Source organism: Shewanella insulae, from assembly GCF_009831655.1.
Taxonomy (GTDB): domain Bacteria; phylum Pseudomonadota; class Gammaproteobacteria; order Enterobacterales; family Shewanellaceae; genus Shewanella; species Shewanella insulae.
In genome coordinates, this window is record NZ_WRPA01000003.1 from 173015 (window position 1) to 288357 (window position 115343).

Sequence of the window (115343 nt, forward strand, 5' to 3'; positions counted from 1 at the left end):
CTTCGGAATACAGCATCAGTTTCTGTGTGGCGACTCAAGATGCCGAGCGGGTACGGCTGGCGCTGGAACAGGAGTTTGAGCTGGAGCTGAAGAGCGAGATCCTCGAGCAGATAACCATGCGCCACAGCCTGGCTATCGTCTCCTTGATCGGTGACGGTATGCGCACCCACAAGGGGGTCGCCGGTAAGTTCTTCCAGGCCTTGGCCCAGGCCAATGTCAATATAGTGGCCATCGCTCAGGGCTCCTCCGAGCGCTCCATCTCGGCCGTCATCGAGTTGCCTAAGACCAAGCATGCCATCGCCGCCTGTCATCAGAGCTTCTTTGATGTGCAGCATTATCTGGATGTTTTCCTGGTGGGCTGCGGTAATGTGGGTGCCGGCCTGCTTGAGCAGATCAAGCAGCAGACTGAGATGTTGAAGGCTCAGCATATTACGGTGCGCGTCTGCGGCGTGGCCAACTCTCGCCAGATGCTGCTCGATGCCAAGGGAATAGATCTTAATCATTGGCAGGGACTGCTTGCCGACAGCCAACAGGCCTGCGACTTGGACAAGATGCTGGTCTGGGCCAAAGATCAGCAGCTACTTAACCCTGTGCTGGTGGATTGTACCTCTAACGAAGCGGTATCTGATCAATATGTTGCGGTAATGAACGCCGGCCTGCATGTGGTTACTCCAAACAAGAAGGCCAATACTCGCGACTATGACTACTACCGTGCCCTGAGACAGACGGCGCTGCATCAGCGTCGCCAGTTCCTCTATGAAACCACGGTTGGCGCCGGACTGCCGGTTATCGACAATCTGAAGAAGTTGTTGTTTGCCGGTGATAAGCTGCAGAAATTCAATGGCATTCTCTCGGGATCACTCTCCTACATCTTCGGTATGCTCGATGAGGGGATGAGTCTGTCGGAAGCGACATGTATCGCCCGTGAAAAATGTTTTACCGAGCCCGATCCCAGAGACGATCTGAGCGGCATGGACGTGGCAAGAAAGGTGCTGATCCTTGCTCGCGAGGTCGGCATGCAGATAGAGCTTAGCGATATCCAAGTGGAGTCTGTGCTGCCGAGTCATTTCGACGCCTCTGGCGATGTCGAGACCTTTATGGCGAACCTGAGTGCATTAGATGGCGAACTCGCTCAGCGCGTAAATAGTGCCAAGGCGGCGGGTAAGGTGCTGCGTTATGTGGGACAGATAGACGAGCTGGGCTGCCGGGTGAAGATTGCCGAGGTGGATGCCAAGGATCCTCTATACAGTGTCAAGGGGGGCGAGAACGCACTGGCCTTCTATAGTCGCTACTACCAGCCGATCCCATTCGTGCTGCGCGGTTATGGCGCGGGCACCGAGGTGACGGCGGCGGGCGTCTTCGCCGACCTGCTGAGAACCCTCAACTGGACACGGGAGATGGGCGTATGAGTTTAACGGTTTATGCGCCGGCCTCCATGGGCAATGTCGGGGTAGGCTTCGATCTGCTGGGCGCCGCCTTGGCGCCTGTGGATGGCAGTCTGCTCGGCGATCGCGTCGCCATTGAATCTGCGCCCCATGGCGTCTCGCTCAGTTTGGCCGGTCATTGGGCCGACAAACTACCGGCGGCCAGCGAAGAGAATATCGTCTACCAATGCGCGACCTTCTTTCTCGAGCAGCTTGGTAGCCGCGCCGGTGTTGCCATGATCTTAGAGAAGAATCTACCAGTGGGGAGTGGCCTTGGCTCCAGTGCCAGCTCTGTGGTCGCTGCCCTGTACGCCCTGAACGAGCATTTCGACAGGCCCTATGATAGTGGCGCCTTGCTAAGGCTGATGGGGGAGTTTGAGGGCAAGATCAGCGGCTCGGTCCACTATGACAATGTGGCGCCCTGTTACCTGGGCGGCATGCAGCTGATGCTGGATACCCCTAGCGCCGTGTGTCAGGACCTGCCCGTATTTAAAGACTGGTATTGGGTTGTGGCCTATCCGGGGATCTCCCTGTCGACAGCCAAGATGCGGGCACTGCTGCCGGCTCAGTATGATAAGTCTGTGGCGATTGATTTTGGCCGTTACCTGAGCGCATTCGTACATGCCAGTTACCGCCAGGATGCCAAGCTGGCCATCGAGGTATTAAAAGATGTGCTGGCCGAACCTTACCGTGCCTCAGAAATTCCCGGTTATGAGCAGGCGCGCGCGGCCTTAGACGAGCTCGGTATGGCCACGACGGGGATATCTGGCAGTGGCCCCACGCTATTCTCCGTGACCGACAACCTGGAGACGGCTAACAAGGCCAAGGCCTGGCTGGATGCGAACTATGTAACTTCCGGTGCAGGGTTTTCCCATATATGTCAAATCGATATGCTCGGCACGCGCCGTGTAGACGCAGAAATTTTAGATTAATAGGCGGATCAAGATGGAACTCTATAACTTAAAACACCCCTCACAGAAGGTTAGTTTTACTCAGGCGGTTAAGTTGGGCCTGGGGAAAGACCGTGGCCTGTTTTTCCCTGTCTCTATCCCAAGGCTAGATAATATCGATGCGCTGCTGGCGATGGACTTCGTCGAGCGCTCTAAGGCGATATTGGGTGCCTGGTTGGCCGATGAGTTGGGGCAGGAGCAGGTGGATTCTCTGGTAGAGCGGGCCTTTAATTTTGAGCTGCCGCTGACCAAGGCCGATGACAGACGTTTTTGTCTGGAGCTATTCCATGGCCCGACCCTGGCATTTAAAGATTTTGGCGCCCGCTTCATGGCCCAGTGCCTCAACAGTCTGGCCCAGGAAGATAAGCTCACCATTCTGACCGCCACCTCGGGTGACACGGGCGCCGCCGTGGCCGATGCCTTCTATGGGCTGGATAAGGTGCAGGTGGTGGTACTCTATCCAAAAGGCAAGATCAGCCTGTTACAGGAGAAGATGTTTACCACCCTGGGCGATAATATTCATACCGTGGCGGTGGAGAGTGATTTCGATGCCTGCCAGGATATGGTCAAGGCCGCCTTCGAAGACAGTGATGTGCGTGACGGCCTGCATCTTAACTCGGCCAACTCTATCAACATCAGCCGCTTGCTGGCGCAGGTCTGCTACTACTTCGAGGCGGTGGCCCAGTTTAAGCGCGCTAACCAAGGCGATCCTGTTATCGCCGTGCCAAGCGGTAACTTCGGTAACCTGACGGCAGGCCTATTTGCCAAGGCGATGGGGCTGCCGGTGAAGCGTTTCGTGGCGGCCACCAACAGTAACGACACCGTGCCGCGCTATCTGGCCGATGGTCAGTGGTCGCCTAAGGCGACGGTCGCGACCCTCTCTAATGCCATGGATGTGGCCGAGCCGAGCAATTGGCCCAGAGTCGAGACCATCATGGAGGCGATGAACTGGCCGCTGAGCGAGCTGGTGGGCGTCGGCCTATCCGAACAGGATACGGTGGAGGCGCTGGATGAACTCTATCGTGGCGGTTATCTGTCTGAGCCTCACGCGGCGATTGCGGCTAAGGCGCTGTCGTTAACCATGTCCGCCGATGAGCAGGGGATTTTCCTCGGTACGGCCCATCCGGCCAAGTTTAAAGAGGTGGTGGAGCAGGCGCTGGCTATCGAACTCGAGCTGCCGTCTGAGCTGCAAGCGGTGAAAGACAAGCCAATTTTGTCGGCTGAACTACCCGCGGATTTTGCCCGCCTCAAGGCCCACCTGTTTGAGACCTTAGCTTAGTCTCTGTCTGGTTATTCATGCTTATCAGCCAAGGCGATGATGCCTTGGCTTTTTTATGCCCGCAGAGATCTGCTTTATCTTTTAGCGCTGCTTTTTATTTCAACACAGTTGTTTCAATTTAGTTGTTTAAAAGCAGGGGCTACTAACTTTAGCGCCGTTTCTTATTAGCATTACCAGCAAGGCGCTTGCATAGAATCGCGTCAATTACCTAGGTTGCCAAATGTATCAATAGGCTTGAATCCGGCGTGATGGTTATCACAACCAAGCTCTGCTAAATAACTTATCTTAAGCCCCTTTTTCTTTAGCCGTTATTTGATAGGGCCGTGACGTGTTGCAACTCAGAGTGATTTTTATTGGCCTCAGTCTTCTTACCGCCTGTGCCGCCGACGAGCCACAGCTCTATTCACGAATCAATGAGGCCTATGATTTTGAGGTGACCCATTGTGATAGCTTCGCCATGGTGACGGGTATAGGCAGAGGGGAGGCGCCGCTGAGGGCGGCGCAGCAAGATGCCAAGCAGCAAGGCGAGGCCCTGCAGGGCACTCATATCGTCTGGTTGCAGGAAGATCACTTCGATGCGGATAACCGTGTCAGGGTGATTGCCGTGGTCTACAAGTGCCTGCTTTAGCGTGTCTGGCTACGCAGCCAGTTGATCTCTTGGGGCCAGATCTCAGGCTCTATCGTCTCTAATATGAGTGGGATCTGCCTGGTTGCCGGATGTTTCATGATATAGCTGAAGGCATCCATCCCTATATAACCGGCGCCGAGGGAATGATGGCGGTCGACCCGGCTGTTGAGCTGTGTCTTGCTGTCGTTGAGGTGCATAGCCTTAAGGTAATGGTTACCCACTATGGCATCAAATTGAGCAAAACTCGCTTCACAAGCTTCAAGGGTGGTTAAATCGTAGCCGGCGGCAAACATGTGGCAGGTGTCGATACAGACACCGACCCGGCTCTTATCTTCTACCTTGTCGATGATCTGCGCCAGCTGCTCAAAGCAATGGCCCAGGTTTGATCCCTGACCCGCGGTGTTTTCTATGATGGCACTGACCCCTTGAGTCTTGTCCAGTGCCAGGTTGATCGACTCGCTGATGCGGGCTAGGCACTCGTCTATGCTTATCTTGTTGAGATGACTGCCGGGATGAAAGTTGAGCAGAGTTAACCCCATCTGCTCACAGCGCTGCATCTCGTCGAGAAAGGCCTCTCGAGAGCGTTCTAGCTGCGCCTGATCGGGGTGGCCGAGATTAATCAGGTAGCTGTCGTGGGGCAGAATCGCATCGGGGGGAATATTGGCCTGCTCACAGTTGGCCTTGAAGGCTTCAATCTGCGAAGGGCAGAGCGGCGCCCCCTGCCAGCGTCTCTGATTTTTGGTGAACAGGGCAAAGGCATTGGCACCAATTTTCTGCGCGTTCAGCGGCGCATTGGCGATACCGCCGGCGGCGCTGACATGGGCACCGACCCAATGAGTCTCTAACATTCTTCCTCACTAATTTCCAACAAGTTTATAAATTATCTCGGTATTTTGAGCGATTTTCCTAGGCTGGACTATGCTCAATGAAAGGCTAAAAGCCTTATATCATCAATTCTCAATAGTGGAATGGACTCTAGCGTGTTTAAGGATCTCTCTCAATCTGAATTTATGGAGTTTGGCCCGGCGTTGATCGCCCAGCTGGGCAAGTTGCAGGGACAGTTTATTCGTGGCGACGACGTGCTCTTGCCTTTGTGTCGTGTCCTGGCCGACAGCAGCGGCGCAGAATCTGTGATGATCTTGTCTCATCGTCTGCTGGCCTGTGATGAGATGCCGGCCGATGTTACCTGCTGGTGCCGTGACTCGATGCGTTATATCACCCTGTGGCGGCAGGTGAAGGATTGGCCTATGCTAGATGGCCAGCGGGGCGCACACCTGTGGCAACGTTTCGTCGTTTGGCCCATAGAGGGGCAGGATGTCAACATCTTCTTCTATCGTCCAAGCAAGGGCTGGCTGTCGTTTCTCACTTCCTATCAGCCTTTTATCGCCGACAGTGTCAGCGGTATGTTGCAGCAGCAGTGTCAGGATTGGCAGCAGAGCCGTAACGCCCAGATCATCAAGTCTATCGACACCCAGATGTACCAGTCTATCGTCAGTAACAGTGAGGATATGATAGTGGTCGCCTCGCGGGAGAAGGGGATGGCGCCGGTGATCATGTACGCCAATGCGGCTGCAACCGCCATCAGCCAATACCCGCGCAGCCAGCTCATCGGTAAGTCGATCGAGCTCTTTTTCGGCGATCAGGATGAGCAGGCGCAGGAGCTGCTGGAGGCGATCGAGCTGCGTCTGGAATTTACCGGTGAGCTGGTCTGCTCTACCGCCACCGGGGAGAAGGTGATCCTGCATACCCATCTAATTGCCCTAAACGAGCAGTATGAAGATGGCAGCTTGTTTACCCTGGTGGGGAGGGACATTACTGAGCAGAAGCTGATGCAAAATACCATGGCCCGCACCCAGAAGATGCAGGCTATGGGGCAGTTGGTGGGTGGTGTGGCCCACGATTTCAACAATATCTTAGGTGTGCTAAAGGGCAACCTGGAGTTGATGGAGCTTAAGGGCAAGGATGATTCCATCGCCCGCTATCTGGCGACGGCGCTCAAGGCCTGTCAGCGGGGAACCGACCTGACTAGGCGCCTGTTGCAGTTTTCCCGTCAGGAGCAATTTAGCGCCCAGTCGTTGCAGGTCAATGAGGTGCTGCAGAGCCTGGAGGAGCTGCTGGAGAAGTCGTTGACCACCCAGGTGAGCCTCAACATTCAGCCGCAGCCATCGATGCGGGATATCTGCGTCGATCGTGGTGACCTCGAGGATGCCCTGATCAACCTGGTGCTGAACGCCAAGGATGCCATGCATGGGGAAGGGCAGATCACCATAGCGACCGGTGAGCAGTATCTCTCGGGTTATCTTCCCGGGGTGGGCAATACCGTCAGCACGGATAACCGGGATTATGTGTGGGTGTCGGTGAGCGATCAGGGCGGAGGGATCCCAGACAAGTTGCTGGATAAGATCTTCGAGCCCTTCTTTACCACCAAAGATAAGAGCAAGGGCACAGGGCTGGGCCTCTCTATGGTGTATGGCTTCGTCAAGCGTTCCAACGGCTACATGAGCATCATGCACACGGGCGCCGAAGGCACTGAGATCCGCCTGTGGTTTCCGGCCATCAAGCCAGTCGAGCGGCAGATTGAGCGCCAGCGAAGCCCTATGGCCTATCCAAGGGTCGCGCGCCCCATCAAGGTGCTTATCGTCGACGATGAGCCGGATCTGCTGGAGGTGCTTTGCGATTACTGCCAGATGATGGGGATGGAGGTACTGGCCTATACGGATCCTTTGCTGGTCAGGGAGCAGTTCAGGGGGGGCATAGATAGCATAGACCTCATCATCTCAGATCTCTTGATGCCGGGCGGCATTAACGGTTACGAGTTGGTGACCGATCTGAGCGTACATCGAACGATTCCTGTGCTGTTGATCTCTGGCTATGTTGGTGATGTGGGCATCAGTAGTCGGGAAGATCTCCCTTTTCAGGTATTGCAGAAACCCTTCGATATCCATGCCTTCGTGCACGGACTCGAGGAGGTTGGCGTTGAGTTTTTACAAGGAGGGTTGCGATGAACAACATGGAAATATGGGTGGTCGATGACGATAGGGATTACTGCGAGCTGATTGTCGAGATGTTGCAAGACGAGTTTAAGGTAAGCCCCTTCTATGGTGCGACTGAGTTTCGATCGGCCCTGCGGGAGATGACTCCTGACCTGCTGCTGATGGACATCAATCTGCCCGATACCGATGGCATCACCCTCTGTCGAGAGTTGCAGGAAACAAACCAGGAGATAGCCGTACTCTTTGTCTCTGGGATGAATACTCTGGAGGAGCGGCTCAAGGCCTATGAGGTGAATGCAGTCGATTTCATCGCCAAGCCCTTCGAACTCAAAGAATTGCTGGCTAAGGTCCATAGCGTCGCCCATTATGTGATGAAGCAGCGGGAGCTGATCCAGGCGGAGTCAGTCTCCCGCAACATGGCCTTTCAGTCGATGACCGAGTCGTCTCAATATGGCTGTGTGCTGCAGTTTTTCCGTCAATGTTTTCTCTGCAACGATCATCAGACCCTGGCCGATGCCTTCTTCGAGCTGATGCAGCAGCTCAATCTTAATACTTGCCTGGAGATACGTGGGGAAAGCGTGGAGTATTTTGCCCCTAGTCACGCCGCGATCAGTCCAATCGAAGCGAATATTCTCGAGCTGCTGGACAAACATGGTCGCCTGTATGACTTTGGTTGCCGCACCATATGTAACGACAAGCATGTCTCCTTCTTGATCAAGAACATGCCGATAAACGACGAGATTCTCTACGGTAGGTTGAGAGACATTATCGCCGTAGTGGTCGAAGGACTGGAGGCTAGGGTGTTGGATATTAGTCGTCAACAGACGCTGACACAGGTGTTTGTCGACATAGAGACTCTGATAGGAGACATCAACCTAGCGACCCGAGAACATGATGAAAAATTCAGTGCGGCCCTCATTAATATGACCACTGAGATACGGGGCAGCTTCCATGTTTTGGATATGACCATAGAGCAGGAAGATTATTTCACGGCGCTCATCGAGCGTAACTTAAAGGAGGTGAAATCTGCCTCGCAGGCCTTTATTCGTCTACAGTCGGCCCTGGCTAAGGTGATGGATGTCTTGGGGGGAAGCGTATCTTAAGTGACTATTTTATGTTCATTTTTCTTGATCTGAGTCACGTCATCATGACGGGTTACATATTAGTGTGAGTAAAAGTTCAACAATTTACTATAGTAACTAGAGGCGTCTAGAAGGTTGGAGGTGACGATGTTAGCGAGACTTCATAATGACCATAAACATATCGCGATACTGTTAAATATTCTCAAAAATAAGCAGCAGAAGTTGCAAAATGGCGAGGCCGTCAACTTTAATCTGATCCGAGATATCGTCGAATATATGCAGAGCTATGCCGAGCATAGCCATCACCCGGTCGAGGATCTGATCAACGAATTTTATATTCAGACCCATCCACAGGAGGCCCTAGAAAAGCAGTTGGGCGAAGAGCATCACAGCCTGATCGAGAGTTCTACCAACCTGATGTCTACCCTAAACCTTATCCTAAGTGATGTTCCTGTACAGAATGAAACCTTGAGCCAAGCCCTAAAAGAGTATGTAGAGGCGCAGCGCAATCACATGATGTATGAAGAGGCTAAGCTGTTCCCTATCTGGCAGGCCGGTATGACAGAGGCTCAGTGGCAGGAGGTGGCTGACAGGTGCAAAGAGAGGCTGATCAGCGATCCCTTGTTCAGCGATGACGACAACCTACTCTTCGAGGAGTTAAAAGAATATCTGGTTAAGGCCGAAGAGTGACAACTAGCGACTCATAAACAATAAAAATAGCGCCTTAGGCGCTATTTTTATTGTTGTTTTTACATCAGAAGGTTATCTAAGTCGTATTCGAAACTGCTGTCGATATCCTGAAGCTCTTTAATCAAACGCTGTTTCTCTTTGATAGCCTCTATCTCGCGCCATTTTCGCTTCTTGCTGGAGCTTCGCGAACGACTGTTGGGTCTTTCAATGACGGTATCATCTAGCGCACTACCATAATCTAAGCGATTCATGGCAACCTCCTGTTGTTGTATTTTTTCTCAACAATTAAATATCACACTTCCAATTTATGGTGCAAGAAAAATGTTTCAATAATGTTAAGTCTGGGTGAATCATTTATGGCGCAGGAGGTGATTTTTTGCCCCTAGTATGGGCTAAAGATGGGGCTTGCTGGTGGATGTTGCTGCAAATAATAAAAAAGCCAGTGAAAACTGGCTTTTTTATGGATTAACGCTTGGTGGGCTTAGATATGGCCGCGTCTAAAGTGATTGATGAGGGCATTGCTGGAGGCATCCAGCGCCTTAGCCTCTTCATCGCTCTGCAGACGTGCGAGCACATCATTACCTAGGGTCTTACCCAACTCGACGCCCCACTGGTCGAAGGAGTTGATGTCCCAAAGTGCGCCTTGAACGAAGGTTCTATGCTCGTACAGGGCGATCAGGGCACCGAGTGTTTCCGGTGTCAGCTTGTCCATCAACAGTGTGTTGCTTGGCTTGTTGCCATCCATCACCTTGTGCTTAGCGATCAGCGTCTTCGCTTCCTGGCTTAGCGAGCTGCCGTCGAGTTCGGCGAGAGCCTCTTCGAAGGTTCTGCCTTGCATCAGGGCCTGGGTCTGGCCAAAACAGTTAGAGGCCAGCTGTACATGATGTTCGCCGAGCGGGTTATGGCTCTGCAGTGGCAGAATAAAGTCGGCCGGTATCAGTGCCGTGCCTTGGTGCAGCAACTGATGATAGGCGTGTTGGCCATTGGTGCCTTCGCCGCCCCAGATCACCGGGCCGGTTGTATGCTCGACCCTGTCGCCATCGAGGGTGACAGACTTACCATTACTCTCCATATCCAGCTGTTGGAAGTAGGCTGGTAGTCCTCTGAGGTAGTGATCATAGGTCAATACCACGTGAGACTGCGCCTGATAGAAGTTGCCATAGAGCAGGGAAAACAGCCCCATGATCACCGGCATATTCTGCTCGAGAGGCGCCTCGACAAAATGTTTGTCCATCGACTTGGCACCGGCCAATAGCTGGTAGAAGTTGTCCATGCCGATTAACAGGGCGATAGGCAGACCGATCGCCGACCAGAGTGAATAGCGGCCGCCCACCCAATCCCACATAGGGAAGATATTGTCCGCATCCATGCCAAACTCAGTCGCCTTGGCCACGTTTGAGGTCACGGCCACAAAGTGCTTGGCGATATCCGCTTGGGTGCCGCCATTTTCCAGGAACCAGGCCTTGGCACTCAGGGTGTTAGTCAGTGTCTCTTGAGTGCCGAAAGACTTAGACGACATCACGAATAGTGTGGTCTCGGGATCGACCAGGCGTAGCTTCTCACACAGCGAGGTGGCATCGACGTTGGCGACGAAGTGACACTTGAGCGCCGGGTTCCAGTATGGGCGCAGGGCCTGGGTGACTATCTTAGGTCCGAGGAAGGAGCCACCGATACCTATGCTGACGATATCCGTGATCGCCTTACCCGTGTAGCCCTTCCACTCGCCGGAGGTGACATCCTCGACAAACTTGGCCATCTTGGCCTGGGTCTGTTTTACCTCTGGGACTATGTTGTGGCCATCGACCAGGATGACTTCGTCTGCCTCGGCCCTGAGGGCGGTATGCAGTACGGCGCGTTTTTCGGTGTTGTTGATGATCTCACCGTTAAACATGGCGCTGATCTTATCGCTTAGACTGGCAGATTTAGCCAGTTTAAATAGCTGCTCAAGCGTCTGCTCATCCGCCCGGTTTTTGGAGTAATCCAGAAGTAAACCACAGGCAGACAGCGACATCTTGTCGAAGCGCTGGGGGTCGGCATCAAATAGGGCGCGCATGTGCGGTAGCTGAGCCGTTTGAGCCTCAAGCTGTTTCCACGCGTCTTGCTGAGTAAGCTTAGTCATGACGTTGGTTACCTTTAGGCTTCGAGTTCTGCTTTTAGCATGTCTTCAAGTTTGCCCTGATCGATGGCAAAGTTACGGATACCTTCGGCAAGCTTCTCAACCGCCATAGGATCTTGGTTGAACTCCCAACGGAACTCGGCTTCGCTCAGCGCTGCGCCTGGCGCGACCACTTCGCTGGCTGCTTGCAGCTTTTGCACCACAGGGGTGTCACTGTTGGCCATCTCTTCTAGTAGCGCAGGGCCGATAGTCAGGCGGTCACAGCCCGCCAGCTCGATGATCTCGCCCGTGTTGCGGAAGCTGGCGCCCATCACAACCGTCTTGTAGCCGTGACGCTTGTAGTAGTTGTAGATGTTAGTGACAGAGATGACACCTGGATCCTCTTCGGCGCTGTACTCCAGGCCTGTGTCTTTCTTATACCAGTCGAGAATACGACCAACGAAAGGTGAGATCAGGAAAACGCCTGCTTCGGCACAGGCTCGGGCCTGAGCGAAACAGAACAGTAGCGTCAGGTTACAGTTGATGCCTTCTTTTTCCAGCTCTTTGGCGGCGCAGATCCCTTCCCAGGTTGAGGCCAACTTGATCAGGATACGAGACTTGTCGATGCCGGCCTCTTCATAAAGCTTGATCAGCTTATGGGCCTTCTCGATAGAGCCTGCCTTATCGAATGAGAGGCGAGCGTCTACCTCTGTCGAGATACGGCCCGGAACGATCTTAAGGATCTCTAAACCGATATTGACCGCCAGCTTGTCACCGGCATCTTCAATTTGCTGCGCCAGATCGTCACTCTGTGACTTGGCCCATTCGATGGCATTGGCAATCAGGTGCTTGTATTCAGGAATTTGAGCTGCTTTGAGGATAAGAGAGGGGTTAGTGGTAGCGTCTTGTGGTTGATAACGCTTGATGGCTTCGATGTCGCCGGTATCGGCAACTATGGTGGTGATAGATTTGAATTGCTCGAGTGTATTAGCCATGAAAATTACATCCTTCTTAAGAAGCAGCTTAAGTGTGTGGTTTACTAACGGCTATTAGACGCGATTTTGCCGATATTTCCAACCATGAATGAAAAAAAATTACAGAAAAGTTGCTAAATATCAGTAAAAGGCATTTTAACCGTCGCCGATTAGTGAGACTGACGTTTGTGCTAAACGGACTTAGAGTATAACCATTAAATTATGACAGGAAAAAAAATCGCTGCCTGGGCAGCGATTTTTTCGTGAGGTCGATCATTAAGTTAATCGTAATGACTTACTTTAAAATCGCTTCTTTACGCACGCCGGTCACGTGGGCTTCGATGCGACGGTTAGCCTTGTTGGCTTCGGCGCTTTTACCCTCGATCAGCGGCTGAGTGATACCGTAACCTTTAGCGCTGACGCGATCTTGGCTGATACCGTACTTGCTGACCAGTAGCTCGGCAACGGCGTTGGCACGACGCTCAGACAGCTTCATGTTGTAGTCTGGGTTACCTACATTAGAGGCGTGACCACCGATCAACACGGTTGCGCGTGGGTTTTTATTCATGTAGTTGGCCAGCTTCTCGATTTGACCATAAGACGCAGAGTTCACCACGGCTGAGTCGTTGGCAAAGCGAATTGAACCCAGTTCATGCTTCTCGGTGACTTCGCGGTAAAGCGTACAACCGCTGGCATCAACCTTGTGGTTGCTAGGCGTGTTGGCGCACTGGTCTTTGTCGTCAGTTACGCCGTCGTTGTCTGAATCTTTTGGCGCGGCAACGACAGGGGCTGCGACGGGAGCCGGAGTAGAGGCTGCGCGGCCGAAGCGGTAGCTTAGCTCAAGACCCCAGTAGTTGCTTTCCATGTTAAGTGTGTTCCACTTGTCTTCGTCGAGATTCTCATAACGACGATACTTGGCTTGCAGTTTAAGATTATCGGTAAAGTTGTAGCCGATACCCGCCCCGAAGTAGGGGGCAACGCCGCTGTCGCTGTAGTACTCGCTACCCCACTGTTTATTGTTTGATAGCAGGTAGTTCATTGCACCGGCTTCGGCAGACAGGCTCCAACGGTCGGCAATTGGCCAGAAACCGACGAGACCGAGTGTCATACCGCGAGCACCGACGTCGTTCATCTTGTTGGCATAGTCGACCCACTCGGCACGGCCAAGGTCGCGATAGCCTAGCTCGACACCGAAATAGTCGTTAAAGAGGTAACCACCAAATACATCCCAAGCATACGGATCGTCTTCACCACACTGTTTCATGGTCTTCTGATCGCAGTTAGGCTCGTAGTTATTTACGCCTAAACCGCCACCGACGTACCAAGGGGTGAGTTCTTGTGCCGCATTGGCTGCAAATGGAAGCATTGATGTAAGCAGAATAGCTTTCAATGTGTTGTTCATCATTTTCCAATTCCTTTGTTTTACTATCTTCCCCCATGCTGTTTTTATCCTGTAAAAACATGCCAGCACTTTGTGGGGGGACTCCTTTGGTATTATCGCTAGCCTCAGTATTATCTTACGTGAATATAGAAATTGCTATGTATGTCGGACTGTTTTTTTAGGATTAATGGTTAAATGGCAATAAAAAAGGCGTTTCCGCTAGGAATCGCCTTTTTATCAGTAGAATAATTAACGTAGAGTTAATCTAATCTTAACGTGTCCACACCCAGTTTTCGATGTTTTCAGGGTCGACACCGTTTGCCTTGATGTAGTTACGGTGGTCAACCAGACGCTGCAGCATGTCAGTAGTGATGGCAACGTGTTGTGTCTCGTCGATCACACCTTGTTGGAATAGCTTGTACGCCATATCGATAACCAGGTGGTAGCGAGAAGTACCGTTACGTACACCCATGTCGAATGGTGTTGTGGTTGAACCTTCCTCTTCATAGCCCTTGATGCGGAATCTGTGGCTACCCTTGTAATCGAATACCAGCTTCTTGATGGTGTTTGGATAACCATGATAGTTGAAGACCACACCCTTATCGGCGGTGAAGATCTCGTCCATCATCCAAGGCTTGCTTTGGAACTTACGGCTACCCAGGCCGCTGCTGCTTAGCTCGGTTACGCTGACGAAGCGTACGCGGACTCTTGGCAGTAGTTCACGTAGGATGACTAGAGAAGCCATACATTCCTGAGTGACATAGTCACCACAACCTGCCAGAACCACGTCTGGGTTTTCGTCAGAGGCGAAATCCCACACCATGACACCGTCTTTAGCCTGTTGACGGGCTTCGTCCAGTGTTAGCCATTGTGGCAGCTCTTTCTTACCGGCGGCGATGATGTTGAGTTTATCGCGATCGGCGAAGGCACGCTCGGTGTAAACCAGTGTCGTGTTGGCATCGGCAGGTAGATAGGCCGAGATGATCTCTGGATGCTTCTCAAGCATGGCCCCTAGGAAAGAAGGGTTCTGGTGAGAGTAACCGTTGTGATCCTGGCGCTCCAGCAGTGAAGAGAGCACTACGTTGCAAGACGGAACCGGCTTACGGAAGTGTACGCCTTGGCTAGCATAGACATACTTACAGTATTGGTCGGCCATTGAAGAGACCACTTGTGAGAAGGATTCATAAGTGGGGAACATGCCGTGGCGACCTGTCACTGTGTAGCCGTGTAGCATACCGAATAACAGGTTTTCAGATAGCAGCTCGAGTACGCGACCGTCGCGAGACATATCTTCGTCCCAGCTCTCGATAGGCCATTGCCATGCACGATCAGTCTCTTCAAACACAGCTTGTAGCTGGTTAGAGTAAGTTTCGTCAGGGCTGAAGATACGTAGGTTGCGTTGGTCTCTGTTGAGCTTGAACGCATCACGCATCCATTGACCCATCTTCAGCATAGAGTAACCGCGCTGGCCTCTAGGTGTTTCTGCGCCGTAGGCCAGATCTTCCAGCTTAGGATTGTTCAGTGAGCGCACCACTTCGCCACCATAGCTCAGGTGTTGACGGCCACAGCAAAGCTCTTTTGGTGGGAGCAAAGACTGAATGTCTTTGTCGAATACAATTTGGTTTTGCTCGTTGATGCTATAGAGTTCGTTGAACTTGTAGCTGGCAAGCCATTGATCCAACGCGTCAAGGTGCTGCTTGTCTTTGGCACACTTGTTAACGATCACCTGGTGAGAGTCACAGTTACCTTCTAGCTTCTTACCATTGTCTTCGGCAACGCCTGTCCAACCTTTCGCGGTGCGCATCAGAATCACTGGCCAGCGAGGCTTAACGATATCTTCGCCGTTACGTGCCTTAGTCTGAATGGCTTCGATCATCGCATAGGATTCATCCATCGCCTTGGTCATCTGCACGTAGACATCTTCTTCAAGATCGCTATCGACAATGATTGGGTGGTAGCCAAGGCCTTTGAATTCCAGTTCAAGTTCTTCGTGGCTCATACGTCCCATACGGGTTGGGCCAGAGATCTTGTAACCATTGATGTGGACGATTGGCAGTACGGCACCGTTGTTGGCAGGAGAAACCAGACGGTTAGCGTACCAAGAGGCAGCCAGTGGGCCGGTTTCAGATTCGCCGTCGCCGATTAGCACGGTAGCGATTAGGTCAGGGTTATCCAGCACAGCACCCCAAGCAACTGAGAGTGAGTAGCCTAACTCACCACCTTCAAGGATCTGACCCGGTGCTTCTGGGTTAGCGTGAGAAGGGTAGCCATAGGCCGCTGAAAATTTCTTACAGATATCTTCGATACCAGTCTCGTTGTATGGAATCGTCTCTGGGTAGAAATGACTCAAAGATCCTTCCATAAACAGGTTAGCTTGTACGGCTGGGAAGCCATGGCCTGGGCCGACAAGGTAGAGGAAAGGACGATTGGTTTTCTTGATGAGACGGTTGACGTTGGCGTAGACGAAGTTGATACCTGGACAAGTACCCCAGTGCCCTAGCAGTCTGGGTTTGATGTCGCTATGTTCTAGCGGACGCTTGTGCAGTACGTTCTGCTTCAAGTAGATTTGCGAGGTGGCCAGGAAGTTGGTCGCTCTTACAAATTTCTTTAGTGCGGTGATCTCTTGCTGTTGTGACATAAATAACCCCATTTATAGTAAGCAATAAGTTAATCAAAGCTCATGTGAGGCACTATATTTGTAATTTTATTACAAAAATGTGTTCGATATCTTATTTTTGAAAAGTCATTAAATTTGCAGGATGTTAAATTTTTGGTGGTAAACACCCTGTTAGTTACGTTAATACAGTAGCTTATTTGTGTCTTATTGCGTGATGCCAATGTCATGTAAATGGGTAAGTGTGATCTATATCACGTGGTGCTTTTTTGATGGTATGCTATTTTGGCGTGTCGAATCCGGCAGGCATGGTGTTTTGGCATCATGAAAGGATAATTCGAAAAGATAATCCTGCCGAAAATATTCGATCAAATTGGGAAGGAAATTCAACAAAGATGGCGGCTCGTTTGCTCATGCTGCCATAAACGTCCTAAGGGTTATAGAAGTTCTATGTTTGAATCTGTATTAAATTTAGTCGATTCGACTATCAACGCGGTAAACGGCATGCTGTGGGGAAGCGTGTTGATTTACGTGCTGGTCGCTGCGGGCGTATTGTTTACTTTGAGATTGGGTTTTATCCAATTACGTATGTTTGGTCATGGCAGCAAGCTTGTACTGCAAGGCCGTGAGAAGACCAATGGCATTTCTTCATTCCAGGTATTTTGTACCTCGATGGCGGCAAGAGTTGGTACCGGCAACATGGCCGGTGTTGCCGTGGCTATCACTGTCGGTGGCGCCGGTGCCGTGTTCTGGATGTGGCTTATCGCCCTGCTGGGGATGGCAACCGCCTTCATCGAGTCGACCCTGGCACAGGTATACAAGGTGAAAGACAGCGAAGGTCAGTATCGTGGTGGCCCAGCTTATTATATGGAGCAAGGCCTGGGCAAACGCTGGATGGGTTCGCTATTTTCTGTGTTGCTGATCATCGCCTTCGGTTTTGCCTTTAATGCCGCCCAGGCGAACACCATGACAGATGCGTTAAACAATGCCTTCGGTTTCGATAAGACCATGGTGGGATTAGTGATAGTGGCCGTTGCGGCCTATATCATCAGTGGTGGCCTGAAGAAAGTCGCTAAGGTTTCAGAGCTTATTGTACCCGTGATGGCGGTGGCTTATCTGGCGATTGCGCTGGTTGTGCTGGTGATGAATCTGGATCAGGTGCCTGCGGCCCTTGCCTATATCGTTAAGAGTGCCTTCGGTTGGGAAGAAGCCGCCGGTGGCGCCATGGGCGCCATGATGGCCGGTATCGCCAGGGGACTTTTCTCTAACGAAGCAGGTATGGGAAGTGCGGCTAATATCGCGGCTTCGGCCTCGCCAAACCCTAATCACCCAGCCTCACAAGGCTTCGTGCAGATGATAGGCGTGTTTGTCGATACTATAGTCATCTGTAGTGCCACCGCGGCCATCATCTTGCTGTCGGGCGTGCTGGATGCGCCGGGTGAGCAGAAGGGCATCGGCTTGCTGCAGTTGGCGTTGACCAACGAGGTAGGCGGTTGGGCAGCCTATTTTGTTGCCTTTGCCATCATACTATTTTGTTTCTCCTCCATCATCGCCAACTACAGCTATGCAGAGAGCAATATCCTGTTCCTGAGTAAGAGCAAGAAGGTGCTTTATAGCTTCCGCGCCTTGGTATTGGCCATGGTTATGGCGGGATCTGTGGCTTCCCTGCAGCTGGTGTGGAACTTTGCCGATGTCTCCATGGGTTTGATGGCACTGGTTAATATTGCCGCCATCGTCATGCTCTCTAAGGTGGCCTTTGCGGTGATCAAAGATTATGAAGTGCAGTTAAAGGCGGGTAAGGTGCCTACCTTCGATGCAGCCCACTTCCCAGGGCTCAACGGCCTGGATGAGAAGATCTGGAAGGGTAAGCCCACCGCAGGCGTATTGGCTAAAGAGGAAGGCGAGTCGGTTGCCGTACCTGAGGTGTAGCTGAACTCACAGGGTTAATCGCGACTCTCTATTAGTTCCATCTAAAAAACCACGCTCTAAGGGCGTGGTTTTTTACTGTCTGCGTCAGTATGATAGACACCTCGCTCAATGTTAAAAATAAAGGATAATTTATGCTGATCTTAGTCTCTCCGGCTAAAACCCTGGATTATGAAACACCAGCAAGTACCCAAACCTTTACCATGCCTGCACTGCTCAAGCACAGTGAGGAGTTGATAAAGGTGTGTCGAGAGCTAACACCAGCAGATATAGCGTCTTTGATGAAAGTCAGCGATAAGATTGCCGGGCTCAATGCCGCACGATTCGCACAGTGGAATCGAGACTTTAGCCTGGAGAATGCCAAGCAGGCGCTGTTTGCCTTTCGTGGTGATGTCTATACGGGCCTAGATGCCGACACCCTGTCTGAGGCGAGTCTGGAGCGTGCCCAGCAGCATCTGCGTATTCTTTCGGGACTCTACGGCCTGTTGCGCCCACTGGACCTGATGCAGGCCTACCGTCTGGAGATGGGCACTAAGCTGGCCAATGACCGAGGGGCCAATCTATACCAGTTTTGGGGAGATATAATCACCGAAGAGGTTAACAAGGCACTGGCCGAGCAGGGGGATGACATACTGGTCAATCTGGCATCCAACGAATATTTCAAGTCGGTTAAGCCAAAGCAGGTTCAGGGGCAGGTGATCACACCAATCTTCAAGGATAAGAAGAATGGTCAGTATAAGGTAATTAGCTTCTTCGCCAAGAAGGCTCGCGGCATGATGGTGCGCTACATGCTTGATAATCAGGTGAATCGCTACGAAGAGCTGCTTAAGTTCGATACAGCGGGCTATTACTACAGTGAGGCCGACTCGAGTATTAACGAGCCAGTGTTCTTGCGAGAAGAGCAAGCTTAAACCCAGCAGCCTGTAACAGATTTGGTCTAAGAAGGAAAAAAAGCAGCCATAGAAGCTGCTTTTTTCATATTAAGTCTGCGTAAGTTGGTTAGCTATCACTTACTTGGCATGACCTTTTTGGCTTTAGGCGTTAAAGGTCTAAGTTCAATCTCTGATTGCGCCATGAGATAAGCAAACTGGGCGTAGGCGGCCGCATTTTGTGCCAGCGCCTCAGGATCTATCTTGTCCAGGGTATCGTTTGGTGTGTGATGGTAGTCGAAATAGTCGCTGCCATCTTGCCTCAGTGACGCAACGGGTACGCCATAGTCTGGCAGCATGGAGACATCTGGTCCGCCTGAGGCCTTGTTGTTGCCAGGCGCTACACCATTATCCTGCATAGATACAGTGTGAGCCTGCACGGAGTCGAAGGCCTTGTCGGCGACGTTAAAGTCGATCTGGTAGATGCGCCCCGCGCCGAAGTCCGATTCGGCCGCAATATAGTGTTTTGCCAGCTCCCCTTGATGGCCTTTGGCGTAGCTCTTACCGCCTATTAACCCCAGTTCTTCGGCTGCGTAGAGCACCACACGAACCGTGCGGGCAGGCTTAACGGGTAGCTGAGCGATATAATGGCCTGCTGCGGTGACGATGGCCACTCCTGCGCCGTCATCGATGGCGCCGGTGCCTTCGTCCCAAGAGTCCAGGTGAGCGCCGATGAGCACTATCTCATCGGGTTTACTGCTGCCGGTAACCTCGGCAATGACATTGTAGGAAGTGGCATAGCCGAGGTTCTTAGGGCTCATCTCAAGATGCAATACCACATTGGGGTCGCGCTTTAGCATCAGGGTGACGAGATCGGCGTCAGGATTTGACATGGCGGCGGCTGGGATCTTATCCACGCCATCCTTGTAACGCATCATGCCGGTATGGGCCATTCTGTCATGGTCAGTACCGATAGAGCGGATCACTATGGCGAGTGCGCCTTTCTCTGCCGCCGCGATGGCGCCTCGTGAACGCCCACCCACCGTCATGCCATAGCCTTTGCCCGTCTTGAATCTAGGGGTGATGTGATCGATAAAGACTATCTTGCCGGTAACCAGGCTAGGATCGGCTTGTTTAAGTGCATCTAAGGTCTCGAAACGGACCACGGGGGCACTAATGCCTTCTTCTGGTGTGCCGACACTGCCCCCCAGGGCGGTGATCACCAATGGCTGAGCATAAGGGGAGACGATATTGGCTTTGGCTTCTCCACGCTGCCACACGGGCACCTGTACGGCTTCCTTGTAGACCTTATCAAAACCCAGTGAGCCGAGCTTCTTCTCGGCCCACTCTACGGCGACCAAGTCTTTGTCGCTGCCCGCGAGCCTTGGACCAACCTCGACCGTGAGAGATTCGACGATATCGTAGGCCAGACTCGAAGAGAGTGCTTGCTCTTGTAGCTGGGCGCTAACGCTTTGATTTGTGTCTGTTGCTGCCGCATCTTGACAGGCCACTAGAGCGCTGAAAAAGAGCGTGGATAGGAGGATGAGAGGGGAGCTTTTCATGAGTTTCCTTTATTTTTATTACGTATGTCCCATTTTTGAAAACAATCTAGCAAAAAGTGTGCTTTATGTCCCGACTATATCTTTAAGTCAACGCTATATTAGTGCCGGGGTTTGTTTTAGGAGAAATTGCTCGTAATGAATATAGAATTGATGCAGCAACGAGCGGATAATGCTGTTGTATTGCTAAAGGCTTTAGCAAATGAGCGCCGGCTGTTCATCTTATGCTACTTGTTGAGCGAAGGTGAGATGTGCGTCGGTGAGATGAATAAAAAGCTAGGGCTTAGCCAATCTGCGCTGTCGCAACACTTAGCATGGCTTCGTAAAGACAATTTGGTCGAAACGCGAAAAGAAGCGCAAACGGTATTTTATTCGCTTAAAAGCAAGGAAGTTTCTGAAATTATTAAGTTACTTAACACTATCTATTGCCACTAGACGGCTTAAGAATAGCGCAGATAGAAAGCTGATTGGTTGCTGGCCATCAGCTTTTTTGTTTTTTGAGGCTAAGGATTTTGCGCGTATAGAGTGTTTGCAAATTGTCGAGTGACTCTAATGCAGGCAGGGAAAAGAGGGGAGATTGAACTAGTGCTGATTTAACAGCAGGCACAAAAAAACCGGCCTGAGCCGGTTTTTTTATATCGCTACGAGATTAAGCAGCTAGTGCTTTGATCTTAGCGTTTAGACGAGCCTTATGACGGGCGGCTTTATTCTTGTGAATAAGACCTTTAGTCGCCATACGGTCAACAATTGGTTGTGCAGCATTGAATGCTTCAGTTGCCGCTTTGTGATCGCCAGCGTTGATTGCAGCGATTACTTTCTTAACGTAAGAACGTAGCATAGAACGACGGCTAGCGTTGTGCTGACGACGTTTTTCAGATTGAAGCGCGCGCTTCTTTGCAGACTTGCTATTAGCCAAGGTGCAACTCCTAAAAGGGTTAGATATTTTTAAAGGTCGAGGAATATGCCTTTTTTTCGTCAGTTTGTCAATGACAAAGATCGGATCTTTATCTTAAAGACAAATTAATCAGAGCAGACTTGGCGTTCTTCAACCTAACTCGTGTAATATGGTGCGCAATTCTAGCAGTATTTGCTGCTTGGTGACAGGGGGTAAGTCGACTTTTTAACTTGCTCGATACACCTGTGGTGCTCGTTTCAGGGGGAGCTTTGAGCAAGAAACTTTTTAAGTCTGGCATGATTGTGAGTGCTATGACGCTGATTTCTCGTGTTTTAGGTTTAGTGCGAGATGTGGTAATAGCCAATTTAATGGGAGCAGGGAGCAGCGCCGACGTCTTCTTTTTTGCCAACAAGATCCCAAATTTTTTACGCCGCTTGTTTGCCGAAGGCGCCTTTGCCCAGGCCTTCGTGCCCGTATTGACCGAATATCAAGAGAAACATGACGACCTAGTGGTTCGCGAATTGCTGGCCAAGGTGGCAGGTACGCTTGGACTGGTGGTGACCCTGGTAACTCTGGTGGGGGTGATCGCCTCGCCACTGTTAACGGCCCTCTTTGGCGGCGGTTGGTTTTTGGCCTGGCTAAACGATGAGCCCAATGGTCAGAAGTTTGAGCTGGCATCCTTGATGTTGAAGATCACCTTTCCTTATCTTTGGTTTATCACCTTTACCGCCTTGGCGGGATCGATTCTCAATACCCGTGGCCGTTTTGCGGTATCGGCATTTACGCCGGTGTTTTTGAATGTGGCGATTATCAGCGCGGCGTTGTTTCTGGCACCTAAACTCGACCGGCCGGAAATAGGCTTGGCCTGGGGGGTCTTTGCCGGCGGGCTGATCCAGTTTCTGTTTCAAATCCCCTTTCTGTTAAGAGAGAAAGCGCTGGTTAAGCCGTCGTGGGGTTGGCATCACCCTGGGGTTGTTAAGATACGTACCCTGATGCTTCCGGCACTGTTTGGCGTGTCTGTGTCGCAGATCAACCTGCTACTCGATACCTTTATTGCTAGCTTCCTGGTGACGGGGTCCATCAGCTGGCTTTATTACTCTGACCGTTTGTTGGAATTCCCCTTAGGTCTTTTTGGTATTGCCATCGCTACCGTTATCTTGCCGGCACTGTCGAAGAAGCATGTCAATGCCGAAGGAGATGGTTTTGCTAAGACGATGGACTGGGGGATCAAGGCTATTCTGCTCATGGGGGTTCCCGCCATGTGCGGTCTGATCGTCTTGGCCAAGCCGATGTTGATGGTGCTCTTTATGCGTGGCGCCTTCACCTCCGATGACGTGGATATGGCGTCATATAGCCTGATGGCCTATGGTTCAGGCCTGTTAAGCTTCATGTTGATCAAGGTCTTGGCGCCAGGATATTACTCCCGCCAAGACACTAAAACCCCTGTGCGTTACGGCATAGTTGCCATGGTGAGTAACATGGTATTTAACCTGATTTTTGTGTTTCCCTTCGGTTATGTGGGGCTGGCGATTGCTACCTCGCTGTCGGCGCTGCTCAATGCCAGCCTGCTCTATAGAGGCCTGCACCGCGCCGGGGTGTACCAAATTCCTCGCCAGACCTTTGTGTTTATGGGAAAAACCCTGGTGGCCGCAGGGTTGATGATTATTGCCTTATACCAACTGTTACCAAGCATGGATACTTGGTTGACACTCTCCTTTGTGGCAAGGGCAACTCAGCTTGCCTATTTGATTGGTGTTGGGGCTGTGGTCTACCTCCTGGCTATGTTATTGTTAGGAATTCGCCCCTGGAGGATGAAAGCTGGGTTTTGATTGCTGATTATCCTTCTCAGCTGGTATATAATCCGCGAACTTATGCTTGCTAGTTATTGAATGTAATGGAACTGATCCGCGGTATACATAATATTTTACCCAGACACCAGGGTTGCGTGCTGACTATTGGGAACTTTGATGGCGTGCATCGTGGGCATGCCGAAGTCATTGCGGCCCTTGTAAAAAAAGCCAAGCAACATGGGGTTCCTGCGACACTCATGACTTTCGAACCTCAGCCGCAAGAGTTGTTTAAGGGGGAGAATGCCCCGGCCAGGCTGAGCCTGCTTCGCGATAAGATTGTCTTGCTCGACGAGTTAGGCATAGATCGCCTGCTTTGCGTCAATTTCAATAAGAAGTTTGCCGCCATGCCCGCCGAAGCCTTTGTCGAGGAGCTTCTGGTGAAGCAGCTCGGGGTGAAATACCTGGTGGTGGGGGATGACTTCTGTTTTGGCAAGCAGCGACGCGGTAACTTTGAGATGCTAAAGGCTGCGGGCGAGAAACATGGTTTTGCGGTGGTTAATACTCAGAGTTTTATCCTGGGTGACAAGCGAGTGAGCTCCACCGAGATTCGGGCACTGCTCGCCAAGGGCAACCTGGAACAGGCAAGGCGCCTGCTAGGTCATCCTTTCGCACTGAGTGGTAAGGTTGCCCATGGGGAGAAAATCGGCCGTACCATAGGCTTTCCCACCGCCAATATCGCCTTGAAACGCAAGGTATCTCCGGTTAGGGGGGTCTTTGCCGTCAAGTTGTATTGGGATGGTAGTGATATCTATGAAGGGGTGGCCAATGTTGGCTTTAGGCCTACGGTCAACGGACAAAACTGTCAGTTAGAAGTCCATCTATTTGATTTTGAAGGGGACCTTTATGGTCGTACCGTCGAAGTCGAGTTGGTGGCAAAGATTAGGGACGAACAGCCATTTAAGTCATTAGATGCGCTGAAGCTACAAATTAAAGATGATGCTGACAGGGCTAAGGCCCTGCTTGGCTGCGATGCAGGCTGAGTGCTATCAGCTAAATTAACGGTATAGGATCAATGAGCGACTATAAATCTACTTTAAACTTGCCGGAAACTGAGTTTCCGATGCGTGGTAATCTGGCAAAACGCGAGCCAGAGATGTTGAAATCTTGGACAGAAAACAAGCTGTACCAAAAGATTCGTGAAAGCCGCACAGGTGCCAAGCCATTTATTCTGCACGATGGCCCACCGTACGCTAACGGTAGCATTCATATTGGTCACTCAGTAAATAAGATCCTTAAAGACATTATTATCAAGTCTAAGACGCTGTCAGGCTTCGATGCGCCTTATATACCAGGTTGGGATTGTCACGGTCTGCCAATCGAGCTTAAGGTCGAGCAGAAGGTGGGTAAGCCTGGGCAGAAGGTGTCTGCGGCTGAGTTCCGCCAAAAGTGTCGCGAGTACGCCGCGGCTCAGGTTGACGGCCAACGTGAAGACTTTATCCGCCTCGGCGTGCTGGGCGACTGGCAAAATCCTTACCTCACCATGAACTTCGATACAGAGGCTAACATAGTTCGCTCTTTGGCTAAGGTGATCGACAATGGCCACCTGCATAAAGGCGTTAAGCCTGTGCACTGGTGTACCGATTGTGGTTCTGCACTGGCTGAAGCCGAGGTGGAATATGAAGATAAGACCTCGCCGGCAATCGATGTTACTTTCAAGGCGGTAGACCAAGCCGCCGTGTTGGCTAAATTTGGCTTGGAGCAGTGTGACGCCGAAGTTGCGACCGTTATCTGGACGACAACGCCTTGGACACTGCCTGCTAACCGCGGCCTCTCTATGGCTGGCGATATCGATTACGATCTGGTCGAGTTCACTAAAGAAGGTAGCAAGCATGCGATCATAGTGGCGCAGGAGCTGGTTGAGTCTTGCATCGAGCGTTACGGCGCCGAGTCGCACCACGTACTAGGTTCAGCCAAAGGCCAATCGCTAGAGCTACTGCGTTTTAAGCATCCTTTCTATGATTTCGATGTGCCTGTTATCATCGGTGACCACGTCACCGTCGATTCGGGTACCGGTGTCGTACACACCGCGCCGGGCCATGGTCAGGACGACTTCGTGATCGGTCAAAAATATGGCCTGGAAGTGGCTAACCCAGTAGGGGATAACGGCGTTTATAAGGCTGATACCGAGTTCTTTGCCGGTCAGCATGTCTTTAAAGCTAACGATAATGTAGTTGCCCTGCTCGAAGAGAAAGACGCGCTGCTGAATCATGTGGCCTATCGTCACAGTTACCCACACTGCTGGCGCCATAAGACGCCTATTATCTTCCGCGCGACGCCGCAGTGGTTCATCTCTATGGACCAGAAAGGGCTGCGCACTCAGTCACTGAGCGAGATCGAGAAAACACAATGGATCCCTGACTGGGGTCAGAGCCGCATCGAGAAGATGGTTGAGAACCGTCCCGATTGGTGTATCTCACGTCAACGTACCTGGGGTGTACCTATTACCCTGTTCGTACATCGTGAAACCGAAGATCTACACCCTGATAGCGTTGCCCTGATGGAGCGTGTAGCCCATCGCATCGAGCAGGAAGGCATTCAGGCTTGGTGGGATCTCGACGCATCAGAGCTACTGGGCGATGAAGCCGACCAATACCGTAAGGTTACCGATACACTAGATGTATGGTATGACTCAGGTTCTACCTTCTCGTCAGTGGTTGCCGCGCGTCCAGAATACAATGGTCATCCTGTCGACCTTTATCTGGAAGGTAGTGACCAGCACCGTGGTTGGTTCATGTCGTCACTGATGATCTCTACCGCCATGAGCGGTAAGGCGCCATACAAGCAGGTATTGACCCATGGTTTCACTGTGGACGGTCAGGGCCGTAAGATGTCTAAGTCTATCGGTAACGTGATTGCGCCACTTCAGGTCACCAATAAGCTAGGTGCCGATATTCTACGCCTTTGGGTGGCGGCGACCGATTACAGCGGCGAGATGACAGTGTCGGACGAGATCCTTAAGCGTAGTGCCGATGCCTACCGTCGTATCCGTAACACGGCGCGTTTCCTGCTGGCTAACCTGAACGGATTCGATCCGGTTAAAGACACGGTTGCCGTCGAAGATATGGTGGCACTGGATCGCTGGGTGGTTCGTCGCGCAGCTGCGCTGCAAACCGAGATCTTGGAGGCCTACGAGCAATATAACTTCCACTTGGTGACCCAGAAACTGATGCAGTTCTGCTCTGTCGAGCTAGGCAGCTTCTATCTGGATATCATCAAAGACAGACAATACACGGCTAAGGGTGACAGCTTGGCCCGTCGCAGCTGCCAGAGCGCACTGTTCCTGATCGCCGAAGCCATGGTGCGCTGGATTGCACCTATTCTAAGCTTCACCGCCGATGAGGTATGGCAATCGCTGCCGGGTGAACGCGAAGAGTATGTCTTTACCCAGACTTGGTACGAGGGCCTGGCTTTTGTGACCCTAGACAGCGATTTGAGCGATGATTACTGGGCGAGCCTGATCACCGTACGTGATGAGGTAAATAAGGCCATCGAACAGGCTCGCCGTGAGCAGCGTGTAGGTGGCTCGTTAGAAGCCGAAGTGACTCTCTATGCGGATGAGGCGTTAAGTGAGTCTCTGGCGACGCTGGGCGATGAGCTGCGTTTCGTGCTCTTGACCTCCAATACCCAGATCGCGCCTCTGGCGAGCGCCGGTGACGATGCGGTTGAGACTGAGTTGGCCGGACTTAAGCTATTAGTGGCTAAGACTGAGGCGGCTAAATGCGATCGTTGTTGGCACCACAGAGAAGATGTGGGTCAGGTCGAAGCGCATCCTCTGCTATGTACCCGTTGTGTCACCAACATCGAAGGTGACGGCGAAGTTCGTCAGTTCGCATAAGGGATTCGAATGCCATCTAGCTGGAAAGAGAGTGGCTTGCGTTGGTATTGGGTAGTTGTATTGGTGTTTATCGCCGATCAACTATCCAAACAATGGGTATTAGCCAATTTTGACCTGAGAGAGTCAATTAACCTGCTGCCATTTTTTAATTTCACCTATGTGAGAAATTATGGTGCCGCCTTTAGTTTTTTGAGTGATGCCGGAGGGTGGCAGCGTTGGCTGTTTACTTTGGTTGCCGTCGGCTTCAGTACCTTGCTGACCGTCTGGTTACGTAAGCAATCGAAAGGATTGTGGCGATTGAACCTAGCCTATACCTTGGTAATAGGTGGAGCGCTGGGCAATTTAATCGATCGCTTGCAGCATGGCTTTGTGGTCGATTTTCTCGATTTTTATTGGAAGACCAGCCATTTCCCTGCTTTCAACATTGCCGATTCGGCGATCTGTGTTGGCGCCGGACTCATCATCTTAGATTCGTTTATTTCGGAGCGTAAGCCAAACGGCGAAGACGTTGCAAAGGGGTAAGAAGTGACAGTTACACGTTCATTATTGTGCCATATGAATATTGTGCTGGAGGATGGCTCAACCGCCGATAGCACTAAATCATCAGGTAAACCCGCCCAGTTAAATATTGGCGATCAGAGCTTGAGCCCCGCGTTTGAGGCCGAGCTTGAGGGGTTGAAGCAAGGGGATAAGCATAGCTTTACCCTAGCGGCAGCCGATGCCTTCGGTGAGTCAAATCCTGACGCCATTCATCATATGGACAGGAGTAAGTTTCCGGCCGATATGACACTGGAAACGGGCGTTATCGTCAGCTTTGCCGGTCCGGGTGGCAGTGAGATCCCTGGTATTGTTCGCGAGGTCATTGGGGATTCGGTAACCGTAGATCTTAACCATCCATTAGCGGGCCGGGCCGTGACATTTGAATTGGAAGTGGTTCAGGAGCTCTAATCATGACGCAACCTCCACAAAGTCTACAGATAAAGCTGGCTAACCCGCGCGGTTTTTGTGCCGGTGTCGATCGGGCTATCAGCATAGTCGAAAGAGCGCTCGAGCTGTTTTCGCCGCCTATTTATGTGCGCCACGAAGTGGTGCATAACCGATATGTTGTGCAAAACCTCAAAGACAGAGGCGCAGTGTTTGTCGATGAGCTGGATCAGGTACCTGATGACAGCATAGTGATCTTCAGTGCCCACGGTGTATCTCAGGCGGTTCGCGCCGAGGCGAAGAAGCGCGGTCTGAGGGTATTCGATGCGACCTGTCCCTTGGTGACCAAGGTCCACCTTCAGGTTACCCGTGCCAGTCGCAAGGGAATTGAGTGCATCCTTATCGGTCATGCGGGCCACCCTGAGGTAGAAGGCACCATGGGACAGTACGACAACCCTGAGGGGGGTGTGTTGTTGGTGGAGTCGCCAGCCGATGTAGAGGCTTTGGTGGTGAAAGATCCGGAAAATCTCTGCTTCGTGACACAGACAACCCTGTCTATGGATGATACTGCAGACGTTATTGCCGCCTTGCAGAAACGCTTCCCGTCAATCCAGGGACCGCGTAAAGACGATATCTGTTATGCGACTCAAAACAGACAGGATGCGGTACGTAATGTTGCCGATGATGTCGATCTCTTTATTGTGGTGGGCTCCAAGAACAGCTCTAATTCAAACCGTTTGATGGAGTTGGCCATCAAGAAAGGCACACAGGCCTACTTGGTCGACAATGCCGACGATATACAGTCTGAATGGTTTGACAATATCGAGAAGGTTGCCGTGACCGCCGGGGCGTCGGCGCCAGAGGTGTTAGTACAACAAGTGATCGATGCGATTGCCAAGTTAGCACCGAGTGTGATCACAGAGGTTGAGGGGCGTAAGGAAGATACAGTGTTCGCAGTTCCGGCTGAATTGCGTTAGATATCTTGTTGTTTTGACGAAAAAAGGAGGCTTAGGTCTCCTTTTTTGTTGGTTGAAAAATGCCATGGGAATATTGAAATTCTTTTTTAGACCTAATATTACTAGCGAGTAACATTCGACTAATCTATGATTAACTAGTATAGTTTAAAGTTATGCTAACATTCAGATTTTAAAAGACTAAACGGCTCAGGCGACTGTCAAAAGTATGGCTAATATCGGAGATTTGACATCATGGTGAAACGTGGGAAAGGGTTTTCCCTAATTGAGGTGATGGTATCACTCGTCATTCTTGTTATTGGCCTGATCGGCATATTTAATCTTCACGTGGTTTCGAAACGAGGTAGCTTCGAGTCTTTTCAGCAGACCCAGGCTTCATACTATGCCAACGATATCATTAATCGCATGCGGTTAAATTCAACTCAATTAGCTAGCTACGCAGGTACCTTTAGTGGTGCACCATCTTTGCCTTCTCTAGCTTGCACTGGTGCAGCTTTGTGTTCTCCTGTTCAGACTGTCGCTTGGGATCTATATGAGTGGCGTTCAGCCTTTATTGGTGCAGCTGAAGTTGTGGGAGGGAAAAATGTTGGGGGGTTAGACACTCCGACAGCCTGTGTCACTGTCAATGGTAATACGGTTAATGTCGTGATGGCTTGGAAAGGCATAAGAGCAACATCCGATGGAGGAAGCTCGGGTGATTGTGGCAGTGCGAGTAAAAGACGCCGCCTATATTCAATTCAAACAGTCATAGTGAGTACATAGGTGAGTATGGCTTTGAAAATAAAAAATAAACAGCTGGGCCTGTCACTCGTTGAGATGATGGTTGCTCTCGTTATCAGTCTGTTTTTATCGGCAGGTCTGTTTACTATGTTCAGTATGTCGTCCTCGAATGTGACGACTACAAGCCAGTTTAATCAATTGCAAGAAAATGGACGGATAGCTCTTGCCATAATGGAGCGTGATATCTCTCAGCTAGGATTTATGGGGGATATTACAGGAACGGATTTTGTTGTAGGGACAAACACAGTTCTCGAAGTGCCGACAACGGGCTTCGATGATTGCGTTGGCGCCGGATTAAATAATGCAACGCTTCCTAATACGCAACCTGCTCATTTTAGGCGATTGTGGGGATACGAAAGTGGTGTTGGAAGTAGCTCATTAACCTGCTTGGCTGGTGTGACGGTTAATAAAAATACCGATGTTTTACAGATGAAGCGATTTATTGGGCCTAGTGTCGCAAATGGTAATAGTGACGCTATCTTTGCTGCAACAAACTCCAGTGAAGTTGCATTTTTTGTTGGTGGCACCCCTGCTGCTGCGCTGACCAATCCTCGAATCTGGGAGTATCAGCATCATGTCTATTATATTGCAGATGATGCGGCAGGAACGCCGGTGTTAAGACGTATTACCCTAACCGATAGTGGAATGAATAATTTTGAGCAGTTGGTTGAGGGTATTGAGAATGTTCGTTTCCTTTATGGGTTTGATAATGATGGTGATAGTACACCAGATCGTTACATTCCTGAGTCTCAGGTAACCTCTTTAATGTGGGATAACGAATCATTTCAACGTTTGGTCGCGATAAAGGTTTTTGTTCTGGTTCGTTCGGTTCAAAGCGATCCTTCTTATACGAATGAGACCACCTATCAATTGGGTGACAAACAGATACAGCCTATTAAAGATAGTTTTAGACGTAAGGTTATGTCGACAACCGTTGTGCTTGAAAACCCTGTATTGATAAGGAGTTAAAGATGATGAAGAAACAGCAGGGAATCGTACTTTTTCTCTCTTTGATTATTCTCATTATCATGACTGTAATTGGTGTCTCGTTAGCCGTTAACTCGACCCAATCTCTGCGAATGTCTGGTGCAGGATCCGAAAGGTTAGAGGCTAAAGCGATAGCAAATGGTGGATTATCGCAAATTATCAGTAATTACGCTGGCGCAGCCTTCGCTAATCTTGACAGCGAAGTTAATGAAACGACGTTTAATAGCACGCAAGTTATAACGCCACTCCCCGAGGGGGGAGTTAGGGATGTTGGCTGCCAAAGAACAACCAATGCCACCGGGGCTAACTTAGTGAGCTGTCGTCGTGCTCAGGTTACCAGTACTGCCGTTTTCGGTCGTGACAATCTCGGCTCTTTAACCGTCGCTTCAGGTATCGAACAGCAAGTGCTTACAGGAAACTAGGATTATGTTTAAGAAAATACTATGTAGTGCAGTAATGGCGGCTACAGTGGCTTCGGGCGTATCGCTTGCTGATGATACTGAACTCTATTTAATTGATACAAGCGTTCGCTCGGGTAAGAGGCCTCAGGTTTTATTTGTATTTGATAATTCGGGAAGTATGTCAACAGAAGATCAGAATGCGACTAGCTCCTATTGTTCAGCTGATGATAAATTAAACGGTGTTTGTGACTATGCCGATGGTTTCGCTGACTACTTAGCCGGTTACTCAGGTTATATAAACGACAATGGAATTTATTGGAATGCCGGGGGCATAGATAACACGAGTAATATGCCGACACCTGATGCGCCGAAAGATTCGCGTCGTTTTTACGCTGATAATAATAACTGTAATAAAGCTGCAATTGCCCTGAAAGAGCGAGGACGATATACGGGATATTTACGTGAGTTTAAATCCAGTGGGAAGACTGGTAAGTGGTATCCGCTTGCCGATAATGAAGGATTTAATACTGGGCAGATTGTTGATTGTCATCAAGATATTCTAGAGTCTGACCCCAAAAACCCGGGGCGGAAAAAGCAGGGGGGGGGCACAGTTGCCTTTGCTGATGGTTATCCTATAGATTCCAAAGAGATGTATACATCTGGAGCCACTGCTACCGATAGAGAATTAAGTTTAGATGGTACCGAGTTTGGCAAAGGTACTCCTGTGACACTATATACGGCCCACTATCTTGTTTGGTATCAGTGGGTCACGACTACTGAGGAGGGACAAAACAGTGGGGGTACAGGGACTCGTCTCGAAGTCGCTAAGGATGCATTGACTACGGCGTTAACCTCTTTGTCTATTCCTATTGACGCTGGTTTAGCAGTGTTTAATTTGAATTATCCATATGAAGGTGATGCAGATGGCGGGCGTATTGTCTATGACATTCAGGAAATGACCTCTACAAATCAGAATTCCTTGATTTCTTTGATTAATGGTATGCCAGCTCAAACCAACACCCCTTTATGCGAAACTCTTTATGAGGCTTACCAGTACTTTAGTGGTGGGCCTGTTACTTTTGGTAATGATGATAAGAATGCTCAGGGGAGTTATAAGATTGATGGGTATATTCCTAACTCCCCTCCAAGCATTCTTACAGGAGGAAATTATACTACGCCATTTAAAAAGTGCCCCGATACGGCCTATATTATTTATATTACCGATGGTGCTCCGACAATTGATAGTAACGCTGATAGCGCGATCACCTCTTTAACTGCTTCTGCCGAAAATACAGCGAATTATTCTGGGTTTGATTTTGTCAATTCTTGGGGCGAAACGGAAACCAGTTATCTACCTGCCTTAGCCGCTTATATGTATAACAACGACATGGTGAAGGGAGTCAAAGACGCTAACGGTATAGATAATCAACAAAATGTTAGATTATTTACGATAGGTTTTTCTGAAGGAGCTGACGTCGCTGCCAAATTATTGGAAGAAGCCGCTTTCAGGGGAGGGAACCCTAGAGATGATTCGGGGGTATCTAAAGGTTATTATGTTGCGAAGAATGGTCTTGATCTCGTAGCGGCTATGGATGATGCCTTAAAGTCAATCTTGTCGATAGACTCGTCGTTTACTTCACCAAGTATTGCAAGTAACAACTTCGATAAAACGCAGACCTATAATTCGGCTTACTTTGCGATGTTTTTACCAGGCAAAGGGCCTAGGTGGAGTGGGAATCTTAAAAAGCTAAAAGTGAATTCGTCCGGTGAGATTGTTGGGCCTGGAGGTACTAGTAAGGCGATAGATTCAAATGGCAATATTGCTCCCTCTACTTGTACCTATTGGAACACTTGTCCAGCGAATAATGTCGATGGGAATAAGGTTAATTCTGGCGGTGTGCTACCCATTTTGAGGTCGACCTTAAAAAATCGCAATATAAAGACTAATTCTAGTTCTAGTATTGTGGATATCCGGGTTTCTGGTTTTGCATCTTCCTACTCGCAAGAGGATTTAGACTGGTTGTTTGGTGTCGATGTCGATGATGATGACAACGACGGCAATATATATGATGCCAGAGAAGATATTATGGGGGATCCGCTTCACTCTAAGCCGTTAGCAATAAACTTTGGTGATAAACCAAATACAGATGGTACAGAGAACTTGGATGTTCGAGTCATAGTTGGTACCAATCAGGGCCTTGTGCACATGTTTAAAGATTCTGACACGGGGAGTAACGACTATTCTGTAGGTACTGTGTCTGAGTCTTGGGCATTTTTGCCTCAAGAACTTTGGAGTAATATTCCTAAGTTAAGAGAGAATGCTCCTACGGGAGCGCATAGCGTATATGGAATGGATCTTTCTCCGGTAGCCTATACAGAGACGGATTCCAGTGGAAAAGTCAATAAGGCTTGGGTATTCCTTGGTATGCGTAGAGGTGGAACCTCTTATTATGCCTTGGATATTACTAATCCGGATGTACCAAGTTTTAAGTGGAAAATAGATACTAATTCGACTGGATTTGAAGAGCTAGGGCAATCTTGGTCAGAGCCCGTTGTTACCTTTGTACCAGGTATTGATGACCCTGTGTTAGTGATTGGTGGGGGCATGGCTTCGAGTGAAGGTACAGGAGAGGCTGTTTATATTGTAAATGCCAAATCCGGTGCTTTTATTAAGAAATTCTCTGCGACTGGTATGGCAAGTGTGCCTAATAAGGTTGCTGTTTTAGACAGTAATAATGATGGCATTACCGATAGAATATATGCGGCAGATGTTGGTGGTAATATTTGGCGTATAGATTTGCCGGAAACAACGCAATCGACTTGGTCTACGTTCAAGTTTGCATCTATTGCGACATCTACCTCCCCAAATGACAGGATGTTCTTTGCCGAACCATCGGTTGCACAGACTCAATTCAACAATATTCATGATAATAGCGGTGATCTCACTTATCAGAGTATTCCCTACGATGCCGTGACTATAGGTACGGGAAATCGAACCCACCCTCTTGATATAAATACGAATGACATGTTCTATGTATTTCAAGATCGTAATGTGGTGACAAAAACCTTTACAAGTACTGATGCACCAACAGAGCTAACCATTAGTGATCTTTATGATGTCACCACGGCTGCGCCTTCATCTCAAAGTGAGAATGTTACTTTTGGAACCAAACGTGGATGGTTTTACGATTATAGTGTTGCAGGGGAAAAGACCCTGTCCGCATCATTGATATTTGATGGAAAAGTCTATTTTACTTCTTTCATTCCACCGACTCGAACTGATGTCGATTTGGAAGCTGGAATATGTGGTTTTGCAGGACAAGGACGATTATATGTATTTGATTTGCATAGGGGGACCAGGTCTTATAGCGAAACCTATTATGAAATTGGTGAAAGGGTACCTGACACGCCCCAGATCGTAATACCTAAGCCGGAAGAAGGGGAAGATTCTATCGCCTACATCATAGGTGTGGGTAAAGGTGAGTGTGAAGAGGGAGAGTGTAAGGGTACCGTGTCTTTAGGTAGTGGATTGAGTACTAATAGAATTTATTATCACTTGGATGAGAAGAATTAACAAATGCTGAAATTAAAGGGCTTTACCTTGATAGAAGTGATGATCACAGTTGCTATAGTAGGGATATTGGCTGCAATAGCTTACCCCTCTTATATTGACTATGTGATCAAAAGTGGTCGGGCAGAAGGCGTCGCTGTGGTGATGGAGGTTGCCAATCTTCAAGAGCAGTACTATCTGGACAACAGGACTTATGCCAGTGATTTAACCAAATTAGGTATGAGTGCAAACCCTTTGGTTACTGAGCATGAGCATTATAAGGTTAGCTCTACTGGAGGCTCTACATTTAAGGTTACTGCAACGGCAATAGGTTCTCAGGCAAGTCGGGATACAGCCTGTGCAACAATTACCATGACGGATGCCGGTGTAAAAGGCCCGTCAAAGGAGTGTTGGAAATGATTAAGCTGCTTAGTACAACGATGTGTATCATGTCGATTGCATTGATAACTCCAACCTATGCCAAGATGCAAGAGTATAAGTGTTTCATTAGTAGTGCCCAAAAGGGTGAGCAAGTTGTTTTTTATCGGTGGGAAGAAAGCCAGTTACCGCTTAGAATAGCCGGCCTTCCAGGCAAACAATTAACAGATGCTAAGGGAAAGAAGTACTTTATTAAAGAGGTAGAGGAGTGCGTGCTGCTATCAGAGCCCTTCACTAGCGATAAAGCCAATGCTGTTGACAAACGTACGCTAAGGTAGGCATTTCGTTAAAGTCCCTACGAGTAGGGACTTTTCTCTTCACCGGGGATAGTTTCCTAACAGCTATTTCCATCTGCACCATAAGATATAAGTCCGCTGCTACTTATTGTCACACTTTGAGAATCGCTTGCCTTGCCATTTGGGCAATAGATAATTGAGCCGCTGGAAGATAAACCATCTGCACTAAAGGTAATCAGTGGACCGGATCCCTTGACGGAGTCTTTACTGTTGAAATTATCTATCGCTCTTAGTTCTTTATCGGTTCCCCCTGCATCGGTTATATAGACTCTTATTCCCCCTTTCCAATCAGTACCCGTTCCACAAGAGGTTGTTGAGGCAAATGGACAGACATTGACTGTCGTACCGTAACTTATTGCTTGATTTCTGGCAAAAGACATTAAGTTATGGATGCGCTCGATACTACGATTTACTCTGACGCTTTCATAGGCTGAAATTAATGATGGTAGCCCTATGGTTAATATGATTCCTGCAACGACAATGGTCACCATGAGCTCGACGAGCGTGAACCCATTTTTATTCTTTATCATGAGTAAAATCCTCTATTTACTTAACACTAGTATAAGCGAGAAGTTTTAGGATTTCAGTATATATAAGCTATTCTTTTTAATGCCAATAATTTGTCAGCTGGGTTAAAATTGGCGTGTTAAGTGAGTCATACCTATGTTATTGGTTGCAGCTGATGTTTTTCTCCTTTGAGAAGCGTACTCTACCGGCTTGATTGACTATGACCGCTTTCGAATAGGGGCTATCGGCAGAGCCAGGGCAATACCTTAATGTTCCATTGGTGCCTGATGCTAGCCCATCGGGCTGAAAGCGAGCCGCTGCACGGTTGTAGTAGACAAAATCTCCACTATCAAATGGGCCTGTTTGCATCAGTAATTTGTCAGTTCCATCGAGCTGGTTACTGGTGCCTGAGTCGGTAAACACTCCTAGGCCAAGGTGCCAGTCGTTAGTGCATTGATTATCTTTAATGGGGCATACGGTGACCCGTATGCCATAGTTGATGGCTGTATTCCTGGCATACTGAAGTGTTTGCTGAATGATCTTAACTGCGGCGTCGGCTCGGTAGGCCTGATAGAGCTCTGTGAGGTTAGGTAGGGCCGTAGAGAGGAGAATGGTCGCAACGGCGAGAGTGACCATTAGTTCGATGAGCGTAAATCCATTATGATGTTTCATGGCTAATCCTTGCTGTATTTAGTCTATGCTTCCTGCAATGACTTTTACTCGTTTTTCGGGCGAGTTTATTGAGTATAGATGAGCTGGCTCAGGTTTAGTGGTCGTGCATATATTGTTCTGCTCTATGAATATTGAATCATTTGACCTCTCGATATAATGATCTTTGGCGGTTTGAATGGACGTGATAAGCTAATGTCTAATAAATTTAAGTTTTGTCGAATTGGGTTAGCAGAATTTTAGGGAGCGTTTGATGAAGAAGGTCGAGGCCATAATTAAGCCGTTTAAGTTAGATGATGTGCGTGAATCTCTGGCGGAGATCGGTATTACCGGCATGACGGTTTCTGAAGTCAAAGGTTTTGGACGCCAGAAAGGACATACGGAGCTTTATCGCGGCGCCGAGTATATGGTGGATTTCCTGCCTAAGGTGAAAATTGAGCTGGTTATTCAGGATGAGCAGCTAGACCAAGCACTCGAGGTTATCGTCGATACCGCGAGAACGGGTAAGATAGGTGACGGGAAGATATTTGTTACCGAAGTTGAGCGTGTGATTCGAATTCGTACCGGTGAAGAGAATGAAGAAGCCGTTTAAGTTATAAAAAACCGCTGACATATCAGCGGTTTTTTGTTGTCTGTAGAAAGGCTCAATCAAAGTCTGGTTTCAAACCCTAAGCCCTTGGGCTTGCCGATGAGTCTCTCAGCACTGGCTCAGGAATAAAGACCTGATGCGTCGTTTCACTCTGCTTGTTGCCTTGATTCTCGATAAGTAACTCTGTCGCCGTCTGAGCGATTAACTTGTTGGGTTGATGGACAGTGGTTAACTTAGGCCAGGTTTGCCTCGAGAAGGGGCTGTCCTCGAAGCCAACGATAGAGAGTTCCTCGGGTATCGCAACCCCTGCGAGCCTAGCCGCAAAGAGGGCCCCCGCGGCAATTTCATCGTTACAGGCTACTATTGCTGTTGGGCGATTCGCCTTGGTTAGCAATGTTTTTGCGCCCTCTACCCCCGACTCAAAGGAATACTGACCGTTGATTATGTTGGATTCGTCTAGCGATAACTGATTACTTTGCAAGGCCGCCTTAAAGCCTGCTAGGCGTTCCTTGGTGGATTCGTGCTGGTGATCACCGCTCAGGAAGGCGATATTTTTATGACCCAGATCGATAAGGTGCTGGGTGATGGAGATGGCGCCATGTTTGTCATTGACCAGGATTGACAAGCCGTCGCTCGGGCTTACTTCTTCCCCGGCGATAATGCGAACATAATTGGCATTTATCTGATCCAGCGCCGCCAAGACTTTTGGATCTTCCGATAGCGGCGGAGTTAGTACCAAGCCTGATAGTCTTGCATGACGCACCATATCGACTAGTTCTTGGCAGATATTCTCCGACTTAGCATCGCAGGGGTGAATGAGCAGTTCATAGCCTCTCTGTTTACAGGAGGACAAAATTCCATTTTGCATGTCAATGACATAGTAGGCATTGGGATTATCGTAGACAAAGGCGATCACATAAGATTTAGTGCCGGCTAGATTACGGGCTGCCACATTTGGCTGGTAATTAAGTGCGGCAATCGCCTGGTTGACTTTATCGATTGTCGCTTGACGAACCGAGGGCTCGTTATTCGTGACCCGTGAAACCGTTTTTATTGAGACGCCGGCATATTTGGCGACGTCATTAATGGTGACTTTCATCTAGCGGATACTCTTTGTGTCTGCGCAGCATCTGGCTACTTCAGAATTCAAATATGTCTTAAACAATGTACTGTATGGTTACACAGCAGATCTCACTTCCCCTGGCGACAATATTGCTGAGTTTTACGCTATTAAGCAATCATCAAATTGATTTCTATCCTAAATTACATTCGCCTTATCTCGAAAGTAAGTAATTTTTATACTTTATTATCAGCTATTTGCGGGCAAGTTCGATGAAGACGTTTTGTTTGATAAATGTATAAATTCAAAGAAATTCCCGCTTTTGGTTATTTTGTTGTGGCGCATCTGTTAATTGTTGTGTAATCTTTGTACTCACATGACAGCGTTGTCATTCCTTCGGGAATGGTTATGAATACGAAAAAAGATAATAAAGTTATGGAAGGGAAACGAGATGCGACCATCTACTTTTAAGAAAAGTGTACTAGCTACAAATATTGCCCTGCTGATGAGTGGTGCAGTGTCAGTTTCTGCTTTAGCGGCAGAGGCCGATGCAGAAGCGGTCAATACTGATAATATTGAAAAAATTGAAGTACGTGGTCTGCGTGCTTCGATGAAGGCGTCAATTAACGCCAAAAGATTCTCTGATGCCGTTGTCGACGCCGTCACGGCGGAAGATATAGGTAAGTTCCCTGATGGTGACGTAGGAGAGTCGCTGGGTCGTATTCCTGGTGTTAGCGTTAACCGTCAGTTTGGCCAAGGTCAGCAGGTGTCGATTCGTGGTGCCTCGGCTCAGTTAACCCGTACCCTGTTAAATGGTCATTCTGTTGCCTCGACAGGTTGGTTTGACCAACAGGCCATCGACCGTAGCTTTAACTATTCTCTGCTACCGCCCGAGATGATCAGTGGCATTGAAGTCTATAAGTCTTCTCAGGCTGACATTACCGAAGGTGGCATTGGTGGCACCGTGGTGGTTAAGACACGTAAACCTTTAGATTTAGAAGCCAATACACTATTTCTAAGTGCCAAGGGCGACTATGGTACCGTCTCTGAAGAGACAGATCCTGCCCTCTCTGGCCTGTATAGCTGGGCAAACGAGGACGAGACCTTCGGTGTTCTGGTCTCAGCTGCTGGCTCTCAAACCGATTATCAGCGTAACGGTATCGAGACCCTGCTGGGCTGGGGGGAAATTGTGCCGACTACCTTTCAGCAAGATCGTGAGCGCACCGCCTATAACATAGCAGCCCAGTATCGTCCGACCGATAATTTAGAGTTTGGCCTAACGGTGACTAGCCTGGATCTCAAGGCAAACAACGCCAACACCTCTATTTTCCTCTTCCCGACTCAGCAAGGCGTAAGCACCTGTAATCAGACCAACGCCGCAGGTGTCTGTACCGATATCACCCATACGGGTGAGGGTGGCTTTGCCTGGGCACAGACTTGGGCACGTGAAGCTGAGATGTCGTCTGACACCTATGATCTGGATTTTAAATATGAGGGTGACAACTTTACCCTCGAAGGTCGTGTAGGTAATACCAAGGCGGATGGTGGTACCAGTCTAACTTCTAACTATGGTAACTCTATCGGCCAGCCTGGTGACTTTGCCGGCCATTACGATGCGACAGGTGAGAAGATTCTGATCGATATCGCCAATAAGTCTTTCGACGCCGGTGACTTTAACGATCAGCTGGCGACGGCAGGCTGGGCACTGAAGAAACAGCCTAACACAGATGAAGAAACCTATGCGCAGGTCGACCTGACCTTCCCGGTCGACTTCGGTGCCATCACAGCGATTAAGGCTGGTGTACGCTATGCAGACCATGATGTGACTCAGCAAACAGATGCGGCTATCGTGGGTGATATCGTGGCTAAGGATGCCTCCGAATACTACTCTGGCACCATCTCATCTGGTGCAGGTTTTACCCTGCCTAAGCCTAATTTCGATGCCATGATCCGTGATGCTAAGGCCTCAGTCGATGGCTTTACCCGCGACAAGTCTGGATACGGCACCCTTAATGAGAAGAACCTGGCCGCTTACGCCATGGCGAACTTCGAGGCTGAAGGGATCCGAGGTAACTTCGGTCTGCGCTTCATCTCGACCGATATTGAGTCTGATTACTATGCGCTGAGTTCAAGCGGTCAGTTTGCCGACGAACTGAGTACAGATAAGTCGAGCTACAGTGACGTATTGCCAAGCATCAACGTGACTTTCGACTTAGCACCAGATCTCTTGCTGCGTACCACGGCTGCTCAGGTAATGTCTCGTCCTAACTACGCAGACTTGTTTGCCACTTCAACCCTGCCGGGCTTGAACGATGGCACGCCGGGTAACGAGAAGCTTAACCGTGGTTCTGTTGCTCTGGATCCCTTTAAGGCGACTCAGGCCGATGTGAGTCTGGAATGGTACTTCGGCGGCGAGGGGCTGGCTTCTTTGACCTACTTTATCAAAGATGTGAGCTCTTTCATCACCACACGTCAGAAGCTTAACCAACAGATTGGTATCGAAGACAACGATCTTAAAGCACAGGGTGGTAGCGCTTGCGGTGTAGGTGTTTATGACTGTTGGACAGTCAGCGAGAAGTACAATGCTAACGGTGGTCGAATCGAAGGGGTTGAGCTGCAGCTGCAAGACTCGTTCGAAAATGGCTTAGGCTACTCGGTTAACTATACCTTCGCCGATGCCGGTTCACCTGCCGAGAACTATCCTGATGAGGTGGGAGTATTCTCTGACTCGTCGAAGCACACGGTTAACCTAGTGGGCTACTACGAGATGGATAGCTTCTCTGCCCGTCTTGCCTACAACTGGCGTAGCGAATATATGATCCGTGAATTGCCAGGCTTCTATGGTAACCGTCAGCACCAAGACTATGGTTCGCTGGATCTGAGCATGAACTACAGCGTTACCGATTGGATGGATTTGACCTTCGAAGCCGTTAACCTCACAGAGGAAGACAGCATTCAGATAGGTGTCTCACCAGTCGACAACGAAAATGTGATTGCCGAGTTTAAAGATAACTACCCGGTATGGAGCTTCGAAGGCGAAGCAAGATACAAGGTCGGTGTCGCACTGCGTTTCTAATCGACACATGAGTGTACAAAGCCCGGCATAAGCTGGGCTTTTTATTAGCACCGACCTTTAATTAGACCAAGAGTGGGGAAGAGGTGAAACCATGGACATTAAGCGTATCTTGATATTAGGGGGCGGAACGGCAGGCTGGTTGGCGGCCAATCACCTGGGTAAGGCCCTTGAACATCGCCAGGACGTTAGCGTTATGTTGGTGGAGTCACCAGATATCCCCATCATAGGTGTCGGAGAGGGGACAGTGCCAGCCATTCGTCAGAGTCTGAAACGCTTCGGCATCAGCGAGTCTGAGTTTATCCGTCAATGTGATGTAACCTTTAAGCAGTCGATCAAGTTCGTCAACTGGATGGATAAGGACAGGCATGGAGCAGAGAACTTCTATCATCACCTGTTCGACATGCCGAGCCCTCTGGGTGAAGATCTTACCCAGCATTGGCTAGCGAATCGCCAACAAGCCTATGGTGACCTAGTTTCGCCCCAACACAAGGTGTGTGAAGCGGGTAGGGCGCCTAAACGTATCACCCACAGCGAATATGAAGGGGCATTGGGCTATGCCTATCACCTTAACGCTGCCAAGTTTGCCAAGCTGTTAGCGGATAACGCCATCAGGCGTTTCAATGTCGAGCATATTAAGGCCAAAGTCTGTGAGGTTATGCTCAAGGATAATGGCGAGATTGCCTCCCTGGAAACCGATAACCGGGGCAGCATCAGCGCCGATTTCTACATAGACTGCAGTGGGTTTGAATCTTTGCTTATCGATAAGACGCTCAAGGTGCCCTTTGTCGATAAGTCCCATCAGCTATTTGCCGATAAGGCGATTGCCGTTCAGGTGCCCATAGGTGAAGAAGAAGCGATTCCGCCTTATACCCTGGCGACGGCCCATCAGGCCGGTTGGATATGGGATATCGCCTTGACCCATAGGCGTGGCGTCGGTTTTGTCTATTCCTCTAAGTATATGGATGATGCCATGGCGCTTAAAAAGCTGTCACATTATCTCGGTCAGGATGTTGCTCAGTATCAATACCGGGTTTTGCCGATGAAACTTGGCTATCGCAGGGAGTTCTTGCATAAAAATTGCCTAGCCTTGGGGTTGGCGCAAGGCTTTCTCGAACCCCTGGAGGCAACCTCTATCTTGCTGACCGATTTTGCAGCAGGCTACATCGCCAACCGTTTACCAAAAGATAGTGAAGCGCTGGCTTTGCTGGCTGAACAGTTTAATCGGGTGATGACCTATGCCTGGGAGCGTGTTGTCGAATTTATCAAGATGCACTATTGCCTGTCAGACAGGAGTGACTCGGCGTTCTGGGTCGATAATCGCGATCCGGCGACGATTCCGTGTGAGCTTAATAGCCGGCTAAAACTGTGGCGAGATCACGCCCCCATAAGGCAGGACTTCTTCAGTAAGTTTGAGGTGTTTGATTTAGAAAACTACCTGTATGTGCTCTATGGCATGCACTACCCAACGAACACGCAGGTGGCGAGTGAGCAGCAAAGAGAAGCCTGGCAAGTACAGGGAAAACAGATAGCCAACTTGGCTGAGCATCTGGTGAATGAGCTACCAGCTCATCGAGACTTGCTCGAGAAGATTGCCAAATATGGTATGCAGAGATGTTAACTTGGGTTTGGCCTAGGTGTTAGCCAGACGAGGGGCATCAGGGCTCAAAAAAGCAGAGCCGATATTTATGTACTCTCATATCATCGGCTCTGCTACTTAAAAGTTATTGCAACTTATCAAACTGATTTTGCTTGGCGATGAGGCGCGACATCTGATTGAGGGAGGCTCTGTGGGCATAAACAATCGGCAGCAAACCTTTCTTTCTTAGCTCGAGGAAATCTTCATCGCTCAGTTCGTTCAATGCCTTGTCATCGATCAGATAGACGCCATTGATATTGATCTTCTGCTCAGATCTTTCCAGCTTAATGGTCAGTTGCTGTGACACCAGTAGGTTTTTGTCTGCCAGGAATTGGCAAACCGCCTGAGTCTGTTGATGCATAGCGGCGACATCCAGTAGGGCATTGGTTCTGGCCGTCAGGTACTCGCTACGCTTTCCTTCATCGGTAAACAGGCGGTTACCTTCTGTCTCAGACACCATTGGGCTCTCCTCATCGATGCAGACGATCACGTTGTCGCCTTCCTCCGAGGTTCTGGCGATCGACAGGGGCGCATTACTAAAGCCAATTGGGCTAATAGGGGCATCCCATTGGTTGCTTTGGCAATATAGGTTGACTTCGGGTTCGATCCCCATGATAGCCACAGGGATGAACTGGCCCGTCTCACCATTCTTCACGAAGACGATAGGGAATTCGGCCGCCAGGCTGGGGATCTCTCTGGCCAATACCGGGATCAGGTGCTCTTTGCTGAAACGGCTGAAATCATTTGAATGGGTCAGCTTGATGTTGAGATGTTTTTCCGTTGAAAGGGGGACTATCTTCGCCATATTCTTACCTTAGTTAATTTTAGTTTGTGGTGTCTGTCTCAAGCGTTAATTGCCTAACCAGAGAAACGCTGGGTTAATCTTTTACCGCTAGTGGGGGCAAAAGCGCAAGTATTAATGTTTCGAGCTGGCCCTAAACAAGCCCTAAATTGGAGTGAAAAGACGTTAAGCCAGTCTGATCTCTACCCTTTGGGGGGCTAAATACTTTTCTGTGTTAGGGATCACTACTCCGGTTATCTCTCGCCTTACACATCCTTGTTCTGTTCCTCTCCTAATATGGACACTTAACACTCATTGTTTAGTGTTTTTTCGACTCTGAGTACTGTTAGCCTCTCCGAATGTTATCAATAGTTGACAGCGTTGTCATTTTTGTGTGGTGAAGAAGGCTTTGTTCGGCCTCTATGGCAGCGATCTGTGATCGGCGGCTTTCAGCGGTGTGATAAAAAATTGCCTCACAATGTCAAAAAAATGTATAAATTCTGTTCTTTATTAGGTAGATTAACCGATGACAGCGTTGTCATTTGCTTGTGTGGCACGTTTGTTTTGTAAGGTTTGCATTGTTAGGAAGAGGTCTCCTAACTTGTGCATTGGCAGTAGCCATTAAGTTTGTAGCAATGGTTATTGTGTTTGTTTTTTCCTATAGTCTCTCCCCAGATACTAGAGATGGCTAGATGTGTTATGTCTCAATTGGCGCCTTTATCGGTGGCACTTGATACATGATGCATCTAGCGCTTTTTTCTGGATTAGAGTGACGCCTGATGAGTGGGCTCTAGGGAAATGCGTAAGAGCGAGCAAAGCACAGCGCGGCACGGCACAGCAGGGCGTTCGTTGTCTTGCAGAGATTCAGATTAAATAAACAGATTTCTTTCATTGTCAGATGGCTGAGTGGTTTCTAAAGCCAGAACGCTTTCTATAGCCTGATTACTTGCCAATTCTAGATTGCCTGTAATTGCCAGGTGGGGTTCGGGGAGCCGCTAGATTTGTACAAGTCTGACGATGATCTATTTTCGCGGCGGCATTTTTGTTAATCGGCCAAGATGCGGCGGCAAAAAAGACCAAGCGCAATAAGTAAGTGATCAGCAATAGCGCAGGGAAAACGTTTGAGAGCAAGGCTGGATTTTTAGGTAAGTAGTTATTCTAAAATCAAAAAAGTAATGCAGTTATCGAACGTTTTAACAAGTTCGCTTGAACAGTTATTTATTAGGATTGGCATAAAGTGGTGGCTATCTCAGATATCGCAATAGCAGGAAGCTTATTGCCGATGCTGATGGGGAAGGGTAGCTGCAATGAGACTTGAACGTTCAAGTTGAGAAAAGTGAGGATAACAATGATTAATAAGCTCATACCAATAACATTACTCATTAGCCTAGGACTGATTGCCTGCAGTCAGCCAACCACTACTCAAGTCCCCAAGGATGAAGGCGCCGCGGCGCAGCAAGTTGTTGACAGCGAGCCGCAACAGGCGCTGCATCAATTTGCCACTAGTCTGGCGGTCAACTATCACACTCTGACCAATTATCCTCAGCAGTGCACTTCTAGCGGTGTCGACGGTCGTTGTTTTGCCGCCCAGATTGAGCTAATCCCAGGTGTTGATTTTGACCGTAAGGATTGGGCCATCTACTACAGCCAGATGCGACCGGTGAAGCAGGTGCTAAGCGATGCCTTTGAGCTAACCCAAGTGAAAGGGGACCTGCACCGCATCACGCCTACTGACAAGTTCAAGGGCTTTTACAAGGGTCAGCCGGTCGATATCGCCTTTCTTGGGGAGCTATGGCAGCTGTCGGAAACCGATGCCATGCCCAACTACTATATTGTCGTTCCCGGCCTTCAACCTGAGGTTATCACCAGCACTCAGCTCACCGTGGATGCCAGCACAGGCATGGAGCAGCGCCCCTATGTTGAGGCATATGTCAGCGCCGAAAGCCAATATAAGCGCAGCGATACAGACAGGTTAGCATGGGCGACCCCTAAGGTATTGTTTGACGCGAACCAAGATATCGAGAGCCGCCCTGAGCTTGCCGTCAACGCGATTATCCCAACGCCGAAGCGACAAATCATAGAGAGTCAAAGTCCGGTAATATCGCTTGCCTCAGGTTATCATCTGGATGCTGGCGGTGTAGCTAAGGAATCTGTCGACGCGGCCTTGGCGCGCCTGGCCCGCCTTGGCGTTAAGCCATCGCCTCAAGGTATTCTACTCAAGTTAGAGCCGTCGACGACTAAACTCGCCGAAGGGGGCTATCGCCTCGATATTACCTCTGATGGCATCACCATAGACGCGAGCGATGATGCAGGTTTCTCCTATGGTTTGGCGTCGCTGACGAGTCTCATCTCGCTCGACAACCTGTCACTTAATGCCATGCAGATCCAAGATGAACCAAGATATGGCTTTCGCGGCATGCATGTCGACGTTGCGCGTAATTTTCACAGCAAGCAGTTTATCTTAGAGCTACTGGATCAGATGGCGGCCTATAAGCTCAACAAGTTACACCTGCATATGGCCGATGATGAAGGCTGGCGCCTGGAGATAGATGGGCTGCCCGAGCTTACTCAGGTGGGCAGTCGTCGCTGCCACGATCTGAAGGAAGATACCTGTCTATTGCCTCAGCTGGGCAGTGGTCCAGATGGTGACAGCAAGGTTAACGGCTACTACTCCAAGGCAGATTATATCGAGATCCTCAAGTATGCAGCTGCCCGGCATATTCAGGTGATTCCCTCTATGGACATGCCGGGGCATTCCCGCGCCGCCATCAAGTCGATGGAGGCCAGGTATCGTCGCCTGATGGCCGAAGGTAATGAGGCCGGAGCCAACGAGTACCGGCTTATCGACCCGCTCGATAAGACGCAGTACGCCTCGATTCAATATTATGATGACAACACGATCAACGTCTGTATGGAGTCCAGCTATCACTTCGTCGATAAGGTGGTGAGCGAAATTTCCAAGTTGCATCAGGCCGCAGGCCAACGCCTGGATCTTTACCATATCGGCGCCGATGAAACCGCCGGTGCCTGGGTGGAGTCGCCTGTCTGTCAGGCACTGCTAGCAGACAAAGAGAGCGGCCTTGAGAGCGAGGCACATTTTGGTGCTTATTTCATCGAGCGGCTGGCGAATATGCTGGCCGATAAAGGGATTGAAACTGCGGGTTGGAGTGATGGCATGAGCCATACACGACCTGATCGTATGCCGGCAAAGAATCAGTCCAACATCTGGGACGTGGTTGCTCATGGCGGCCATAAGCGCGCCCATGCACAGGCCAACTTGGGCTGGGATACAGTGCTGAGTAATCCCGAGGTACTCTATTTCGACTTCCCCTACGAAGCCGATCCGAAAGAACATGGCTACTATTGGGCGAGTCGCAGCACCAACGAGCGCAAGCTGTTTAGCTTTATGCCCGACAACCTACCGGCCAACGCCGAGCAGTGGACGGATATCGAAGGTAAGTCATTTGAGGCCGACGATACCCTTAAGCTCGATGATGCGGGCAAGCGAATCAGCGGTCCACTTAATCAAGGTGTCCGCTTCAAAGGGATCCAGGGACAGCTGTGGAGCGAGACGATTCGCTCAGACCAAGTAATTGAATATATGGTGTTTCCTCGCCTGTTAGTCCTAGCGGAAAGGGCCTGGCATAAGGCCGATTGGGAAGTGCCTTATCAATATCAGGGGGCTAAATACAGCGCCGAGACTAACTACTTCACCCCCGAGATGCGTGAGAAGCAGAGAGCTCAATGGCAGACCTTTGCCAACACCTTAGGCTATAAGGAGCTGGCCAAGCTGGATAGGGCAGGGATAGCCTATCGTGTGCCAACCCTAGGCGCCAAGATCAAGGAGGGTTACCTGCAGGCAAACAGCATCTATCCCGGGCTTGGAATAGAGTATCGAGTCGATGGCGGCCAGTGGCAGCAATATACAGAGGCGGTTAGCGTCTCAGGTAGAGTCGAGGTCAGAGGCGTCGCCGCCGATGGTATCCGCAAGGGGCGCATACTCAAGGTCAATTAGTATTTCGCTGACAGCATTAGTCTACTGGCCTAAATAGCTCATTTTAGCTAGCTAATGAAAAAGCGACTTAAGCCAGCTAATGAAAATGTAATGCAAGCTAGCGCGGTTATCGAAGAGCCGATAACCGCTTCCTCTCTGTTAAATAGCAAATAAAAATCTGGGCGCCTTAGAGGCGTTAGCCGGGCAGTGACCGAGAAGTTTGCTGTCACAAATTTAGTGATAATTTTAAATGACAGCGTTGTCATTTTTGTTGTAACATGACATTAACTTAGTCAGTGGTCAGGGCGGGCGATGCTAGATGCCCTGGATAATAAAACTGTGAAAGAGGTTGGTAATGGGATTTAACCAGACAGAGGAACAGGCCCTCGTCATAGGCATAGATGGTGGTGGCAGCAAGTGCCGCGCGACTATCTACGCCGCCGATGACAGTGTGATCGGCACTGGTGTGGCCGGGCGTGCGAATCCGCTTTACGGCCTGACACATACCTTCGACTCTATCTCGCAAGCGACCGAGCTCGCCCTACAAGACGCCGGACTAAAAGCTGGCGACAGCAAGACACTGGTGGCGGGCGTAGGCCTGGCTGGAGTCAATGTCGCGCATCTCTATCAGGCGATCAAAGCATGGCAGCATCCCTTCGAAGAGATGTATGTCACCACAGATCTGCACACCGCATGTATCGGCGCCCATAAGGGCGGTGATGGTGCGGTGATCATCACGGGGACTGGTTCTTGCGGCTATGCTCACGTGGGGGAGCAGTCCTTGAGTCTTGGTGGGCACGGCTTTGCCTTGGGCGACAAGGGTAGTGGCGCCTGGCTCGGCTTGCAGGCTGCGCAGCAGGTGCTGCTAGATCTCGATGGTTTCGGCCCGGCTACCCAGCTAACCGAGCGTTTATTGGAGCACTTCAAGGTGAGCGATGCCATGGGCATAGTCGAGCAGCTGGCGGGCAAATCATCCGGTTGTTACGCCACCCTGGCGCGCACGGTGTTATCTTGTGCACAGGCCCATGATGAGGTGGCTAAGGCGATAGTGGTTGAGGGTGCAGATTACATCAGTGCCTTGGCCCACAAGTTGTTTGAGATCCACCCGCCGCGTTTCTCCATGATAGGTGGTCTCGCCGAGCCTCTGGCCCCCTGGCTGGATAAGCGAGTGGTCGACAAGATCTCGCCAATCCTCGCCCCGCCTGAGTTAGGCGCCGCCTATTATGCGCGTCAGCAGTTAGGCTTGAGCCAGGTATAGCCTGTGTCACTTAGCCAGTCGCAAATAGCTAGTCGCAGATGATGTTTTGCCAGGAGAATAAATGAAACAGACACTCATTGCCGAGCGGGTATTCGACGGTGAACACTTCCACCACAACCAGGCCATCACCATAGAAGATGGGCGTATCGTCTCCTTTGACAAGGCGAGTGACGTCGAGCCCATTTTGCTTACCGGCACCCTGGTGCCCGGCTTTATCGATGTTCAGGTCAATGGGGGCGGCGGCGCCCTGTTCAACGACGCGCCCAGTGTCGAGAAGATAAAGACCATAGGTCAGGCCCATGCCAAGTTTGGCACCACGGGTTTCTTACCGACCCTGATCACAGACAATATTCAGGTGATGCATGCTGCAGCCGATGCAGTGGCCGAGGCCCTAGCGCTGAATACACCTGGCGTGTTGGGGATCCATTTCGAGGGGCCGCACCTCAGTGTGCCTAAGAAGGGCGTCCATCCGGCAAACTATATTCGTCGTATCTCAGATGAAGAACTGGCAATTTTTGCCCGCGATGATCTGGGTTCTAAGGTGGTGACACTGGCGCCGGAGAATGTGGCGCCAGAGGTGATTCATGCCTTGGTCGAATGTGGCGTCAACGTCTGTCTAGGTCACTCAAATGCCGACTACGACACTGTTATTAAGGCGCTGGAGGCCGGGGCAAGCGGTTTCACCCACCTGTTTAACGCCATGTCGTCCATGGACTCCAGGGCGCCGGGCATGGTGGGTGCGGCGCTCGAAAGTTTGGATGCCTGGTGCGGCCTGATTGTCGATGGTCATCATGTGCATCCGGCCTCGGCCAGGGTAGCTATCGCCGCCAAGCCAAGGGGCAAGGTGATGTTGGTGACAGATGCCATGCCGCCTGTGGGCATGGACGATAATGCCAGCTTCGAGCTGTTTGGCACCCAGGTGGTGCGCCGCGGTGACAGGTTAAATGCCGTAACGGGCGAGCTTGCCGGTTGCGTGCTGGATATGATTGGCGCGGTCAACAACAGCGTTAGCCTGCTAGGTGTGGCTCGCGAAGAGGCGCTACGGATGGCGGCTAGATATCCCGCAGAGTTTATCGGGCATCGTCAGCGCGGCGTGTTTACCATAGGCGCCAGGGCGGATATGGTTTTGCTGGACAGCGACAACCAAGTGGCGCGCACCTACATAGATGGCCAGCTGGTATATGAAGCCTAGCCAGCAGAACCTAACACTGTAGACATCAGCCCCTAAGGTTAATGCGTTGGGGCTTGATTATAATAATAACGATAAGAGAGAGGCTCCTGATGGATCCTAAGACAGATACCCATCCAAAACCGGCTGCTAAATCCAGGCTGATGTCACTCGATGCCCTAAGGGGCTTCGATATGTTTTGGATTTTGGGGGGCGAGGGGCTGTTTGCGGCGCTGCTCGTCTGGACCGGCTGGCAGGGCTGGAGTATCGCCGATGCCCAGATGCACCACAGCCAGTGGCACGGCTTTACCTTCTATGATCTTATCTTCCCCCTTTTTATCTTCCTCTCAGGCGTCGCCTTAGGCCTATCGCCAAAGCGCCTGGATTCATTGCCCTGGTCTGAGCGTCTTCCCCTCTATCACCACGCGATAAAGCGTTTGATGCTGCTGCTCCTGTTTGGCGTGCTCTATAACCATGGTTGGGGCACAGGCATGCCGATGGCGGCAGATGAGGTGAGATATGCCAGCGTGCTTGGGCGTATCGCCTTTGCCTGGTTCTTCGCCGCCTTGCTGGTGTGGCATACCGGGCTGAAGACGCAGATCTTAGTTGCCATCGGCATACTCTTTGGATACGGCGCAATGCAGCTGTGGATGCCTGTTCCTGGCGGCGTGGCGGGGGACTTCTCCATGTCTGGATCGATCAACGCCTATGTGGATGGCATGTTTCTGCCCGGTATTAGTTACCAGGGCAGGGCGACAGATCCTGAGGGGATCCTCTCGACCCTTCCTGCCATAGTCAATGCCCTGGCCGGCGTCTTTACCGGTCGCTTCATCGTCAAGCCTCATCCTAAGGGAGAGTGGGCCAAGGTTGGCATCTTGTTACTTGCAGGCTTGCTCAGCCTGGGGCTTGGCTGGTCGATGAACCTATATATTCCGGTGAACAAAGATCTCTGGACCAGTAGTTTTGTCTTGGTCACCCTGGGCTGGAGCCTCATCTTGATAGCCATATTCTATGGGCTGGTGGATGTGATCAAGCTGCACAGATTGGCGTTTGTGTTTGTTGTCATAGGCTGTAATGCCATCATCATCTATCTGGCATCGAGTCTGGTGAAGTGGGACTACCTTGCCGGTAGCCTATTTGGCGGTGCGATACAGGCGCTGCCGATAGATATACAGCCACTGGCTTCTGCCTGCGCCTTGCTCTTGGTGCAGTGGCTGCTGCTCTACTGGATGTATAAGCGTGGCATCTTCATCAAGGTTTAAGTCTTGTGGATGATAATTTAACAAGGAATACGCTGAGTTAGCCTGTAAAGGCTAAAAAGCTAAAATGACAGCGTTGTCTTTTTTCTGTTTATGTTTTAACATCGATGAAACAAGGGGGCAACTTGTCGCCCAAGCTGTAAATGTACCAAGCCGATATCACGAGCTGATATCCAAAGATTAATTACTATAAGAAAACAGGCTTATGGAAATGACATTAAATAGTGAAAGTAAGCGCAGCAGCGTGATCCCCATGGCGATCGTTGCCGGGCTCTTCTTTATTCTGGGCTTTGCGACCTGGCTAAATGGGTCCTTAATGCCTTACCTCAAGCAGATCCTGCAACTCACCCCGCTTCAAGCCTCCCTTATTCTCTTCTCCTTCTATATCGCCGTGACTTTTACCGCATTGCCCTCGGCCTGGGTGATCCGTAAGGTGGGTTACAAGACGGGCATGGCGATGGGCATGGGGATCATGATGATCGCCGGCCTGCTATTCATACCCGCGGCCAAGACGCAGGTGTTTGCGTTGTTTCTGTTTGCGCAGCTGGTGATGGGCACGGGGCAGACCCTACTGCAGACGGCGGTGAATCCCTATGTGGTCAGAATCGGCCCGGAGGAGTCGGCAGCGGCTCGTGTGAGTGTCATGGGGATCCTCAACAAGGGCGCGGGTGTGATCGCGCCTTTGGTGTTTACCGCTCTGATCCTCGACAGCTTTAAGGACAGAGTCGGCGCTGAGTTGACCCAGGCGCAGATCGACGAGATGGCCAATGGCCTGGTGTTCCCCTATCTGGGCATGGCTGTGTTTATCGGCGTGCTGGCGCTGCTGGTGAAGAAGTCGCCCCTGCCTGAGCTTGAAAATGAAGACGAGCAGGCGCATGGCACCAAGGGACATACCCGTGAGGCACTGTCTCACCCTAATCTGGCCTTGGGTGTGGTGGCACTGTTTTTCTATGTGGCGGTGGAAGTGATAGCCGGCGACACCATAGGCACCTTCGCCCTCTCTCTTGGGGTCGAGAACTATGGCGTGATGACCTCCTATACCATGATCTGTATGGTCATCGGCTACTCGCTGGGTATCCTTACGATTCCCCGTTTCATCTCTCAGCCCAAGGCGCTAATGATCTCGGCGATACTAGGCCTATTGCTGACGCTGGGGATCTTGTTTGGTGACAACGAGTCCTATGCTATCGCCAACGCATTGTTGGTTCCCTTCGGTGGCGCCATGCTGCCAGATACTCTGTTGATGATCGCCTTCCTGGGCCTGGCTAACGCCATCGTCTGGCCCGCGGTATGGCCGCTGGCGTTATCTGGCATGGGCAAACTGACCAGTACAGGTTCGGCACTCTTGGTGATGGGTATAGCAGGTGGCGCCTTCGGACCGCTGTTCTGGGGATTGACCAGTTCGGCTAGCTCGCTCGGTCAGCAGGGTGGTTATATGGTGATGCTGCCGTGTTACCTGTTTATCCTCTTTTATGCGGTGAAAGGCTATAAGATGCGTAGCTGGAAGTAGCCTTAGCTATTTCATCAAATCAAAAAGGAGTCTAGGGCTCCTTTTTTACTGCCTGCTTTCTAACTTAGTCTGCTTTCTAGCCTATGCCATGAAGGCATTAACAGGGAAGGTGGGATAATCGTTGGCTATAAGAGGGCGGCTAAATGCAAGAGGAGGGAGCTAAATATAAAGAATTGAAGCAAAGAGTTGAAATAATGCAGATATAAAAAAGCCCCGACATTGTCGAGGCTGTTTTATATGGTGCCGGCACCAAGAGTCGAACTCGGGACCTACTGATTACAAGTCAGTTGCTCTACCAACTGAGCTATGCCGGCTAAATTGTGGTGCCCGAACCCGGAATCGAACCAGGGACACGAGGATTTTCAATCCTCTGCTCTACCGACTGAGCTATTCGGGCAACTAAACTAAGTGTCTAGTTAACTACTTCAAACCAGGTCTCTGTGACCCTTGCCGTTTGGAGTGCGCGTATAATATAGCGCTGATATTTATCCTGCAAGCGCTTTTTTGGAGAAATTTAACTGCATGGCTAGTTAATGTGCAAAGTGCTGGCTTTTTGGCATTTATGCCGTTTTTTAGCGCAGTGGCTGTGGTTAAAACCCAGATTTAAGCCAATATTTGTTCTTAAAGGCGCGTTTTCAGGCGTCTTATTTCCCAATTCCCCACTTATCCATTTTGTCTTAGTGCTACCTTTCTAAAAATTAGAAATTTATTGGCGAAATTACGCGATATTCGTCGACATAAATCGAAGTTAATATGCTGTTAAGTGATAAATGAGGATGAATCGTGTTTAAAAATACCCAGAGCCGCTACGGCTTGGTGAGCATAGGCCTGCATTGGCTGACGGCGATTGCCGTATTAACGCTGTTCGCCCTGGGCGTGTGGATGGTCGAGCTGACCTACTACAGCCCTTGGTATAAGCGGGCGCCGGATCTGCATAAGAGCATAGGCGTGCTGCTGATGGTGTTAACCCTGTGCCGTCTGCTGTGGCGTTGGTTAAACCCGGCGCCTAAGGCGCTCCCCGGCCATCAAAGGTGGGAGAAGCTGGCCGCGGGCCTGGTGCATCGTCTGCTGTATCTGATGCTGCTTGGCATCTTGATTTCTGGCTATCTTATCTCGACCGCCGACGGCAGGGCCATAGGTGTTTTCTCACTCATCGAGTTGCCGAGCCTGGGGCTATTGTTTGAGGGGCAGGCGGATATTGCCGGCAAAGTACATCAATATCTGGCCTATGGCTTTATCGCCTTGGTAACTCTGCATGCCCTTGGGGCACTAAAACACCATTTTATCGACAAAGACGCAAGCTTGAAACGCATGTTAAACATTAAGGAGACACAATGAAGAAGGCTATATTGAGCGCCGCACTTATTAGCACACTAGGCGCGGGTGCATTCATGTTACCGGCTACGGCCAACGCCGCCGATTATGTGATAGATACCCAAGGTGCCCACGCCTCGGTGCAGTTTAAGGTGAGTCACTTAGGTTATAGCTTCGTGGTGGGGCGATTTAACGAGTTTGCCGGCGACTTTAGTTTCGATAGCAAGCATATAGGTGATGCCAAGGTAAATGTAACGATCAACACGGCGAGCCTCGACTCTAACCACGCCGAGCGTGACAAGCACTTGAGAAGCGAGGATTTCCTTAATGTGGCTAAGCATCCCGAGGCTAGCTTTAAATCGACCTCGGTCAAAGAGCTGGGTGATGGCAAGTTTGTGCTCAATGGCATGCTGACCCTTAACGGGGTGACTAAGCCTGTGGCAATCGATGCAAAGTTTATTGGTGAAGGGCAAGATCCTTGGGGTGGCTACCGCGCCGGTTTCGTCGGCCAGACTGAATTTGCCTTGAAGGACTATGATATCAAGATGGATCTGGGTCCCGCGTCCAGCCATGTGACCCTAGATCTCGTGGTAGAAGGCATTCGTCAGTAGTGACTGCTTAAGCAAGTCCCCATTATAGAAAAAGCGCCCATTGGCGCTTTTTACTTTTATAGAGCGAGCTATCTATTACTCGTCATCTTTTTGCGGCACATAGCCTTCGATCTCGACCTCTTTGCCCTCAAACAGGAAGTTAACCATCTGCTCTTCGAGGAATTTGCGATCGTCAACATTCATCATGTTGAGTTTCTTCTCATTGATCAGCATGGTCTGCTTGGCCTGCCAGAGTGACCAGGCTTCCTGGCTGATGTTGTCAAAAATTCGCTTACCTAGTTCACCAGGGTAGAGCTGAAAGGCTAGGCCGTCTGCCTCTTTCTTAAGATACTGGCAGTTCACTTTGCGCGCCATGATTACTCCTTATTTGATACTGAACCTAAGCTGGCGAGGATCCGCTCTGTGGCGGCGGCCAGGCCAACCTTGGGGGGCTTGGCTATGTTATACCAGAGAGAGGCGCTCTCTTCCATGATCTCAAGTGCGCTTGTGCTCTGGTGTGCCACAAAGGCGCTGATATCCAGATGGAAGTGGCTGAAGGTGTGACGAAAACTGTTTATGGGCTCCTGACTTTCGAGAGTCAGGCCTTTTGCTTTGGCAAACTCCTCGAGCGCCTCTTGGCTGTCAAACTGCGGGAAGCACCAGAGTCCCCCCCAGATCCCCGCCGGTGGGCGCTTGCTCATCAGCACACGCTCTTCATCTTTAATCACCAGCATATAGCCGAGCTTTTCCGGTATCGTCTTCTTCGGCTTCTTGCCGGGAAACTCTGTCTGATGGCCCATCAGCTGCGCCTTGCAGTCGATGGCAACGGGGCACTGCTCGCACTTAGGCTTAGAGCGGGTGCAGATGCTGGCGCCAATATCCATCATCGCCTGATTGTATTGTGTCACGCCTGCTTTTGGAGTCAGGCGGTTGGTGAGCTGCCACAGCTGCTCCTCCACCTCACGCTTGCCGGGCCAGCCCGCGATGGCACCGTGTCTGGCGAGCACTCGCTTGACGTTGCCATCTAATATGGGGTGATGCTGCCCAAGGGAGAGTGAGAGTATCGCCCCTGCGGTCGAGCGGCCAATGCCGGGCAGGGCGAGTACCTGCTCGAACTGGGTTGGGAATACACCATCATAGTCGCTGGCTATCAGCTGGGCACTCTTATGTAGGTTACGTGCTCGGGCGTAATAGCCAAGGCCGGTCCAGTGGTGCAGCACCTCATCCTGATCGGCTTTTGCCAAGTCCAAGATAGTGGGGAAACGCGCCATAAAGGCTTCGAAGTAGGGGATCACGGTGGCAACTTGAGTCTGCTGTAACATGATCTCGGACACCCAAACCTTATAGGGGGTCTTATCTTGCTGCCAGGGGAGATGCTTGCGTCCGTGTTTGTCGTACCAGGTGACGATGCGCTGGTGAAATTGCTCTGTTTTCATGGCGCTCAGTCTATAGAGGGGCAAGGTTTTTCTCAAGGCAAATGGTATCTCTAGGGCGCCATGACTCGCACCTAGCGGGATTATTGGTATACTTTGGCAACATAGGGCTTGCCTTAGCGCAGTAACTTTGGATAATGCCCTTCTTTTTATAATTTTCCAATCATATAAGTGTCAGGATCCCGTGGGATCATATGAGTTTGTGAGTCGAGCCTAGAGTCGCTTGACGCTGACTTTTTCTCGGCGCTATATGGCCAACCAATGGCAGATCTGAGGCTGAAAAATAATGAGCGAAGTGACCACCGCAGAGTTTAACGAAGAGGGTAAATACCTTCGCAAAGTGAGAAGCTTTGTTTTACGTGAAGGACGTTTGACCAAGGGCCAGGCGCAGGCGATGGAGCAGCAATGGCCTGTGATGGGACTGGACTACTCGCCCGAGCCACTGGATCTGGTCAAGGTGTTTGGCCGCGAAGCCGATACCGTGCTGGAAATTGGGTTCGGCATGGGCGCCTCTCTGGTGGAGATGGCTAAGGCGGCTCCCGAGCTTAACTTTATCGGTATCGAAGTTCACAAGCCTGGCGTGGGTGCCTGTCTTGCTGATGCGGCTGAGGCCGGTGTCACTAACCTGCGTGTTTTCCACCACGACGCCATCGAGGTGTTGGAAAACAGCATCCAAAGCGGCAGCCTGGCCAGAGTACAGCTATTCTTCCCAGATCCTTGGCACAAGAAGCGTCATCACAAGCGCCGCATTGTTCAGCCGGAATTTGCCGAGCTTATCCGTCGCTGCCTGAAGATAGGTGGTGTGTTTCACCTGGCGACCGATTGGGAAAACTACAGCGAGCACATGTTAGAGGTGATGAGCGCGGCGCCTGGCTATAAGAACCAGGCGCAGGATGGCGACTTTGTGCCACGTCCCGATCATCGTCCGCTGACCAAGTTTGAGGCAAGGGGCCATCGTCTGGGACATGGCGTCTGGGATCTGATGTTTGAGCGTACCGAGTAAGCTTAATTTCTATAAAAAGAGGGAATACACATGGCAACACGTAGTCGTCGTTTACGTAAAAAATTACGCATTGATGAGTTTCAAGAGTTCGGCTTCGATGTGAATTGGACCTTCGATGATTCGGTAAGCGAAGAGCAGATCGATGCTATCGTCGATCAGTTTATCGACCAGGTGATCGAAGAGAGAAAGCTGGGTTTCCACGGTGGCGGCCATAAAGAGTGGGAAGGCATCATCGCCACCCAAACCATTGGCAAGTGCACTGAAGAAGACAGGCAGGCCGTGAGTGACTTCTGGAAGAGTCAGCCGGTGAAAGATGTCATGGTTAGCGAGCTGTACGATATCTGGTGGAACTAATGCCACAGAAGGACCTGCTCGAGACCATTATCGAGCAGGTGCGTCCTCTGCTGGGAAAGGGCAAGGTCGCCGACTATATTCCCGCCCTGGCCGAGGTGGATCCTACCAAGCTTGGGATCGCCGTGACCACAATCGATGGTCAAACCATAGGGGCTGGAGACTATCTCGAGCCCTTTTCGATCCAGAGTATCTCTAAGGTCTTTAGCCTCACGGTCGCCCTGACCCTGTACGAGGAGGCTGAGATCTGGTCTCGCGTCGGTAAGGAGCCCTCGGGGCAGTCCTTTAACTCCCTGGTGCAGATAGAGCTCGAGCGCGGGGTACCGAGAAATCCCTTTATCAACGCCGGCGCTCTGATCATAGCCGATCTGTTGCAGAGCCGCCTCGGCGCGCCTAAGCATCGTATGCTCGAGGTGGTCAGAAAGCTGAGCGCCAACGCCCATGTGATTTATGATAAGCGTGTCGCGGCCTCTGAATATGAGCACAGCGCCCGTAACGCGGCCATCGCTTACCTGATGAAGTCCTTCGGCAACTTTAATAACGATGTCGATAGGGTGCTGAGAAACTACTTTCACTACTGCGCGCTGAAGATGAGCTGCGCCGATCTATCCAAAGCCATGCTCTATCTGGCCAATCGAGGCCAGAGCCTCTCGGCAGAGCAGGTGGTCTCGCCCATACAGACACGTAAGCTTAACGCCCTGTTGGCCACATCTGGTCTGTACGATGGTGCGGGGGAGTTTGCCTATCGGGTCGGCATGCCGGGTAAGAGCGGCGTGGGCGGCGGCATCATCGCCGTGATCCCGGGCGATATGAGCATCTGTGTTTGGTCTCCAGAGCTAGATAAGAACGGTAACTCTCTAGCGGGCACCTCCGCACTCGAGAAGCTCTCCCAAGCCCTGGGCCGTTCTATCTTCTAACAGAGCGCCTGATTAGGCGCTCTTTCATTTAACTCTTTGCTTTGTTTTTATCTTTCTCTGCATTCTACTTTTCATGTCTTAGCTGCATTCGCGTCGATGGTGAAATTTACTAAAAACTGGTTGAAGGCTTTACTTTTGTTAGCCTCTAGCCGACTTATAGCCTTGGCCTACATCGTCATTTTTATCTAATCCATTGATTATATTTAATTAGTTAAAATTGGCACGATACCTGTATTGTTAGTCATCAACGACACATGGTGCACCTTAAGCTTCTCATCATGTGATTTTCGATGACTTAAGGAATAAGAATATGAAGAAATTGACCGCATCTCTTGGACTGACAGCTTTCGTACTTGCCACCACCAGCGCCGCCTGGGCCGGTGAAGATAAAGATAACCACATCTCCTTTGGACGGGATGACAAACAGTGCGAGGTGAGCCTCAATTACGATGTTTCCGTCGAACCTAGCAAGTTGGTGGTCAGTGAGGCGAAGAAAGAAGTGTATCGCATCGAGCTTGGCCGTCTCTACGTTAACGGTGACAAGGTGGAGCTAAACGACAAGCAGCAGGCGTTGGTTAATCAATATGCCGGTGAGGTGTCTAAGCAGCTTCCCGAGGTGATCGACGTGGTGCATGACACCGTCGATATCGCGTCTACCGCCGTGAGCATGGCGCTCACGCCGCTGCTGGGTGACGCCGCCGGAGCCAAGATAGATGAGATGATGGATGGCATGTCGAAGCGCATCGACAAGGTTGCTTATCAAAATGGCGATAAGTTCTACCTGGGCGCCACCGAATCTTCTATCGAAGACACCTTTGGCAAAGAGTTCGAGCAAGAGATGGAGCAGCTGGTGCAGAGCTCTATCGGCAGCATGATGATGACCCTGGGTAGCGAGATGATGAAGGGCGACGGCGAGAGCTTCGAGGAGAAGATGAACGCCTTCTCGGCCAAGATGGACAAGGTGGGCGACGATATCGAAGCCCAGATTGAACAGCAGGCCACAGATCTCGAGGCGCGCGCCGATAAGCTGTGTGACAACTTCCAGCAGCTGGCGGCTCTAGAGTCTCAGATGCGCAGCGAAGTCCCGGCCCTACGTGACTATCCACTGGTGAGCGCTAAGCAACAAACCCTGCGGGAATAGCCCGCAAACGATTTCCTCTGGCATAGCAACATCCACATTTCCCTGCACTTACCTTGGGTGCAGGGCTTTTTTTATTCTGGGCCTGCCATTGTTATGACTTTTCCTCCACTCCTAACTGGGTGTATAGTGGCTAGAAAATAGGTATTAGAATCAAAGAGCAAATCTTTGGTATACTTGTAAAAAATAATAACAATGCTGGCGAAATTTCGATAACGAAATGGCTAACAGTCTGACTCTACTCTTAAAATAATCTGCATAGTCAAGGGGATAACTTCGCACTTAGGAGGTATCTCTATGATTTATAATTGGTATTTATAGGGTCGCAAACACCTTAAGGCTATTTAAATGTTAGAACTTTTAGAACCTATTGCAATTTTTACTCATGTTGCTCGCGCCGGGAGCTTTAGCTCTGCCGCGCGAAAATTGGGGATTTCTAAATCAAAGGTCAGTACTCAGGTTGCCGACCTTGAGCATAAATTAGGTGTTCAGCTGATACAGCGTACCACTCGGAGTCTGAGTTTAACCGAGGCCGGACAGCTGCTTTATGCCCAGGGTGAAGAGTTGCTTCGCGATGCCGATCAGGCAGTCGCCAGCGTACACAATCTCAACGATGCCACGCGCGGCGTACTCAAGGTGGGGATCTCCCAATCCTTCGGTACCATGCACATCATTCCAGCCTTACCAGATTTTATGGCCAGACACCCTGAGTTGGAGCTACAGGTTAGCCTGTTGGACCATAAGGTTGACGTGGTCAGTGAGGGCTTAGATCTCCTGTTGACCATGTCTGAGCAGCTGCCGCTTGGCATGGTGGCCAGACCCCTGATGAAGTGTCAGTTCCTGTTGGCGGCATCTCCCGAGTATGTGGCCAAGCATGGTTATCCTGAGCGTCCAGAGCAGCTGGTGGACCATAACTGCCTTGTGTATCACGGCGAGTGGCATGAGCACAGCGTGTGGCAGTTTAAGAAGGGTGACGATTACTGTGAAATTGGCGTATCGGGTAACTTCAGGGTCGACAACGCGCCTGCGCTTAAGTCCGCCGCGGTGAGCGGCCTGGGCGTGGTGTATCTCGCCAGTTACCTGCTTGAGAATGAGATAGAGAAGGGCACCCTGGTTCCCTTATTGCCAGAATGGCAGTTGACTCACCATCTGCCATTGCAGGCTGTTTACCCAAGACGTAAACACCTGGCACCTAAGGTGAGCGCCTTTATCGACTTCATTAAGGATCATATCGGTTCACCACCATATTGGGACGAGCCATACGCCGCCCTGTATGCCCAGCGTAAATAGCAGGATTTGGCTGAAAAAACAGCATTTTATCCATGTTGCTGTTAAGGTCTTTACGATTTTCAGTTATCAATAACTTAAAAACATTGTTCTGATAACAAGACGATAACCCCCGGTATTTTTGATGTCGGGGGTTATCTTTTTATAATCATATAGTTGCACTGGTATTACCTCTCTGTTTTGCGATGGCTTATTTAGCTTGAGCTAAAGCTTGAGAGGAATTCACGTTGCAGTCTGTTCTTAATTTAATACAATGGTGGCAGTTGATATCGGGATGACCTGATTCAGTTAGCCGAGCCAGAGAATGACCCCTCTCTCGTTTGGTTACACAGGTCGGCGTTACTGCAATCTTGAATCAATGCTGGCAGCGGTTTAAGAACTAAAACAATGCTAGCCTTAAAACCATCATCCTAGTTTTGGTTTACCCCAGCAAAGATTGCTGGGGTATTTTTCTTTTAGGGCCTTGGATTATTAAGCGTCCAGATCTCCGCCCAATCTTTTCCTGTCGCTTCCTCCTTCTGTCATAGTGCTCTGGCTTTGACCAAGCATCTTCATCTTGCCGAATTAGCGTCTTATTACTGAAAAATAAAGATAGTTTAATGCGCTGTGCATGGTATCTGAGTATTACTCAGGGTATCGTGCTGATATTGTTTAATTCAGCTCGTTTCGTGTATGAGGCATTGCATAAAGGGCATGGCGCGATGAGTGTGAAGCGAGATAAAGGGAAGTCTATGGCGCGTAAGATCTTATTGTTGATTGTGGGTTTGCTGGTTCTAGTGGTGCTGGCGGGTGTCTATCGTTTTAATTTTACAAATGACGATCTCTATGTGGTTAAGGAAGATGGCAGTGTCATCCCCTTAGATGAGGATGTCGATAAGGTGATGCTTACCCTCTTTAGCATCAAGACCCATAAGGCTTGGTCTATCCAGCTGCCTGAGTCTCAGGCCGAGGCGAGACTCACCAGTATCAGTCTGAGCGGCGACAGACGCTTTGCCAGCGGCGATTACCAGGATGGCCCTGAGCGGGGCAGTGTGCACCTGGACTATATGAAGATAGTGACGCTGAACCATGTCGCCGATGGGGAAGAAGAGCGCGTGTCGGATACAAACAGCGACGAGATGCTGTTTGTGGCGCCCTTCTTCGTCTCCAATCAGGGCAGCGGTGTATTCGCCTATTTGGGGCTGTTTAGCATCAATCATAAGCTTGGCGATATCGAGCAGTTAGACAGCTACTTCATCGGAGACAGGGTCGAGATAAGCGCCCTGCAGACCGAGGAGCCGTTTGATGTGACCTCGAGTGTGTCACTGAGCTATCTCACCCATGGCGATGAACAGGCAATGGCCGAAGCGCCGGCTAACAAGGTGACCAAGCTTCTCAAGGTGACCCGAGAGGGCTTTAGCGAGTAAGCCTTAACCTTCAGCTAAGAGGCGTTAGCCTTGATTGATAACAGAATTAGCCGATAAAACTAAAAAGGCCGCCCTGGTTAAGAGCGGCCTTTCTTATGGTTAACTATGCCTTGAATACTGGCTCTAGTGATAAGGTTTAGAAATTAGGCCTTATGAGCCCAGTTCATCACCTTAGCCTCAAGCACATCCAGCGGCAGAGGTCCGTTCTTGAGTACCAGGGTGTGGAACTCACGAATATCGAACTTATCGCCCATGATCGCCTTGGCCTTCTCGCGAATATCGACAATCTTGAGCATACCTATCTTATAGGCGGTCGCCTGTGATGGCATCACGATATGACGCTCGACCATCTTGATGGCGTCAGACTCGGCATTCGGGGTGTTGTTGACATAGTATTGGATCCCTTGCTCGCGGGTCCAACGCTTGGCGTGTATGCCGGTATCCACCACCAGACGACATGAGCGCCATAGCTCCATGGCCAGGCGGCCGAAGTCTGAGTAAGGGTCCTTATATAGGCCCATCTCCTTAGGGAAGAACTCGCTGTAAAGGCCCCAGCCCTCTATGTAGGCGGTGTAGCCGCCAAACTTTCTGAACTTAGGGATCCCTTGTAGTTCCTGGGCGATAGCGATCTGCATATGATGGCCCGGCGTGCCCTCGTGGTAGGCCAACGCCTCCATCTGATACTTGGGCATGGCCTCCATGTCATACAGGTTAGCGTAGTAGGTGCCTGGGCGGCTGCCATCCGGAGTCGGTTGATTATAGAAGGCCTTACCGGCCGACTTCTCTCTGAAGGCCTCGACCCGTTTCACTATCATGGGCGCCTTAGGCTTGACAAAAAACACCTCATCCAGGCGAGAGGAGATGTTGTCTATCAATGCCTTGGCATCGTTTAGATAGGCGGTGCGGCCTTCTTCTGTGTCGGGATAATAGAATTGCTTGTCTTCACGCATAAACTTGAAGAAGGCCCTGAGATCGCCCTCGAAGCCGACCTTTTTCATGATGGCGCGCATCTCCTGATGGATGCGGTCTACCTCGGCGAGCCCCAACTGGTGGATCTCATCGGCAGTCATATGTGTGGTCGTGGTGCGTGCCAGGGCGTTGTTGTAAAACGCCTCGCCGTCTCTAAACTTCCACACACCATCTTTGGTATCGGCGCGTTTCTCTAGGGTCTCGACATAGGCGATAAGCTTGTCATAGGCGGGCTTGACCTGAGCGGTCAGCGCCTGTTTGGCCTCATCGAGCAGCTTATTACGCTGGACATCGTCTATCGCAAGCTTAGCCACTTTACGCTGAAAGTCGGCCCAGATGGCGCTGTCATCACTTTGATCGAAGGGAGCGCCGCTGATGATGTTACGGCTGTCTGACAGCACATAGGCAAACACAAACTTAGGCGCTATGATGCCCGCCTTAGCGCGTTCTTCTAGGGCTTCTTCCAACTGCTGCATATAGCGGGGCACGCCCTTGAGGCGGCTGATATAGGCCTTTGCATCCGAGACGCTGTCTATCTGGTGTTGGTTGATCAGGAAAGAGGCCACAATGGAGTGGCCGCCATACATCTGGTTAACCGGGTAGCTATACAGGCGCCACTTGTAGTCGCCGATGCTCTGCTCGAGTCTCTGTGTCAGCAGGTCGTAGCTCAGACGAGTCTGTGCATCTAACTTGCTTTTATCTATCTGTTTGAGCTGCGCCAGATGCTGCTTATCTCTTGCCAGGCTCTTCTTATCGGCGGCTTCACCGCGCTCATCCCACTTGTCATAGTCAGTCTTTATCCCTAGGTGGGTCTGGCTGATGGGGCTAGCCATCACATTTTCCATGAAGATGGCTTCGAAGAGTTGGTTGGCCTTCTCAGATTCCTGCGCGCTGATCTTCTGTACTGGCTCGTTGGCGCTGAGTAGGGGCAGAGAGACTGGCGCGGCGTGCACGGCGCCAGAAAGCAGAGTCGCCAGTGAGATGGCGAGGATAGTTGTTTTTGTTTTTATTGGCATGGCGATATTGGTATAACTTGGCTTTTGTTGATTAGTGCCTGTTATCCTAATAAAGCCGACGATTAAATATGCAAACTAAGTGTTAGAAAATGTTTCTGTTCCCCTCGAAAGAGGGGAAAGATTATTCGCAAAATAACCCAAGCAGTTCGTTGACAAACATATGCCCCTTGGCCGTGAGTTGCCAATGTTTTTCTTCAATGATGACCAGACCCTTGGCGGCGCCCCGAGCCATGCCGTCTTCCAGCACCTCTGCCTTCAGGCCGGTGCGGTCCTCAAGCTCGCGCTTAGGGATGGGAGACATCAGTCTCAGGCGGTTCATCAGATATTCCAGCGCCCTGTCTTCTGGCAGTACCTCGCTCTTATCGAATAGATAGTCATCGGCGCCCAGATATCCCTTGGGATGCTTTATCTTCACAGTGCGCACTATACGCTGCTCTTCTGCCTGGGTGATCTTACCGTGGGCACCACAGCCAATCCCCAGATAGTCGCCAAACTGCCAGTAGTTGAGGTTGTGACGACACTGGTAGCCGGGTTTGGCGTAGGCTGAGATCTCATACTGCTCATAGCCGAGTGCCGCAAGGCGCTGCTGGCCCTGCTCATAGATCTGCCACAGCGCCTCATCGTCCGGCAGCTGGGGAGGCTTAGAGTGGAACAGGGTATTGGGCTCTATGGTGAGCTGATACCAGGACAGGTGGGGCGGATTGAGGGCCGCCGCCTTATCTATGTCCCGCATCGCCTCCTCGAAGCTCTGATTAGGCAGGCCGTGCATGAGATCCAGGTTGAAACTCTGGTAGCCTGCCTGGGCTGCCTTGCTGGCCGCAACCTCCGCCTCATGCTTATCGTGAATTCGCCCTAGCAGATTCAGCTTATCGCTGGAAAAACTCTGCACGCCGATGGAGAGGCGAGTCACCCCGGCGGCGCGATAGGCACTAAAGTCGTCATGCTCCAGGGTGCCAGGGTTGGCCTCCATGGTGATCTCTATATCCTCGGCAAAGGGGATCTGCGCCCTTACGCCATCGAGCAGACGCCTTATCTGATCTGCATCGAACAGGGAGGGGGTGCCGCCACCGATGAAGATGGAGTACAGGCTGCGCCCCTGTACATATGCGGCATCGTTTTTCAGATCGGCGAGCAGGTCGTCCACATACTCCTGCTGGGGCAGCTCACCATGTTGGCCATGGGAGTTGAAGTCGCAGTAGGGGCACTTCTGTACGCACCAGGGAATATGGATATAGAGACTGAGTGGAGGAAGCTTAAGCATTAGCCGAGCACACCCTTGGCCTTAAGCTCGCTTAGCAGTAGCTGCATCGCCTTGCCTCTGTGGCTGAGGGCATTCTTCTCATCGCTGCTTAGCTCGGCGGCGCTGCAATTATGCTCGGCCGGAATAAAGACAGGATCATAGCCATGGCCGTTGTCGCCCCTTGGCTCGAAGCCTATGCTGCCCTCCCAAGAGGCCTGACAGATGATGGGGGTCGGGTCTTTGGCATGACGCATATAGACCAGGATGCACTGAAAGCGCGCGCTGCGTTTATCGCCGTCTTTTAGGGCGCCAAGTAGCTTGGTGTAGTTGTCGCTGTCGCTCGCCCCTTCACCACCGTAGCGGGCCGAGTAGATGCCGGGGGCACCCTCTAAGGCGTCTACTTCCAGGCCTGAGTCGTCGGCGATGGCGGCCAGGCCTGTCACCTGTGCTGCGTGGCGAGCCTTGATGATGGCGTTTTCGACGAAGGTGGTGCCGGTCTCCGGGACTTCTTGAACATTAAACTGGCTCTGTGGCAGGACTTCTATGCCAAATTCGGCAAGGATCTCGGCAAACTCTTTCAGTTTTCCCTTGTTGCCGCTGGCTAATACGATTTGATTCATTTTCGCTGACTCTATGGTGGCAGGTTTCATTGGCCGCAATCATACCCAAGCTGGCGGGGAAACGATAGGGGATAGCTTCAAATAGCAACAAGCCGCGCTAGGCGCGGCTTGAACTGGAAAGAGGGGGGCGGGTTAATCGACGTAAAACTTCTGCTTAAACTTCAGCTGGGTGTTGAGCTTGTTGCCATACTTGATGGCTATCTGAAAATTGATCTCCTGATCGTCCCGGTAGGGCACCTCGGCGATGTAATAGATAGCCTCGCCTTCGTGGATCTCCTTGAAGGTCAGCTCTACCCTGGCATCGAGCAGGTTATTGGCGATCCCCGAGATCTCTACCGGAATGGCCGGCGTGCCTTCTGCGCTGGTGTCGAGCACGGAAATGTTAATCAGGCCGGTATAGCTGCTGCGCTTGATGCCATAGGTCTTGGCGATAGAAGGGGTAATAAAGGTGCTGCCCAGGGCAACATAGTGGATATCGAAATTGCCGACGCTCTGCTTCTGCTCCGCAGCGGCATTGCCCATGCTAAGCAGGGTAAGCGCCAGGGCACAAAAAAGGGTACGTATCATGGTGATCTCCTGTCACGGGATAATTGATTCTATTATAGCTATTAAAGTCTTAGGCTGTGGCGTCTAGGCTTATTTGCTTACATATTTCATGGGATTAAGGCTGAGATAGCCTCAGGGATCGCCTTGGGCATCACCACGCGGATCTGCTTGTGGCGCCCAAGTTCACCCTTTTCGACAAGGATATTGCCCTTGGCCGTCTTAAACTGCTTCGCCAGAAACTTGCATAGGTGGGCATTGGCCTTGCCGTCGATGGGCGGCGCGGTAATGGCCACCTTTAGCTCGTCGCCATGGGGACCAACAATCTGGTCCCGGCTGGCTTTAGGTTGGATATAGAGCCTGATGACGAGGTCATCCTCTTCTTTGGTGACAATCGCCATCTAGACGTTAGCCCAGAAGGGAACGTATTGAGACAAGAGTTTGTTGATGAAGATCAGACCGAACATGAAGATCATCACGGAGAAATCCAGGCCACCCATGGGGGGGATGATTCGGCGGATAGGTGCGACCAGCGGCTCGGTCAGCTGCGCCATTACCATCTCGATCGGGTTGTGCCCCTGGCTGACCCAGCTGAGGATGGCGCGTAGGATAAGCATCCAGAACAGCAGCACGCCAGCCTGTTTTAGCACAGACACCAGCGCCACCAGGAGTATGATGGGCAGGTTAATGGCGGCGCCTGCCATCAGGCTGAGGATCACAAACTTAACCACAACGACCGCCAGAGCGAGTACCACAGAGGCAGTATCTAAGCCGCCCAGCGGTGGCAGGAAGCGGCGCATGGGGCCTACTACCGGGTGGGTAGCCTTGACCACAAACTGGCTGAAGGGGTTGTAAAAGTCGGCACGGGCCAGCTGTAACCAGATACGAATGATGACGACCATGAGGTACAGGTCAAACAGGGTGTTCACTAAAAAACTTAATGCATCCATTGTGTTTCTCTACTGTGCTGTATCGAATAAAACTAGGGTTAAGCCTATGAAGGGCCAGCCCTAAAACTGCTTCGCCATTTCCTGGGCCCTGTCCATGCAGTCGTGCATGGCGGTGCGCACTATCTCCCTGAGGCCGGCGCGCTCGAACGCTGCTAAGGCCTGAGCCGTGGTGCCGCCCTTAGAGGTGACATTTTCCCGCAGCTGCGCCGCTGAAAGCTGTGGATTCTGCTTCACCATGGAGGCCGCACCAAGAGCCGCCTGCTGCACCATCTCTCTGGCGGCTTGCTCATCGACGCCATCTTGTTTGGCACTGTCAATCATAGCCTCCATCATGAGGAAAAAATAGGCCGGCGAGCTGCCCGCCAGGGCGATCACCTGATTGAGATCCTCTTCTTTTTCTACCCACACGGTTTCGCCGCCGGTCTGCATCAGTTGCTCACACAACTGGCGGTCTTGCTCGCTCACGCCCTGCTCGGCGTAGAGGCCCGTCATGCCAAGGCCGATCTGTGTCGGGGTATTGGGCATGGTGCGAATAAGCTGAATTGGCTGCTTGAAGAAGTCGTGATAACGCTCTGCCGTGACCCCGGCTGCTATGGTGACGATAAGCTTGTCTTTCAGGTTGAGTCCGCTCATCTCCTCACACACCTGCTGCATCAGCTGAGGTTTCACCGCCAGCACGATAACGTCAGCCTCATCGGCGGCCTGCAGGTTGTCGTGGGAGACTCGAATGCCTAAATCCTGTTTCAGGGCGATGAGTTTGCCCTCGCTGGGGTTAGTGGCGTGAATAAGCTGCGGGGCATAGCCGCCCTTGACCAGGCCGCTGGTGATGCTGCGGGTCATGTTGCCCGCGCCGATAAAGCAAATCTTCTTCTGTGTCATAAGGGTCTCTATTTATTGGTCTAACTATCTATATCTGGGCATTCAGGGGAATTACAAGGCCTAGCGCTTTATCCCATTAGTCTTTAAGCCTTAGTGTAATCCCGGGCGCCGAAGATGGCGCTGCCGATACGCACCATGGTCGAGCCGGCGGCGATCGCCTGCTCAAGATCTTGGCTCATCCCCATGGAGAGGGTATCCAGGCGCGGGTGTTGCTGTTTCAGCGCCTTAAACAGGGACTGCATCTGGCTAAACTCGGCCTGCTGCAGCGCAACATCGTCTGTGGCGGTGGGGATTGCCATCAGGCCTCTCAGGGTGAGGTTGGGCTGGGATGCAATCATCTCGGCCAGGGGAGCGACTTCGTCTGGATTGACGCCCGACTTACTCTCCTCCTGGCTGACATTCACCTGGATGCAGACCTGCAGGGGAGGGAGATGGCAAGGGCGCTGCTCGCTCAGGCGTTTGGCTATCTTCTCCCGGCTTAATGTGTGCATCCAGTCGAAGTGCTCTGCGATGGTTTTGGTTTTGTTCGATTGCAGCGGGCCGATGAAGTGCCATTCGATGTCGCCATGGCTTTCGCGCAGGGCATTTATCTTCTCTTCCCCCTCCTGAACATAGTTTTCACCAAAAAGCCGCTGTCCGGCATCATATGCCGCTACTATCTGATCTATCGGCTTGGTTTTACTCACCGCCAGCAGCCGTATCTCCCTGTAATCACGTGATGAATTTTGCGCCGCTTGAGCGATTCTTTGGTGGGCGTTGGCCAGTCTGTCTGCTATTGTTGTCATGTTGTAAGTTTTTGGTTGAATGGATATCCCATACTATGGAAATCACAGAGTTACTTGCCTTTAGTGTAAAACACAACGCGTCGGATCTACACCTTTCTGCGGGAGTATCTCCCATGATACGTGTTGATGGTGAGGTCAGAAAGATCAATCTGCCTGCCCTGGATCATCAAGGCGTACACAGCCTCGTTTATGACATCATGAACGACAAACAGCGTAAAGATTATGAAGAGCATTTAGAGATAGATTTCTCGTTCGAAGTGCCCAACTTAGCCCGTTTCCGTGTGAACGCCTTTAACCAGTCCCGCGGCGCCGCGGCGGTGTTCCGTACCATTCCCAGCGAGATCTTAAGCCTGGAGAAACTGGGCGCCCCTGAGATTTTCAAGAAGATTGCCAGCTTTCCCCGTGGTCTTGTGTTGGTAACCGGCCCAACAGGTTCGGGTAAGAGTACCACCCTGGCGGGCATGATAGATTATGTAAACGAGAACCGTCACGACCATATCCTGACCATCGAAGACCCTATCGAATTCGTTCACCAGAATAAGCAGTGTCTGATCAACCAACGTGAAGTGCACAGACACACCCACAGCTTTAACGCCGCGCTGCGTAGCGCACTGCGTGAAGACCCGGATGTGATTCTGGTGGGTGAGATGCGTGACCTCGAAACCATACGTCTTGCCATGACGGCGGCGGAAACCGGTCACCTGGTATTTGGTACCCTGCACACCACCTCGGCGGCGAAAACCATCGACCGTGTGGTCGACGTATTCCCCGAGGGCGAGAAGAGTATGGTGCGTACCATGTTATCTGAGTCCTTGCAGGCGGTTATCTCCCAGACCCTCATTAAGAAGGTGGGCGGTGGCCGTGTGGCGGCTCACGAGATCATGATGGGTACCCCGGCGATTCGAAATCTTATCCGCGAAGATAAGGTGGCGCAGATGTACTCGGCCATCCAAACGGGTATGGCGCACGGCATGCAGACCCTAGATCAGTGTCTGCAAAATCTGGTCAGTCGTGGCTTGATCACCCGTGATGATGCGATGGCCAAGAGTTCTAATAAAAACGCTAGTTTCTAGTAAGGTTTGAGTATGGAAGTTCGTCCATTTTTAAAGGTGATGGTAGAGCGCAAGGCGTCGGATCTCTTCATTACCGCCGGCTTTCCCCCCAGTGCTAAGGTTGATGGCGAGGTGCGCCCGTTAGCCGAGAATCCCTTTACCCCGGCCCAGGCGCTGGAGTTTGTCGAGTCTTTGATGACAGAGGCCCAGCGTAAAGAGTTTCACGAGACCCGCGAGTGTAACTTCGCCTATGGCGAGAAGGGCCTGGGGCGTTTTCGTGTCAGCGCCTTCTGGCAGCGAGAGTCTCCTGGCTGTGTGATGCGTCGCATCGAGACCAAGATCCCGCTGGTGGAAGATCTTAAGCTGCCCCCTATCTTGAAAGACTTAGTGATGAGTAAGCGCGGCCTTATCATCATGGTGGGTGGTACGGGTACGGGTAAGTCGACCTCGCTGGCTGCGCTTGTGGGCTACCGCAACTCTCACGCCCGCGGCCATATCCTCACCATCGAAGATCCGGTGGAATTTGTGCACGACCATCGCAAGAGCATCATCACCCAGCGTGAGGTGGGCATAGACACAGACTCTTTCGACGCCGCGCTCAAGAGTTCCTTGCGTCAGGCGCCAGACGTGATTCTGATCGGTGAGATCCGTACTCAGGAGACAATGGAGTTTGCCCTGTCGTTCGCCGAAACCGGTCACCTCTGTATGGCAACCCTGCACGCCAACAACGCCAACCAGGCGCTGGACCGCATCATGCACCTGGTACCCGAGAGTAAACACCAACAGCTATTGTTCGACTTGTCGCTGAACCTTCGCGGCATCGTGGCGCAGCAACTGGTGCCTAAGAGCGATGGCTCGGGACGCCGGGCAGCCATCGAGGTGTTGATCAACACCCCAAGGGTTGCCAGCATTATTCAGAAGAATGAGCTGCATCTGCTTAAGGAAACCATGGCGAAATCCAACGAGCAGGGGATGCAGACCTTCGACCAGGCGCTGCTCAAGCTCTATGTGGAAGGTGAGATCAGCTACTCTGATGCGCTGCACTACGCCGACTCGCCAAACGATCTTCGCTTGATGATCAAGCTGCAAAGCTCGGAATCGGCAAGTTCAGGCTTCATGGAAGGCGTGACGCTGGATCTTGACTAGGCATTGAAAGCACTTTGAAAAAACCGATAATCCTTTTATCGGTTTTTTTATGGGCGGGCCTTGATCTAAGCTGCTCTAATGGGCGTACAAGATGAGTGCTCAGTTGCTTTTAGAGTAAGTGAGATGAGCGCAAGCGAGATAATAGCCAGTTCGATAAGATCAATCGAGTTGAGCGTAAGCGGACAAGTGCAAGGCAGGCGCCTGAACAGATAAAAACAAGGAATCATTTTGGCAAAATATTTTGGATTAAATAAACAGCAGGGCCATGGCGATCGTGCCAAGACGACGGTACTGCTGATGAATCTGGGCACACCAGACGCGCCAACCACGGGTGCCGTAAGGCGTTATCTGGCGGAGTTTCTCTCTGACCCAAGAGTGGTGGAGATCCCTAAGCTGGTGTGGATGCTGATACTGCACGGCATCATTTTACGTGTCCGTCCGGCCAAGTCGGCGGCCTTGTATCAGTCTATCTGGACCGAGCAGGGCTCGCCCCTGATGGCCATCACTAAGGCGCAGCGGGACAAGCTCGCGCAAAGGCTGAGCGAAAATGGCAGTGACGTCGATGTGGATTTCTGCATGCGTTACGGCAAGCCGAGCGTCAAGGAGACACTGAGAAGGCTACATAGCGAGGGCAGTGACAAGCTCGTGGTCTTGCCCCTCTATCCTCAGTACGCCGCGCCCACCACGGCCTCGGCCTTCGATGCTATGGCTAAAGAGCTGACTTCGTGGCGCTACCTGCCGTCGCTGCATTTTATCAATAGCTACCACGACCACCCCGACTATATTGCCGTGCTGGCCGACTCTATCGCCAGAGACTTCGAGCAACATGGTAAGCCTAAGAAGTTAGTGCTCTCTTACCACGGCATGCCCGAGCGTAACCTGCATCTTGGCGACCCCTATTACTGCCTGTGTCAGAAGACGACCCGCCTGGTGGTGGAACGCCTAGGGCTCACTGATGACGACTATATCACCACCTTCCAGTCCCGCTTCGGCAAGGCCAAGTGGCTCGGCCCTTACACGGATGCCAGCCTGGAGGCGTTAGCGAAAGAGGGCGTCGATGACGTGGCCATCGTCTGCCCGGCCTTCAGCGCCGACTGTCTCGAGACTCTCGAGGAGATAGAGCATGAAAACCGGGATGTGTTCACCCAGGCTGGTGGCAGCAAGTATCGTTATATTCCCTGCCTCAATGACCAAGATGGCCATATCGATATGATGGTGAATCTGGTGAAGCCTTATCTTTAACTGAGTTAGGTTAAAGGGGAGATTCTTGGTTGCCTCAAGGTGGCCATTGGTGAAATGCCGAGTCTTTAGAAGGACTCGGCATTTTTGTTTTTGAAGATTGAGTCTTCACTTTTCTCTCGTTTCGAGAGTCATTGTTATAGGAAGTTTCGCTGCCTTTCTTCGAGGGAGTGGCTGCAATTTTTTGAAGCTTTCGGCTTCACTTCAATTTATGGCAGTGATTGCAACACTGAGCGTCAATGTCATCAATAGCCTGCGGCTCGCTCTTGTGCAGATACATCTGCTACACGCCGTGAATCCTTCCGTGGAGGCTCGACGATGGCATCCCTGCCATCGACGTCCGCAGATGCATCTACACTTGGTATCGAACGTATCTTCGATTTGGCCGTGTTTGGGGGGAAGAGGGAATGAAAAAGCTGATTTGGTTTTGCCCCAAAATGAGTTAACAAGTTGTCGGTGGATCTGTAAGGGGCAGACTTTCTGGCCTAGAAGTTTTTATCGCTACACTTCTCCTCATCAAAAAACTGGATCAGTATACAGTCATATTAAAAACATAAGGATTTTGAACGATTTTCATCCGTTATTTGTGCGCGTTTTCACATTCCTGTTTAAGCTAATGTATTTTTAATCAATAACTTAGCTAGATCATTGAATAGATAATAGGTTTGAAAAACGCGCATGCGCACTAATAAAATGTTATGCGCTGCAACATTTGAGCTTGAAACTCAGTTAATCGCCCACATATCGCTGAAGAAGAATAAATAGTAAATGGAGTTATAGATGGACAGCCTTCTTGTAAGCCCTGGCGATGTTGTAGTTACTGATTTTGGTATCTATCAGCACTGGTCATTCGTATCCGATGCAGTTTGTAGCAAAGGTAAACCAATGCTTATTTCTGCGACAAAGCGGAATGGAACAGTCAAAGAAGAAACATGGGATATTGTTACCCAAGGTAAAAACACTTATATCACGAAAGTTCAGCAAATTAAGCCTATCTATGAGGTACTCAAAACGGCCAGAAGTCAGATCGGAAAGTGGACATATTCTGTCGAAAGCAAAAATTGTGAGCACTTCGTAAAGTGGGCGTCAGGCTTGGAAGTTTCTTCTACTCAAGTAGTCAATACAACAGCAGGTCTTATTGCTGGTGCAGCTCTTGTTGGTGTCGTAGCCGAAAACCCAAAGTTTGTTCATTTTGTTGGTGGTGCATTATTGGTTGGCGGTATTTTCTTGGCTCTTACAAGAGCATCAGAAAAAGCAGCAGTCGAGTAAAAAACAACGCATAACAAGTGACTGAGACGTTATCCATACAGTGATTAGTGTCAATTTGATGATGGGGCAGAGCCAAGAACCTAACTCAAACTTGTTTTGGCTCCACCTTTCCATGTCGTCTAATCGAAGAGAAGTATAATTGGGTGTAGATACGCAGGTGACTTTTCGAAACTGGGCCGCTCTTTGACATCCATGTCACCGCGGCATTCGTGAGTCCATTCACATCAGATGTTTCGGCAGAGCCTAAAGGGACTATTCTCCATAAATAAAGAATCGGTGTCTCACAGGCGTATCTGCACAAAGAGGTCGCTCTTACTCATCCCTGTGTTCGCGACATTGGTGCCTCCATACACTGCAACTGCTGCAAGCAATTCAAAACAGTAACGGTTGACCATCAAATGACATTGAAACTGTCACTTAAGGTGAGGGCTAAGACCTTAAGTAAACTGGACAAGCGAGTTTCCGCATAAAAAAGCGGCCTTGTTTGGCCGCTATCGAACGTTCAAATTTTAGTAGAGATTCTCGAAATAACTCTCGATGATGAGTACCGCCGACATGGAGTCGACCTGACCCTTGGAGAGTGCCTTGTAGCCCCCCATCTCGAACAGCCTGGCCTTGGCGTCGGCTGTGGTGAGACGTTCATCCTGGGTGGCGGTCTTGACGCCGAAGCGGCCGCTGATGCGGTTGGCAAACTTGCGGGCTCTCTGGGTCATCTCCTGCTCTGTGCCATCCATGTTGAGGGGCAGGCCGACGACGATGATATCGGGTTTCCACTCCTTGATGAGCGCCTCAATCTCTTCCCATCTGGGGATGCCGTCGTTGGCCTTGAGGGAGGCGAGGGGGGTAGCGCTGCCGGTGATCTGCTGGCCGACGGCGACGCCTATGCTCTTGGTGCCGAAGTCGAAGCCCAAGACGCTTGCTGAACTCATAGTGAATTTTATCCTTTACTGTTAGGCGTGACCGGTCTGGGAGGAGAGCTGCCAGATGTCGAAACCCAGTGATTCTGTGGCCTTCTGCCAGCGGCTCTCATGGTCCGTGTTGAACATGAGGTCGGTATTGGCCGGGATGGAGAGCCAGGTGTTGTCGGCCAGCTCCTGTTCCAGCTGATGACGGCCCCAGCCAGCGTAGCCGAGGGCGACGATAAACTGCTCAGGCGCGTCTTTGCTGCCCAGGGAGGTGAGCACGTCTCTTGAGGTGGTGAGCATGAGATCGTCGCTGATCTGCTGGCTGTTGCTCCACTGTGGCTGCGGTGTATGCAGCACGAAGCCCTTCTCCTGCCCCACGGGGCCGCCCACCAAGACTTTGCTGTTGATGCTCTCTATGGTGTGAAAATCATCCAGCTCCATCTGTCTGAGCAGCTCATTGACATCGACCCCTATGGGGCGATTGATCATCAGCCCCATCGCACCTTGCTCATTGTGCTCACACAGGTAGATCACGCTGCGCTCGAAGAAGGTGTCCTTAAGCGAGGGCATGGCTATGAGTAAATGATTTTGCAAACTATCCATCTAGCGCTCCAATGGGTTAACCACCCGCCAGTTTCACCTGATAATTCAGTTTTTCCAGCAGTGTCTTTAGCTGCTCTCTGTTGTCTGTTTGGATCTCTATGTTGAACTCTTTAACCGTGCCGCCGCAGCCGCACTGTTTTTTCAGTTTCTGCGCCAGTGCCTTGAGCTCTTTCTCGTCCAGGCCAAGGCCCTTGATTACTGAGACGCCTTTGCCTTTTCGGCCCTTGCTGTCTTTATGAATGCGCACTATGCCGTCGCCTTCTGGGATAGCCTTGGTTTCCTTGGGTTGGTCGATTTTGCCGCCATCTGTGCTGTAGACCAGGGCAATATTGGGATCGATTCTCATCATCTATCACTTACTTAACTAAGATACCCTGAGTCTATCAAATTGAAACTCCCTTGTGGGAGGTGTAATTCCTAGATACAAAAAAAAGACCACCCAAGGGTGGTCATGGATAAGAACCGATACCAAATGCAGGGAGATATCGGTACTAGGGTCTGTTTATCTTTCAGGTTTAATTTTTGTTCAATCTAAACGCGTTTTGCTCAAGGCGCGTGCTGGGCCGCATAGTATTCTATGCAAGTAGCAGGTAACACAGGGCAAGGCGCGTTTAGATGAACCCTTCGGGCAGCTTTTGTAGGCCATTTCAACGGCGTTATCGTCCGTTTATGTAACTTTGGTATATGAGAACCACTACACAGGCCTCTGCCTGGTATAAATTCCCTACAAAATGCTGCAAAAACAAACAGGAGAGGTCAACAGACCCTTATATCCCAAGGCGACAGACTCGCCGTCGCAATCAGTGAGCAAAACTGGTTGTGCAAAACTCCTCATGCAAAAATTAAAGGTACTGCATTGCCAACATCAGCAGCGACAGGCCTGTATAGGCGGCGCAGGGCAGGATGAAACGATGAAAACGGCTGATGGCCACGCTGCAGGCGGTGAGGGCGAAGCCGATGGCGATGCTGGCATGACTCGAGCTATAGCCCTTCGCCATGGCGATCATCATGATGACCAAGGCCAGCAAGGGCAAGGTAAAGAGCACCCACTGGGAGGTCTTTACCTTGGGGCCGTCCGCCATGGGCGTGGCCAAAGATTTGGGGGCGAACATGAAGATGGCGCTGGCGATAACAAATGCTGTGATAAACCAAGTCATGGGATAAGTCTCAAATAACCTTAATTGATAATCATTATCATTTGGGTTTTGGCTGAAGTCAAGCTGAACGAGACGTGATTTACAATAAAGAAGAGTTGTAGAACAGAGGTTTGCTATGTAAGCTTTAGGATAAATTCCTGTTTAAGTCATGTCTGAAACATGCTGGAGAGTCTATGAAAAAGGTGATTATCTTAGCCGCTGCACTTGCCCTGTCGGCCTGTAGCACACTGAAAACCAGCTCTGATTATGATCCCAAGGTCAACTTCGATGATGTGAAGAGCTATGCATGGGTGGTTAAGAAGACAGAAGACACCACCTATAACTTAGACGGCCTGATGGATCAGCGCGTTCGCGAGGCGGTAGACCGTGAGCTGCAGATGAAGGGGATCAGCAAGGTCGAGGCCGATAGCGCCGATGTGCTGGTAAACTACTTCACCAAGGTCGACAAGAAGATCAATGTCGACACCTTTAACACTAACTTCGGTTATGATCCTTACTACTATGGCCCGGGTTGGGGCTGGGGCGGTAGCGTTCACACCCAGACCACGGTGCGTGAGTATGAGGTGGGCACCCTGGTGCTGGACATGATCAATAAAGAGACGGGTAAGCTTATCTGGCGCGGCTCGGTGGCCGATACCATTCGCGAAAAGAGCACCCCTGAGGAGCGGGTCGAAGTGGTCAATAAGGCGGTAGCGGCCATGATGCTCAACTACCCACCACAGAAAGAAGCGAAATAGTCCTCCATAGAGTGAATAAAGCGGCCGGTTGGCCGCTTTTTTGATGCCGACTCTCCTGCTCCATAACGCCTGTTCCCATAAAAAGTGTGGCGTGTTCGAGGCTTAGACCAAAGTCCAAGATATTCTGTTATCTGCCTGATGTTATCCTGCCTCGACCAGGATTTTTTAAACTCATGATTTAATCGTATCTAGGGGGCAGTGTGGAACAGTTTTTACAGCAGTGGTTTCACCACTATGAGAAGGGCGAGGGGGTCGAGGCTAAGGAGCTTAGCCATGAGACCCTGAGTCATTGGCAGCAGCTACTGGGCGGCGCCAAATCCGGTAAGCTGGAGCATTGGCAGAAGAATCCGCCGGGGCGTCTGGCACTTATCCTGCTCATGGGGCCTGTCGCCCACCTGCTGGAAGACGAGGCGGCGCTAGCGCTGCAGCTTAAGGCGCGGGATCTCTGTGTCTCCGGCGTGGATCGCGGCTTCGATACCCAGCTCGAGCCCCTGCAGCGTCGCTGTTTTTACGATCCACTGTTCTATTCAAGTAAGAGCGAAGACAGGGTCCTGCTGATCCGTCTGTTAGAGGGATTACAGTCTCAGATGGCAACTGCCGCCAGGCCCGCCTGGAGTCACTGGTATCAGCAGGCCTCTCTGAGCGGCTAATCGTCTGGCCAGACGCTTTGTTGGCGAGCCACCCGGCTCGCCTTTCATCCTTTGATTATCTGTTAGCCCCCGGTTTTCAGCCCTTAGGCGATGGCCGCACTCAATATTTGACGGAACACCCGGCTCACCTCTTGATTGACGCTGCTGTGCTGAATAAGGTCCACGTTGGCAATCCAGCCTATCTGCTCCATGGTGAGCGGAATAGGGCGAAGCTGTTCCTGGGCTAAGGCGTCTTGCACCAGGTGCTCCGGCAGCAGCGCCCAGCCGAAGCCGGACTTGGCCAGATCCAGAAGGGCATAGTAACTGTCCGCTAACCATAACTGGGGCGAGTGTTCCGCCTGAACGCTCCATTGCTGCCCCTGCTTGCTGCCTATGGCGAGCTGGCGATGAAGCTTCAACTGGTCGAGGTTGCTCATCGTCTCTCTGGCCAGCGGATGCAGAGGGCTGACCACAGGCTCAAACTTCACCGAGCCTAAGGACTCGAAGTCTATCTGCTGGGGATAGATCTCCTCGCTAAAGATCACCCCCATGTCGACGTTCTGCTGCCTCACAAGTTCTATGATCTCCTTACTGGGCAAGGTGCGCAGCTCGAGTTGCATCTGAGGGTACTTGTCGGCAAACAGACTCAGGTGTTGGCTGAGCTCGGTAAAGGGAACCCCTTCATCGATCGCCAGACGAAATTGCTGCGGCAGTCCGGCGTCCAGTGTGCTGATGAGAGATTTCAGCCTCAGATGCTGGGCGATAACAGCCTTGGCCTGAGGAAGCAGGATCTGGCCGGCCTGGGTCAGCACGGGATAGCGGCCGCTACGGTCGAACAGTTGCTGATCGCAATCTATCTCCATGTTGATGATCTGCTGACTCACCGCAGATTGCACCTTGTTGAGACGCCTGGCCGCCGCCGAGAAGGAGCCGGTTTCCACCGTCGCCAGGAAGAGTTGTAGCTGTTCGAGTGTTGGCATATCGCAAAATGAGATGGTATCTAACTTTTAAGTATCATAATTATGGATAAAAATGGCCGCAAGATAAATTTGCGGAGTTAAGACCATGTCTACTACAGAGAGAATTCTACATTCGGTGCTTTTCGAGATCTTTGCCCTGGCCCTGGTCGTGCCCATCGCCATCTGGTTCACCGGCCATGGTGTGGGTGAGATGGCGGCAGTGGGGATTGGCCTCAGCCTCTACACTGTCACCTGGAACTACTTTTATAACCTGGGGTTCGATAGATATTTTGGTGAAGAACGCACTAATCGCTCGCTGAAACTGCGGGTGGTGCATGCCCTGGGCTTCGAAGGCGGCTTAGTCTTCGTTACCGTCCCCGTGGTGGCCTGGTTTCTGGGGATCAGCATATGGCAGGCCCTGATGCTGGAGGCCGTTTTCTTAGTGGTGTTCTTCTTCTATGCCATTATCTTTAACTGGCTTTTTGACTGGGCAAGATCTAAGTTTTATGGGCAGCGCGTGAAGGCTTAATGGGGTGAGTGTGCGCCTTGGCCCACTAATGGCCAGAATGAGAATTAATTTCACTAGATAGATATTCTTATATTGGAGATGCAGGCAGAAGGATATAAAATGTATCCCTGTCTGCATCTCTATATTTGATTGTTTTTCATGCGTTTTGAGAGAGCTGCATGAGTGCTTTATATGATAGATATGAGTCTTCCAAGGGCCTATGCCCGCAAAATGCCGGTTAGAAGCAGTTCGTGTGCCGCTAAGCTGAGCCTAGGCTTAGCCGGTGTTGTCTGCGGCTTATGCATCAGTGGCGCCGCGCTGGCGTTGGGCTGGGTCGATAGCGATTTAGACGGCGTGCCAGATATTAAGGATGCCTGTCCGCACACTCGTTCCAATGTCGTCGTCGATGCCAAGGGCTGTGACATAAGACGAGAAGCGATGGCCTGCGTAGCACCCAAGGGAGCGCAGCTGCTGACCAGTTGTGAGCCGGTCGTTCAGGCAGGCCAGAGTGAACAAGCTAAGCCAGTAAAACCGAGTGACAGAGCCAGGCCGGATAAGCCCGCCAAGCAGGGCGAGCCGGTTAAGACATTGGCAAGTGAGTCCAAAATCGTGCGGGTCTATTTTGCCTTTGGCAGCGCCGAGGTGAGTATCGACCAGTGGCGGCAGCTGGCCAAGGTGCACAGTTTTCTTAGGGCCAGTGATGCACGGCTCACTCTGGTTGGGCACACCGACAATATAGGCAGCGAGGCGGTAAATCTTAGTTTGTCGCGACAGCGCGCCGAGCGGGTAAAACAGATTTTTGTGCAAGATTATGGTGTTAAGGCGGAGCGATTGTCGATAGTCGCCAAGGGTGCCAGCCAGCCTGCGACAGATAATGACGGGCCTGGGGGGCGCGCCTTGAACCGCAGAGTCGAGTTTATGGTTGAGACCAGGTAATTACTGGTCCATTTTATTAGGGAGCGTTACATGGAAAATTTGGATAAATATATCGAGCAAGCACCTGAGCTGATCGTGACCTATGGTCTTCAGGTGATCTTTGCCCTGGTCATCTTCTTTATCGGTAAGTATTTTGCCAAGGTGGCTAAGAAGCTTACTACTAAGTTGATGAACAAACGTAAGATTGACCAGACAGTGGTCTCTTTCGTGGCGAACATGGCCTGGGCCCTGGTGTTCGTCTTCACCGTGATCGCCACCCTGGGGCAGATCGGCGTACAGACGGCCTCTCTGGTTGCCGTGATCGGTGCCGCCGGCTTGGCTGTTGGCCTGGCGCTGCAAGGTTCGCTGTCTAACTTCGCCTCTGGCGTGCTCATGGTGCTCTTCCGTCCTTGCCGCGTGGGTGACTACATCGAGGCGGCTGGCATCGCGGGTACCGTCGATGAGATCACCATCTTCTCGACTCGGCTGCGCACCCCAGACAACAAGGTGATCGTGGCGCCTAACTCATCAATCATGAACGGCACCATCACCAACTACTCAACCATGGAAACCCGTCGTATCGACCTGGTTATCGGTGTGTCTTACGATGCCGACCTTAAGCAGACCAAGGCCGTGCTTAAGCAGGTATTGGATAACAACGCCTACTTACTAAAAGATCCTGCCTACACTGTGGCACTGACCGAACTGGCGGACTCTTCGGTTAACTTCGTGGTACGTCCATGGGTTAAGGGGAGCGACTACTGGCCGGCGCGCTTCGAGCTCTTAGAGCAGATCAAGCTGGCGCTGGACGAGAACAATATCGGTATCCCATATCCGCAGATGGATATCTATGTCAAAGAGACGCCAGCGGCTTAAGCCTTGGCTCGATTGACAAAGAAAAGGTCGGCAATTGCCGACCTTTTTTGTGCCTGAACTCAGGTGATGCTGGTTTGAGTGCTAGGCCAGTTAGTGTGCCTGACTGTCCTGGTTGCCGTGATCGCTGTGTTGATAATCGAACTTGGGCATGCCCCAGTGATAGCGAATGGCCAGCATGCGGAAGCTAAAACCGACACTCAGGCTGATGGCTAGGTTGACCCATTCGGTCACCTCATAGCTGCGCAGTAGCATATAGAGGCTGGCTGTCGTCAGCGAGACCAGGGCGTAGAGCTCCTTCTTGAAGATCAACGGCACCTGATTACAGAGAATGTCGCGGATCACCCCGCCGAAGACGCCGGTGACAACCCCCATGACGATAGCCAATGCCGGGCTGAAACCCAATAGCAATGTCTTCTGGGCGCCGACAATGGAAAATACCGCCAGACCGAGTGCATCTATGGTCAGAAACAGCTTGGAGAGATAACGCATCACGGGCGAGATTAACACAGTCAGCAGCGACGCGAAGGCGATGGCCAACAGATAGTGGATATTCTCTACCCAGATGAGGGGATAGTTGCCCAGGAGGATGTCGCGCAGGGTACCGCCGCCGATAGCGGTGGCACAGCCTATGATAACCACGCCAAACAGATCCATCTGTTTTCTACCGGCGCACAGTGCACCTGTCATGGCCTCGGCCAATATGCCGATGAGCCAGAGGAGGGTGATAAATTCAGCTTCTTGCATTGTCGATTCAGTCGGGAAAAAAGAGAGCGCATATTGCCAGTCTAAAGCGATAAATGACAGCGAGATTTTTTGGAAAATTCGGATTAGATTTTTTAATTATATATCTTGGTTAGATTTGGCTTGTTAGCAGTTTGTTGCCTAAAACATAGCTTGTTTGGATTTTCATTGTATTAGTTTATTCAGGTTAAATCTTAGGGCGAATAGCGTCTGATGATAATTTTCTCGGCAGGTCTTAGGGCTGGCTCTAGCGGGGGCGGGCGGCGAGGAGTAGTATTTGCGCTTGGTGTATCATTTTTAGATGAGTAGGACGGGGAAGATGATTGATTTTCGCAGTGACACAGTAACTCAGCCCACGGCGGCGATGCGCCGCGCCATGGCGGATGCTCAGGTTGGCGACGATGTGTATGGAGACGATCCCAGTGTTAACCGACTGGAGGCGATGGCGGCAGAACGTTATGGTTTCGACAGTGCCCTGTTTACCTCCTCGGGCACCCAGGCCAATCTGCTGGCGCTGATGTCTCATTGTGAGCGTGGCGATGAGTATCTCTGTGGTCAGCAGGCCCACAACTATAAGTTTGAAGGTGGCGGAGCCGCCGTGCTGGGTAGCATTCAACCTCAGCCCCTCACCAATCAGGCTGATGGCAGCATCTTGCTGGCGGATATTGAGGCGGCCATCAAGCCGGATGATTTCCATTTTGCCCGCACCCGCCTCTTGAGCCTGGAAAACACCATAGGCGGCAAGGTGCTGCCTCAGTCCTATCTGGCCGAGGCTCAGGCGCTGGCCTTCAACAAGCGGCTCAAGATCCACTTAGATGGGGCCCGCATCGCTAACGCGGCTGTGGCCCAGAACCTGGATATTGCCGACATTACCCAGTATTTCGATTCCGTCTCTATCTGCCTCTCTAAGGGACTGTGCGCGCCCGTGGGCTCGCTGCTGCTAGGTGATGAGCGGCTAATCAACAAGGCCCGCCGCTGGCGTAAAATGCTAGGTGGTGGCATGCGTCAGGCGGGGATCCTGGCGGTGGCCGGTGAGATTGCCCTCAACGAGCAGGTATCTCGTCTGGCGGTGGATCATGAAAACGCCCGTTATCTGGCCGAGCAGCTAAGTAGTTTAGATGAGTTCGAGGTGGATCTTGGTGAGGTGCAGACCAACATGTTGTTTGCCCGGGTGGCAGAAGGTGTCGCCATCGACAAGCTGGCCGAGTCCCTAAAGGCTTCGGGGATCCTCATCAGCCCTGGTAAGACGCTGAGGCTGGTGACCCACGCGGATATCGGCCGCGAAGATATCGACCTCTTTATCGATAAGCTCAAGGCGTTGCTCTAGGCCTATAGCTGGTATTACAACGAAAAAGCCATCCTGAGGATGGCTTTTTAACGTTTGCACTCTTTAATAAAACATCGGCTAACTCAGTGCTTGGCATCACTAGTGATGATGGTCGTGGCCGCCTTCAAGTTGCTGACCATCTGCCGAGTAGAAGCCTGAGCTGCCATGTTGAATAAAGCCCTGGGTTATCATCTTGGCGATGAAAGGGTCTGACTCGCTGTCGCCCACGTCGGCAAAGTCTAGGTCCTGATAGCCAGAGGTCAGCAGGTCGAAACCTTGCTGATTGATAGGGGTCAACTTGGTGAGTCGGTAGTTAAGTTGATGCTCGCCCTGGGTAATGGTCAGGCTGGCTGGAAGCTGGAGCTCGCTTATCCAGTTTAATGCCAGCGACTGCTGCTTGCCTTGGTTTTGTGCCTTGCCCTTGTGGGTGTAGCTATTGTGGGTGTAGTTTTGCTGGGTAAAGCAGGTGTCCTTATGCTCATCGCTCTTATCGAATCGGCTCAAGGCGGCGGGTGAGATCAGGTGAAACTGCTTGTCGATATCCGTATGAATATTAAGGGCCAGCAGATCGCTGCGGCGATAGCTGATAGAGCGTTTCTGCTCGGGGAAGTAGCGCACGTACTCGCCATTCTTCTGCCAGGCCTCGTAGCTTACCGGACCGCGCTGATAGACGATGGTGTCGTCGAAGCGGGTCAGGGTGAGATGGTGTGCCTGAGCCTTATCTTCTGTACCGGCCGTGATCTCGTAGCTGGCCTGAAAGCGGGTCGCCTGGGTGGCGCTATCACAGATGAGTTTCCCCTCTTCGACATGCTGGTGTCCCTGACTGGCCGATTGTGTATCGGCAACGACGGGAGTGCCCATTAGCAGGGGGCCGGTGACGCCTAGGAAGAGTGAGACTGACTTGAATGTTGAGCGAGACATAATAGACCTACTGATATTTCTCTTTTAACTAAGTAAGCAGCCTGACACCCTAGTTTTAGGTAGGGGATCAGGCTGCGAGTCGCTGCGCCTTATTGCGCTGCGGCGGCTTCTGCCTTGTTAACCAGGTCGCCGGCAAAGTTCATCACATGGAAGATGTGATTTTGCTCCACCGTACCTTCAACCAGGCTGGCACCAGGGCCACGGGCGAAGATGGCCACATCTTCACCGGCATGGGTTTCGCTTCCTAGCGGTACCAAGGCTTCTTGGTGGAAACCGGCGCTCTGGGTGTCGATGTAGTTCAGATCCACTCGACCAGGCTCGGCGGCGTAGCCGTAACGCTCGTCACCACCGGTTTCCAGTGAGCCAAAGCCAAGGCCATTGGCATAGCCGACGGTTGTGTATGGCATGCCGTTGGCGTCGGTAGAGTTAGTCACAGATGGTTGACCGTTTGAGTCGTTGCTCTTCACCAGACCTAGGATAGGGTTACCACGGGTTGGATAACCTGCGATGGTGAACACATGGCTGTGGTCAGCGGTAACCATCAAGAGTGTGTCGTTAGCCGAGGTCTTCTCCATGGCCACTCGTACCGCCTCAGACAGGGCGATGGTGTCGTGCAGGGCACGGGCCGCGTTACCGGCATGGTGAGCGTGGTCGATGCGACCGGCTTCGACGATCAGCACGAAGCCTTTGTCGTTCTTGCTCAGAATGTCGATACTCTTGGCCGTCATCTCGGCCAGTGAAGGCTCGCCGTTTACGCCATCTTCGACTCTGTCATAGTCATATTCCATGTGAGACGAGTTGAACAGACCCAGGGCGTGCTCTGTGGTGGCTGTGTCCATGGCCAGGAAGCTGTCACGGTCGGTAACATAGGTGGCGTTAGGGTACTGGGCCATCCACTCAGAGGTCAGGTCGCGACCATCGTTACGCTTACCCGATTTACCCTCAGGATCCACTGTGGTGTTAGGGATGAAGGCGCGACGACCGCCACCCATGACCACGTTGATCCCCTTGCCATCGTTGAAGTCCAGCATCTGGGCGGCGATATCTTTACAGCCGTTACTAACGGCCTCGGCCGGTAGGTTGCTGTCTGCTTCCCAGTTACGCTCTGGCACGTGGGCATAGGTTGCCGCAGGTGTGGCGTGGGTGATACGGGCGGTAGAGACCACACCGGTAGACATGCCTGCCATGGCGGCCAGTTCCAGCGAGGTGACCAGATCTTGACCTGTGGTCGATGAACATACACCGCGCTCGACGCCCTCGGCCTGTGAGATCACGCCAACGTCTGTCTTCACACCCGTGACCATGGCGGTCATGGTGCCGGCAGAGTCAGGGGTTTGACCGTCTACGTTATAGGTCTTAGCCAGACCCAGATGAGGCAGGGTTTCGAAAGAGAGTGAGTTCTCTTCACCTGTCTGGCCTTTTAGCTGACCGTCCAGGATGCGCGCCGCCGTCACGGTTGACACGCCCATGCCGTCGCCCACAAACAGAATGATGTTCTTGGCGGCGCCCGCTTCGTTGTTCTTGCTCATGCCGGCGGCCTTAGTGACGCGGTTTTGGCCGTCGATATACCATTGGTTGACGCCAGTCCAGTCTTTACCGTCTGTGCCGTTGCTACCATCGGTACCTGGGGTACCCGCAGTGCCATCTTTGCCGTTGTCACCGTCGCTGCCACAAGCCGCTAGGCCGAGGATGGCTGCTAAAGACAGTACCAGTAGTGTCTTATTCATTTTATTGCTCCCAATTAATACTTAGTACCGCCAAGCGCTTGGGCTTGGTTGATGATGTGGAAAATGACGTTCTGTTCCATCACGCCCTGTACCAGGTTTGAGCCTGGGCCTGTGGCATGCAGGCTGATATCTTCACCTGCGTGGGTTTCGCTACCCATAGGGATAAGTGACTGCTGCATAAAGTCTTTGTCTTGGGTGTCGACTGAGGTGAGGTCGTCACGGTTACCCACAACGGCACCAGGACCATTGGTGTAACCTAATGTGGTGTATGGCTTGCCATCAAGGGCAGTAGACACGCTACCATCGACGCCATGTACCAGGCCTAGAATTGGGTTACCACGCTTAGGATAACCGGCGATGGTGAACACGTGGCTGTGGTCGGCGGTAACCAAGATCAGCGTCTCTTCTGGGTCTGTGTTTTCTACCGCGGCCTTAACGGCGTTAGAAAGCTCGACGGCATCGGCCAGGGCGCGTTTGGCGTTGCCCGCGTGGTGACCGTGGTCGATACGACCCGACTCGACAATTAACAGGTAGCCGTTGTCGTTCTTCTTGAGGATTTCAAGAGACTTCTCAGTCATCTCGGTTAGCGAAGGCTCGCCGCCCACGTCGTCGGCGCGATCTGCTTCATATTCCATGTGAGAAGAGTTGAATAGACCCAGCAGGTGATCTGTGGTGCTGGTATCTATGGCGTCAAACTCATCGCTGTTCCAGACATAGGCGGCGTTGTCGAAGTTTTCTACCCAGGCCTTGGTCAGATCCATGCCATCCTTACGCTTACCCTTCTTGTTTTCACCGTCGGTAACGGTGTCAGGGATGAAGGCGCGGCGACCGCCACCCAAGGCGACCGACAGGGCATTGTCTTTGTCGCGCATCACCATCTGATAGGCGATATCTTTACACTCGTTGGCAACGGCCTCGGCGGGCAGGTTGCTGTCGGCTTCCCAGTTGCGCTCTGGGCTGTTGGCATAGGTGGCCGCAGGCGTGGCGTGGGTGATACGCGCGGTAGAGACTACACCGGTCGACAGGCCCTTGGCATTGGCCAGATCAACCAGGGTGACCAGCTCGTTGTCTTTAGATGACAAACAGTTGCCACGAAGTGCCTCGTCAGATACCGACAGAACACCGGCCTTAGACTTAACGCCTGTAGCGATGGCTGTCATGGTGCCGGCACTGTCTGGGGTCTGTTGGTTAGTGTTGTAGGTCTTGATCAGAGCCGTATGGTCAAACTTCTCGAAGCTTAAGAAGTTCTCTTCACCACCCTGGTTACCAGCCATCTGCTGACCTTGATAGATACGCGCGGCGGTCAGGGTAGAGATACCCATACCATCGCCCACGAATAGAATGACGTTTTTGGCCTTTGCTTTGGTTTCTAGTGTGGCCTTGTCTGACACCCGCTGGGCACTTTCCTTATACCAGTGGCTGTCTGTCTGAACGCTGGGTAACACGGCGCTGTTGGCGGCCATGGTTACTAGGCTGCAAGAGATCAACGCAGCTAATCTTTTTATCATCATCACTTTCATCATCCGTATTGGGTTGAAGTAAATTGTTCGCTATTTGAGATAAAGCGGCCTGATTGTCAGGTATCCAGATGACAGAATTGGTGAATTAAGATTGCAATTATATGAAGCTAAGATGTCGAAACTGCTTGTTAATCTGAGTTAACTTGGTGCAAGGGGCACTAAATTAGTGAGGTAGGTGTCTTTGGGGTTGTTTTAATTGTCTGTTTTGTAAGTGCTTTTATTCTTGGTCTATTTCTTGTACGGCTTTTGTATGAATCGAGCAGGGAGAGTGCATATGAAATATTACAGTCGACGCTTTATCAAACCCGAACATTTAAATCCGGCCAATGCATTGTTCGGTGGACAGTTATTAAGCTGGATCGATGAGGAGGCGGCAATCTTCGCGGCATGTCAGATGAACAGCCAGAGCATAGTCACCAAGATCATCTCGGAGATCAACTTCATGACGCCGGCGAGGCAGGGGGATGTGATCGAGTTTGGCCTGGCGCTTATCAGCGCCGGAGTAAGTTCAATCACCGTCTGCTGTGAGGTGCGCAATAAGGCGACCCGGCTGCCTGTGGTGACCATAGATAAGATGATCTTCGTTAACGTGGATGAGAACGGCCTGCCCAAGCCCCATGGCATGCGGGCAAATGCCGCCTAACAAAAAAGGGCATTAGTTGCCCTTTTTTGTTCATTCAAAGAGGAGATTAGTTCTCTTTGCTGAGATCTTCTTTGACCGATTTCACTGCATCGCGGGAGGCGTGACCTATCGCCTTGGTGGTGTCGCGGGTGGCGTGGCCGATATCCGTGGTCACCTCCTTGGTGGTGTGACCTATGGTGCGACCGGCATCCTTAAGCTCGGCGCAGGCGCTGAGGGCGCCAAGGATCATAACTGCGCTGATGATTTTCTTCATAATGATCTCTTATTGACGAAAGTTGTCACATTTTAACCCGTTAGCCTTGTCAGCGAAAGCCTCCCCAAAAAGGGAGGCTTATGATGCTCGTGACTTAATGCCTGTTTGGCGCTCAATTGTCACTTGGTTATCGTCTTAGTGCAGCTTGAGATGAGGGTGGATGATGCGGCTGATCCCCTTGGCGAACATCAGCAGTGTGCCCTTAAAGATCCCATGCAGTTCAATCAGATGGCGCCGGTAGAGTGAGGTGTAGACGAACCTGGCAATCTTGCCTTCCACCAGGACGCCACCGCCGACGAAGGACATCAGGTTACCCACGGTATGGAACTTGGACAGGTTGACCAGGGAGCCGAGATCTTTGTAGAGATACTCTTTGCTGGGGGCTTGGCCGGCTAGCATCAGGCAGATGTTATCGGCGGTCATCAGCGCCATCTGCCGCGCCGACTGGCCCCTCGGCGGCACCCAGGAGCCGTCTGGCTGCGGGCAGGCGGCGCAGTCGCCGATGGCGAAGATGTGAGGATCCCTTGTGGTCTGCATATTGGGGTTAACCATCACCTGGTTGATCTGATTACTCTCCAGGCCGCCAATCTCACCCATGAAGTCGGGCGCCTTCACGCCGGTGGACCAGATGGTCATGTCGCTGGCGATGGACTGGCCATCGCAGGTGTGCAGCGCATTCTCATCGACTCGGTCGATGCGGGTATTAGTCATGACCCGAACGCCTATTTGATTGAGCTGATTGGTCACCGCCTGGGAGATCTCATGCTTCTCCACCTTGGGCAGGATGCGCGAGTCTGCCTCTATCAGGGTGACCTCCAGCAGGCTGGTGTCTATCTTGTAGCCGAAGCCGCTGAGTTGCTCGACCGCGTGGTGCATCTCGGCCGACATCTCGACCCCGGTTGCGCCGGCGCCGACCACGGCGATTTTGATCTTGTCGTCCAGTTGGTGGTGGCTGGCATAGCGCATAAACTTGTTGAGCAGCATGGTGCGGATCTGCATTGCCTGTTGGGTGTTATCGAGAAATACGCAGTGCTCCCTGACACCCGGGATATTGAAGTCGTTGGCGATACTGCCGATGGCCAGCACCAGATAGTCGTAGTCTATGCGTCTGGCGGGCAGGAGTTCATTGCCCTTGTCATCCTGGATAGGCGCCAGTATCACCTGCTTGTGCTCGCGGTCTATATCTGTCATCGCCCCCTGTTGAAAATGGTAGCCGTGGGCGGCGGCGTGGCCGCGGTAGCTGATGGCATCAATACCAATATCCAGCGCGCCTGTGGCCACCTCGTGTAGAAGGGGTTTCCAGATATGGCTGTCGGCGCAGTCGATAAGGGTGATCTTGGCCTTGCCCTTACGTCCCAGTTTACGACCCAGCTTGGTCGCTATCTCCATTCCACCCGCACCACCGCCGACGATGACGATATTGGCCACTGCACCCATGAGGTTATTGCTCCTATATTCAGCTTAAGTTGATGATTGGCCGGCATTGTTTTGCCAGCAAAATTGTCCCGAATCGAGAAAAGTGTAAGCTTGGGTGTTTTTTTTGGCAATTAGCCTGGTTTGGCGTGGTTAAGCGGGTGAAAATAGCGGTTTTAAATATAAGCTATTGTTTTATAGGTGGTATCAGTTATGCTTTCTGCGGTTTAATTCTATGTTTGTCACATTTTGGTGCGGCATAAATGTGATCTAGATTGTTTTGTGAGCAGGAAAATGTGAGCCAGATCTTGTGTGTGATCTGGCTCAGGGGGATGGCTATGCGGCAGAGTCGAGCTTAGATAACCTCTGGTGATAGTCTTTGATCAGATGCGCCATGATTTCCTGCACCGAGCTGTCTTTGGTGGTATCGTCCATGAAGATCTTAAAAGTGACTAATACGTGGCCATCGTTTTTCAGTCGGTCGCTCTGCATCGAGAAGTAGGCACTCTCGCCATCGGCCTCCCTGACGATAAAGCCATCATGTTCGAAGATGCGGTGGCCGGATCTGTCGTGCCACTTGGTGATGCGATTTAGGCCGATCTCGCATGACTGATTGAATTCAATATGGTTTTGCCAAGTTGTTGGGTGGGCGGGATCCTTAATGTGCGGGCATCTGACTGTATAGTTATAGACATGAGAAATGGCTGTCATAAATTACCTTCCTGATTATGGATACAAGGGCCATCATAGGCACTGCATTTCTTTAGGGTCAACAAGTATTCGTCTGGCCTATCCTGTTTCACTTCGCCATAAGAGGAGACCCTTGACCTTTTGTAGCACGATAGGATTGGCCATAACCTTGTGCAGGGTCTCATTTTTAAGTCCATTTTGTCATCTGCTTAATAAAGCATCAGCTAATGAAAGCTGTCTCGTTAAATATGCCGATCGCGCGAGGGCTATTATCGACAAATTCCTCTCAGTGCCAGATAAGGCCAAATTGAAATATTTAAAAAATGCCAAATGAGTCAGCTAATTGCCCTTGCTATTCCTGGTTAAAGTATTAGCTTGTTACTAATATGATGTGCAGTTGTAAGTAAGCTGGTGGTTAATCTCATCTGTCTGCGGTTGATGAAAATTACCCCTGATTTATCGCTTGGCGCTATGGAGGCCCAAATGCTTAGTAGAAACACCTCACCTCTCTCTCGACTCACTCTGTTTAGTGCGCTGCTTATGCTTAGCGCCTGCGGCGAGGCGCCAACCCCCGGGCCTGCGGTCATGCCCAGCGTGGTGGTTAATACCGCCCACATGAAGGAGATTCGTGCCAAGACGGAGATCGTCGGTCGCACCCGGGCATCGGAAGATGTGGTGATCAAGTCGCAGATCCAGGGGCAACTGCTTAAGCGCACCTTCATCGAGGGTGACGATATAGAGGCGGGTGAGCTACTGTTTGAGATCGACCCTTCCACCTATGAAGCAGAGCTGGCACAGCAACAGGCGGTGCTCAAGCAGGCCATAGCCTCTCGCGATGTGGCTGTGATGAACTGGGAGCGTGGCCGTCGCCTGCTGCCCGATGGCATGATTAGCGCTCAGGACATGGATGAGCTCACCAGTCGTAAGTTGACCACTGCGGCGGGCGTGGTACAGGCGGAGGCTGCGGTCAAGGCCGCCGAGTTACAACTTAGCTATACCAAGGTTTACGCACCCATCTCGGGGCGTATCAGCGGTGCCAAGGTGAGTCAGGGGGATATCATTACGCCTCAGTCTGAGCTGGCAAGCCTGGTGCAGCTACAACCCATGTGGGTTAATTTCCAGGTAGCCGAGAAGACCATCATCACGGCCAAACAAAATTTTTCCAAGGCGGCCAAGCGGGATGTAGAGATCTCCGATGTGACCATACGACTGCGCCTGCCAAATGGCAGCATGTTTGACGAGACAGGCTATATCGACTTTGTCAGCAACCGGGTCGATGCCGCCACGGGGACCCTGGAGCTCAGGGCCACCTTCGACAATGAGAGTAAGCTGATGCTGCCGGGGCTGTTTGTCACCCTGATCATAGAGTCGCCCATTAGCGAACAGGCCATCTTGATCCCACAGGCCGCGGTGCAGGAAGATCAGCAGGGTCGCTTCGTCATGGTGCTGGATGAGCAGAACAAGGTACAGAAGCGGCTAGTCGAGCTGGGCGACAGATTCGGCGTCGACTGGCGTGTGCTCAGTGGCCTCAATGAGGGGGAGCGTATCGTGGTGGATGGTCTGCAGAAGATACGTCCGGGTATCGAGGTGAAGGCCGTCGAGCAGCAGGCGGTACCTTTCCAAGAAGCTAACGATGCCTAAACGGGGGTCATTATGATCAGTGAGTTTTTTATTCATAGGCCCAAATTTGCCTTCGTGATCTCTACCGTGTTGACTCTGGTGGGGCTGATCTCTATTCCCATCTTGTCGGTAGCCGAGTTTCCTGAGATCGCGCCGCCTCAGGTGAGTGTCAGTACCAGTTATTCCGGGGCCAGCGCCGACATCGTTAAAGACACCATAGCCCAACCCATTGAGGCTGAGGTCAATGGCGTAGAGGGCATGCTCTATATGCAGTCCAAGAGCGCCAACGACGGTAGCTACTCCCTCAACGTCACCTTCGATGTGGGCACAGATGCCGACATGGCTCAGGTGAAGGTGCAGAACCGGGTGCAGCAGGCCATGCCCAGATTGCCCGAGGAGGTGAAGCGTCAGGGGGTCAAGGTCGAGAAGCAGAGCCCCAACATCCTCATGGTGGTGAACCTGGTTTCCCCCAACGAGACCTTCGATTCCCTGTTTATCACCAACTATGCCGGCCTGAATGTGAAAGATGCATTGGCACGTCAAAATGGGGTTTCCAAGGTGCAGGTGATCGGCGCCCTGGATTACGCCATTCGTATCTGGCTGGATCCCAATCAGATGGCTAGTTTTGGCGTGACCGCCAGCGATGTGATCGCCGCCCTGAAAGAACAGAATATTCAGGTGGCCGCCGGTCGCATCGGCGCCGCGCCTGTGGATCCCGAGCAGCAGTTTCAATATACCCTGCAAACTAAGGGACGCCTGAAAGACCCAGAAGAATTCGGCCGGGTGATGATCCGCGCCAATGCCGATGGTTCTAAGGTGATCGTCTCAGACGTGGCACGGGTCGAGCTGGGGTCTCAGACCTATGATGCCCAGGGTAAGCTGAATAACAAGCCGTCGGCCATCATCGCCATCTATCAGGCACCGGACGCCAATGCCCTGGAGGTCGCCGATGCGATCAAGACCGAGATGGAGACCCTTGCCAGCCGTTTCCCGGACGATCTCGAGTACAAGGTGCTCTATGACACCACAGAATTTGTCCAGACCTCGATCAACGAGGTGGTACAGACACTGTTTATCTCTGTCGCGCTAGTGGTATTTGTGGTCTTCATCTTCCTGCAGGATGCGCGCTCGACGCTAGTGCCGGGCATTGCCATTCCCGTCTCCCTGGTGGGTACCTTCGCCTTCCTGTTGGCCTTCGGCATGAGCATCAATACCGTCTCACTGTTTGCGCTTATCCTGGCCATTGGTATCGTGGTGGATGATGCCATAGTCGTGGTGGAGAACGTCACTCGCCTGATGGAGGATGAGGGCCTGTCGCCTACTGAGGCGACCTCAAAGGCAATGAAAGAGGTAACGGGGCCCATTATCGCCACGACCCTGGTGTTGCTGGCGGTGTTTGCGCCCACGGCCGTGATGCCGGGGATCACAGGGCAGATGTATGCCCAGTTCTCTGTGACCATCTGTATCTCTGTACTCATCTCCTCGGTCAATGCCCTGACCCTGAGTCCGGCCCTGTGTGCCTCCCTGCTGAAGCCACCCAAGAAGCATACCCATGGCTTCCACTACCTGTTTAATACCTACTTCGAGCGCTTTACCGGTCGCTACATGAAGCTGGTTTCCTCCCTGGTGCGTAAGCTGGTGTTGGTGGGCGTGGCCTACGCCTGTCTGATCGGCGTCACCGGCGGGATCGCCAAGGTGCTGCCTTCCGGCTTCGTGCCCATGGAAGATAAGAAGGCCTTCATGGTGGATATTCAGCTGCCCGATGGCGCGTCTCTCAACCGTACCGAAGAGGTGATGCGGGATCTGGTTAAGCTCACCCTGGAAGAGCCTGGGGTCGAGAACGTGATCCACGCCAGCGGCTTCAGTATCCTCACCGGCTCAGTCTCCTCTAATGGCGGCCTGATGATCGTGACCCTGTCGACCTGGGAAGAGCGCGATTCGCCCGATATGGTGGAGTCGGCGATTGTCGCCAAGTTACAGGCCAAGTACGCCGCCAACCCTTCGGTTAAGGCGATGGCCTTCTCGCTGCCGCCAATCCCTGGTGTGGGTAGCGTCGGTGGCTTCGAGTTTGTGCTGCAGGACACCCAGGGGCGTTCGCCTCAGGAGTTAGCCTCTGTGATGCGGGCGCTTATCATGAAGGCCAACGAACAGAGCGAAATTGCCATGGCCTTTAGTAACTTCCGCGCCGACGTGCCTCAGATGTATGTGGATGTGGACAGAGACAAGGCCAAGGCGCTGGGGATCTCCTTAAATGAGATCTTCTCCACCATGCAGACCATGCTTGGCTCCATGTATGTCAACGATTTCAACCGCTTCGGTAAGGTGTTTAGGGTAATACTCCAGGCCGAAGGGGAGTTTCGTAACTCCGACAAGGATATCGCCAGCTTCTATGTGCGCTCCGCCAGTGGCGATATGGTGCCCCTGAGCACCCTGGTTAAGGTGACGCCGATTCTGGGGCCGGATGTGATGAACAGCTATAACATGTTCAGCTCGACCACCATTAATGGCTTCCCGGCGCCAGGCTTTAGCTCGGGCGATGCCATCGCCGCCATGGAGCGGGCGGCGGATGAGACATTGCCAGCCGGCTATAAGTTTGAGTGGACGGGGCAGACTTACCAAGAGATCAAGGCGGGTAACTTAGCGCCGTTAATTTTCGGTCTGGCATTGATCTTTACCTATCTATTCCTGGTAGCCCAGTATGAGAGTTGGAGCATTCCCTTCGCGGTGATGCTGGCGGTGCCTATCGCCATCCTGGGGGCCTTCCTCAACATCTTGCTGGTGGGGAGCGAGCTGAATCTCTATGCCCAGATAGGCCTGGTGCTGCTGATCGGTTTGGCCTGTAAGAACGCCATCCTGATCGTCGAGTTTGCCAAGCAGCTCAGGGAGGAGGGCAAGAGTATACTGGAGGCTGCTGAAACCGCCGCGCGCCTGCGTTTTCGCGCCGTGCTGATGACCGCCTTCTCCTTCTTGCTGGGGGTCTTGCCGCTGGTTATCGCAACGGGTGCCGGCGCGGGAAGCCGCCGCGCCCTGGGCTACTCCGTCTTCGGTGGCATGATGGCGGCGACTTTGGTTGGTACCCTTTTAGTGCCTGTGTTTTACGTCATCATGCAGAAGCTGCGTGAGCGCATGAAGGGTGAAGGCGCGACGAGCCAATAGTTAAAACTTGAGCTAAAGCTTAAAATCTGGGCACAAAAAAGGCGACTTGAAGTCGCCTTTTTTTATCGAACCGTTCGATTAAGCCGGAACTACGTTCGCAGCTTGCAAGCCTTTTTGACCTTGCTCAACATCGAAGGTGACCTTTTGGCCTTCGGCTAGCGTCTTGTATCCGTCAGATACGATAGCGCGGAAATGCACGAACACATCAGCGCCGCCATTTGCCTGCTCGATGAAACCAAAACCTTTATCTTCGTTAAACCACTTAACGGTACCAGTTGTATTAGACATATTTGTCCCTTATTCAATTCGTATAAAAAATCCGCGATGTTGCGGTATGCCGAGCCGTTGAATTATTGAGTATTACGATGAAGCTAAGGGAAAACTGAGGACAAAAATGGTGAAGATTTGACTAAGGTTTTGACTTTTACTTAATGCTTTAAACTAATAACCCTGAACAACAGAGCCCGGCTAAGATAACACACTTTAGCCATTTACCTAGGGTTTATTTTCGCCATCACGGAGGAAATCAGTTGCGCTAAATTTATACGGCCGTGTTTTCATGGGCTTATGGAAATAAAAAAACTGCCTCTCGGGTACTTCGGTCTCTCTTTGGCATTTGTTGTGGCAGAGTGATAGCGTGAGATATCAGGGAGAAGAAAAAGGCTCGCCGGCAATAGTTGCCGACGAGCCTTTTAGCTAGCTGAATCTTTGCAGGGAAAAAGCGAGCTGACACTATTTTATAACACATGTATCCGAAGGGACTAGTCCAAAAGTGTGACATGAAAAGAGTATTTAGCTATTAGTGCTGGCTTTTTATGATAAAAACTTCGAATGGCCGTGGCTTTAGCGGATAACAGAGTGATTCTGTTTGTTTCTGCTCCCTCTGCCGATAGTTTTTAGAGACCGGGTAGCAAAAGGCCCACCTGAGGTGGGCCTTTGGGAATTTCTACTTGCAGGGAGAAATTCGAAACTTATGCGGCGAGTCTATAGCGCATTGGTGAAGATCTGACAGATCTCTTCGTGCGTCGCCTGTTTAGGGTTAGTCAGGCCACAGGCATCTTTCAATGCGTTGTCGGCAAGCGTTGGGATATCTTCTGCCTTAACGCCCAGTGTGGTGAGGTTTTCAGGGATCTTCACCGCAACAGACAGCGCCTTGATTGCTTCGATGGCGGCGTTTGCACCTTGCTCATCTGTCATTGCGCTGACATCGACACCCATCGCCTTGGCAACATCCTTTAGACGTGGCGCGGCAACCTGTGCGTTGTAGGCCTGAACGTGTGGCAGCAGCAGGGCGTTACAGACGCCGTGTGGCAGGTCGTAGAAACCGCCTAGCTGGTGCGCCATGGCGTGAACATAACCTAGGCTTGCGTTGTTGAAGGCCATACCCGCCAGGAACTGGGCGTAAGCCATCTGGTCGCGTGCCTCAAGGCTCTGACCGTTCTCAACCGCTTCGACCAGATTACCTTTGATAAGCTCGATTGCCTTGATGGCACAGGCATCGGTAATAGGGTTAGCCGCGATAGAAACATAGGCCTCGACCGCGTGTGTCAGTGCGTCCATACCGGTTGCCGCAGTCAGGCCGGCAGGCTTGAGTAGCATCAGCTCTGGGTCGTTAACCGACAGGATCGGGGTCGTGTGCTTGTCCACGATCGCCATCTTGATGTGGCGAGCCTCGTCTGTGATGATGCAGAAGCGGGTCATCTCACTGGCGGTACCGGCAGTGGTGTTGATGGCGACTAATGGAAGCTGTGGCTTCGCCGACATATCCAGACCTTCATAGTCCTTGATGCTGCCGCCGTTGGTGGCAACCAGGGCGATACCCTTGGCGCAGTCGTGTGGCGAGCCGCCACCCAGTGATACCACGAAGTCACAGTTGTTCGCCTTGAGCAGTTCGAGGCCCGCTTCCACGTTACCCACTGTTGGGTTGGGTTGCACGCCGTCAAACACGGTCGATGTGATGCCCGCCGCGCCAAACTTCTCGACGATCTGACCAACCAGACCAATCTCGACCAGTGGCTTGTCGGTGACGATCAGCGCACGCTGAAAGCCTAAGGTTTTAATATCACCAATTGCGTCGTCAACAGCATTTTGTCCTAATACGTTGACTGATGGGATAAAAAATTTAGCAGCCATAAAATCACCTTTTTTATGCTTAAAGTTAAAAGTTGTTATCTTTTCTGGTAACTAAAGTACCAATGCGGTTATCGCAAAGGTGTGATCTGCCTCATAAATAGCATCTATCCAGTCGAAAGCATGGCAAAAACTTAGATCAATACGACTAAATTTGTAAATTTATGACAAATACGAAATTTGACTGATTTTCAATTTCGAAAATCTATCACGGCGACTTTCATCATCTGAAACTCACTCAGATAAGCCAAACCACCCGATCATCATCTGTTTGATTTTTGTGCATCGCTTTAGGTCGGTTGCACAATATTTGTGCGATGCCCAATCTTTACGGGGGCCGATTGTCTTGGCTTGCCCCCTGGCTAGGTCCCAAATGTAAAGTTTTAAGTGACTAATTATTATAGATAAATAGAGTTCATCTGATTGACACAAATCTGTCGTCAAGCTGTTACCTGTGTTTGGCATGTTTACTGCTCAAGGAAATAGGGCAGTTTGACTGACTAGCAGGGAAATGGGCGATGGGCTTAGAAAAGTTACTCTATTTGCAGGGCGTAGGCGCCAGCTATAGCGACTACTCGGGCCGCATGGTGCACCATAGCCAGGCCGAGCGCTTAGGGCTCCTCGCCTGTCTGCTGGCTAACTGCACTCAGCCCAGGTTCAACCTGGATGATCTCAGCCCAGATGGTTTCGTCGCCGCTAATGGCGAGGCGATAGCAAAACGTAATTTCGACCTCGATGTCGCGCCCTGGCAGCGCCCGCTGGCGGTGTTCCAATTTGCCTGTCTGACCGAGCCAAGCTTTATCTTGTCGCTACCGAGCGAGATGCAGGTCGATCTTAGGGTGCGCATCCTTACCGAAGGCGGCACTCGACTCGAGATGAGCATTCCCTTCTCGGCGCTGGAGCGGGTGGGGGATTACTATCGTGAGCCTCACCTCTATTATCGCTATCGGGTAAACGTCACCCCCTACCTGACTCAGGGACAATCCCTGCCCATGGGCTATCACAAGCTGTCGGTGGGATTCGGTAAAACCGCCCTCGATTGGCAAAGTGAGGGCCATCATGGCACCTGGTTACTGGCGCCGCCCAAGGCAAAACAGCTGCGGGAGACGGATAAACCCTGGGGGGTGAGTATTGCCCTTTATAGCCTGCGCAGCGACAGTCAGTGGGGCATAGGGGACTTTGGCGATCTGGGGGCCTTGATCGCCTGGCTCGGGGGTTATGGCTGCGACTTTATCCAGCTCAATCCGCTCCATGCCCTGGGGGATTCTTTCAATCTGGAACAGGCCTATATCAGTCCCTATAGCCCGAGTGACAGACGCAGGCTCAATCCCCTCTATATTCATATCGAGCAAGTCCCCGAGGCTGATGAGATAGCGCCGCTGCTGCAAACCCTCGCCCTGGATCGCGAGCGCCTCAACCGCGACAACTGGCTCGATTACCCTAAGCTCACCCAGCTCAAGTATCGCCTCTTTATCGCTCTCTATCAGGTGTTTAGCCGTGATGTGCTGGGCAGCGGTGGGGAGCGTGAGCAGGCCTTCATGCAGTTTGTCGCCCAGGAAGGGGAGGCGCTGAGCAGTTTCTGCCAGCTGGAGGCAGACAAGGCCTCGGCCCAGGGAGAGCAAATGGCTGCAGATCCCCAGTTGCATCGTTACTTGCAGTTTGTCGCCCACGAGCAGCTGATCGCCTGTCAGCATCAGGCGCTGGCGGCGGGCATGAGCATTGGCCTTATCGGTGACATGGCGGTTGGCGTGCGCGGCGACGGCGCCGAGGTTCATCACAATCAAGACGCCTATTGCCAGCAGGCCAGCATAGGTGCGCCGCCGGATGATTTTGCCCCCAAGGGGCAGAACTGGGGGCTGACGCCGCCGGATCCCATCGCCATGGCCCAGTCGGGTTTTAGCCATTTTATTGCGCTGATCCGAAGCAACATGCGCTACTACGGCGCCCTGAGGCTAGACCATGTGATGGCACTGCTGCGCCTCTGGTGGTGGCCGAGTGAGCCCGAGGAGGCTCCCGGAGCTTATGTGTATTACCCCATAGACACGCTACTGGCGATAGTGCGCCTTGAGAGCATGCGCAGCAACTGTGTGGTGATAGGTGAAGATCTCGGCATAGTGCCGGATGAGGTGCGCGCCAAGCTCAGCGACGGCGGCATTTATGCCAACGAACTCTTTTATTTCTGCAGGCAGGGCGAGGCCTTCAAGTCGCCACAAGAACACAGGAGTGACAGCCTGATGATGCTGGCTAACCACGACGTGCCTACGCTGCTGGCCTGGTGGTCTCAGAGTGACCTGCATCTTAAGCGTCAGCTGGAGCTTTTAGGCAGCGACCGGGCGCTGGAGCAAGCACTGGAACGACGCGACGGCGAGCGCCTGCAGCTGCTGGCCTGGCTCGAGGCCAACGGCGAAACGCTCTCGTTGGAGGAAGACTATCTGCTCCTGCTCAGCGCCTGGGTGGCGGTGGCGGCGCGCTCTAATTCGCGTCTGTTTAGCGTGCAACTGGCGGATCTCTGCTGCGAGCGGCACGGAGTCAACATCCCCGGTACCTGGCAGGAATATGCCAACTGGCAGCGACGGCTGCCCTATAGCCTGACCAGCCTGAGACAGTCACCCTCGATCAAGGGGCTGCTACGCCGCATCGTCGAGGGGCGCAGCTCGGCCGAGGCTAGCGACCAATATTGCCGGGCAGACGAGCGCCTTCGTCAGCCTGTTTTCAGCCGATGATACAGCTATGACATACCTATGACATAGCTATGAAACAGACAAGCAAAGGGATAACCAGATGACTAAGCAGACACCAGTGCAGACACCTACGCCGACACCACTGATAGCGCCAAGTGAAATTGAAGCCCTGCTGGCTGCCGACTACGTGGATATCTTCGCCTTGTTGGGGATGCACACCATAGAAATTCCCCCAGCCACTAAACCTAGCAAGGGCATAAAGCCAGGCAAGGGCATCAAGCAAGCTAAGGCTGTGAGCCTGGTCAAACGCCTGGTGGTACGCTGTTTTCTACCGGGTGCAGAGCGTGTCGAGCTGATCGCCAAACAAGATGGCCGCAAGGTGGCCGAGCTGGAGAAGTGTCACGACGAGGGGGTCTTCGCGGGACTCGCCGGGCGGCGCATCAACCCCTTCGAGTATCGCCTGCGGGTGCACTATCCCTTCAGCGTCGAGGAGCTGAACGATCCTTACCAATATGCCAGCCTGCTGAGTGATGAGGCACTGTACCTCTTCAGCGAGGGGCGTCAGGAGCAGGCCTATCGTTTCATGGGGGCCAACTGGCGTGAGGTCGATGGGGTGAGCGGCGTGCAGTTTTGTGTCTGGGCGCCCAATGCCAAGCGGGTCTCCCTGGTGCACGATGCCATCGACTGGGACGGCAGACGCCAGGTGATGCGCCACCATCCGGCCAACGGCGTGTGGGAGATCTTCATCCCGCAGATGAAGGCGCTGACCCACTATAAATATGAGATTGTCACCCAGGAGGGGGAGCGACTGCTCAAGGCCGACCCCTTCGGCCGCGCCATGCAGGGCGCCCCGGGCAACGCCTCTATCGTGCCGCCCCAGCTCGACTATGCCTGGCAGGATAAGCGCTGGCTGGCGAAGCGGGCCAAGCAGAGCTGGCACGATCAGCCCGTTTCCATCTATGAGGTGCATCTTGGATCCTGGCGTCGCCAGGGGGAAAACGGCGAGCAGTATCTCAGCTATAGCCAGCTTATCGATCAGCTGATCCCCTATGTGGTCGAGATGGGCTACACCCATCTGCAGCTGATGCCACTGAGCGAATACCCCTTCGACGGCTCCTGGGGCTATCAACCCGTGGGCCTGTTTGCACCGACCTACAGATTCGGCCAGCCCCACGAGCTCAAGGCCTTCGTCGATGCCTGTCATCAGGCGGGCATCGGGGTGATCCTCGACTGGGTGGCGGCGCATTTCCCCAAGGATCCCCATGGGCTGACCCGCTTCGACGGCTCCTGTCTCTTTGAGCATCAGGATCCCCGTCAGGGGGAGCATCCAGATTGGGACACCCTTATCTACAACTATGGCCGTGGCGAGGTGCAGAGCTATCTGCTCAGCAATGCCCACTACTGGCTGCAGGAGTTTCATTTAGACGGCCTGCGTCTGGACGCCGTCTCCTCCATGCTCTATCTCGACTACAGCCGCGAGCCCCATCAGTGGCTGCCTAACGCCCATGGTGGTCGCGAGAATCTGGATGCCATCGCCTTCTTGCAGGAGCTCAACACGCGTCTCTACAAAGGCTTTCCCGGCATCATGATGATCGCCGAAGAGTCCACCGCCTGGCCCGGCGTCACCAAGCGGGTCGATGAGGGCGGCCTGGGCTTCGGCTTTAAATGGAACATGGGCTGGATGAACGATAGCCTGAGCTATCTCGGCCGGGATCCCATCTACCGCAGCCATCATCATAACGAGCTGACCTTCAGCCTGATGTACTGCTTCACCGAGCAGTTCATCCTGTCGCTGAGCCACGACGAGGTGGTGCACGGCAAGGGCTCCTTGTTGCATAAGATCCCCGGTGACGACTGGCAGAAGTTTGCCACCCTGCGTGCCTATTTGGGGTTCATGTGGGGCCATCCGGGCAAGAAGCTGCTCTTCATGGGGGCGGATTTTGCCCAGCGCGACGAGTGGGATCATCAGCACAGCCTGGACTGGCATCTGCTGGCGTTTGAGCCCCACCAGGGAGTGCAGCGCTGGGTGAAAGATCTCAACAGCCTCTATCGTCAGAGTGTTGCCCTATACGGCGACGATCACCAAGGTGAGGGCTTTAGCTGGCTCGACTGCGATAACGCCAGCGCCGGTGTGCTGAGCTTTATTCGCCAGAGCGGCGACAAGCAGCTGATCTTTATCGTCAACATGACCCCTGAGGTTTACCGCGAGTTTCGTATCGGTCTGCCGCAGCCCGGCCGCTACCATGAGTGCCTCAACAGCGACAGCCACTACTATGGCGGTAGCGACGTGGGCAATCAGGGGGTTATCCACACCGAGCCACAGGCCTATCAGGGCCAGGCCCAGAGTGCCTGCATCAGCGTGCCGCCGCTAGCCTGTCTGGTGCTGGAACTGGACGAGAGAGTGTCATGCGACTGACCCATGGCAAGCCTTATCCCTTGGGGGCAACCTTAGATAGTGAGGGGGTGAACTTCGCGCTGTTTTCCGCCCACGCCAGTGCCGTCTATCTCTGTCTGTTTGACGGGGAGGATAGGGAAGTGGCCAGGCTGCGCCTCGAGCGTCAGTCCCAGCAGATCTGGCATGGCCATGTGTCAGGCCTCAGGGCGGGTTGCCGTTACGGCTACCGGGTCGATGGGCCCTATCAGCCCTTGATTGGCCACAGATTTAACGTCAACAAGCTGCTGCTCGACCCCTATGCCAAGCGTTTGAGCGGCGCCATCGAAGATCATCAATCCCACTACGGCTATCAATTTGGTCACGAGCAGGAAGACCTGAGCTTCTGCGAGCTGGATAACGCCGAGTTGATGCCCAAGTGTGTGGTAGTGGATCTCGAAAACCTAAGGCCCATAGCGCCCCTGGTGAATCCCTTCGATCAGAGTGACAGCCCGCTGTCCCTGCGCCGCAGCGTGATCTACGAGCTGCATGTGAAGGGTTTTAGCCAGCAAAATCCCGAGGTGGCCAGCGAGCGTCGCGGCCGTTTCGCCGGCCTTGGCGACCCGGCCAGCCTACAGCACCTGAAAAGCCTAGGGGTTACGGCCGTCGAGCTTCTGCCCGTGCAGCAGTTTGTCACCGAAGCCTTCCTGCAACAGAAGGGGCTGACTAATTACTGGGGTTACAACACCATAGGCTATTTCGCTCCCCATCAGGCCTACCTAAGCGAGTCAATAAGCGAGTCTGAGGGCGATGGGGCGATAGATGAGTTTCGCGACATGGTCAGCGCCCTGCACGGCGCCGGTATCGAGGTGATCCTGGATGTGGTCTACAACCATAGCGCAGAGGGCAATCGGCTCGGCCCCACCTACAGCTTTAAGGGGATAGATAACCTCAGCTACTACCGACTGCACCCCAGCGAGCCACGCTACTACATCAATGACACAGGCTGCGGAAACACCCTCAACCTATCTCATCCCAGGGTGTTACAGCTGGTGATGGACTCGCTGCGCTACTGGGTCGAGGTGATGGGGGTCGACGGTTTCAGGTTCGATCTGGCCAGTACCTTAGGGCGGGAAGATCACGGCTTCGACGTGGGATCCGGCTTCTTCGATGCCATCAGCCAAGATCCCGTGCTCAGCCGGGTACGTCTCATCGCCGAGCCCTGGGACATAGGTCCTGGCGGTTATCAGCTGGGGCAGTTCCCCATCGGCTGGAGCGAGTGGAACGACAGGTATCGCGATACGGTGCGCCGTTTCTGGCGCGGCGATGCCGGCATGTTGCCCGAGTTTGCCACCCGCTTTCATGGCTCCAGCGATCTGTTCGAACACGCCGGCCGTAAGCCCGCCGCTAGCATCAATTTCATCACTAGCCATGACGGCTTTACCCTGATGGATCTGGTGAGCTATCGCCACAAGCATAATCAGGCCAACGGTGAGCAGAATCGCGATGGCCACAACGAGAACTACAGCGACAACTATGGCCATGAGGGCCAGAGCGACGAGCTGGCGCTTACCGCGCTGCGTGCCCGCCAGTGCCGCAACATGCTAACCACTCTGTTTATGTCTCAGGGGGTGCCCATGTTGCTGGCCGGCGACGAGGTGGGCCATAGCCAGCTGGGCAACAATAACGCCTATTGCCAGGACAATCCTGCCAGCTGGCTCGATTGGCGGAAGGATATCGACAGCGACGAGCTGCTGAGTTTCACCGCTAACCTCATCAAGTTGCGCCGCCGCTTCCCCATGCTGTGCCACAGAGACTATATCCACGAGAGCGCTAATCTGGCCTCGCCTGGGTTGGACTGGTTTTGTCGTCAGGGCGAGCCTATGACCAAGGCCCACTGGGGCGAGGCCCAGACCCGTACCCTGAGCCTGGTGATCAGCGGCGAGTTGGAGGCCCAGGCCGGTTGTCGTCAGGCGCTGCTGTTGATGTTCAATGCCGACAACAGACCCCAGCAGTTCACCCTGCCGAGCCTAGAGGGGATAGTGCAGTGGCAGTGTCTGCTCAGTACCCAGGACAGTCCTCAGTATGGCGAGTCTGTCACCTATCAGGCCCTGCTACAGGGCGCCAGCCTGGTGCTGCAGGACCGCAGCCTGATGATCTACTACGCCCAATTTACCTCGGCGCCTTCGGAGACGGGAGAGCCCTCAGCGGTAAAGGAGCCCTCAGCGAGAGAAGAGCCTTCAGCGAAAGGAGAGCCCTCAGCGGTAAAGGAGCCCTCAGCGGTAAAGGAGCCCTCAGCGAAAGAAGAGCCCTCAGCGAGAGAAAAAACCTCGGCAAAAGGAGAGTCTAGATGAGTTCAACAGCTAAGCCCGTGAAGCCCGCTAAACCGAGTAAGGCCAGCAACAAGCCAGCAGTTAAGTCGGAGGCCAAGGCCGACAGCCTTATCTGCGATCCCTGTGAGACCCTGGGGGCCTGTTTCGAGCGTCACATAGACAAGAGCCTGACCCCCAAGGAGCGTGACGAGCAGGCGCTGTTCTACGCCTTCGCCATGAGCGTGAAAGATCAGATGCTGCCCAAGTGGCGCGCCACCCGTCAGCAGGACCGCGATACAGGCAACAAGAAGGTCGCCTATCTATCGCTGGAATTCCTCATGGGGCGGGCCCTTGGCAATGCCCTGCTGAATCTGGATATGAACGGCGAGAGCGCCCAAGTATTGAAAGACTATGCGGTGGCGCTGGAGACCCTGGAGGCCCAGGAGCATGACGCCGGGCTGGGCAACGGCGGCCTGGGACGCCTGGCGGCTTGCTTCCTCGACAGCTGCGCCAGCCTGGACCTCAATGTCACCGGCTACGGCATAAGGTATGAGTACGGCATGTTCGCCCAGAAGCTGTGTGACGGCTATCAGGTGGAGCGTCCCGACCGCTGGCTCAGGGACGGCAATCCCTGGGAGGTTCGGGTGCCGAGCCATAACGTGACTGTGCCTTTCTTCGGTCATACCGAGTCCTATATCGACCGCGACGGTAAGCGCCAATACACCTGGGTGGAGACTCAGGATGTGCTGGCGGTGGCCTACGACATGCCTGTGCCCGGATACCGTAACGAGCGGATAAACACCCTGAGGCTGTGGAAGTCTGAGGCCACCGACGACTTCGATCTCGAGGAGTTTAACCAGGGGGATTATACCGAGGCGGTGGCCCGCAAGAACCTGGCGGAGCAGATCACCATGGTGCTCTATCCCAATGACGCCAGCGAGAACGGCAAGGAGTTGAGGCTGCGCCAGCAATATTTTCTTTCCTCTGCCAGCCTACAGGATCTGCTCAATACCTGGGTGGGCCAGCGCGGCCCCGACTTTAGGGATTTTGCCCGCCAGCATGTGATGCAACTTAATGACACTCACCCCAGCGTGGCGATCCCCGAGTTGATGCGCCTCTTGATGGACAAGTATGGTCTCTCCTGGGATCAGGCCTGGGAGATCACCAGCCAGACCATGGCCTACACCAACCACACCCTGCTGCCGGAGGCGCTGGAGCGCTGGCCGGTGCGCATGTTCGCCCATATGCTGCCCAGGCTGCTGGACATCATCTATGAGATCAATGCGCGCTATCTGGACACTGTGGCCCATCACTGGCCCGGCGATGGCGGCAAGCTGCGAGCCATGTCGATCATCGAAGAGGGCGATGAGCCCCACATCCGCATGGCTTACCTGGCGATTGTCGCCAGCTTCTCGGTGAACGGTGTCGCCGGGCTGCACACCCAGCTGTTGACCTCAGGCCTGTTTAAGGACTTCTACGCCCTCTGGCCCGAGAAGTTCAACAACAAGACCAATGGCGTGACGCCGAGACGCTGGTTGGCCCAGAGTAACCCTGCGCTGGCCGAACTGCTGGGCAAGCGTCTGGGTGAAGGCTGGGTGAAGGACTTAAGCCGCCTCAGTGCCCTCAACGCCTTCACCGACGACGAGGGGCTGCTGAAGGCCTGGCAGGAGGTCAAGCATGGCAACAAGCAGCAGCTGGCCCAGCTGGTGGAGCAGGAGTGCGGCGTTAGCTTCGATCCAAAGATGATGTTCGATGTGCAGGTGAAACGCATACACGAATATAAGCGTCAGCTACTCAATATCTTGCATGTGATCCACCTGTATCACCAGATCCAGCAGGGCAAGCTCACCGAGATCACCCCTAGGTGCGTGCTGATCGGCGGTAAGGCGGCCCCTGGCTATGCCATGGCCAAGCTGCTGATTAAATTAGCTAATAATGTGGCCCACATGGTCAACTCGGATCCTCTGGTGACGCCTTATCTGCGTTTCGCCTTTTATCCCAACTATAACGTCAGCGCCATGGAGCGGATCTGCCCGGCGACGGACCTCTCCGAGCAGATCTCTACCGCCGGCAAGGAGGCCTCGGGCACGGGCAACATGAAGTTTATGATGAATGGCGCCCTCACCATAGGCACCCTGGATGGCGCCAACATCGAGATGCTCGAAGAGGTGGGCGAGGATAACTTCTTCCTCTTCGGTCTCACCGCCGACGAGGTGGAGGCCCTGAGACCCCACTATGATCCCCGGCACTTTATCGCCAAATCCCAGGCGCTGAGCGAGGTGATGAGCCTGCTGGAGAGTGGCCACTTTAACCTGCTGGAGCCGGGGATCTTCGACCCCATCATCGACAGCATACGTTGTCCACAGGATCCCTGGATGACCGCCGCCGATTTCGAGTCTTACCGGCTCGCCCAGGTGCAGGCGGCCAAGGCCTACCGGGATCCCCACCATTGGACACAGATGAGCATACGCAATACCGCCGCCAGTGGTCGCTTCTCCAGCGATGTCACCATTGGTCAATATCGAGACGAGATCTGGGGGATAGCCTAATGACGTTTATCGAGCTTAGTCGGGCCGCCGTGACGGCCAAGCAACAGGTGTGTTTTTTATCTCAAGGAGTGAGTACTTATGCCTAACATGAATCCTAGCCCACGTTATATCAGTAATTTAACCCGAGAAACCTATGCATTAATCTTGGCCGGGGGGCGAGGTTCACGTCTGCACGAATTGACCGACTGGCGCGCTAAGCCATCGCTCTATTTCGGTGGCAAGTTCCGCATCATCGACTTCCCGCTGTCGAACTGCATCAACTCGGGCATTCGCCGCATCGGTGTGGTGACTCAGTACAAGTCGCACTCGCTGATCCGTCACGTGATGCGCGGCTGGGGCCACTTCAAGAAGGAGCTGGGGGAGTCGGTGGAGATCCTACCCGCCTCTCAGCGTTACTCAGAGAGCTGGTATAAGGGCACGGCCGATGCGGTATTTCAGAATATCGACATCATACGCCACGAGCTGCCCAAGTATGTGATGATCCTCTCTGGCGATCACGTCTATCGCATGGACTATGCCGGCCTGCTGGCGGCCCACGCCGAGTCTGGCGCCGACATGACGGTCTCCTGTCTCGAGGTGCCGGTGGCCGAGGCGGCAGGCGCCTTTGGGGTGGTCGAGGTGGACGAGCGCAACAAGATCCTCGGCTTCGAAGAGAAGCCCGAGCTGCCCAAGCATTTGCCGGAAAATCCCGAGATGTGCCTGGCCTCTATGGGCAACTATGTGTTTAACACTGAGTTCCTGTTTGAGCAGCTCAAGAAAGATGCCATGAACGAGAAGTCGGATCGTGACTTTGGCAAGGATATTATCCCGTCGATCATCGAGGAGCATGAGGTCTACGCCCATCCCTTCAGAAGTGGCTTCACCGATGAGGAAGCCTACTGGCGTGATGTGGGCACCCTGGACTCCTTCTGGCAGGCCAACATGGAGTTGTTATCGCCCACGCCGGCGCTCAACCTCTATGATGCCAAGTGGCCCATCTGGACCTTCCAGGAACAGTTACCGCCAGCCAAGTTTGTCTTCGATGACGACGAGCGTCGCGGCATGGCGGTGGACTCCATCGTCTCCGGCGGCTGCATCATCTCTGGTTCCACCGTGAGACGCAGCGTGCTGTTTAACGAGGTGCAGGTCTGCTCATACTCCACGGTGGAAAGTTCTGTGGTGCTGCCGGACGTGGTGGTGCTGCGTAACTGTCAGATAAAAAATGCCATCTTAGACAGAGGCTGCATCATTCCCGAGGGTACGGTAATTGGCCACGACCATGAACACGACAGGGCGCGGGGTTTTAGGGTCTCGGAAGGAGGGATCACCCTGGTGACCCGCGACATGTTGGGGCTACCTGTAGGCTATGAGTAAGACCAAGGGGGAGAGCGCCATGAAGCGCGTGTTGATGGTCGCCGCCGAGAACGGCGCGCTCAAGGGCGCCAAGGTGGGCGGTATGGCCGATGTGATCCGTGACCTGCCGGGGGCCCTCTATCCGCTGGGTGTGTGCAGCAATGTGATCATGCCAAGCTATGGTTTTCTGCATCGTCAGGAGGGGGCAGAGCCGCTGGGCGAGCTGGTGGTCGACTTCTATGGTCAGCCCCACTGGTTGACCCTCTATCGTGCATCGCATCCCAGTCTGCCGGAGGTGAACCTGTTTTTGTTGGATCATCCGCTGTTCGATCAAGGCGGTAAGATCTATACCCCGGGGGCGAGCGATCGCCCCTTCGCCGAGGACGCAAACAAGTTCGCCCTGTTTTGCCTTGGGGTCGCCAAGGCGGTGTTGTCCGGCTTGATGCCAAGGCCGGATCATCTGCATCTGCATGACTGGCACTGCGGCGTACTGGCGCTGCTGCGCGCCTTCGCCCCAGAGTATGCCGCGCTGCAGGCGATCCCCTGTGTGCTGTCTATCCATAATCTGGCGATTCAGGGGGCGCGGCCGCTAACTCAGGAGCACTCCTCACTGCAGGCATGGTTGCCGGGCCTGTTTGCCTCGCTCGAGCGTGATGCGCTTAATCAGGTGATCGATCCCAGGTATCCCCAGTGCTTCAACCCCCTGCGCGCCGCCATAGTGCTGAGCGATCGCGTGCATCTGGTGTCGCCCAGCTATGCCCAGGAGGTGCTGTGTCCCTCATCGCCCGAAAAGGGTTTTATTGGCGGTGAAGGCTTAGAGGCGGACCTTCAGCAGAAACAGCAAGCGGGCGCCCTGCATGGCATCTTAAACGGCTGTGAGTATCCGAGTAATAAACGCTCGGGTCAGCTCAGCAAGCGTCAGGCGCTGCTCAGGGGCAACACCGACAAGCTGTTGCCGCTCATCGACCGCGCCGAACAGGCGATTGGAGGCTGGTTATGCCAGACGCCTTGGGTGCGCAGCGTCGATCAGCAGGCGCTGCTAACCCTTGCCCGGCTGAGGCGCCTGTCGGAGTTTCAGGACGCCCCCAGGCTGCTATTGACCTCTGTGGGACGATTGACGGATCAGAAGATGGCGATCCTCAGCTATCGTGACCAGCAGGGGATCAGCACACTGGAACATCTGCTAAAGCTTTTGGCTGAGCACGCCCCTAACGGCCTGATGGCTATTCTGGGGAGCGGCGATCAGGTGATAGAGGCGCAACTGGCCCAGCTGGCGGGGCGCTATCAGAACCTGCTCTTTATCAACGGCTTCGACTTGCCTTTGTCCGACACCCTGTACGAGTGCGGCAACCTGTTTATCATGCCCAGCTCCTTCGAGCCCTGCGGCATCAGTCAGATGCTGGCGATGCGGGCGGGTCAGCCTTGTCTGGTTCACGGTGTTGGCGGACTCAAAGATACTGTGAGCCACGGCGAAGATGGGTTTGTCTTCTACGGAGATAGTCTGGCGGAGCAGTCGAGCGCCTTGCTGGATATCCTGGCGCAAACCTTGCCACTTGTCGGCAAGGAGACCTGGCATGGTATCTGTGAAAAAGCCAGCCAGAAGCGTTTCAGCTGGGGTGCCTCGGCAAAGCGCTATTGTCAGCATCTCTACTGCCTGCCAGCCTCTGGCGCCTTGAGTGATTAATGTCAGGGGTTAACGTGAGGGACTAACGTCAGAGACTAATGTGAGGGGCTAGCTCCTCTTCGATTGGGTGAAACTCGCTTAGCTAGCGCAGCAGCTGCTCTTCGATGGGATGAAATTGTGTTGCGGCGTCCATCAGCGCCTTGGCTGTGAGTTCAGGCACGCCGTAAACCTCTGTCTCTATGGGATACTTGCGGCCGATATGTTCGAGTAGCAACGCGAAGTCACCATCGCCAGAGAGTAAGACAACTGTATCCACCTTTGGGGCTTGCTCCATGATGTCTATGGTGATCCCTACGTCCCAGTCGCCCTTGGCGCTGCCGTCGCTGCGCTGGATAAAGGGTTTCAACTTGACCTCGAAGCCGATATGTTTCAGCGCATCCTGAAACTTTATCTGACCATCATCGCCCCGGTCGATGGCATAGGCTAGCGCCGTAACTATCTCTCCCTGCTCGGTGAGTCGCTGCCACAGCGCGTGGTAGTTAAACTGACGGCCGTAGGCCTGGCGGCAGGTGTAATAGATGTTTTGTACGTCGACAAAGAGGGCGATCCGTTTCAATTTGACAGCTTAGCTTGTTGAGTCATGTCTCGACATTAACGTAGCGGCGCGATGAGGGGAAGGGCTAAAGGATAAATAGGCTTTGTTAACACTTCGTTGCTTTTGTCTTGGGGCGATGTTTAGAATAGGCCTGCCGACCAAGATAATTGTCGCAAAGACAATAACCAGAGCAATAACGAGAACGATAACTAGAACAAGAGGAGTATGACTTGAGTCGAGAAGCGCGCTATTTAGAGGAAGCCAGAGGCTTCTATCAGACCGGAAAATTTTCCTCTGCCGGCATCTATGCCCGTAAGGTGATTCGCAGAGAACCTGGCAACGGTGAGGCGCTGGCGCTACTGGGCCATCTTGCTTTTCGAAGTGGTGAGCATCAAGAAGCCTTGAGCTGCTACCTAAAGGCCCAAGCGGCTGGATTTCAAGATCAAGAACTTCGCTTAAACCTGGTGACCCTGCATGAGCGCCGTGAGGCCTTCTTCGAGGCAGTCAACTTACTCAGAGAGCTGGTTGAAGAAACGCCGCAAGATCTAAGCCTGCAACTGCGCCTGGGGATAAATGCCAGTCGCACCGGTGACATGGCGACGGCCGAGTCGGCCCTGCTCGCAGCGTTGGCGAGCGATGAGCAGGCGGCGCAGGCAAGCCTGAATCTAGGACATGTCTACAAGGCCAAGGGGGACACAGATAAGGCCGCTGTTTACTATCATGATTACATTCGTCTGGCACCCAGTCAGCAGGCGACAGCCTACTGGAGTCTGGCAGATCTGAAAAACTATCGATTCACCGAGCAAGATGAAAGCGCCCTTAAGGCCAATATTTCTGCCGAGGAGTTTTCTCAGGCGAGTCAGTCGTTGTTTCATTTTGCCCTGAATCGAGTCTATGAGCAGCGAAAGCAGGGGGAGCAGGCCTTCGACGCAGTGCGAATGGCCAACCAACTGATGCGTCCACTACGCCCCTTTAAGAGAGAGGCCTTCACCCGCTTGGTCGACAGCCTCAAGTCGGCTAAGGTGACACCGCGCGCCGAAGAGACTAGCGGGCCTTGGACACCTATCTTTATCGTCGGCATGCCGCGCTCGGGCACTACCCTGTGTGAGCAGATCCTGGCTAGCCATACTCAAATTGCGGCAACCGATGAGCTGCCCTTCATGGAGCGCCTGGCACTGAGCCTGGAGATGCAGGGGGGCTATGGCGCCATGCTGCCTCTGCTGTCGGATGAGCAGATAGCCCAGATGCGCCAGCAGTATATCGAGCAGGTAAACCAATACCTTCATGCTCAGGGAGAAGCGTCGCCAAGTCTAGTGATCGACAAGAACCCCAACAACTTCATTCATATCGGCCTTATCAAGACGCTGTTTCCCGAGGCCAAGATCATCAATGTGATCCGCGATGCCAGAGACAACGCCATGGGAGTCTATAAGCAGCATTTTAGTCATGGTCATGACTACTCCTACCATTTGGATGATATCTGTCACTATTGGCAGCAATATCTGGAGTTGATGGCTCACTGGCAAGGGGCCTATGGCGATAGCCTGTACCACCTCTGTTTCGAGCTGTTGGTGAAGGGGCCGGATCAGCAGATCCCAGCCATGGTGGACTATGTTGGTCTGCCTCTCGAGCCTGCCTGTCTTAAGTTTTATGAGTCAAAGCGTAGCGTGCTGACCCCTAGTGCCAGCCAGGTGAGAAGGCCGATGAACGTTAAGGCGATTGGTCAGAGTGAGGCCTATGCGGCCTTTGTTCCCAATGCCTATCGCACCCTGACAGAGATTGCCGATAAGGCCCATCAGACCTTCTTGAGTTAATGGGACGATAGTCTAAGGAGCCTTAAGTCAAAGGCTACTTAACAAAAAGTTAGCTTAAGTAAAAGATAGTTAGGAAAAGGGCGACACAAGTGTGTCGCCCTTTGTTGTATGGCTGAAGCAGATTGACTATCGAGTTAGTTAAGCTGACCGTGGCACTGCTTATATTTCTTACCAGAGCCACAGGGGCACGGGCTATTGCGAGTCAGTCCTGGCTCTGGCTGCAGTTTTTTCATCGCGCTACCGGCTTGTGATGATGTTGCAGGTCTTGTCTGTGCAGACAAAGGGGGGCTTGGTGTTGGTGCCGATTGGGGGGCCGCTGTATTTACCTGAGCCAGTTCTGGGCTCATGGCCGGCCCCATAATCAGATGCACCAATATCTTCATCGCCGATGTCTGGCTGTCCACCATCACCTGTTGTTCCAGCGGCGCCGCCTGTGCCAGGGTCTGTTGCCTCAGTCGATGGAAGGCGTCCCAACCTGCCTTATCATCGCCAAATTGTGACCAGAGCTCCTGCCAATCTAGTGCGAAGTCATTGAGCAACTTGATAAAGGTCAGGCTTGCCTCGGAGGCACTGTCCGCTGCGCTTTGGATCTGAGCGCTCAGCTCCTGAGTCAGCAGACGTACCTCACTGGGGGGCATCACCAAGGGGAAATTTACTTTCTCAGTGATTATCTCTGCAGGTTTTTCTGGAATGTAACTCAGGTGTTTAGGCTTAAAGCTTGGGTCATCTAGGTCGCCATAGGCCAAGGAGGCCTCGTTGACCATCTGCCAGAAACGACTCGAGCCCATGGTATCGATAACCAGATGCACCCGCATCTTGTCACTATTGTTCACCACCTTATGGTATTTCCAGGAGTCGAAGATCCAGCATTCTCCCGCGCCCATGTGTACCTGCTTATCGTCGCAGTGAAACTGTACCGCCTCGTCTGTGACTATGGGAATATGGATACGCACCCGGTTATGCCAATGATAGTTGATATCGCTGTGCAGAGGCACCTCGCAGCCGGGGGCCAGACGCATCAAACGAGAGCGACCAATCACCTCGCCGAAGGAGGCGATCACCTGCTGTAGGTAGGGACTCTGTAGCAGTGCCGGAGTGGGGCTCATAGGGCCCTTAAATTCGTTGTTAAAGCTGCCGCCGACCGAGATGAGGGCGATGGCAGAATTGCCTTTAAAGCTCTCATGATGGGCACGCCAATCATCTTCGTGGAAGGCGGACAGTTCCTGTTGCAGGCGCTCGACATCGAAACTCTGGGGCAGACGGTAGAACTCTTTCGCTAGCTTCATAATCTCTCTTGTATCCCTATTGCAGTTTGCCGTGGCAGGCCTTGTATTTCAGCTTAGAGCCACAGGGGCAGGGAGCATTGCGGGCGGTATTTGGGTAGCTAATGCTCGAGCTGTCGGTTGATTGGGGGTTAGCTTGCTCTGGCTTGTTCTTTGCCCTGCTTGGTGTTGAAACCTCCACCGTACTCTTATTGGCTGGCAGGTCTTTTGGTGGCGGGGGGAGTTCAGTGGCAAGTGGTGAAATGCCTCGTGACGCCAGTCGTTGATTTACCTTATGCAGGCAAGCCTGTGTTTGTGGCCAGATGGCGGCGATGGCCGGATAGTTGGCCAGCCACTTATCGGCCTTCGGGGCCGAGACAGTGTAGCGTGAGTGAGGCAGCTTGCCTTCACAGCGCTCGGCCAGTGAGGCGTCTAAGGGGAGCTGGCAGAATTCGACTATCTTCTGGGTGGTGCCCTTAGGATCGGCAACCAGGTCATGATAGCTCACTAAGTGCCAGCGCTCTTGGGGCAGTTTGTCCAGCGAGGCCATGATGTGCTCGTTGGCCTGACACCACTGGAAGCAGGCGACCTGTTCTAGTGGCTTTCCTTTGAGCGCCTGCCAACCCGGTGGCAGCAAGAGCGACCAGTCGCCGCCCCAGCCGGGCAGGCCAGGGTAGGTACGAAAACGGCCGCTGCGCCAGGCCTGCATTATGCTGGCAACATTTTCCTTGGGATCCCGCACCAGATAAATGAAGCGAGCGTCGGGAAAGAGCTTATCGAGAAAGTCGATACGCAGGCTGTTCTTTGGGGTTTTCTCTAAGAAGCGGATCGGCCCCAAGCCTTTCTGGTAGGGCTTACCCTGATGATCCCTCAGCGCGGCCTCGAAATCTGCCTTGAGCTGCTGATCGATATCGGCATCCCAGTCACTGATATCGAGCGCGTTGGAGGCAAACCCCTTGGCGGTGATATTGAGCTGTTTGTGCTTCTCTATCACTGCGTGGCTCTCACCGCCAATGGTCCAGAGTGATTCGCTATTGCTCAGGAGTTCAAACAGCAGGGTACTGCCGGATCGCGGCGCGGAGATGATAATAATGGGTCTATCGAAACAGGATTGATGCAACAGCGCCACCTTCTGTAGGGTGTTTGGATATTGTTATGGTGGCTTTACTTTAATGTTATTGCAGAAAAACTCAAGCAGGTGAGTGATCAACCTAGGTATTGCATCAGGGTGAAGTTTTTATCTTGTTCTTTGGCACTGGCCCCTGCATTGCCCTGATAGCGCCTTTGCAGCTGAAGCAGTTCGCCAGGTGGTGTGTTCGGTAGTG

At 52.3% G+C, this 115343-nt stretch carries 98 protein-coding genes and 2 tRNA genes (2 of these 100 running past the window's edge); 58 read left to right on the forward strand and 42 right to left on the reverse strand.

Features of this window, described 5'->3' with window-relative positions; translation table 11 throughout:
• The 4 genes from thrA to GNT65_RS05180 all read left to right on the forward strand — a co-directional run.
• A protein-coding gene (gene thrA, locus GNT65_RS05165; RefSeq protein ID WP_160794065.1) for a bifunctional aspartate kinase/homoserine dehydrogenase I crosses the window boundary here: on the forward strand, nt 1-1409 show its 3' portion. The gene continues 1060 nt to the left of window position 1, outside the view; the window shows 1409 of its 2469 coding nt (coding positions 1061-2469); its start codon lies off the left edge, out of view; it ends in the stop codon at nt 1407-1409.
• Nucleotides 1406-2356: a homoserine kinase gene (thrB, locus tag GNT65_RS05170; RefSeq protein WP_160794067.1), complete on the forward strand. Its 951-nt coding sequence runs from the start codon at nt 1406-1408 to the stop codon at nt 2354-2356. Before thrA ends, thrB begins: the two co-directional genes overlap by 4 nt.
• A gap of 13 nt (nt 2357-2369) precedes the next feature.
• The gene (gene thrC / locus GNT65_RS05175) at nt 2370-3653 is read left to right on the forward strand and encodes a threonine synthase (protein ID WP_160794069.1); all 1284 of its coding nucleotides are present in this window, start codon (nt 2370-2372) and stop codon (nt 3651-3653) included.
• 331 nt (nt 3654-3984) lie between these two features.
• The gene (locus GNT65_RS05180) at nt 3985-4281 is read left to right on the forward strand and encodes a hypothetical protein (protein ID WP_160794273.1); all 297 of its coding nucleotides are present in this window, start codon (nt 3985-3987) and stop codon (nt 4279-4281) included.
• Here GNT65_RS05180 and nfo read toward each other — a convergent pair.
• Nucleotides 4278-5129 carry a deoxyribonuclease IV gene (gene nfo / locus GNT65_RS05185; RefSeq protein ID WP_160794071.1) on the reverse strand — a complete coding sequence of 284 codons (852 nt, stop codon included), beginning with the start codon at nt 5127-5129 and terminating at the stop codon, nt 4278-4280. The two genes, GNT65_RS05180 and nfo, sit on opposite strands and share 4 nt — an antisense overlap.
• A 132-nt stretch (nt 5130-5261) precedes the next feature.
• Here nfo and GNT65_RS05190 point away from each other — a divergent pair, with 132 nt between their 5' ends.
• The 3 genes from GNT65_RS05190 to GNT65_RS05200 all read left to right on the forward strand — a co-directional run bounded on the left by GNT65_RS05190 (nt 5262) and on the right by GNT65_RS05200 (nt 9046).
• Entirely contained in the window at nt 5262-7286 is a 2025-nt protein-coding gene (locus GNT65_RS05190; protein WP_338091759.1) for a hybrid sensor histidine kinase/response regulator, read from the forward strand.
• Nucleotides 7283-8377, forward strand: a complete 1095-nt coding sequence (locus tag GNT65_RS05195; protein WP_160794075.1) for a response regulator — start codon at nt 7283-7285, stop codon at nt 8375-8377. Before GNT65_RS05190 ends, GNT65_RS05195 begins: the two co-directional genes overlap by 4 nt.
• Nucleotides 8378-8503: 126 nt before the next feature.
• Nucleotides 8504-9046 (forward strand): hemerythrin domain-containing protein, encoded by a 543-nt coding sequence (locus GNT65_RS05200; RefSeq protein ID WP_160794077.1) that lies wholly within the window; start codon nt 8504-8506, stop codon nt 9044-9046.
• A 59-nt stretch (nt 9047-9105) separates the two neighbouring features.
• Here the strand turns inward: GNT65_RS05200 and GNT65_RS05205 are convergent, their stop codons facing one another.
• The 5 genes from GNT65_RS05205 to GNT65_RS05225 form a co-directional block, all read right to left on the reverse strand.
• Nucleotides 9106-9297 carry a DUF3545 family protein gene (locus GNT65_RS05205; RefSeq protein ID WP_160794079.1) on the reverse strand — a complete coding sequence of 64 codons (192 nt, stop codon included), beginning with the start codon at nt 9295-9297 and terminating at the stop codon, nt 9106-9108.
• A 230-nt stretch (nt 9298-9527) separates the two neighbouring features.
• A complete protein-coding gene (pgi, locus tag GNT65_RS05210) occupies nt 9528-11165 on the reverse strand; it encodes a glucose-6-phosphate isomerase (protein ID WP_160794081.1) in 1638 nt (545 codons plus the stop codon).
• Nucleotides 11166-11179: 14 nt separating this feature from the next.
• Nucleotides 11180-12136 carry a transaldolase gene (tal, locus tag GNT65_RS05215; protein WP_160794083.1) on the reverse strand — a complete coding sequence of 319 codons (957 nt, stop codon included), beginning with the start codon at nt 12134-12136 and terminating at the stop codon, nt 11180-11182.
• 274 nt (nt 12137-12410) lie between these two features.
• Nucleotides 12411-13520 (reverse strand): OmpA family protein, encoded by a 1110-nt coding sequence (locus tag GNT65_RS05220; RefSeq protein ID WP_160794085.1) that lies wholly within the window; start codon nt 13518-13520, stop codon nt 12411-12413.
• Between the two features lie 247 nt (nt 13521-13767).
• Nucleotides 13768-16134: a phosphoketolase family protein gene (locus GNT65_RS05225; RefSeq protein ID WP_160794087.1), complete on the reverse strand. Its 2367-nt coding sequence runs from the start codon at nt 16132-16134 to the stop codon at nt 13768-13770.
• 426 nt (nt 16135-16560) lie between these two features.
• On the opposite strand from GNT65_RS05225, the gene GNT65_RS05230 reads away from it, so the two are divergent.
• Together GNT65_RS05230 and yaaA are read left to right on the forward strand one after the other, a co-directional pair.
• On the forward strand, nt 16561-18039 hold the full coding sequence (locus tag GNT65_RS05230; RefSeq protein WP_160794089.1) for an alanine/glycine:cation symporter family protein: 1479 nt from the start codon (nt 16561-16563) through the stop codon (nt 18037-18039).
• Nucleotides 18040-18170: 131 nt separating this feature from the next.
• A complete protein-coding gene (yaaA, locus tag GNT65_RS05235) occupies nt 18171-18947 on the forward strand; it encodes a peroxide stress protein YaaA (RefSeq protein ID WP_160794091.1) in 777 nt (258 codons plus the stop codon).
• A gap of 95 nt (nt 18948-19042) precedes the next feature.
• Here yaaA and GNT65_RS05240 read toward each other — a convergent pair whose 3' ends face one another.
• The gene (locus GNT65_RS05240) at nt 19043-20467 is read right to left on the reverse strand and encodes a M28 family peptidase (protein ID WP_160794093.1); all 1425 of its coding nucleotides are present in this window, start codon (nt 20465-20467) and stop codon (nt 19043-19045) included.
• 135 nt (nt 20468-20602) lie between these two features.
• On the opposite strand from GNT65_RS05240, the gene GNT65_RS05245 reads away from it, so the two are divergent.
• On the forward strand, nt 20603-20899 hold the full coding sequence (locus GNT65_RS05245; RefSeq protein WP_011864899.1) for an ArsR/SmtB family transcription factor: 297 nt from the start codon (nt 20603-20605) through the stop codon (nt 20897-20899).
• A gap of 214 nt (nt 20900-21113) precedes the next feature.
• Here the strand turns inward: GNT65_RS05245 and rpsT are convergent, their stop codons facing one another.
• Nucleotides 21114-21380 (reverse strand): 30S ribosomal protein S20, encoded by a 267-nt coding sequence (gene rpsT, locus GNT65_RS05250; protein WP_160794095.1) that lies wholly within the window; start codon nt 21378-21380, stop codon nt 21114-21116.
• 248 nt (nt 21381-21628) lie between these two features.
• Here rpsT and murJ point away from each other — a divergent pair, with 248 nt between their 5' ends.
• The 12 genes from murJ (at nt 21629) to GNT65_RS05310 (ending at nt 35376) form a co-directional block, all read left to right on the forward strand.
• Nucleotides 21629-23188, forward strand: coding sequence for a murein biosynthesis integral membrane protein MurJ (gene murJ / locus GNT65_RS05255; RefSeq protein ID WP_160794097.1), 1560 nt, complete (start codon nt 21629-21631; stop codon nt 23186-23188).
• A gap of 65 nt (nt 23189-23253) precedes the next feature.
• Nucleotides 23254-24189 (forward strand): bifunctional riboflavin kinase/FAD synthetase, encoded by a 936-nt coding sequence (ribF, locus tag GNT65_RS05260; RefSeq protein ID WP_160794099.1) that lies wholly within the window; start codon nt 23254-23256, stop codon nt 24187-24189.
• Between the two features lie 32 nt (nt 24190-24221).
• Nucleotides 24222-27044: an isoleucine--tRNA ligase gene (gene ileS / locus GNT65_RS05265; protein ID WP_160794101.1), complete on the forward strand. Its 2823-nt coding sequence runs from the start codon at nt 24222-24224 to the stop codon at nt 27042-27044.
• Nucleotides 27045-27053: 9 nt separating this feature from the next.
• Nucleotides 27054-27566, forward strand: a complete 513-nt coding sequence (gene lspA, locus GNT65_RS05270) for a signal peptidase II (RefSeq protein WP_160794103.1) — start codon at nt 27054-27056, stop codon at nt 27564-27566.
• A gap of 3 nt (nt 27567-27569) precedes the next feature.
• Nucleotides 27570-27992 carry an FKBP-type peptidyl-prolyl cis-trans isomerase gene (fkpB, locus tag GNT65_RS05275; protein WP_160794105.1) on the forward strand — a complete coding sequence of 141 codons (423 nt, stop codon included), beginning with the start codon at nt 27570-27572 and terminating at the stop codon, nt 27990-27992.
• Between the two features lie 2 nt (nt 27993-27994).
• The gene (gene ispH, locus GNT65_RS05280; protein ID WP_160794107.1) at nt 27995-28945 is read left to right on the forward strand and encodes a 4-hydroxy-3-methylbut-2-enyl diphosphate reductase; all 951 of its coding nucleotides are present in this window, start codon (nt 27995-27997) and stop codon (nt 28943-28945) included.
• Nucleotides 28946-29176: 231 nt separating this feature from the next.
• The gene (gene pilV / locus GNT65_RS05285) at nt 29177-29704 is read left to right on the forward strand and encodes a type IV pilus modification protein PilV (protein ID WP_160794109.1); all 528 of its coding nucleotides are present in this window, start codon (nt 29177-29179) and stop codon (nt 29702-29704) included.
• A gap of 6 nt (nt 29705-29710) precedes the next feature.
• Complete coding sequence (locus tag GNT65_RS05290) at nt 29711-30691, forward strand: PilW family protein (RefSeq protein WP_160794111.1); 981 nt, start codon at nt 29711-29713, stop codon at nt 30689-30691.
• A gap of 5 nt (nt 30692-30696) precedes the next feature.
• Nucleotides 30697-31131: a PilX N-terminal domain-containing pilus assembly protein gene (locus GNT65_RS05295; RefSeq protein WP_160794274.1), complete on the forward strand. Its 435-nt coding sequence runs from the start codon at nt 30697-30699 to the stop codon at nt 31129-31131.
• Nucleotides 31132-31135: 4 nt separating this feature from the next.
• Nucleotides 31136-34684, forward strand: a complete 3549-nt coding sequence (locus GNT65_RS05300) for a pilus assembly protein (RefSeq protein WP_160794113.1) — start codon at nt 31136-31138, stop codon at nt 34682-34684.
• 3 nt (nt 34685-34687) lie between these two features.
• Entirely contained in the window at nt 34688-35080 is a 393-nt protein-coding gene (locus GNT65_RS05305) for a type IV pilin protein (protein ID WP_160794115.1), read from the forward strand.
• Nucleotides 35077-35376: a TapY2 family type IVa secretion system protein gene (locus tag GNT65_RS05310; RefSeq protein WP_160794117.1), complete on the forward strand. Its 300-nt coding sequence runs from the start codon at nt 35077-35079 to the stop codon at nt 35374-35376. Before GNT65_RS05305 ends, GNT65_RS05310 begins: the two co-directional genes overlap by 4 nt.
• Before the next feature lie 56 nt (nt 35377-35432).
• Here the strand turns inward: GNT65_RS05310 and GNT65_RS05315 are convergent, their stop codons facing one another.
• Together GNT65_RS05315 and GNT65_RS05320 are read right to left on the reverse strand one after the other, a co-directional pair.
• Nucleotides 35433-35924, reverse strand: a complete 492-nt coding sequence (locus GNT65_RS05315) for a GspH/FimT family pseudopilin (protein ID WP_160794119.1) — start codon at nt 35922-35924, stop codon at nt 35433-35435.
• A 136-nt stretch (nt 35925-36060) separates the two neighbouring features.
• Complete coding sequence (locus GNT65_RS05320; RefSeq protein ID WP_160794121.1) at nt 36061-36573, reverse strand: GspH/FimT family pseudopilin; 513 nt, start codon at nt 36571-36573, stop codon at nt 36061-36063.
• Between the two features lie 250 nt (nt 36574-36823).
• On the opposite strand from GNT65_RS05320, the gene GNT65_RS05325 reads away from it, so the two are divergent.
• Nucleotides 36824-37162, forward strand: coding sequence for a P-II family nitrogen regulator (locus GNT65_RS05325; RefSeq protein WP_011864914.1), 339 nt, complete (start codon nt 36824-36826; stop codon nt 37160-37162).
• 76 nt (nt 37163-37238) lie between these two features.
• Here GNT65_RS05325 and GNT65_RS05330 read toward each other — a convergent pair whose 3' ends face one another.
• A complete protein-coding gene (locus GNT65_RS05330; RefSeq protein WP_160794123.1) occupies nt 37239-38258 on the reverse strand; it encodes a LacI family DNA-binding transcriptional regulator in 1020 nt (339 codons plus the stop codon).
• 412 nt (nt 38259-38670) lie between these two features.
• Here GNT65_RS05330 and GNT65_RS05335 point away from each other — a divergent pair, with 412 nt between their 5' ends.
• Both GNT65_RS05335 and GNT65_RS05340 read left to right on the forward strand, forming a co-directional pair.
• On the forward strand, nt 38671-41295 hold the full coding sequence (locus GNT65_RS05335) for a TonB-dependent receptor (RefSeq protein ID WP_160794125.1): 2625 nt from the start codon (nt 38671-38673) through the stop codon (nt 41293-41295).
• Nucleotides 41296-41386: 91 nt separating this feature from the next.
• The gene (locus tag GNT65_RS05340) at nt 41387-42913 is read left to right on the forward strand and encodes a tryptophan halogenase family protein (protein ID WP_160794127.1); all 1527 of its coding nucleotides are present in this window, start codon (nt 41387-41389) and stop codon (nt 42911-42913) included.
• Nucleotides 42914-43016: 103 nt separating this feature from the next.
• Here the strand turns inward: GNT65_RS05340 and GNT65_RS05345 are convergent, their stop codons facing one another.
• A complete protein-coding gene (locus GNT65_RS05345) occupies nt 43017-43736 on the reverse strand; it encodes a SapC family protein (protein ID WP_160794129.1) in 720 nt (239 codons plus the stop codon).
• A 1324-nt stretch (nt 43737-45060) separates the two neighbouring features.
• Here GNT65_RS05345 and GNT65_RS05350 point away from each other — a divergent pair.
• The 5 genes from GNT65_RS05350 (at nt 45061) to nagP (ending at nt 52901) form a co-directional block, all read left to right on the forward strand.
• A complete protein-coding gene (locus tag GNT65_RS05350; RefSeq protein WP_160794131.1) occupies nt 45061-47727 on the forward strand; it encodes a family 20 glycosylhydrolase in 2667 nt (888 codons plus the stop codon).
• Nucleotides 47728-48061: 334 nt separating this feature from the next.
• A complete protein-coding gene (gene nagK, locus GNT65_RS05355; protein WP_160794133.1) occupies nt 48062-48964 on the forward strand; it encodes an N-acetylglucosamine kinase in 903 nt (300 codons plus the stop codon).
• A 61-nt stretch (nt 48965-49025) separates the two neighbouring features.
• A complete protein-coding gene (gene nagA, locus GNT65_RS05360; RefSeq protein ID WP_160794135.1) occupies nt 49026-50156 on the forward strand; it encodes an N-acetylglucosamine-6-phosphate deacetylase in 1131 nt (376 codons plus the stop codon).
• 89 nt (nt 50157-50245) lie between these two features.
• Nucleotides 50246-51394, forward strand: a complete 1149-nt coding sequence (gene nagX, locus GNT65_RS05365; RefSeq protein WP_160794137.1) for a transmembrane glucosamine N-acetyltransferase NagX — start codon at nt 50246-50248, stop codon at nt 51392-51394.
• A 202-nt stretch (nt 51395-51596) separates the two neighbouring features.
• The gene (gene nagP, locus GNT65_RS05370; protein WP_420853499.1) at nt 51597-52901 is read left to right on the forward strand and encodes an N-acetylglucosamine MFS transporter NagP; all 1305 of its coding nucleotides are present in this window, start codon (nt 51597-51599) and stop codon (nt 52899-52901) included.
• A 238-nt stretch (nt 52902-53139) separates the two neighbouring features.
• Here the strand turns inward: nagP and GNT65_RS05375 are convergent.
• A tRNA-Thr gene (locus GNT65_RS05375) sits at nt 53140-53215 on the reverse strand.
• Nucleotides 53216-53222: 7 nt separating this feature from the next.
• Nucleotides 53223-53298: transfer RNA gene (locus GNT65_RS05380), tRNA-Phe, on the reverse strand.
• A 386-nt stretch (nt 53299-53684) separates the two neighbouring features.
• Here GNT65_RS05380 and GNT65_RS05385 point away from each other — a divergent pair.
• Nucleotides 53685-54239, forward strand: a complete 555-nt coding sequence (locus GNT65_RS05385) for a cytochrome b/b6 domain-containing protein (protein ID WP_160794141.1) — start codon at nt 53685-53687, stop codon at nt 54237-54239.
• Entirely contained in the window at nt 54236-54826 is a 591-nt protein-coding gene (locus GNT65_RS05390) for a YceI family protein (RefSeq protein ID WP_160794143.1), read from the forward strand. Before GNT65_RS05385 ends, GNT65_RS05390 begins: the two co-directional genes overlap by 4 nt.
• A 75-nt stretch (nt 54827-54901) precedes the next feature.
• Here the strand turns inward: GNT65_RS05390 and GNT65_RS05395 are convergent, their stop codons facing one another.
• Nucleotides 54902-55180: an oxidative damage protection protein gene (locus GNT65_RS05395; RefSeq protein ID WP_160794145.1), complete on the reverse strand. Its 279-nt coding sequence runs from the start codon at nt 55178-55180 to the stop codon at nt 54902-54904.
• A gap of 2 nt (nt 55181-55182) precedes the next feature.
• Nucleotides 55183-56241: an A/G-specific adenine glycosylase gene (gene mutY / locus GNT65_RS05400; RefSeq protein ID WP_160794154.1), complete on the reverse strand. Its 1059-nt coding sequence runs from the start codon at nt 56239-56241 to the stop codon at nt 55183-55185.
• 283 nt (nt 56242-56524) lie between these two features.
• Here mutY and trmB point away from each other — a divergent pair, with 283 nt between their 5' ends.
• From trmB to GNT65_RS05430, 6 genes are all read left to right on the forward strand, one after another.
• Nucleotides 56525-57241 carry a tRNA (guanosine(46)-N7)-methyltransferase TrmB gene (trmB, locus tag GNT65_RS05405; protein WP_144201214.1) on the forward strand — a complete coding sequence of 239 codons (717 nt, stop codon included), beginning with the start codon at nt 56525-56527 and terminating at the stop codon, nt 57239-57241.
• A 30-nt stretch (nt 57242-57271) separates the two neighbouring features.
• The gene (locus GNT65_RS05410) at nt 57272-57595 is read left to right on the forward strand and encodes a YggL family protein (protein ID WP_160794156.1); all 324 of its coding nucleotides are present in this window, start codon (nt 57272-57274) and stop codon (nt 57593-57595) included.
• Complete coding sequence (gene glsB / locus GNT65_RS05415; protein ID WP_160794158.1) at nt 57595-58509, forward strand: glutaminase B; 915 nt, start codon at nt 57595-57597, stop codon at nt 58507-58509. Before GNT65_RS05410 ends, glsB begins: the two co-directional genes overlap by 1 nt.
• 310 nt (nt 58510-58819) lie before the next feature.
• Nucleotides 58820-59650: a YggN family protein gene (locus tag GNT65_RS05420; protein WP_144201218.1), complete on the forward strand. Its 831-nt coding sequence runs from the start codon at nt 58820-58822 to the stop codon at nt 59648-59650.
• Nucleotides 59651-59995: 345 nt separating this feature from the next.
• The gene (locus tag GNT65_RS05425; protein ID WP_011864932.1) at nt 59996-60937 is read left to right on the forward strand and encodes a LysR family transcriptional regulator; all 942 of its coding nucleotides are present in this window, start codon (nt 59996-59998) and stop codon (nt 60935-60937) included.
• A gap of 596 nt (nt 60938-61533) precedes the next feature.
• Nucleotides 61534-62340, forward strand: coding sequence for a hypothetical protein (locus GNT65_RS05430; RefSeq protein ID WP_244952097.1), 807 nt, complete (start codon nt 61534-61536; stop codon nt 62338-62340).
• Nucleotides 62341-62483: 143 nt separating this feature from the next.
• Here the strand turns inward: GNT65_RS05430 and GNT65_RS05435 are convergent, their stop codons facing one another.
• From GNT65_RS05435 to GNT65_RS05470, 8 genes are all read right to left on the reverse strand, one after another.
• Complete coding sequence (locus GNT65_RS05435) at nt 62484-64325, reverse strand: DUF885 domain-containing protein (protein ID WP_160794160.1); 1842 nt, start codon at nt 64323-64325, stop codon at nt 62484-62486.
• Nucleotides 64326-64446: 121 nt separating this feature from the next.
• Complete coding sequence (gene hemW, locus GNT65_RS05440) at nt 64447-65586, reverse strand: radical SAM family heme chaperone HemW (protein WP_160794162.1); 1140 nt, start codon at nt 65584-65586, stop codon at nt 64447-64449.
• Nucleotides 65586-66185 carry an RdgB/HAM1 family non-canonical purine NTP pyrophosphatase gene (gene rdgB / locus GNT65_RS05445; RefSeq protein ID WP_160794164.1) on the reverse strand — a complete coding sequence of 200 codons (600 nt, stop codon included), beginning with the start codon at nt 66183-66185 and terminating at the stop codon, nt 65586-65588. Before rdgB ends, hemW begins: the two co-directional genes overlap by 1 nt.
• Before the next feature lie 132 nt (nt 66186-66317).
• Nucleotides 66318-66752: a DUF4426 domain-containing protein gene (locus GNT65_RS05450; protein ID WP_160794166.1), complete on the reverse strand. Its 435-nt coding sequence runs from the start codon at nt 66750-66752 to the stop codon at nt 66318-66320.
• A gap of 86 nt (nt 66753-66838) precedes the next feature.
• Nucleotides 66839-67129 carry a DUF167 family protein YggU gene (yggU, locus tag GNT65_RS05455; RefSeq protein ID WP_160794168.1) on the reverse strand — a complete coding sequence of 97 codons (291 nt, stop codon included), beginning with the start codon at nt 67127-67129 and terminating at the stop codon, nt 66839-66841.
• Complete coding sequence (locus GNT65_RS05460; protein WP_160794170.1) at nt 67130-67678, reverse strand: YggT family protein; 549 nt, start codon at nt 67676-67678, stop codon at nt 67130-67132.
• A 60-nt stretch (nt 67679-67738) separates the two neighbouring features.
• Nucleotides 67739-68557, reverse strand: a complete 819-nt coding sequence (gene proC, locus GNT65_RS05465) for a pyrroline-5-carboxylate reductase (RefSeq protein ID WP_160794172.1) — start codon at nt 68555-68557, stop codon at nt 67739-67741.
• Between the two features lie 83 nt (nt 68558-68640).
• Nucleotides 68641-69342, reverse strand: coding sequence for a YggS family pyridoxal phosphate-dependent enzyme (locus GNT65_RS05470; protein WP_160794174.1), 702 nt, complete (start codon nt 69340-69342; stop codon nt 68641-68643).
• A gap of 35 nt (nt 69343-69377) precedes the next feature.
• Here GNT65_RS05470 and GNT65_RS05475 point away from each other — a divergent pair, with 35 nt between their 5' ends.
• The 4 genes from GNT65_RS05475 to GNT65_RS05490 all read left to right on the forward strand — a co-directional run bounded on the left by GNT65_RS05475 (nt 69378) and on the right by GNT65_RS05490 (nt 74048).
• Complete coding sequence (locus tag GNT65_RS05475; RefSeq protein ID WP_160794176.1) at nt 69378-70415, forward strand: type IV pilus twitching motility protein PilT; 1038 nt, start codon at nt 69378-69380, stop codon at nt 70413-70415.
• Between the two features lie 12 nt (nt 70416-70427).
• Complete coding sequence (locus tag GNT65_RS05480; RefSeq protein ID WP_160794178.1) at nt 70428-71540, forward strand: PilT/PilU family type 4a pilus ATPase; 1113 nt, start codon at nt 70428-70430, stop codon at nt 71538-71540.
• 228 nt (nt 71541-71768) lie between these two features.
• The gene (gene hemH, locus GNT65_RS05485) at nt 71769-72782 is read left to right on the forward strand and encodes a ferrochelatase (protein ID WP_160794180.1); all 1014 of its coding nucleotides are present in this window, start codon (nt 71769-71771) and stop codon (nt 72780-72782) included.
• A gap of 777 nt (nt 72783-73559) precedes the next feature.
• A complete protein-coding gene (locus tag GNT65_RS05490; RefSeq protein WP_160794182.1) occupies nt 73560-74048 on the forward strand; it encodes a lecithin retinol acyltransferase family protein in 489 nt (162 codons plus the stop codon).
• Nucleotides 74049-74557: 509 nt separating this feature from the next.
• Here the strand turns inward: GNT65_RS05490 and ruvX are convergent.
• From ruvX to GNT65_RS05510, 4 genes are all read right to left on the reverse strand, one after another.
• Nucleotides 74558-74977, reverse strand: coding sequence for a Holliday junction resolvase RuvX (ruvX, locus tag GNT65_RS05495; protein ID WP_160794184.1), 420 nt, complete (start codon nt 74975-74977; stop codon nt 74558-74560).
• Between the two features lie 21 nt (nt 74978-74998).
• Nucleotides 74999-75556 (reverse strand): YqgE/AlgH family protein, encoded by a 558-nt coding sequence (locus GNT65_RS05500; protein ID WP_160794186.1) that lies wholly within the window; start codon nt 75554-75556, stop codon nt 74999-75001.
• Between the two features lie 16 nt (nt 75557-75572).
• On the reverse strand, nt 75573-75902 hold the full coding sequence (gene yciH, locus GNT65_RS05505) for a stress response translation initiation inhibitor YciH (RefSeq protein WP_011864948.1): 330 nt from the start codon (nt 75900-75902) through the stop codon (nt 75573-75575).
• Nucleotides 75903-76398: 496 nt separating this feature from the next.
• Nucleotides 76399-76713 carry a hypothetical protein gene (locus GNT65_RS05510; protein ID WP_160794188.1) on the reverse strand — a complete coding sequence of 105 codons (315 nt, stop codon included), beginning with the start codon at nt 76711-76713 and terminating at the stop codon, nt 76399-76401.
• Nucleotides 76714-76886: 173 nt separating this feature from the next.
• On the opposite strand from GNT65_RS05510, the gene GNT65_RS05515 reads away from it, so the two are divergent.
• Nucleotides 76887-77450 (forward strand): DUF4136 domain-containing protein, encoded by a 564-nt coding sequence (locus tag GNT65_RS05515; protein WP_160794190.1) that lies wholly within the window; start codon nt 76887-76889, stop codon nt 77448-77450.
• 200 nt (nt 77451-77650) lie between these two features.
• The gene (locus tag GNT65_RS05520) at nt 77651-78100 is read left to right on the forward strand and encodes a DUF924 family protein (RefSeq protein ID WP_160794192.1); all 450 of its coding nucleotides are present in this window, start codon (nt 77651-77653) and stop codon (nt 78098-78100) included.
• A gap of 83 nt (nt 78101-78183) precedes the next feature.
• Here GNT65_RS05520 and GNT65_RS05525 read toward each other — a convergent pair whose 3' ends face one another.
• The gene (locus GNT65_RS05525) at nt 78184-79059 is read right to left on the reverse strand and encodes a LysR family transcriptional regulator (protein WP_160794193.1); all 876 of its coding nucleotides are present in this window, start codon (nt 79057-79059) and stop codon (nt 78184-78186) included.
• An 85-nt stretch (nt 79060-79144) separates the two neighbouring features.
• Here GNT65_RS05525 and GNT65_RS05530 point away from each other — a divergent pair, with 85 nt between their 5' ends.
• From GNT65_RS05530 to GNT65_RS05540, 3 genes are all read left to right on the forward strand, one after another.
• The gene (locus tag GNT65_RS05530) at nt 79145-79567 is read left to right on the forward strand and encodes a PACE efflux transporter (protein ID WP_160794194.1); all 423 of its coding nucleotides are present in this window, start codon (nt 79145-79147) and stop codon (nt 79565-79567) included.
• 171 nt (nt 79568-79738) lie between these two features.
• The gene (locus tag GNT65_RS05535) at nt 79739-80482 is read left to right on the forward strand and encodes an OmpA family protein (protein ID WP_160794195.1); all 744 of its coding nucleotides are present in this window, start codon (nt 79739-79741) and stop codon (nt 80480-80482) included.
• A 30-nt stretch (nt 80483-80512) separates the two neighbouring features.
• The gene (locus GNT65_RS05540; RefSeq protein ID WP_160794196.1) at nt 80513-81337 is read left to right on the forward strand and encodes a mechanosensitive ion channel family protein; all 825 of its coding nucleotides are present in this window, start codon (nt 80513-80515) and stop codon (nt 81335-81337) included.
• A 90-nt stretch (nt 81338-81427) separates the two neighbouring features.
• Here GNT65_RS05540 and GNT65_RS05545 read toward each other — a convergent pair whose 3' ends face one another.
• Nucleotides 81428-82081: a trimeric intracellular cation channel family protein gene (locus tag GNT65_RS05545; RefSeq protein ID WP_160794197.1), complete on the reverse strand. Its 654-nt coding sequence runs from the start codon at nt 82079-82081 to the stop codon at nt 81428-81430.
• Between the two features lie 316 nt (nt 82082-82397).
• Between GNT65_RS05545 and ltaE the strand changes: the two genes are divergently transcribed.
• A complete protein-coding gene (gene ltaE, locus GNT65_RS05550; protein ID WP_160794198.1) occupies nt 82398-83405 on the forward strand; it encodes a low-specificity L-threonine aldolase in 1008 nt (335 codons plus the stop codon).
• Nucleotides 83406-83504: 99 nt separating this feature from the next.
• On the opposite strand, the gene GNT65_RS05555 is transcribed toward ltaE, so the two are convergent.
• From GNT65_RS05555 to GNT65_RS05565, 3 genes are all read right to left on the reverse strand, one after another.
• Nucleotides 83505-84326: a hypothetical protein gene (locus tag GNT65_RS05555; RefSeq protein WP_160794199.1), complete on the reverse strand. Its 822-nt coding sequence runs from the start codon at nt 84324-84326 to the stop codon at nt 83505-83507.
• Between the two features lie 89 nt (nt 84327-84415).
• Nucleotides 84416-86053, reverse strand: a complete 1638-nt coding sequence (locus GNT65_RS05560; protein WP_160794200.1) for an alkaline phosphatase family protein — start codon at nt 86051-86053, stop codon at nt 84416-84418.
• A 14-nt stretch (nt 86054-86067) separates the two neighbouring features.
• Nucleotides 86068-87564, reverse strand: a complete 1497-nt coding sequence (locus GNT65_RS05565; protein WP_160794201.1) for an alkaline phosphatase — start codon at nt 87562-87564, stop codon at nt 86068-86070.
• A gap of 283 nt (nt 87565-87847) precedes the next feature.
• Here GNT65_RS05565 and GNT65_RS05570 point away from each other — a divergent pair, with 283 nt between their 5' ends.
• Nucleotides 87848-88216 carry an acyl-CoA thioesterase gene (locus GNT65_RS05570; protein ID WP_011864961.1) on the forward strand — a complete coding sequence of 123 codons (369 nt, stop codon included), beginning with the start codon at nt 87848-87850 and terminating at the stop codon, nt 88214-88216.
• Nucleotides 88217-88262: 46 nt separating this feature from the next.
• Here GNT65_RS05570 and GNT65_RS05575 read toward each other — a convergent pair whose 3' ends face one another.
• The 3 genes from GNT65_RS05575 to GNT65_RS05585 form a co-directional block, all read right to left on the reverse strand.
• Nucleotides 88263-88469: a hypothetical protein gene (locus GNT65_RS05575; protein ID WP_160794203.1), complete on the reverse strand. Its 207-nt coding sequence runs from the start codon at nt 88467-88469 to the stop codon at nt 88263-88265.
• A 135-nt stretch (nt 88470-88604) separates the two neighbouring features.
• The gene (locus GNT65_RS05580) at nt 88605-89906 is read right to left on the reverse strand and encodes an NAD(P)/FAD-dependent oxidoreductase (protein ID WP_160794205.1); all 1302 of its coding nucleotides are present in this window, start codon (nt 89904-89906) and stop codon (nt 88605-88607) included.
• A 312-nt stretch (nt 89907-90218) separates the two neighbouring features.
• Nucleotides 90219-90593: a cytoplasmic protein gene (locus tag GNT65_RS05585; protein ID WP_160794207.1), complete on the reverse strand. Its 375-nt coding sequence runs from the start codon at nt 90591-90593 to the stop codon at nt 90219-90221.
• Nucleotides 90594-91055: 462 nt separating this feature from the next.
• On the opposite strand from GNT65_RS05585, the gene GNT65_RS05590 reads away from it, so the two are divergent.
• Together GNT65_RS05590 and GNT65_RS05595 are read left to right on the forward strand one after the other, a co-directional pair.
• The gene (locus GNT65_RS05590; protein ID WP_160794209.1) at nt 91056-92213 is read left to right on the forward strand and encodes an efflux RND transporter periplasmic adaptor subunit; all 1158 of its coding nucleotides are present in this window, start codon (nt 91056-91058) and stop codon (nt 92211-92213) included.
• A gap of 12 nt (nt 92214-92225) precedes the next feature.
• Nucleotides 92226-95348, forward strand: a complete 3123-nt coding sequence (locus GNT65_RS05595; RefSeq protein WP_160794211.1) for an efflux RND transporter permease subunit — start codon at nt 92226-92228, stop codon at nt 95346-95348.
• 78 nt (nt 95349-95426) lie between these two features.
• Here the strand turns inward: GNT65_RS05595 and cspE are convergent, their stop codons facing one another.
• Complete coding sequence (gene cspE, locus GNT65_RS05600; protein ID WP_144203266.1) at nt 95427-95636, reverse strand: transcription antiterminator/RNA stability regulator CspE; 210 nt, start codon at nt 95634-95636, stop codon at nt 95427-95429.
• Nucleotides 95637-96332: 696 nt separating this feature from the next.
• The gene (gene yiaY / locus GNT65_RS05605; RefSeq protein ID WP_160794213.1) at nt 96333-97481 is read right to left on the reverse strand and encodes an L-threonine dehydrogenase; all 1149 of its coding nucleotides are present in this window, start codon (nt 97479-97481) and stop codon (nt 96333-96335) included.
• A gap of 515 nt (nt 97482-97996) precedes the next feature.
• Here yiaY and malQ point away from each other — a divergent pair.
• The 6 genes from malQ to GNT65_RS05635 all read left to right on the forward strand — a co-directional run bounded on the left by malQ (nt 97997) and on the right by GNT65_RS05635 (nt 110407).
• Nucleotides 97997-100201 (forward strand): 4-alpha-glucanotransferase, encoded by a 2205-nt coding sequence (gene malQ / locus GNT65_RS05610; protein WP_160794215.1) that lies wholly within the window; start codon nt 97997-97999, stop codon nt 100199-100201.
• Between the two features lie 58 nt (nt 100202-100259).
• Nucleotides 100260-102575, forward strand: coding sequence for a 1,4-alpha-glucan branching protein GlgB (gene glgB / locus GNT65_RS05615; RefSeq protein WP_160794217.1), 2316 nt, complete (start codon nt 100260-100262; stop codon nt 102573-102575).
• Complete coding sequence (gene glgX / locus GNT65_RS05620; protein ID WP_160794219.1) at nt 102566-104884, forward strand: glycogen debranching protein GlgX; 2319 nt, start codon at nt 102566-102568, stop codon at nt 104882-104884. Before glgB ends, glgX begins: the two co-directional genes overlap by 10 nt.
• On the forward strand, nt 104881-107391 hold the full coding sequence (locus tag GNT65_RS05625; protein WP_160794221.1) for a glycogen/starch/alpha-glucan phosphorylase: 2511 nt from the start codon (nt 104881-104883) through the stop codon (nt 107389-107391). The genes glgX and GNT65_RS05625 overlap by 4 nt, the downstream gene beginning before the upstream one ends.
• 78 nt (nt 107392-107469) lie before the next feature.
• Entirely contained in the window at nt 107470-108744 is a 1275-nt protein-coding gene (gene glgC, locus GNT65_RS05630; RefSeq protein WP_160794223.1) for a glucose-1-phosphate adenylyltransferase, read from the forward strand.
• Nucleotides 108737-110407: a glycogen synthase gene (locus GNT65_RS05635; RefSeq protein WP_160794225.1), complete on the forward strand. Its 1671-nt coding sequence runs from the start codon at nt 108737-108739 to the stop codon at nt 110405-110407. Before glgC ends, GNT65_RS05635 begins: the two co-directional genes overlap by 8 nt.
• Nucleotides 110408-110489: 82 nt before the next feature.
• Here the strand turns inward: GNT65_RS05635 and GNT65_RS05640 are convergent, their stop codons facing one another.
• On the reverse strand, nt 110490-110963 hold the full coding sequence (locus GNT65_RS05640) for a LabA-like NYN domain-containing protein (RefSeq protein ID WP_160794227.1): 474 nt from the start codon (nt 110961-110963) through the stop codon (nt 110490-110492).
• Nucleotides 110964-111172: 209 nt separating this feature from the next.
• Between GNT65_RS05640 and GNT65_RS05645 the strand changes: the two genes are divergently transcribed.
• Nucleotides 111173-112756 (forward strand): tetratricopeptide repeat-containing sulfotransferase family protein, encoded by a 1584-nt coding sequence (locus tag GNT65_RS05645; RefSeq protein ID WP_160794229.1) that lies wholly within the window; start codon nt 111173-111175, stop codon nt 112754-112756.
• Between the two features lie 134 nt (nt 112757-112890).
• On the opposite strand, the gene GNT65_RS05650 is transcribed toward GNT65_RS05645, so the two are convergent.
• The 3 genes from GNT65_RS05650 to GNT65_RS05660 all read right to left on the reverse strand — a co-directional run.
• Entirely contained in the window at nt 112891-114042 is a 1152-nt protein-coding gene (locus GNT65_RS05650) for an aspartyl/asparaginyl beta-hydroxylase domain-containing protein (protein WP_160794231.1), read from the reverse strand.
• Between the two features lie 16 nt (nt 114043-114058).
• The gene (locus tag GNT65_RS05655; protein WP_160794233.1) at nt 114059-115138 is read right to left on the reverse strand and encodes a sulfotransferase family protein; all 1080 of its coding nucleotides are present in this window, start codon (nt 115136-115138) and stop codon (nt 114059-114061) included.
• Nucleotides 115139-115224: 86 nt separating this feature from the next.
• Nucleotides 115225-115343 carry the 3' end of a GNAT family N-acetyltransferase gene (locus tag GNT65_RS05660; protein ID WP_181006166.1) on the reverse strand. The gene runs 463 nt beyond the window's last position, so only the last 119 of its 582 coding nucleotides appear in the window; the start codon falls outside the window, past its right edge — the gene reads right to left on this strand; the stop codon is at nt 115225-115227.

Coding starts and splice junctions, on each gene's coding strand:
- GNT65_RS05425 (WP_011864932.1), top strand. CDS start 59,996: ATGTTAGAACTTTTAGAACCTATTGCAATTTTTACTCATGTTGCTCGC.
- GNT65_RS05320 (WP_160794121.1), bottom strand. CDS start 36,573: ATGAAACATCATAATGGATTTACGCTCATCGAACTAATGGTCACTCTC.
- GNT65_RS05530 (WP_160794194.1), top strand. CDS start 79,145: ATGTCTACTACAGAGAGAATTCTACATTCGGTGCTTTTCGAGATCTTT.
- pilV (WP_160794109.1), top strand. CDS start 29,177: ATGGTGAAACGTGGGAAAGGGTTTTCCCTAATTGAGGTGATGGTATCA.
- GNT65_RS05470 (WP_160794174.1), bottom strand. CDS start 69,342: ATGACAACAATAGCAGACAGACTGGCCAACGCCCACCAAAGAATCGCT.
- GNT65_RS05220 (WP_160794085.1), bottom strand. CDS start 13,520: ATGATGAACAACACATTGAAAGCTATTCTGCTTACATCAATGCTTCCA.
- ribF (WP_160794099.1), top strand. CDS start 23,254: ATGGAACTGATCCGCGGTATACATAATATTTTACCCAGACACCAGGGT.
- yaaA (WP_160794091.1), top strand. CDS start 18,171: ATGCTGATCTTAGTCTCTCCGGCTAAAACCCTGGATTATGAAACACCA.
- GNT65_RS05300 (WP_160794113.1), top strand. CDS start 31,136: ATGTTTAAGAAAATACTATGTAGTGCAGTAATGGCGGCTACAGTGGCT.
- GNT65_RS05510 (WP_160794188.1), bottom strand. CDS start 76,713: ATGACTTGGTTTATCACAGCATTTGTTATCGCCAGCGCCATCTTCATG.
- GNT65_RS05230 (WP_160794089.1), top strand. CDS start 16,561: ATGTTTGAATCTGTATTAAATTTAGTCGATTCGACTATCAACGCGGTA.
- tal (WP_160794083.1), bottom strand. CDS start 12,136: ATGGCTAATACACTCGAGCAATTCAAATCTATCACCACCATAGTTGCC.
- GNT65_RS05325 (WP_011864914.1), top strand. CDS start 36,824: ATGAAGAAGGTCGAGGCCATAATTAAGCCGTTTAAGTTAGATGATGTG.
- GNT65_RS05205 (WP_160794079.1), bottom strand. CDS start 9,297: ATGAATCGCTTAGATTATGGTAGTGCGCTAGATGATACCGTCATTGAA.
- trmB (WP_144201214.1), top strand. CDS start 56,525: ATGAGCGAAGTGACCACCGCAGAGTTTAACGAAGAGGGTAAATACCTT.
- nagA (WP_160794135.1), top strand. CDS start 49,026: ATGAAACAGACACTCATTGCCGAGCGGGTATTCGACGGTGAACACTTC.
- GNT65_RS05295 (WP_160794274.1), top strand. CDS start 30,697: ATGAAGAAACAGCAGGGAATCGTACTTTTTCTCTCTTTGATTATTCTC.
- GNT65_RS05650 (WP_160794231.1), bottom strand. CDS start 114,042: ATGAAGCTAGCGAAAGAGTTCTACCGTCTGCCCCAGAGTTTCGATGTC.
- GNT65_RS05580 (WP_160794205.1), bottom strand. CDS start 89,906: ATGGGTGCAGTGGCCAATATCGTCATCGTCGGCGGTGGTGCGGGTGGA.
- GNT65_RS05595 (WP_160794211.1), top strand. CDS start 92,226: ATGATCAGTGAGTTTTTTATTCATAGGCCCAAATTTGCCTTCGTGATC.
- GNT65_RS05490 (WP_160794182.1), top strand. CDS start 73,560: ATGGACAGCCTTCTTGTAAGCCCTGGCGATGTTGTAGTTACTGATTTT.
- thrB (WP_160794067.1), top strand. CDS start 1,406: ATGAGTTTAACGGTTTATGCGCCGGCCTCCATGGGCAATGTCGGGGTA.
- GNT65_RS05545 (WP_160794197.1), bottom strand. CDS start 82,081: ATGCAAGAAGCTGAATTTATCACCCTCCTCTGGCTCATCGGCATATTG.
- GNT65_RS05555 (WP_160794199.1), bottom strand. CDS start 84,326: ATGTCTCGCTCAACATTCAAGTCAGTCTCACTCTTCCTAGGCGTCACC.
- GNT65_RS05200 (WP_160794077.1), top strand. CDS start 8,504: ATGTTAGCGAGACTTCATAATGACCATAAACATATCGCGATACTGTTA.
- GNT65_RS05575 (WP_160794203.1), bottom strand. CDS start 88,469: ATGAAGAAAATCATCAGCGCAGTTATGATCCTTGGCGCCCTCAGCGCC.
- GNT65_RS05420 (WP_144201218.1), top strand. CDS start 58,820: ATGAAGAAATTGACCGCATCTCTTGGACTGACAGCTTTCGTACTTGCC.
- GNT65_RS05540 (WP_160794196.1), top strand. CDS start 80,513: ATGGAAAATTTGGATAAATATATCGAGCAAGCACCTGAGCTGATCGTG.
- ltaE (WP_160794198.1), top strand. CDS start 82,398: ATGATTGATTTTCGCAGTGACACAGTAACTCAGCCCACGGCGGCGATG.
- GNT65_RS05500 (WP_160794186.1), bottom strand. CDS start 75,556: ATGGATAGTTTGCAAAATCATTTACTCATAGCCATGCCCTCGCTTAAG.
- GNT65_RS05305 (WP_160794115.1), top strand. CDS start 34,688: ATGCTGAAATTAAAGGGCTTTACCTTGATAGAAGTGATGATCACAGTT.
- GNT65_RS05460 (WP_160794170.1), bottom strand. CDS start 67,678: ATGGATGCATTAAGTTTTTTAGTGAACACCCTGTTTGACCTGTACCTC.
- GNT65_RS05570 (WP_011864961.1), top strand. CDS start 87,848: ATGAAATATTACAGTCGACGCTTTATCAAACCCGAACATTTAAATCCG.
- GNT65_RS05590 (WP_160794209.1), top strand. CDS start 91,056: ATGCTTAGTAGAAACACCTCACCTCTCTCTCGACTCACTCTGTTTAGT.
- proC (WP_160794172.1), bottom strand. CDS start 68,557: ATGACACAGAAGAAGATTTGCTTTATCGGCGCGGGCAACATGACCCGC.
- nagX (WP_160794137.1), top strand. CDS start 50,246: ATGGATCCTAAGACAGATACCCATCCAAAACCGGCTGCTAAATCCAGG.
- GNT65_RS05435 (WP_160794160.1), bottom strand. CDS start 64,325: ATGCCAATAAAAACAAAAACAACTATCCTCGCCATCTCACTGGCGACT.
- glgX (WP_160794219.1), top strand. CDS start 102,566: ATGCGACTGACCCATGGCAAGCCTTATCCCTTGGGGGCAACCTTAGAT.
- GNT65_RS05195 (WP_160794075.1), top strand. CDS start 7,283: ATGAACAACATGGAAATATGGGTGGTCGATGACGATAGGGATTACTGC.
- ispH (WP_160794107.1), top strand. CDS start 27,995: ATGACGCAACCTCCACAAAGTCTACAGATAAAGCTGGCTAACCCGCGC.
- yggU (WP_160794168.1), bottom strand. CDS start 67,129: ATGGCGATTGTCACCAAAGAAGAGGATGACCTCGTCATCAGGCTCTAT.
- GNT65_RS05560 (WP_160794200.1), bottom strand. CDS start 86,053: ATGAATAAGACACTACTGGTACTGTCTTTAGCAGCCATCCTCGGCCTA.
- GNT65_RS05330 (WP_160794123.1), bottom strand. CDS start 38,258: ATGAAAGTCACCATTAATGACGTCGCCAAATATGCCGGCGTCTCAATA.
- yiaY (WP_160794213.1), bottom strand. CDS start 97,481: ATGGCTGCTAAATTTTTTATCCCATCAGTCAACGTATTAGGACAAAAT.
- nagK (WP_160794133.1), top strand. CDS start 48,062: ATGGGATTTAACCAGACAGAGGAACAGGCCCTCGTCATAGGCATAGAT.
- GNT65_RS05585 (WP_160794207.1), bottom strand. CDS start 90,593: ATGACAGCCATTTCTCATGTCTATAACTATACAGTCAGATGCCCGCAC.
- GNT65_RS05225 (WP_160794087.1), bottom strand. CDS start 16,134: ATGTCACAACAGCAAGAGATCACCGCACTAAAGAAATTTGTAAGAGCG.
- GNT65_RS05480 (WP_160794178.1), top strand. CDS start 70,428: ATGGAAGTTCGTCCATTTTTAAAGGTGATGGTAGAGCGCAAGGCGTCG.
- lspA (WP_160794103.1), top strand. CDS start 27,054: ATGCCATCTAGCTGGAAAGAGAGTGGCTTGCGTTGGTATTGGGTAGTT.
- GNT65_RS05430 (WP_244952097.1), top strand. CDS start 61,534: ATGCGCTGTGCATGGTATCTGAGTATTACTCAGGGTATCGTGCTGATA.
- GNT65_RS05395 (WP_160794145.1), bottom strand. CDS start 55,180: ATGGCGCGCAAAGTGAACTGCCAGTATCTTAAGAAAGAGGCAGACGGC.
- thrC (WP_160794069.1), top strand. CDS start 2,370: ATGGAACTCTATAACTTAAAACACCCCTCACAGAAGGTTAGTTTTACT.
- GNT65_RS05350 (WP_160794131.1), top strand. CDS start 45,061: ATGATTAATAAGCTCATACCAATAACATTACTCATTAGCCTAGGACTG.
- GNT65_RS05240 (WP_160794093.1), bottom strand. CDS start 20,467: ATGAAAAGCTCCCCTCTCATCCTCCTATCCACGCTCTTTTTCAGCGCT.
- nagP (WP_420853499.1), top strand. CDS start 51,597: ATGGAAATGACATTAAATAGTGAAAGTAAGCGCAGCAGCGTGATCCCC.
- GNT65_RS05390 (WP_160794143.1), top strand. CDS start 54,236: ATGAAGAAGGCTATATTGAGCGCCGCACTTATTAGCACACTAGGCGCG.
- GNT65_RS05635 (WP_160794225.1), top strand. CDS start 108,737: ATGAGTAAGACCAAGGGGGAGAGCGCCATGAAGCGCGTGTTGATGGTC.
- pgi (WP_160794081.1), bottom strand. CDS start 11,165: ATGACTAAGCTTACTCAGCAAGACGCGTGGAAACAGCTTGAGGCTCAA.
- glgB (WP_160794217.1), top strand. CDS start 100,260: ATGACTAAGCAGACACCAGTGCAGACACCTACGCCGACACCACTGATA.
- rdgB (WP_160794164.1), bottom strand. CDS start 66,185: ATGAATCAAATCGTATTAGCCAGCGGCAACAAGGGAAAACTGAAAGAG.
- GNT65_RS05475 (WP_160794176.1), top strand. CDS start 69,378: ATGGAAATCACAGAGTTACTTGCCTTTAGTGTAAAACACAACGCGTCG.
- GNT65_RS05245 (WP_011864899.1), top strand. CDS start 20,603: ATGAATATAGAATTGATGCAGCAACGAGCGGATAATGCTGTTGTATTG.
- GNT65_RS05535 (WP_160794195.1), top strand. CDS start 79,739: ATGATAGATATGAGTCTTCCAAGGGCCTATGCCCGCAAAATGCCGGTT.
- GNT65_RS05315 (WP_160794119.1), bottom strand. CDS start 35,924: ATGATAAAGAATAAAAATGGGTTCACGCTCGTCGAGCTCATGGTGACC.
- GNT65_RS05525 (WP_160794193.1), bottom strand. CDS start 79,059: ATGCCAACACTCGAACAGCTACAACTCTTCCTGGCGACGGTGGAAACC.
- GNT65_RS05450 (WP_160794166.1), bottom strand. CDS start 66,752: ATGATACGTACCCTTTTTTGTGCCCTGGCGCTTACCCTGCTTAGCATG.
- mutY (WP_160794154.1), bottom strand. CDS start 56,241: ATGAAAACAGAGCAATTTCACCAGCGCATCGTCACCTGGTACGACAAA.
- glgC (WP_160794223.1), top strand. CDS start 107,470: ATGCCTAACATGAATCCTAGCCCACGTTATATCAGTAATTTAACCCGA.
- ruvX (WP_160794184.1), bottom strand. CDS start 74,977: ATGAGTTCAGCAAGCGTCTTGGGCTTCGACTTCGGCACCAAGAGCATA.
- GNT65_RS05515 (WP_160794190.1), top strand. CDS start 76,887: ATGAAAAAGGTGATTATCTTAGCCGCTGCACTTGCCCTGTCGGCCTGT.
- hemW (WP_160794162.1), bottom strand. CDS start 65,586: ATGCTTAAGCTTCCTCCACTCAGTCTCTATATCCATATTCCCTGGTGC.
- GNT65_RS05410 (WP_160794156.1), top strand. CDS start 57,272: ATGGCAACACGTAGTCGTCGTTTACGTAAAAAATTACGCATTGATGAG.
- GNT65_RS05335 (WP_160794125.1), top strand. CDS start 38,671: ATGCGACCATCTACTTTTAAGAAAAGTGTACTAGCTACAAATATTGCC.
- GNT65_RS05290 (WP_160794111.1), top strand. CDS start 29,711: ATGGCTTTGAAAATAAAAAATAAACAGCTGGGCCTGTCACTCGTTGAG.
- yciH (WP_011864948.1), bottom strand. CDS start 75,902: ATGAGAATCGATCCCAATATTGCCCTGGTCTACAGCACAGATGGCGGC.
- malQ (WP_160794215.1), top strand. CDS start 97,997: ATGGGCTTAGAAAAGTTACTCTATTTGCAGGGCGTAGGCGCCAGCTAT.
- GNT65_RS05345 (WP_160794129.1), bottom strand. CDS start 43,736: ATGGCGAAGATAGTCCCCCTTTCAACGGAAAAACATCTCAACATCAAG.
- GNT65_RS05625 (WP_160794221.1), top strand. CDS start 104,881: ATGAGTTCAACAGCTAAGCCCGTGAAGCCCGCTAAACCGAGTAAGGCC.
- glsB (WP_160794158.1), top strand. CDS start 57,595: ATGCCACAGAAGGACCTGCTCGAGACCATTATCGAGCAGGTGCGTCCT.
- ileS (WP_160794101.1), top strand. CDS start 24,222: ATGAGCGACTATAAATCTACTTTAAACTTGCCGGAAACTGAGTTTCCG.
- GNT65_RS05340 (WP_160794127.1), top strand. CDS start 41,387: ATGGACATTAAGCGTATCTTGATATTAGGGGGCGGAACGGCAGGCTGG.
- nfo (WP_160794071.1), bottom strand. CDS start 5,129: ATGTTAGAGACTCATTGGGTCGGTGCCCATGTCAGCGCCGCCGGCGGT.
- GNT65_RS05310 (WP_160794117.1), top strand. CDS start 35,077: ATGATTAAGCTGCTTAGTACAACGATGTGTATCATGTCGATTGCATTG.
- cspE (WP_144203266.1), bottom strand. CDS start 95,636: ATGTCTAATACAACTGGTACCGTTAAGTGGTTTAACGAAGATAAAGGT.
- GNT65_RS05565 (WP_160794201.1), bottom strand. CDS start 87,564: ATGATGATAAAAAGATTAGCTGCGTTGATCTCTTGCAGCCTAGTAACC.